This is a genomic window from Pedobacter sp. N23S346, from assembly GCF_048515415.1.
Classification (GTDB): domain Bacteria; phylum Bacteroidota; class Bacteroidia; order Sphingobacteriales; family Sphingobacteriaceae; genus Pedobacter.
The window spans coordinates 57,672-173,014 of record NZ_JBLYEE010000007.1; the positions used below are offsets into that span (position 1 = coordinate 57,672).

At 36.9% G+C, this 115,343-nt stretch carries 100 protein-coding genes and 7 tRNA genes (2 of these 107 cut by a window edge); 27 read left to right on the forward strand and 80 right to left on the reverse strand.

What is annotated here, in order from left to right; translation table 11 throughout:
- The 28 genes from ACN1CD_RS13605 to rpsU all read right to left on the reverse strand — a co-directional run.
- Positions 1–844, reverse strand: partial view of a G-D-S-L family lipolytic protein gene (locus ACN1CD_RS13605; protein WP_419130944.1) — the 5' portion only. It extends 455 nt beyond the left edge of the window; 844 of the gene's 1,299 nt are visible here — the first part of the coding sequence; it begins with the start codon at positions 842–844; its stop codon lies beyond the left edge, outside the window.
- Between the two features lie 11 nt (positions 845–855).
- Positions 856–2,079, reverse strand: coding sequence for an OmpP1/FadL family transporter (locus ACN1CD_RS13610; RefSeq protein WP_419130945.1), 1,224 nt, complete (start codon positions 2,077–2,079; stop codon positions 856–858).
- A 76-nt stretch (positions 2,080–2,155) separates the two neighbouring features.
- Positions 2,156–2,467 (reverse strand): DUF3467 domain-containing protein, encoded by a 312-nt coding sequence (locus ACN1CD_RS13615; protein WP_320464179.1) that lies wholly within the window; start codon positions 2,465–2,467, stop codon positions 2,156–2,158.
- Positions 2,468–2,543: 76 nt separating this feature from the next.
- Complete coding sequence (locus ACN1CD_RS13620) at positions 2,544–2,819, reverse strand: hypothetical protein (RefSeq protein WP_419130946.1); 276 nt, start codon at positions 2,817–2,819, stop codon at positions 2,544–2,546.
- A 91-nt stretch (positions 2,820–2,910) separates the two neighbouring features.
- Positions 2,911–7,197: a DNA-directed RNA polymerase subunit beta' gene (rpoC, locus tag ACN1CD_RS13625; protein ID WP_132529143.1), complete on the reverse strand. Its 4,287-nt coding sequence runs from the start codon at positions 7,195–7,197 to the stop codon at positions 2,911–2,913.
- 75 nt (positions 7,198–7,272) lie between these two features.
- The gene (gene rpoB / locus ACN1CD_RS13630; RefSeq protein ID WP_320464181.1) at positions 7,273–11,076 is read right to left on the reverse strand and encodes a DNA-directed RNA polymerase subunit beta; all 3,804 of its coding nucleotides are present in this window, start codon (positions 11,074–11,076) and stop codon (positions 7,273–7,275) included.
- Between the two features lie 157 nt (positions 11,077–11,233).
- Positions 11,234–11,611 carry a 50S ribosomal protein L7/L12 gene (rplL, locus tag ACN1CD_RS13635; RefSeq protein ID WP_029279312.1) on the reverse strand — a complete coding sequence of 126 codons (378 nt, stop codon included), beginning with the start codon at positions 11,609–11,611 and terminating at the stop codon, positions 11,234–11,236.
- A gap of 64 nt (positions 11,612–11,675) precedes the next feature.
- Positions 11,676–12,197 (reverse strand): 50S ribosomal protein L10, encoded by a 522-nt coding sequence (rplJ, locus tag ACN1CD_RS13640; protein ID WP_088302929.1) that lies wholly within the window; start codon positions 12,195–12,197, stop codon positions 11,676–11,678.
- A gap of 2 nt (positions 12,198–12,199) precedes the next feature.
- Positions 12,200–12,898 carry a 50S ribosomal protein L1 gene (rplA, locus tag ACN1CD_RS13645; protein WP_029283242.1) on the reverse strand — a complete coding sequence of 233 codons (699 nt, stop codon included), beginning with the start codon at positions 12,896–12,898 and terminating at the stop codon, positions 12,200–12,202.
- A gap of 20 nt (positions 12,899–12,918) precedes the next feature.
- Positions 12,919–13,362 carry a 50S ribosomal protein L11 gene (rplK, locus tag ACN1CD_RS13650; RefSeq protein ID WP_132529141.1) on the reverse strand — a complete coding sequence of 148 codons (444 nt, stop codon included), beginning with the start codon at positions 13,360–13,362 and terminating at the stop codon, positions 12,919–12,921.
- A 286-nt stretch (positions 13,363–13,648) separates the two neighbouring features.
- Positions 13,649–14,515 carry a hypothetical protein gene (locus ACN1CD_RS13655; RefSeq protein WP_419130948.1) on the reverse strand — a complete coding sequence of 289 codons (867 nt, stop codon included), beginning with the start codon at positions 14,513–14,515 and terminating at the stop codon, positions 13,649–13,651.
- Positions 14,512–14,709 carry a hypothetical protein gene (locus ACN1CD_RS13660; RefSeq protein WP_419130949.1) on the reverse strand — a complete coding sequence of 66 codons (198 nt, stop codon included), beginning with the start codon at positions 14,707–14,709 and terminating at the stop codon, positions 14,512–14,514. Before ACN1CD_RS13660 ends, ACN1CD_RS13655 begins: the two co-directional genes overlap by 4 nt.
- A gap of 97 nt (positions 14,710–14,806) precedes the next feature.
- Positions 14,807–15,286 (reverse strand): hypothetical protein, encoded by a 480-nt coding sequence (locus ACN1CD_RS13665; protein ID WP_419130950.1) that lies wholly within the window; start codon positions 15,284–15,286, stop codon positions 14,807–14,809.
- A gap of 370 nt (positions 15,287–15,656) precedes the next feature.
- The gene (locus ACN1CD_RS13670) at positions 15,657–16,220 is read right to left on the reverse strand and encodes a hypothetical protein (RefSeq protein WP_419130951.1); all 564 of its coding nucleotides are present in this window, start codon (positions 16,218–16,220) and stop codon (positions 15,657–15,659) included.
- A gap of 323 nt (positions 16,221–16,543) precedes the next feature.
- Positions 16,544–17,005, reverse strand: coding sequence for a hypothetical protein (locus ACN1CD_RS13675; RefSeq protein WP_419130952.1), 462 nt, complete (start codon positions 17,003–17,005; stop codon positions 16,544–16,546).
- 367 nt (positions 17,006–17,372) lie between these two features.
- Positions 17,373–17,912 (reverse strand): hypothetical protein, encoded by a 540-nt coding sequence (locus tag ACN1CD_RS13680; RefSeq protein ID WP_419130954.1) that lies wholly within the window; start codon positions 17,910–17,912, stop codon positions 17,373–17,375.
- A gap of 6 nt (positions 17,913–17,918) precedes the next feature.
- Positions 17,919–19,409: a hypothetical protein gene (locus tag ACN1CD_RS13685; protein ID WP_419130955.1), complete on the reverse strand. Its 1,491-nt coding sequence runs from the start codon at positions 19,407–19,409 to the stop codon at positions 17,919–17,921.
- Between the two features lie 214 nt (positions 19,410–19,623).
- Complete coding sequence (gene nusG / locus ACN1CD_RS13690) at positions 19,624–20,163, reverse strand: transcription termination/antitermination protein NusG (RefSeq protein ID WP_025143263.1); 540 nt, start codon at positions 20,161–20,163, stop codon at positions 19,624–19,626.
- Between the two features lie 9 nt (positions 20,164–20,172).
- Positions 20,173–20,370: a preprotein translocase subunit SecE gene (secE, locus tag ACN1CD_RS13695; protein WP_320464182.1), complete on the reverse strand. Its 198-nt coding sequence runs from the start codon at positions 20,368–20,370 to the stop codon at positions 20,173–20,175.
- A gap of 92 nt (positions 20,371–20,462) precedes the next feature.
- A tRNA-Trp gene (locus tag ACN1CD_RS13700) sits at positions 20,463–20,536 on the reverse strand.
- Between the two features lie 111 nt (positions 20,537–20,647).
- Positions 20,648–21,835, reverse strand: a complete 1,188-nt coding sequence (gene tuf / locus ACN1CD_RS13705) for an elongation factor Tu (RefSeq protein WP_419130956.1) — start codon at positions 21,833–21,835, stop codon at positions 20,648–20,650.
- A gap of 119 nt (positions 21,836–21,954) precedes the next feature.
- A tRNA-Thr gene (locus ACN1CD_RS13710) sits at positions 21,955–22,026 on the reverse strand.
- 78 nt (positions 22,027–22,104) lie between these two features.
- Positions 22,105–22,177 (reverse strand) — tRNA-Gly (locus tag ACN1CD_RS13715).
- 81 nt (positions 22,178–22,258) lie between these two features.
- Positions 22,259–22,344: transfer RNA gene (locus ACN1CD_RS13720), tRNA-Tyr, on the reverse strand.
- Between the two features lie 37 nt (positions 22,345–22,381).
- A tRNA-Thr gene (locus ACN1CD_RS13725) sits at positions 22,382–22,454 on the reverse strand.
- A gap of 230 nt (positions 22,455–22,684) precedes the next feature.
- Positions 22,685–23,032, reverse strand: coding sequence for a ribosome hibernation-promoting factor, HPF/YfiA family (gene hpf, locus ACN1CD_RS13730; RefSeq protein WP_419130957.1), 348 nt, complete (start codon positions 23,030–23,032; stop codon positions 22,685–22,687).
- Positions 23,033–23,046: 14 nt separating this feature from the next.
- Positions 23,047–23,931, reverse strand: a complete 885-nt coding sequence (locus ACN1CD_RS13735; RefSeq protein WP_419130958.1) for a tyrosine-type recombinase/integrase — start codon at positions 23,929–23,931, stop codon at positions 23,047–23,049.
- A 156-nt stretch (positions 23,932–24,087) separates the two neighbouring features.
- A complete protein-coding gene (gene rpsU / locus ACN1CD_RS13740; protein WP_010601088.1) occupies positions 24,088–24,282 on the reverse strand; it encodes a 30S ribosomal protein S21 in 195 nt (64 codons plus the stop codon).
- 169 nt (positions 24,283–24,451) lie between these two features.
- On the opposite strand from rpsU, the gene ACN1CD_RS13745 reads away from it, so the two are divergent.
- Positions 24,452–24,838 carry a hypothetical protein gene (locus ACN1CD_RS13745; RefSeq protein WP_419130959.1) on the forward strand — a complete coding sequence of 129 codons (387 nt, stop codon included), beginning with the start codon at positions 24,452–24,454 and terminating at the stop codon, positions 24,836–24,838.
- Positions 24,839–25,106: 268 nt separating this feature from the next.
- Here the strand turns inward: ACN1CD_RS13745 and ACN1CD_RS13750 are convergent, their stop codons facing one another.
- Positions 25,107–26,258 carry an acyl-CoA dehydrogenase gene (locus ACN1CD_RS13750; protein ID WP_419130960.1) on the reverse strand — a complete coding sequence of 384 codons (1,152 nt, stop codon included), beginning with the start codon at positions 26,256–26,258 and terminating at the stop codon, positions 25,107–25,109.
- A gap of 265 nt (positions 26,259–26,523) precedes the next feature.
- Positions 26,524–27,423, reverse strand: a complete 900-nt coding sequence (locus ACN1CD_RS13755) for a ComEA family DNA-binding protein (RefSeq protein ID WP_419130961.1) — start codon at positions 27,421–27,423, stop codon at positions 26,524–26,526.
- A gap of 96 nt (positions 27,424–27,519) precedes the next feature.
- Between ACN1CD_RS13755 and ACN1CD_RS13760 the strand changes: the two genes are divergently transcribed.
- From ACN1CD_RS13760 to ACN1CD_RS13775, 4 genes are all read left to right on the forward strand, one after another.
- Entirely contained in the window at positions 27,520–29,271 is a 1,752-nt protein-coding gene (locus ACN1CD_RS13760) for a lysophospholipid acyltransferase family protein (protein ID WP_419130962.1), read from the forward strand.
- 335 nt (positions 29,272–29,606) lie between these two features.
- Complete coding sequence (locus ACN1CD_RS13765) at positions 29,607–30,416, forward strand: 1-acyl-sn-glycerol-3-phosphate acyltransferase (RefSeq protein ID WP_419130963.1); 810 nt, start codon at positions 29,607–29,609, stop codon at positions 30,414–30,416.
- A 178-nt stretch (positions 30,417–30,594) separates the two neighbouring features.
- On the forward strand, positions 30,595–31,746 hold the full coding sequence (locus ACN1CD_RS13770; RefSeq protein ID WP_419130964.1) for a hypothetical protein: 1,152 nt from the start codon (positions 30,595–30,597) through the stop codon (positions 31,744–31,746).
- A 139-nt stretch (positions 31,747–31,885) separates the two neighbouring features.
- The gene (locus tag ACN1CD_RS13775; RefSeq protein ID WP_419130965.1) at positions 31,886–32,161 is read left to right on the forward strand and encodes a hypothetical protein; all 276 of its coding nucleotides are present in this window, start codon (positions 31,886–31,888) and stop codon (positions 32,159–32,161) included.
- Here the strand turns inward: ACN1CD_RS13775 and ACN1CD_RS13780 are convergent.
- On the reverse strand, positions 32,158–32,310 hold the full coding sequence (locus tag ACN1CD_RS13780; protein ID WP_419130966.1) for a hypothetical protein: 153 nt from the start codon (positions 32,308–32,310) through the stop codon (positions 32,158–32,160). The two genes, ACN1CD_RS13775 and ACN1CD_RS13780, sit on opposite strands and share 4 nt — an antisense overlap.
- Positions 32,311–32,460: 150 nt before the next feature.
- On the opposite strand from ACN1CD_RS13780, the gene ACN1CD_RS13785 reads away from it, so the two are divergent.
- Positions 32,461–32,775, forward strand: coding sequence for a hypothetical protein (locus ACN1CD_RS13785; RefSeq protein WP_419130967.1), 315 nt, complete (start codon positions 32,461–32,463; stop codon positions 32,773–32,775).
- A 56-nt stretch (positions 32,776–32,831) separates the two neighbouring features.
- Here ACN1CD_RS13785 and ACN1CD_RS13790 read toward each other — a convergent pair whose 3' ends face one another.
- The 15 genes from ACN1CD_RS13790 to rpsT all read right to left on the reverse strand — a co-directional run bounded on the left by ACN1CD_RS13790 (position 32,832) and on the right by rpsT (position 52,769).
- The gene (locus ACN1CD_RS13790; RefSeq protein WP_419130968.1) at positions 32,832–36,062 is read right to left on the reverse strand and encodes a carboxypeptidase regulatory-like domain-containing protein; all 3,231 of its coding nucleotides are present in this window, start codon (positions 36,060–36,062) and stop codon (positions 32,832–32,834) included.
- A gap of 299 nt (positions 36,063–36,361) precedes the next feature.
- Positions 36,362–37,879 (reverse strand): hypothetical protein, encoded by a 1,518-nt coding sequence (locus ACN1CD_RS13795; protein ID WP_419130969.1) that lies wholly within the window; start codon positions 37,877–37,879, stop codon positions 36,362–36,364.
- Between the two features lie 36 nt (positions 37,880–37,915).
- Entirely contained in the window at positions 37,916–40,723 is a 2,808-nt protein-coding gene (locus ACN1CD_RS13800) for a TonB-dependent receptor domain-containing protein (protein WP_419130970.1), read from the reverse strand.
- Between the two features lie 111 nt (positions 40,724–40,834).
- Complete coding sequence (locus tag ACN1CD_RS13805) at positions 40,835–41,350, reverse strand: DUF962 domain-containing protein (protein WP_419130971.1); 516 nt, start codon at positions 41,348–41,350, stop codon at positions 40,835–40,837.
- Between the two features lie 831 nt (positions 41,351–42,181).
- Positions 42,182–43,753 (reverse strand): ribonuclease Y, encoded by a 1,572-nt coding sequence (gene rny, locus ACN1CD_RS13810; RefSeq protein ID WP_419130972.1) that lies wholly within the window; start codon positions 43,751–43,753, stop codon positions 42,182–42,184.
- 311 nt (positions 43,754–44,064) lie between these two features.
- Positions 44,065–44,355 carry a cell division protein ZapA gene (locus tag ACN1CD_RS13815; protein ID WP_419130973.1) on the reverse strand — a complete coding sequence of 97 codons (291 nt, stop codon included), beginning with the start codon at positions 44,353–44,355 and terminating at the stop codon, positions 44,065–44,067.
- Between the two features lie 33 nt (positions 44,356–44,388).
- The gene (locus tag ACN1CD_RS13820; RefSeq protein WP_320464232.1) at positions 44,389–44,679 is read right to left on the reverse strand and encodes a hypothetical protein; all 291 of its coding nucleotides are present in this window, start codon (positions 44,677–44,679) and stop codon (positions 44,389–44,391) included.
- Positions 44,680–44,710: 31 nt separating this feature from the next.
- Positions 44,711–47,110, reverse strand: coding sequence for a phenylalanine--tRNA ligase subunit beta (pheT, locus tag ACN1CD_RS13825; RefSeq protein ID WP_419130974.1), 2,400 nt, complete (start codon positions 47,108–47,110; stop codon positions 44,711–44,713).
- Between the two features lie 573 nt (positions 47,111–47,683).
- A complete protein-coding gene (locus tag ACN1CD_RS13830; RefSeq protein WP_419130975.1) occupies positions 47,684–47,875 on the reverse strand; it encodes a hypothetical protein in 192 nt (63 codons plus the stop codon).
- 1 nt (position 47,876) lies between these two features.
- Positions 47,877–48,065 carry a hypothetical protein gene (locus ACN1CD_RS13835; protein WP_419130976.1) on the reverse strand — a complete coding sequence of 63 codons (189 nt, stop codon included), beginning with the start codon at positions 48,063–48,065 and terminating at the stop codon, positions 47,877–47,879.
- 1 nt (position 48,066) lies between these two features.
- Positions 48,067–49,461: a radical SAM protein gene (locus tag ACN1CD_RS13840; RefSeq protein ID WP_419130977.1), complete on the reverse strand. Its 1,395-nt coding sequence runs from the start codon at positions 49,459–49,461 to the stop codon at positions 48,067–48,069.
- A gap of 6 nt (positions 49,462–49,467) precedes the next feature.
- Complete coding sequence (locus tag ACN1CD_RS13845; RefSeq protein ID WP_419130978.1) at positions 49,468–50,220, reverse strand: prolipoprotein diacylglyceryl transferase; 753 nt, start codon at positions 50,218–50,220, stop codon at positions 49,468–49,470.
- Between the two features lie 11 nt (positions 50,221–50,231).
- Positions 50,232–51,068, reverse strand: coding sequence for an endonuclease/exonuclease/phosphatase family protein (locus ACN1CD_RS13850; protein ID WP_419130979.1), 837 nt, complete (start codon positions 51,066–51,068; stop codon positions 50,232–50,234).
- A gap of 675 nt (positions 51,069–51,743) precedes the next feature.
- Positions 51,744–52,442, reverse strand: coding sequence for a RadC family protein (gene radC, locus ACN1CD_RS13855; protein ID WP_419130980.1), 699 nt, complete (start codon positions 52,440–52,442; stop codon positions 51,744–51,746).
- A gap of 72 nt (positions 52,443–52,514) precedes the next feature.
- Positions 52,515–52,769 (reverse strand): 30S ribosomal protein S20, encoded by a 255-nt coding sequence (rpsT, locus tag ACN1CD_RS13860; protein WP_010603296.1) that lies wholly within the window; start codon positions 52,767–52,769, stop codon positions 52,515–52,517.
- Positions 52,770–53,011: 242 nt separating this feature from the next.
- Here rpsT and purN point away from each other — a divergent pair, with 242 nt between their 5' ends.
- The gene (gene purN, locus ACN1CD_RS13865; protein WP_419130981.1) at positions 53,012–53,590 is read left to right on the forward strand and encodes a phosphoribosylglycinamide formyltransferase; all 579 of its coding nucleotides are present in this window, start codon (positions 53,012–53,014) and stop codon (positions 53,588–53,590) included.
- A gap of 232 nt (positions 53,591–53,822) precedes the next feature.
- Here purN and ACN1CD_RS13870 read toward each other — a convergent pair whose 3' ends face one another.
- The 13 genes from ACN1CD_RS13870 to ACN1CD_RS13930 form a co-directional block, all read right to left on the reverse strand.
- Positions 53,823–54,524, reverse strand: a complete 702-nt coding sequence (locus ACN1CD_RS13870) for a M48 family metallopeptidase (RefSeq protein WP_419130982.1) — start codon at positions 54,522–54,524, stop codon at positions 53,823–53,825.
- Positions 54,524–57,577: a type I restriction endonuclease subunit R gene (locus ACN1CD_RS13875; protein WP_419130983.1), complete on the reverse strand. Its 3,054-nt coding sequence runs from the start codon at positions 57,575–57,577 to the stop codon at positions 54,524–54,526. The genes ACN1CD_RS13870 and ACN1CD_RS13875 overlap by 1 nt, the downstream gene beginning before the upstream one ends.
- Positions 57,574–58,602, reverse strand: coding sequence for a PDDEXK nuclease domain-containing protein (locus ACN1CD_RS13880; RefSeq protein WP_419130984.1), 1,029 nt, complete (start codon positions 58,600–58,602; stop codon positions 57,574–57,576). The genes ACN1CD_RS13875 and ACN1CD_RS13880 overlap by 4 nt, the downstream gene beginning before the upstream one ends.
- 57 nt (positions 58,603–58,659) lie before the next feature.
- Positions 58,660–60,720 carry a DUF262 domain-containing protein gene (locus tag ACN1CD_RS13885; RefSeq protein ID WP_419130985.1) on the reverse strand — a complete coding sequence of 687 codons (2,061 nt, stop codon included), beginning with the start codon at positions 60,718–60,720 and terminating at the stop codon, positions 58,660–58,662.
- Positions 60,707–61,450 carry a hypothetical protein gene (locus ACN1CD_RS13890; protein ID WP_419130986.1) on the reverse strand — a complete coding sequence of 248 codons (744 nt, stop codon included), beginning with the start codon at positions 61,448–61,450 and terminating at the stop codon, positions 60,707–60,709. Before ACN1CD_RS13890 ends, ACN1CD_RS13885 begins: the two co-directional genes overlap by 14 nt.
- Before the next feature lies 1 nt (position 61,451).
- Entirely contained in the window at positions 61,452–62,081 is a 630-nt protein-coding gene (locus ACN1CD_RS13895; protein ID WP_419130987.1) for a hypothetical protein, read from the reverse strand.
- A 24-nt stretch (positions 62,082–62,105) separates the two neighbouring features.
- The gene (locus ACN1CD_RS13900) at positions 62,106–62,585 is read right to left on the reverse strand and encodes a hypothetical protein (RefSeq protein WP_419130988.1); all 480 of its coding nucleotides are present in this window, start codon (positions 62,583–62,585) and stop codon (positions 62,106–62,108) included.
- Positions 62,586–62,590: 5 nt separating this feature from the next.
- Positions 62,591–63,853 carry a restriction endonuclease subunit S gene (locus tag ACN1CD_RS13905; RefSeq protein ID WP_419130989.1) on the reverse strand — a complete coding sequence of 421 codons (1,263 nt, stop codon included), beginning with the start codon at positions 63,851–63,853 and terminating at the stop codon, positions 62,591–62,593.
- Positions 63,847–66,354: an N-6 DNA methylase gene (locus ACN1CD_RS13910; protein WP_419130990.1), complete on the reverse strand. Its 2,508-nt coding sequence runs from the start codon at positions 66,352–66,354 to the stop codon at positions 63,847–63,849. Before ACN1CD_RS13910 ends, ACN1CD_RS13905 begins: the two co-directional genes overlap by 7 nt.
- Before the next feature lie 368 nt (positions 66,355–66,722).
- The gene (locus ACN1CD_RS13915; protein WP_419130991.1) at positions 66,723–66,881 is read right to left on the reverse strand and encodes a hypothetical protein; all 159 of its coding nucleotides are present in this window, start codon (positions 66,879–66,881) and stop codon (positions 66,723–66,725) included.
- Entirely contained in the window at positions 66,868–67,887 is a 1,020-nt protein-coding gene (locus tag ACN1CD_RS13920; RefSeq protein WP_419130992.1) for a virulence RhuM family protein, read from the reverse strand. Before ACN1CD_RS13920 ends, ACN1CD_RS13915 begins: the two co-directional genes overlap by 14 nt.
- 1 nt (position 67,888) lies before the next feature.
- Positions 67,889–68,176 (reverse strand): hypothetical protein, encoded by a 288-nt coding sequence (locus ACN1CD_RS13925; protein WP_419130993.1) that lies wholly within the window; start codon positions 68,174–68,176, stop codon positions 67,889–67,891.
- A 175-nt stretch (positions 68,177–68,351) separates the two neighbouring features.
- Positions 68,352–69,170, reverse strand: coding sequence for a hypothetical protein (locus ACN1CD_RS13930; RefSeq protein WP_419130994.1), 819 nt, complete (start codon positions 69,168–69,170; stop codon positions 68,352–68,354).
- 1,355 nt (positions 69,171–70,525) lie between these two features.
- Here ACN1CD_RS13930 and purH point away from each other — a divergent pair.
- From purH to rodA, 7 genes are all read left to right on the forward strand, one after another.
- The gene (gene purH / locus ACN1CD_RS13935; protein WP_419130995.1) at positions 70,526–72,052 is read left to right on the forward strand and encodes a bifunctional phosphoribosylaminoimidazolecarboxamide formyltransferase/IMP cyclohydrolase; all 1,527 of its coding nucleotides are present in this window, start codon (positions 70,526–70,528) and stop codon (positions 72,050–72,052) included.
- A 172-nt stretch (positions 72,053–72,224) separates the two neighbouring features.
- Positions 72,225–73,247: a rod shape-determining protein gene (locus ACN1CD_RS13940; RefSeq protein WP_010601761.1), complete on the forward strand. Its 1,023-nt coding sequence runs from the start codon at positions 72,225–72,227 to the stop codon at positions 73,245–73,247.
- 36 nt (positions 73,248–73,283) lie between these two features.
- On the forward strand, positions 73,284–73,655 hold the full coding sequence (locus ACN1CD_RS13945) for a four helix bundle protein (RefSeq protein ID WP_419130996.1): 372 nt from the start codon (positions 73,284–73,286) through the stop codon (positions 73,653–73,655).
- 59 nt (positions 73,656–73,714) lie between these two features.
- Entirely contained in the window at positions 73,715–74,554 is an 840-nt protein-coding gene (gene mreC / locus ACN1CD_RS13950; RefSeq protein WP_419130997.1) for a rod shape-determining protein MreC, read from the forward strand.
- Positions 74,547–75,062, forward strand: a complete 516-nt coding sequence (locus ACN1CD_RS13955) for a rod shape-determining protein MreD (protein ID WP_419130998.1) — start codon at positions 74,547–74,549, stop codon at positions 75,060–75,062. The genes mreC and ACN1CD_RS13955 overlap by 8 nt, the downstream gene beginning before the upstream one ends.
- Positions 75,062–77,071 (forward strand): penicillin-binding protein 2, encoded by a 2,010-nt coding sequence (gene mrdA / locus ACN1CD_RS13960; RefSeq protein WP_419130999.1) that lies wholly within the window; start codon positions 75,062–75,064, stop codon positions 77,069–77,071. The genes ACN1CD_RS13955 and mrdA overlap by 1 nt, the downstream gene beginning before the upstream one ends.
- Before the next feature lies 1 nt (position 77,072).
- On the forward strand, positions 77,073–78,335 hold the full coding sequence (gene rodA, locus ACN1CD_RS13965; protein ID WP_419131000.1) for a rod shape-determining protein RodA: 1,263 nt from the start codon (positions 77,073–77,075) through the stop codon (positions 78,333–78,335).
- A gap of 162 nt (positions 78,336–78,497) precedes the next feature.
- Here the strand turns inward: rodA and ACN1CD_RS13970 are convergent, their stop codons facing one another.
- Positions 78,498–79,727 (reverse strand): hypothetical protein, encoded by a 1,230-nt coding sequence (locus ACN1CD_RS13970; protein WP_419131001.1) that lies wholly within the window; start codon positions 79,725–79,727, stop codon positions 78,498–78,500.
- 123 nt (positions 79,728–79,850) lie between these two features.
- On the opposite strand from ACN1CD_RS13970, the gene ACN1CD_RS13975 reads away from it, so the two are divergent.
- Both ACN1CD_RS13975 and ACN1CD_RS13980 read left to right on the forward strand, forming a co-directional pair.
- Positions 79,851–80,432, forward strand: coding sequence for a thymidine kinase (locus ACN1CD_RS13975; RefSeq protein ID WP_419131002.1), 582 nt, complete (start codon positions 79,851–79,853; stop codon positions 80,430–80,432).
- Between the two features lie 41 nt (positions 80,433–80,473).
- Positions 80,474–81,283 (forward strand): SDR family oxidoreductase, encoded by an 810-nt coding sequence (locus ACN1CD_RS13980; protein ID WP_419131003.1) that lies wholly within the window; start codon positions 80,474–80,476, stop codon positions 81,281–81,283.
- A 433-nt stretch (positions 81,284–81,716) separates the two neighbouring features.
- On the opposite strand, the gene ACN1CD_RS13985 is transcribed toward ACN1CD_RS13980, so the two are convergent.
- From ACN1CD_RS13985 to ACN1CD_RS14025, 9 genes are all read right to left on the reverse strand, one after another.
- The gene (locus ACN1CD_RS13985; protein ID WP_419131004.1) at positions 81,717–85,097 is read right to left on the reverse strand and encodes an SNF2-related protein; all 3,381 of its coding nucleotides are present in this window, start codon (positions 85,095–85,097) and stop codon (positions 81,717–81,719) included.
- Between the two features lie 104 nt (positions 85,098–85,201).
- On the reverse strand, positions 85,202–86,233 hold the full coding sequence (locus tag ACN1CD_RS13990) for a GntR family transcriptional regulator (protein ID WP_419131005.1): 1,032 nt from the start codon (positions 86,231–86,233) through the stop codon (positions 85,202–85,204).
- Between the two features lie 60 nt (positions 86,234–86,293).
- On the reverse strand, positions 86,294–87,673 hold the full coding sequence (locus ACN1CD_RS13995) for an FGGY-family carbohydrate kinase (RefSeq protein WP_419131006.1): 1,380 nt from the start codon (positions 87,671–87,673) through the stop codon (positions 86,294–86,296).
- A 17-nt stretch (positions 87,674–87,690) separates the two neighbouring features.
- Positions 87,691–88,971 carry a sugar isomerase gene (locus ACN1CD_RS14000; protein WP_419131007.1) on the reverse strand — a complete coding sequence of 427 codons (1,281 nt, stop codon included), beginning with the start codon at positions 88,969–88,971 and terminating at the stop codon, positions 87,691–87,693.
- A gap of 191 nt (positions 88,972–89,162) precedes the next feature.
- Complete coding sequence (locus ACN1CD_RS14005; RefSeq protein ID WP_419131008.1) at positions 89,163–91,283, reverse strand: bifunctional aldolase/short-chain dehydrogenase; 2,121 nt, start codon at positions 91,281–91,283, stop codon at positions 89,163–89,165.
- Between the two features lie 28 nt (positions 91,284–91,311).
- Entirely contained in the window at positions 91,312–92,403 is a 1,092-nt protein-coding gene (gene rhaT, locus ACN1CD_RS14010; protein ID WP_419131009.1) for an L-rhamnose/proton symporter RhaT, read from the reverse strand.
- Positions 92,404–93,614: 1,211 nt separating this feature from the next.
- On the reverse strand, positions 93,615–94,463 hold the full coding sequence (locus tag ACN1CD_RS14015) for an alpha/beta hydrolase (protein ID WP_419131010.1): 849 nt from the start codon (positions 94,461–94,463) through the stop codon (positions 93,615–93,617).
- Between the two features lie 13 nt (positions 94,464–94,476).
- On the reverse strand, positions 94,477–94,944 hold the full coding sequence (locus tag ACN1CD_RS14020; protein WP_419131011.1) for a hypothetical protein: 468 nt from the start codon (positions 94,942–94,944) through the stop codon (positions 94,477–94,479).
- A 252-nt stretch (positions 94,945–95,196) separates the two neighbouring features.
- Positions 95,197–95,679, reverse strand: a complete 483-nt coding sequence (locus tag ACN1CD_RS14025) for a GNAT family N-acetyltransferase (protein ID WP_419131012.1) — start codon at positions 95,677–95,679, stop codon at positions 95,197–95,199.
- 99 nt (positions 95,680–95,778) lie between these two features.
- Here ACN1CD_RS14025 and ACN1CD_RS14030 point away from each other — a divergent pair, with 99 nt between their 5' ends.
- Together ACN1CD_RS14030 and ACN1CD_RS14035 are read left to right on the forward strand one after the other, a co-directional pair.
- A complete protein-coding gene (locus tag ACN1CD_RS14030; protein WP_419131013.1) occupies positions 95,779–96,168 on the forward strand; it encodes a hypothetical protein in 390 nt (129 codons plus the stop codon).
- Positions 96,169–96,239: 71 nt separating this feature from the next.
- Positions 96,240–96,842 (forward strand): hypothetical protein, encoded by a 603-nt coding sequence (locus tag ACN1CD_RS14035; protein ID WP_419131014.1) that lies wholly within the window; start codon positions 96,240–96,242, stop codon positions 96,840–96,842.
- A gap of 133 nt (positions 96,843–96,975) precedes the next feature.
- Here ACN1CD_RS14035 and ACN1CD_RS14040 read toward each other — a convergent pair whose 3' ends face one another.
- The 3 genes from ACN1CD_RS14040 to ACN1CD_RS14050 all read right to left on the reverse strand — a co-directional run bounded on the left by ACN1CD_RS14040 (position 96,976) and on the right by ACN1CD_RS14050 (position 99,287).
- Positions 96,976–98,562 carry a S41 family peptidase gene (locus ACN1CD_RS14040; protein ID WP_419131015.1) on the reverse strand — a complete coding sequence of 529 codons (1,587 nt, stop codon included), beginning with the start codon at positions 98,560–98,562 and terminating at the stop codon, positions 96,976–96,978.
- 457 nt (positions 98,563–99,019) lie between these two features.
- Positions 99,020–99,092 (reverse strand) — tRNA-Phe (locus tag ACN1CD_RS14045).
- A 122-nt stretch (positions 99,093–99,214) separates the two neighbouring features.
- Positions 99,215–99,287 (reverse strand) — tRNA-Phe (locus tag ACN1CD_RS14050).
- A gap of 229 nt (positions 99,288–99,516) precedes the next feature.
- On the opposite strand from ACN1CD_RS14050, the gene ACN1CD_RS14055 reads away from it, so the two are divergent.
- Together ACN1CD_RS14055 and ACN1CD_RS14060 are read left to right on the forward strand one after the other, a co-directional pair.
- Complete coding sequence (locus ACN1CD_RS14055) at positions 99,517–100,812, forward strand: 4Fe-4S dicluster domain-containing protein (RefSeq protein WP_419131016.1); 1,296 nt, start codon at positions 99,517–99,519, stop codon at positions 100,810–100,812.
- Between the two features lie 100 nt (positions 100,813–100,912).
- Complete coding sequence (locus ACN1CD_RS14060) at positions 100,913–101,701, forward strand: (Fe-S)-binding protein (protein WP_419131017.1); 789 nt, start codon at positions 100,913–100,915, stop codon at positions 101,699–101,701.
- Between the two features lie 49 nt (positions 101,702–101,750).
- Here the strand turns inward: ACN1CD_RS14060 and ACN1CD_RS14065 are convergent, their stop codons facing one another.
- A complete protein-coding gene (locus ACN1CD_RS14065) occupies positions 101,751–102,233 on the reverse strand; it encodes a hypothetical protein (protein ID WP_419131018.1) in 483 nt (160 codons plus the stop codon).
- Between the two features lie 51 nt (positions 102,234–102,284).
- Here ACN1CD_RS14065 and ACN1CD_RS14070 point away from each other — a divergent pair, with 51 nt between their 5' ends.
- Both ACN1CD_RS14070 and ACN1CD_RS14075 read left to right on the forward strand, forming a co-directional pair.
- On the forward strand, positions 102,285–102,764 hold the full coding sequence (locus ACN1CD_RS14070; protein WP_419131145.1) for an ABC transporter ATPase: 480 nt from the start codon (positions 102,285–102,287) through the stop codon (positions 102,762–102,764).
- Between the two features lie 109 nt (positions 102,765–102,873).
- Positions 102,874–105,294 carry an AsmA-like C-terminal region-containing protein gene (locus tag ACN1CD_RS14075; RefSeq protein ID WP_419131019.1) on the forward strand — a complete coding sequence of 807 codons (2,421 nt, stop codon included), beginning with the start codon at positions 102,874–102,876 and terminating at the stop codon, positions 105,292–105,294.
- Between the two features lie 282 nt (positions 105,295–105,576).
- On the opposite strand, the gene mtgA is transcribed toward ACN1CD_RS14075, so the two are convergent.
- A complete protein-coding gene (gene mtgA, locus ACN1CD_RS14080; RefSeq protein WP_419131020.1) occupies positions 105,577–106,296 on the reverse strand; it encodes a monofunctional biosynthetic peptidoglycan transglycosylase in 720 nt (239 codons plus the stop codon).
- 101 nt (positions 106,297–106,397) lie between these two features.
- On the opposite strand from mtgA, the gene ACN1CD_RS14085 reads away from it, so the two are divergent.
- The gene (locus ACN1CD_RS14085; RefSeq protein WP_419131021.1) at positions 106,398–107,180 is read left to right on the forward strand and encodes a 3-keto-disaccharide hydrolase; all 783 of its coding nucleotides are present in this window, start codon (positions 106,398–106,400) and stop codon (positions 107,178–107,180) included.
- Positions 107,181–107,222: 42 nt separating this feature from the next.
- Positions 107,223–107,921 carry an SDR family oxidoreductase gene (locus tag ACN1CD_RS14090; protein WP_419131022.1) on the forward strand — a complete coding sequence of 233 codons (699 nt, stop codon included), beginning with the start codon at positions 107,223–107,225 and terminating at the stop codon, positions 107,919–107,921.
- Between the two features lie 484 nt (positions 107,922–108,405).
- Here ACN1CD_RS14090 and rplI read toward each other — a convergent pair whose 3' ends face one another.
- The 4 genes from rplI to ACN1CD_RS14110 all read right to left on the reverse strand — a co-directional run bounded on the left by rplI (position 108,406) and on the right by ACN1CD_RS14110 (position 110,485).
- The gene (rplI, locus tag ACN1CD_RS14095) at positions 108,406–108,849 is read right to left on the reverse strand and encodes a 50S ribosomal protein L9 (protein WP_320464278.1); all 444 of its coding nucleotides are present in this window, start codon (positions 108,847–108,849) and stop codon (positions 108,406–108,408) included.
- A gap of 12 nt (positions 108,850–108,861) precedes the next feature.
- Positions 108,862–109,125 (reverse strand): 30S ribosomal protein S18, encoded by a 264-nt coding sequence (rpsR, locus tag ACN1CD_RS14100; RefSeq protein WP_010599582.1) that lies wholly within the window; start codon positions 109,123–109,125, stop codon positions 108,862–108,864.
- Positions 109,125–109,481: a 30S ribosomal protein S6 gene (rpsF, locus tag ACN1CD_RS14105; protein ID WP_320464279.1), complete on the reverse strand. Its 357-nt coding sequence runs from the start codon at positions 109,479–109,481 to the stop codon at positions 109,125–109,127. The genes rpsR and rpsF overlap by 1 nt, the downstream gene beginning before the upstream one ends.
- A gap of 410 nt (positions 109,482–109,891) precedes the next feature.
- Positions 109,892–110,485, reverse strand: coding sequence for a hypothetical protein (locus ACN1CD_RS14110; protein WP_419131023.1), 594 nt, complete (start codon positions 110,483–110,485; stop codon positions 109,892–109,894).
- A 175-nt stretch (positions 110,486–110,660) separates the two neighbouring features.
- Between ACN1CD_RS14110 and ACN1CD_RS14115 the strand changes: the two genes are divergently transcribed.
- Together ACN1CD_RS14115 and ACN1CD_RS14120 are read left to right on the forward strand one after the other, a co-directional pair.
- The gene (locus ACN1CD_RS14115) at positions 110,661–111,533 is read left to right on the forward strand and encodes an AraC family transcriptional regulator (RefSeq protein ID WP_419131024.1); all 873 of its coding nucleotides are present in this window, start codon (positions 110,661–110,663) and stop codon (positions 111,531–111,533) included.
- 230 nt (positions 111,534–111,763) lie between these two features.
- A complete protein-coding gene (locus tag ACN1CD_RS14120) occupies positions 111,764–113,554 on the forward strand; it encodes a DNA polymerase III subunit gamma/tau (protein WP_419131025.1) in 1,791 nt (596 codons plus the stop codon).
- A 60-nt stretch (positions 113,555–113,614) separates the two neighbouring features.
- Here the strand turns inward: ACN1CD_RS14120 and ACN1CD_RS14125 are convergent, their stop codons facing one another.
- On the reverse strand, positions 113,615–114,022 hold the full coding sequence (locus tag ACN1CD_RS14125; protein ID WP_419131026.1) for a hypothetical protein: 408 nt from the start codon (positions 114,020–114,022) through the stop codon (positions 113,615–113,617).
- Between the two features lie 193 nt (positions 114,023–114,215).
- Between ACN1CD_RS14125 and ACN1CD_RS14130 the strand changes: the two genes are divergently transcribed.
- On the forward strand, positions 114,216–114,794 hold the full coding sequence (locus ACN1CD_RS14130; protein WP_419131027.1) for a transposase: 579 nt from the start codon (positions 114,216–114,218) through the stop codon (positions 114,792–114,794).
- Positions 114,795–114,882: 88 nt separating this feature from the next.
- On the opposite strand, the gene ACN1CD_RS14135 is transcribed toward ACN1CD_RS14130, so the two are convergent.
- On the reverse strand, positions 114,883–115,343 hold the 3' portion of the coding sequence (locus tag ACN1CD_RS14135) for an NADP-dependent isocitrate dehydrogenase (protein WP_419131028.1). Its footprint extends 1,759 nt past the window's final position; only the last 461 of its 2,220 coding nucleotides appear in the window; its start codon lies off the right edge, out of view; its stop codon occupies positions 114,883–114,885.

Genomic DNA, 115,343 nt, shown 5'->3' on the forward strand with positions numbered 1-115,343 from the left:
CTCTGACCGTTCCGGTTCCTGTTTGAATAAAAATAGCCTGGGCAGCAGGGTTAACTACTTTCGCAGCCGCAAGCAATGCCGCTGGCGTAACCGTATTGAAATATGGAACTGCAGTAACATCAGGGATAGTACCCACTATACCTTTTTGTCCGCCTGCAGTTAATGCATTTACAAAATTCGAATATAATGATGAGAAGGTAACTTTATCAGTTAATGCGGTAGTAGGGTCTGTTGGTAAAGTAACTGCACCATTTAAAGCATAACCCAATACATCATTATTACCCAACCATAAAGAGAAGAAGGTATGGTTTCTACTTTGAACATATTGAAAATAACTGGTTGTACCCACCTGAGCATCATTCAATAAGCGTTCGAAATATGGATTTGCAGCACTAAATGTTGGTGCAAAGGATAAATCTACACGCATACCAGGGATACCCAAATTTTGGATTTCTCCACTGTATTTATCTAAATGCATAGCTGCATCTCTATACGCTAATTTATCGGTTACTTGTGATAATGTTGGTGTGCCATTAACGAGTGCAGTTAAAGCAATATAACCAGAACCATTTGAATGTGCATCGGTAAAAAATGGTGAGGTAAAAGCTCCACCACCAACTGTAGCCATTTGAGCAGCTATTAAATTCGGGTAAGCCACCTTTTGCCCTTCAAGATATAAACCACCATCAGCAAAGCCTGATGTTAGTGAGTTACCTACCGCAATGTACTTGCTGAAATTAGCTTGCCCGGCGGTGGTGCCTGCTGGCGTTTCAATTTCAGGTTTACAAGATGCTGCAAACAGTATGGTAGCAGCAACAAGACTATTTAATATAATTTTTTTCATGTTGATATCTCCTACCATTTATATGTTAATGAAAGACCTGGCGCATAAACCAAAGTCTTAAACGTGCCATCTAATCCTGTTTCTATGTTCTTTTGCTGACGTGATTTCACATCTTCGAAAAAGAATGATGCATTAACTTCGAAGTGGCTAGTTGGTGCATAACCAACACCTGCACTTAAAATGTAACGATCTGCATCAGGCGCTTCCGGTGTCACAAAACCATCCTGAACCGGTGAAAAGGCATAACCAATCCCGGCACGTAAAGCTAATTTTTCTGAAGCCTGGTGATTAATTCCCATTTTAAATGATGAACCATCGCGATACTTACGGGCAGACCTGCTATCTGCAAGGGCTGAAGTATTCACAGCATAATCAAATGCAAGTTCTTTGTAAATACGCCACTGTACCCAACTGGCATCAAAGGCTAAAGTTGTACTTTTTGATAAAGGAACACCTATACCTAAAGTTGTTGTAGATGGTAAAGGCAATTCTGCATTAAAAGTATTGCCCGCAGGAAAAGAAGTACGTAATGATTCAGGCACATCAAATGTTGCAGTACCATCATTTAACTTAGTTACAACTTTTGATTTATGGACAACAGCGAAAGTAATATTACTTTGCGTTTTTACGTACAAACCAGCATTCCATCCATAACCACTTCCGGTTCCTTCTAATGTAGCATGGCCGGATCTTCCATCAGGATAATTAACAGGAAGTGCCCGCTGAAGGTTCACCTCTCCGTGATTATATACAAAACCAGCTCCAATACCAATGTGATCTGTAATTTTCACACTCAATGTGGGTTGGAAATAAATTGCCTTTAAATTTAAAGAAGTTAAAGCATACCTGCCAGACCACTCATTTCCCCAATCTACCAAACCACCGAAAGGTGTATAAACGCCTAAACCCAACTTCCATTTATTAGATTTCGGTCCCCAAACGGCATAAGCTTCAAACGGAGGTGCAATTTTATTTTTAACGTTTTCTGTTATGTTCGATCCTGTTTGCCTAAATGCAGATTTGAACAGTAATGGATTTACACCTGCAGAAATAGAATTTTTTTCGAGAAAGGAAACTGCCCCTGGGTTAAAGAATACCGATGCTTCATCTAAAGCTAGTGCAGACCCAGCACCTGCCATACCAATTTGTTTTTGCCCTTGTAAGTTAACCTGGAACCCCTGCCCAAAAACCCATAGGGGGACAGAAAGTAATGCGCTCAATAGAAGTTTTTTCATTTTATATATGGTTATATCACAAATATATATTATGCTAGCATAGCAAGCAAATATTTACGGTAAGAATTTTGAGCGATTAGGCTTGAGCAGTTGGTCCGCCAAAGCCCATAGGAAAAGGAGGTTCTTCTTGTGTTTTAATCCGGCCGTTTATAGCTTCAAATTTTTGAATATTATCATCAAGTGCAGTTAACAACCGTTTAGCATGCTCTGGGGTTAAAATAATCCTCGATTTTACTTTAGCCTTTGGAATTCCTGGCATCACACGGATAAAATCCAGTACAAATTCCGTATTGGAATGCGTAATGATGGCCAGGTTAGAAAAAATACCCTCAGCAATTTCTTCAGACAATTCTATATTTAATTGATTTTCGTTTTGTTGTTCTTCCATAATAGATCAAAAATAAAAAATTCCGCAACTCAATGGCGGAATTAAATGTAATATTAAAAATAAGTACTTTAATAATTTATTTCATCATAAAATTAATGATACCTATTACAGCACCAACAATAGCTAAGAATTGAATAAGTCCAACCAGGTAAATAGACTTTGAAAGCTCAGATTTTACCTGCAAAATATATTCTTTTGTATTTGCAATATCTTCCTTAGTAGCTAAGGTTTCTCTCTTATTATCAAATTCAGATCTAACTTCTTCCTTAACAAAAGAAACCAACTGTTCAGCTTCCTGTTCTCCAAGCTTAGCTTTTAAAATCTGAAAGAGTTGAATTTCTGTTACGCTCATTATTTTATTTTTATATAAAACTACAAAATCTATTCCAAACAAAAAAGTCCTCCACTTTTGGTGGAGGACTTGATTTAAATGTATTTAAATATTAAGCTTCTACTTCTTCTTGTTTCGAAGCCAATAATTTGTCGTATTCTTCTTGAGAACCAACAATGATTCTTTCGTAACCACGTACACCAGTACCTGAAGGGATTAAGTGACCAACGATCACATTTTCTTTCAAGCCTAACATATTATCGCGTTTACCTGCAATCGCCGCCTCATTTAATACTTTCGTAGTTTCCTGGAACGAAGCCGCAGAAATGAACGATTTAGTACCTAATGATGCTCTTGTAATACCCTGTAAGATAGAACTTGCCGTTGCTGGTCTTGCATCTCTCACCGTGATCTGTTTTAAATCTTTACGTTTCAATTGAGAATTTTCATCTCTTAATCTACGTAATGACACAATCTGACCTGGTTTGATCTCATTTGAATCACCTGCATCTTCAACAACTTTCTTGTCATACATTGCATCGTTCTCGTCAGCAAAATCCCAACGGTCAACAGCATTGTTTTCTAAGAAAATAGTATCACCTGGATCTTCGATGTGAACTTTCTGCATCATCTGGTGAACAATTACCTCGAAGTGCTTATCGTTAATTTTCACACCTTGCAAACGGTAAACTTCTTGAATACCATTTACTAAGTATTCCTGAACCGCTGCCGGGCCTTTAATTGATAAGATATCCGCTGGCGAAATTGAACCATCTGATAAAGGCATACCTGCTTTCACAAAGTCATTATCCTGTACAAGGATGTGTTTAGACAATGGAACAAGGTATTTTTTAACTTCACCATCTTTAGATTCGATTGTAATCTCACGATTACCACGTTTCACACCACCTAAAGTTACTACACCATCAATCTCAGTTACTACAGCTGGGTTTGAAGGATTACGCGCCTCAAATAACTCTGTTACACGAGGCAAACCACCGGTAATATCTCGGGTTTTACCAGTTGCACGAGGAATCTTAGCGATAATCTGACCAGTTTGGATGGCTTCACCTTCATCAACTGAAACGTGGGCACCTACCGGAATGTTATAACCTTTAATAAATTCGCCTTTCTTATCAACAATCTGAACAGAAGGGTTTTTAGTTTTATCACGTGTATCGATAATTACTTTTTCACGGTGACCAGTTTGCTCATCTGATTCTTCACGGAAGGTTACACCTTCAATAATCGCATCAAATTGTGCTTTACCGGCAAATTCTGAAAGAATAACCGCGTTGTACGGATCCCACGAACAGATTTTATCACCTTTAGCTAATTTATCACCTTCTTTAACGAATAAGAATGCACCGTAAGGAATGTTGTTCGTTACAATGATACGTCCGGTTCCTGGCTCAACAATTTTGAACTCACCTGAACGACCCAATACCACCTGAACAATACCATCTTCTGTTTTTGTATCAACAGTACGGATATTTTCGAATTCGATTACACCATCAAACTTAGCTACAATGTTTGATTCTGCAGCAATGTTTGATGCAGTACCACCCACGTGGAAAGTACGAAGTGTTAACTGTGTACCCGGCTCACCGATAGATTGTGCTGCAATTACACCAACTGCTTCACCTCTCTGAACGCGTTTACCAGATGCTAAGTTACGTCCATAACATAATGAACAAACACCTCTTTTATTTTCGCAGGTTAATACCGAACGAATTTCGATACCTTCTAATGGAGATTCTTCGATTAGTTTTGCAACTTCTTCGTTGATGTCTTCACCAGCACCTACTAGTAATGTATTATCTAAAGGATTGTAAACATCGTGCAATGAAGTACGACCTAAAATCCTGTCATATAATGGCTCAACAATATCTTCCTGATCTTTCAATGCAGTAGTGTACATACCTCTTAAAGTACCACAATCTTCTGAATTAACGATCATATCCTGAGCAACATCATGCAAACGACGTGTTAAGTAACCCGCATCTGCTGTTTTTAACGCCGTATCCGCCAAACCTTTACGCGCACCGTGAGTAGAGATAAAGTACTCTAATACCGATAAACCTTCTTTAAAGTTTGATAAGATCGGGTTTTCAATGATATCACCACCTGAACCAGATTTTTGAGGTTTCGCCATCAAACCACGCATTCCGCAAAGCTGACGAATCTGCTCTTTCGAACCACGTGCACCAGAATCAAGCATCATGTAAACCGAGTTAAAACCTTGGTTATCCGAAGATAACTGATTCATAACGAAAGTGGTTAATCTGTTGTTGATACGGGTCCAGATATCAATAATCTGGTTGTAACGTTCGTTGTTCGTAATGAAACCCATGTTATAGTTGTTTCTTACTTCTTCAACTTCGTTAGCAGCCTGCTCTAATAAAGTATGTTTTTCAACAGGAATGTTTACATCTTGTAAGTTGAACGATAAACCTCCCTGGAATGCCATACGGAAACCTAATTCTTTGATATCATCTAAGAATTGAGAAGAACGTGCCATACCAGTCATTTTAACTACTTCACCGATAATATCTCTTAACGATTTTTTAGTTAATAATTCATTGATATAACCAACTTCCTCAGGAACCATTTGGTTAAATAATACCCTACCTACTGTAGTTTCAGTTAGTTTATTAACGATTGAACCGTCATTTTGCTTAACATTAACCCTTACTTTGATAAAAGCATGCAAGTCTAATTCTTTCTCATTGTAAGCAATAATTACTTCCTCTGGTGAATAAAAATTAGAATCTTGTCCTTTTACAACTCTGGTTTCATCAGTTCTACGGCCTTTAGTAATGTAATAAAGACCCAAAACCATATCCTGAGATGGTACTGTAATTGGCGTACCATTCGCAGGGTTCAAGATGTTGTGTGCTGCTAACATCAATACCTGGGCTTCCAAAATTGCTGCGTTACCTAATGGTAAGTGGACAGCCATCTGGTCACCATCAAAATCGGCGTTGAATGCAGTACAAACTAATGGGTGTAACTGGATTGCTTTTCCTTCAATTAGTTTTGGCTGGAAAGCCTGAATACCTAATCTGTGTAGCGTTGGTGCACGGTTTAATAATACCGGGTGACCTTTTAATACATTTTCTAAGATATCCCAAACTAATGGATCTTTTCGATCAACGATTTTCTTAGCAGATTTAACTGTTTTAACTACACCACGCTCAATCATCTTACGAATAATGAACGGTTTGTAAAGCTCAGCAGCCATATCTTTAGGAATACCGCACTCGTGTAATTTAAGGCTTGGCCCTACAACAATTACCGAACGAGCTGAATAATCCACACGTTTACCTAATAAATTCTGACGGAAACGACCTTGTTTACCTTTCAGGATATCTGAAAGTGATTTCAAAGCACGGTTACCTTCAGTTTTTACCGCATTAACTTTACGTGAGTTATCAAATAACGAATCTACAGCTTCCTGCAACATACGTTTCTCGTTACGTAAAATTACCTCTGGTGCTTTAATCTCGATCAAACGTTTTAAACGGTTGTTACGGATAATTACACGACGATATAAATCATTTAAATCTGAAGTAGCGAAACGACCACCTTCTAATGGAACTAAAGGACGTAATTCTGGTGGAATAACCGGAACGATTTTAACAATCATCCATTCCGGGCGATTCTCAATACGTGTATTAGCACCACGGAAAGCTTCCACAACCTGAAGACGTTTTAAAGCCTCATTTTTACGTTGTTGAGAAGTTTCGTTAGCAGCCTGGTGGCGTAAATCGTAAGATAAGGTATCTAAGTTAATACGTTTCAATAAGTCTTCTAATGCTTCAGCACCCATTTTGGCGATGAATTTATTAGGATCTTTATCGTCTAAGTATTGGTTTTCTTTAGGTAATTTATCTAAGATATCTAAGTATTCTTCTTCTGTTAAGAAGTCCATATACTTGATGCCATCCTCTTCCATTAAACCGGATTGGATCACTACGTAACGCTCATAATAGATAATTAAATCTAGTTTTTTAGTAGGTAAACCTAATAAATAACCGATTTTGTTTGGTAAAGAACGGAAATACCAGATGTGCGCCACAGGAACCACCAAAGCGATGTGTCCCATACGTTCACGACGTACTTTCTTTTCTGTTACTTCAACACCACAACGATCACAAACGATACCCTTATAACGGATACGTTTATATTTACCGCAATGACATTCGTAATCTTTTACCGGACCAAAAATACGCTCACAAAACAAACCATCACGCTCAGGTTTGTAAGTACGGTAGTTAATGGTTTCTGGTTTCAACACCTCACCGCTGGAACGCTCCAAAATAATTTCCGGAGACGATAAGCTAATCGTGATTGATGTGAAATTGCTTTTTAATTTATTATCCTTTTTGTAAGACATACTTATGTAAGGTTAAAGCGGAAAGCTTAAAGACCAAAGCTGCTTTGAGCTTTAGTCTTTCGGCTTTCGGCTTAATTAATCTAATGTAATATCTAAACCTAAACCGCGTAACTCATGTACCAATACGTTAAACGATTCTGGTACACCTGGAGTTGGTAGGTTTTCACCTTTAACAATGGCTTCGTAAGTTTTGGCTCTTCCGATAACATCATCCGATTTAACGGTTAAGATCTCTTGAAGAATATTAGCTGCACCGAATGCCTCCAATGCCCAAACCTCCATCTCACCAAAACGCTGACCCCCGAATTGAGCTTTACCACCCAATGGTTGTTGTGTAATTAATGAGTATGGTCCGATTGAACGGGCGTGCATTTTATCATCAACCATGTGACCTAATTTCAACATGTAGATAATACCTACTGTCGTAGTCTGATCGAAACGCTCACCTGTTAAACCATTGTATAAGTAAGTTTTACCTGAAGCAGGAACACCCGCTTTAGCAATCCACTCTTCTACCTCAGTATGTGTAGCACCATCAAAAATCGGAGTTGCAAATTTAACACCTAATTCCTGACCAGCCCATGCCAAAATAGTTTCGTAGATCTGACCAAGGTTCATACGTGAAGGTACACCCAGTGGGTTCAACACGATATCAACCGGAGTACCATCAGCTAAGAAAGGCATATCTTCATCACGTACAATACGTGCAACAATACCTTTATTACCGTGGCGACCCGCCATTTTATCACCTACTTTTAATTTACGTTTTTTAGCAACATAAACTTTTGCCATCTGTACGATTCCTGAAGGAAGCTCATCTCCTACACTGATCGCGAATTTATCACGTTTGTAAGCGCCAAGTTCTTCATTAACACGGATACCGTAGTTGTGAAGCAACATTTTAATCATCTCGTTTTTATCATCATCAGTAGTCCATTTGTTAGGGCTAATGTGATTATAATCAAGATCTGCTAAAATTTTCTGAGTGAATTTAGCACCTTTAGCTACTAGCAATTCTTTATAAATATTGAATACACCCTGAGATGTTTTTCCATTTACAATAGTGAATAACTTATCTACTAATTCTGCTTTTAATTTTTCAGTAATGCTGGTATAACCCTTGTCTAATTTCTCAATTGCCGATTTCTCTTCAGCTTTTGTAGTTTTCTTAGCACGGCTGAATAATTTTGTATCAATTACCACACCCTGGATAGAAGGAGGAGTTTTTAAAGACGCATCTTTAACATCACCTGCTTTATCACCAAAGATTGCACGTAGTAATTTCTCTTCAGGTGAAGGATCAGATTCTCCTTTTGGAGTGATCTTACCAATTAAAATATCACCTTCTTTTACATCAGCACCAACACGGATAATACCGTTTTCATCAAGGTCTTTAGTAGCCTCTTCAGAAACGTTCGGGATATCCGGTGTTAATTCCTCTTCTCCACGTTTAGTATCACGTACTTCTAATTCAAACTCTTCAATATGCAATGAAGTGAAAATATCATCACGAACAATACGTTCGTTGATTACAATCGCATCCTCAAAGTTGAAACCTTGCCAAGGCATGAAAGCCACTTTCAAGTTTCTACCTAATGCCAATTCACCGTTTTGAGTTGCATAACCTTCGCAAAGTACTTGTCCTTTAGTAACTTTCTGACCTTTTCTTACGATTGGTTTTAAGTTGATACAAGTATTCTGATTGGTTTTTTTGAACTTAATTAAACGGTAAGTTTTACTATCACCTTCAAATGAAACTAAACGATCATCTTCGTTACGTTCGTATTTAATGGTGATTTCGTTAGCATCTACATATTCTACAACACCATCACCTTCTGCATTGATCAACGTTCTTGAGTCACGGGCAACGCGACCTTCCAAACCTGTACCAACAATTGGTGCTTCAGGACGTAACAATGGTACGGCCTGACGTTGCATGTTCGATCCCATCAAAGCCCTGTTCGCATCATCATGTTCCAAGAACGGAATTAACGACGCAGCGATTGAAGTAATCTGATTTGGTGCAACATCCATTAAGTCTAATTTCTCAGGCTCAATAATCGGGAAGTCACCCTCGTAACGTGCCTTAACACGTGGCGTGGTAAATACACCTTTATCATCATACTCTGCATTAGCCTGAGCGATGGTTTTACCATCTTCATCTTCTGCAGATAAATAAATAACGTCCGAATCAACAACTACCTTACCATCTTCAACACGTTTGTATGGTGTTTCGATGAAACCTAAATTATTGATTTTTGCATGCACACAAAGTGATGAAATTAAACCAATGTTTGGTCCCTCTGGTGTTTCAATTGTACATAAACGACCGTAGTGAGTATAGTGAACGTCACGTACCTCGAAACCAGCTCTTTCACGTGATAAACCACCTGGGCCTAAAGCTGATAAACGGCGTTTGTGAGTTATCTCTGCCAATGGATTCGTTTGATCCATAAACTGAGATAACTGATTGGTACCAAAGAAAGAGTTAATTACGGATGATAACGTACGGGCGTTAATCAAATCTGTTGGTGTAAACACCTCATTATCGCGGATATTCATACGCTCACGGATGGTTCTGGCCATACGGGCTAAACCAACACCGAACTGCGCATATAACTGCTCACCTACCGTACGTACACGACGGTTTGATAAGTGATCAATATCATCCACTTCTTCTTTAGAGTTGATCAATTTGATCAGGTATTTAACAATCGCGATAATATCCGCTTTTGTTAATACTTTTACATCATCGGGTGTATTCATTTTCAATTTACGGTTGATGCGGTAACGACCAACATCTCCTAAATCGTAACGTTTATCTGAGAAGAATAAACGATCAATGATACCACGTGCAGTTTCCTCATCAGGTGGTTCTGCGTTACGCAAAGCACGATAGATGTTTTCAACAGCCTCTTTTTCTGAGTTTGATGTATCTTTTTGTAATGTATTATAAATAATGGTATAATCAGCCTGGCTGGCACCATCTTCCTTAGAAAGGATGATTGTTTTAACACCAGCTTCGATAACCATATCAATGTGTTCGTCTTCTAAAACGGTTTCTCTTTCAAGAATCACTTCATTACGGTCGATAGAAACTACCTCACCTGTATCTTCATCTACAAAATCTTCGACCCATTTCTTTAAAACTCTTGCCGCTAGTTTACGACCGATATATTTCTTTAAACCTGATTTACTAACTTTTACTTCGTCAGCAAGATCGAAAAGTTCTAAGATATCTTTATCAGAATCATAACCAATAGCACGTAATAAAGTGGTAACCGGGAATTTTTTCTTACGATCGATGTAAGCATACATCACGTTGTTAACGTCTGTAGCAAACTCAATCCATGAACCTTTGAAAGGAATAACACGTGCAGAATACAATTTGGTTCCGTTAGTGTGACGGCTTTGGCCGAAGAACACTCCAGGAGAACGGTGTAATTGCGAAACGATAACACGTTCTGCACCGTTAATAACAAACGTACCTTTTGGCGTCATATACGGGATAGTACCTAAGTACACATCCTGAATAATAGTTTCAAAGTCTTCATGTTCAACATCGTTACAAGAAAGCTTTAGCTTTGCTTTTAATGGAACATTGTAGGTTAATCCACGCTCAATACACTCGTGTATATCGTAACGTGGCGGATCAACAAAATAATCAAGAAACTCTAATACGAAGATATTTCTTGAATCTGTTATTGGAAAGTTCTCAGCAAACACTTTAAACAAACCTTCGCTAGAGCGATCGTCTGATGTGGTATCTATCTGGAAAAATTCTCTGAATGATTGCAATTGCACATCCAGAAAATCCGGATAGTCTATAATGTGCTTACTAGTTGCAAAATTTACTCTTTGTTCGACTGTCTTTGCCAATGGACTAAAAGATTTTAGTTTAAGAATAAACTATTTGTTTGGTTTGTGTTTGAAACATACTCATTAACCAAACAAAATGAGGTGTTTATAAACAGGTAAAGACACCAACATTTTCAGTCGGTGTCTAATACATTTTTAGCTTAGCTAAATTAAGTGATTACTTAATTTCAACTACTGCTCCAGCTTCTTCTAATTGTTTTTTAAGAGCTTCTGCTTCGTCTTTAGTAACACCAGCTTTTAATTCTTTTGGTGCTCCGTCAACTAAGTCTTTTGCTTCTTTCAAACCAAGACCAGTTAAGTCTTTAACAAGTTTCACAACTGCTAATTTAGCGCCACCAGCTTCTTTAAGAATTACATCAAAAGATGTTTTTTCTGCAGCAGCAGCAGGTGCATCACCACCAGCAGCAGGACCAGCAACTACAGCAGCAGCTGCAGGCTCGATACCATACTCGTCTTTTAAGATTTGAGCTAATTCGTTAACTTCTTTAACGGTTAAGTTTACTAATTGCTCAGCAAACGATTTTAAATCTGCCATTTTATTAAGATTTTAAATTTTTACGTAAAATAATTTTGTTTTATTTGCGAACTTAAGGTGTTCGTTAACCTTCTCTTTCTTGAAGAGTTTTAACAATTCCTGCAATTTTGCCTCCGCTTGATTTAAGCGCAGATACAACATTTTTCGCTGGTGATTGTAATAATCCAATGATGTCGCCAATAAGCTCTTCTCTCGATTTTAAGCTTACTAAGTTATTCAATTGGTCATCGCCAACGTATACTGATGAATCTATAAATGCTGCTTTAAGCAATGGTTTATCAGATGTTCTTCTCAAAGCTTTAATCAACTTAGCCGGAGCGTTTGCTGTTTTTGAGAATAATAATGATGATGAACCTTTAAGGGCTTCGTATATCTCAGAAGCATCGCCATCTAAACCTTCAATCGCTTTGCGGATTAAAGAGTTTTTAGCAACTTTCATGATGATATCATCTTCGAAACATTTGCGGCGGATGTTATTAATCTGCTCAACAGAAAGGCTAGAAGTATCAGCAATATAGAAATTGCCATACTCTTGCATTTGTCCTTGTAGTTCTAAAACTACTTCGTTTTTTTCTTCTCTGTTCATGATTAAATCCCCGCTACTGATTTAGTTTCAATTGCAATTCCAGGACTCATAGTAGAAGACACGTGAATGCTTTTAAAATAAGTTCCTTTTGCAGCAGATGGTTTTAATTTAGAAATAACCTGAATAATTTCAAGCGCATTCTCATAAATTTTGTCTGCTGGGAATGATACTTTTCCTATCGAGGCGTGTATGATACCCGTTTTGTCTACTTTAAAATCAATCTTACCTGCTTTAACCTCAGTTACAGCTTTACCAACATCGTTAGTTACTGTACCTGATTTTGGATTAGGCATTAAGTTCCTTGGACCTAAAACACGTCCCAATTTACCTACCTTAGCCATACAAGCTGGTGTAGTGATAATAATGTCTACATCGGTCCAACCACCTTCAATTTTAGCTACATACTCGTCTAAACCTACGAAGTCTGCACCAGCTGCTTTCGCTTCTTCTTCCTTATCAGGAGTTACTAGAGCTAAAACACGTACAGTTTTACCTGTTCCGTGTGGTAAAGTAGCAATCCCACGCACCATTTGATTGGCTTTACGCGGATCTACACCTAAAGATACATCAATATCAACTGATGCATCGAACTTAGTGGTAGTGATTTCTTTTACCAAAGCAGCAGCAGCCTGTAAAGTATAAGCTTTACCAGCTTCTATCTTAGCATGTGCCTTTTTTTGATTTTTAGTTAATTTCGCCACTGTTGTAAACTGTTTTTTAATTAATTGTTCCAGGGTGCGTCACCAGAAACGGTGATTCCCATACTGCGTGCTGTTCCAGCAACCATACTCATTGCAGATTCGATTGTAAATGCATTTAAATCAGGCATTTTATCTTCAGCAATAACTTTAATCTGGTCCCAGGTCACCGACCCAACTTTCTTACGGTTAGGCTCAGCAGAACCACTCTGTAATTTAGTAGCATCTTTTAACTGGATAGCTACCGGAGGGGTTTTGATGATGAATTCGAATGACTTATCAGCATAAACAGTAATTACAACTGGCAATACTTTACCTGCTTTATCTTGGGTACGAGCGTTGTACTGTTTGCAAAACTCCATAATGTTCACCCCTTTAGCACCTAATGCAGGTCCTACTGGTGGCGATGGATTTGCCGCTCCGCCTTTGATCTGTAATTTGATCATTGCACTGACTTCTTTTGCCATTTTGTGTTTTTTGTTTATTTAAAACTCAATGTTAAATATTGGAAGCATGTAACATTTAATTCCTTATAGCTCCTATAAAGCTTAAAGGACTGCAAAGATATGGATAATCTTGCAGTCCTACAATAGATTAGATAAAATATTTAAATATAATTCGATTATGCTTTTTTAAGTTCTGAAACTAAATAGATTGTCTATTACTCATTTGCATTACCATTTCTATCATTCGATATTTCAAATGCAATCAGTGTTTAAATTTTACGGTAATTAAGTTGTAAGATAAAATCTTTTATTTTATTAAACCGCTTAAATTTAAAACTTCTACAAAATTGAACTGAATAGGGGTTTCAAAATCATCAAAGTAACTCTTCATTGATTCCAGCTTAAACGGAATTATTTTAAAGTCAGTTACCCCAACACCAATCTTGTACCTTATTTCAGACGTAACGCGACCAAATGAAAATCCCCTATCATGAATTAATTTTAAATTGATCCAAAAATCAATGGCCATTTGCTCCCTATCAATTTTCTTAATAAACCATTTATCATAAAAATCATCTATCCAAATACCAAAAGGTTTTAGAGCAGTAGAATCTTGTAATATTATTTTTCGAAGTGAGTCGATAGCCTTTGCAGTATATGGTTTTGACAAAGTATTAATTTCAAATTTTCTAGACAACGATCCAAAAACTGGAAAATATTGCGGATCTTCTTTAATTGAAAAAGCCTGCCCAAATATTTCTGACCCTATCAATTCATAATATTTATCCTTTTTTAAGATAATTGGTCTAACGACTAGAGTATTAGTTTCTTTTTCCAGTAAACTAGTTTGAAATCTTTCAATGTTTGATATCTGATTTTTAACTATTGATAAAGTATCATAAATCTGTTTTAATAAGATTCTCTTTCCCGGAATAATATAAAATGCAAACATAAAGTCCGCATTGTCTCCAATCTTACTTTGATGATTTTGTGTTATCTTGTACCGAACATTAAGTATGTATGCTTCTTTATCATTTAAACTTTTAACCTTTATTAATTTGTTTTTAGAACTATCTGCATTTATGATAACATATTTGACAATGTTACTTGTTTGTGAATACAGATATATTGGAATTATTAATTGAAAAAGAATTAATATAATTGACGTTCTCATAACTTTTTATATTTAGTTGCCAAAGTAATTGTTGGTGATGATGTTCCTAATTTTGCATTGGTAGTGTACCAGGTTCCATTTGGTGCAAAAGTACCGGCTTTAGTTTTTTGAAGACCAACCCAGCCCATCTTTTCAAAATAATTAGGGTCAGCAGGAAATGGAATATTTTCACTTATAGCATAGCTTTTAAGCATTGCAGAAATATTACTGACAAAACTTGTTGCTATTACTTTTTTAAATAATAGAATTGAATAATTACAATAATCTTTATATGATAATAAATTAAAGATGTTAATTAATCTCTTTAGGCAGACTAGCATCTACCACGGGCTTCAATAGAATTATAGGCTTTCCATAAACCATCTCAGGAATTAAATTTTTAATACTGTTTAAAAAACCATTTTCATAATCTATTGAATGATCAGTTACTCTATATGAGTAATAAGAAAAAAGCACAACTGTTGAGGAATATTCTTTAAAATTAAAATTGTGTGTTTTAATTCTTTCTAACAAGGAATTGTCAACTGCATATATTCTCTTTGTTTCAGGGTTCAATTTACTTGAGTAATATAGGGTATCAATTTTACATTTCGCATCAAAAGAAAGTGCTATCGCAAAAAAATGTGCAAAATTCTTTTTTGTGCTTCCATAGGAATCTGCCTTTGTACCTTTAACAATCAAATGACTGATGAACTCAGGTAGCTTAGGTACTTTCTGCCCTAATGTTACGCAACTCAAGAGCATAACAAAAATAAATAATAGGTATCTCATAATTAATTACAATATGTTCCCTGTTTGTTAGCAGCGGATTTATTAGTATGTCGCCTGTTTGTCTCATTTATGGCATCCCTTTCTGCTTGAGTCAATTTTGTTATATAGAGATTAGTTTTTTCTAAACCTTCCCAGCTAAGGACTCAAGCTTCCTAATCACTAATGTTTGGAAAAGCAATTTTGAGCGCCCAAGTCATCAAAAGCACATACTTATCGGTCACAGTTTCATGTTGATTGGTTATAAGGCATTAACCTGACGTATCCTTTCTTTTTTAATCCTTTAGTATCCTATTAATATAAAAATTCTAAAGCGGATTAATAATTCTGTATAGTAAAATTATAACGGTCATGTTTTAAGCCCCCACTTAGACTATTCAATAGCAAGTGGTAATGTGGCTACTTTTTTCCATATTGTATCTTCATATTTATAGAAAGCTATTATACTATTTGTAATTACACCTTCTCCAACTGCATTCGAAAAAAAGTCATAATAGATAACACAAGCCCTATTTTCTGCTTCGTTTAAAATGAATGGAGTAAATCCCATACGTAATCCCGAACGATCTGAAAGATTAACTCCTTTACTTTTTAAAATTTTTCTAACCTCTAATTTTTCAAAACTCTGGTGTTGAAGATTTCTAGATTTTGTTAGATAGCTTTTAACAAATTGCCATTCTGTACTATCTGAAAGTTGATTCAATCCTCCATCCCTTAAAAAACTAGGTAAATATTGCATTCCATCTTTAGAAAAGCGAGGAATGCAGATAGTTGCACCATTTTTTTCGACATTATCTTTTCTATTTGCTAAGTTGTAAAGTACTTCAGAAAATAAAGAAGTTATCTTTACAAGATTGGAATTTTGCCTGGATTGTTCTTGTTGAGCTTTGCACCCCCAACTGACAAAAAGAATAAAATACAAAATTAAAGATTTCATTAGCATCCTTTTATTTGCTTCAAGAGTGCCATTAGCTTTTGCTCTAGAAGCATTCGGAGCTTTGATTTTACCTTCCTCATTTGAGTCGTTGATTAGATAAAGAATAGTTTTAGGAATGAGGTATACCTGAAATAAGTTAAATAATTTGATCGGAAATATTTTTTTACACTAACTACTTATTTTATTACACGAACCGCCTTATTAAGTAGTGATAAAATAAAAAAAGCTTTCCCTTTTTAGGAAAGCTTTCTAAATATCTAAACAATTAATTTCTTATTCTTTTTCTACCTGTATATAATTAAATTACAGCGGTATTTTGCAGTCTAAAACCTTTTTATCTTTTCAATTGAATTAACTTTTCTGGGATTGTACGGGGCCGCTAATGCCATATCTATTAACCTCATGTTTTCTCCGTCGGGCTCGATAAATACAAATTTATATTTCGTCCAATCTGCAGGTGGCAGGCATTTCACTGCAATATCAATTAATTGTGTAATTGGAACAGTTTTAATCTTGCTAAATTCTTCAATGCTAATTTTTTTGTTTTTATGCCGCTCCGTACTATAAAAAAAACTAATGTCTTTAAAAAAAGGATAACATCTGCATTGTAATACATACAACTTAAAAGGCCCCTCCCTTTCGAATGTGAATATTCTATCTTTTGCAGGTATTGCAGCCGTATCTAAGAGGTAATAAACAGTATCTCCTTTTACTTGAGCTCTTACCTTGTGTATATTAAAAAGTATCGAGCTAAATACTCCAAAAATAATTAAATATCTCATCATACTAATTTTAATTGCAACCAGTTGTAGAAAGTTTGTTATTGGAATTTAAATTTGCCAGATTAAATGTATTCCGTTCAGCTGCTGTAATACCATACTTTGCCTGGATCGCTGAAAACGCCGAATTTACATTATCTATAAAATTTTGTGGGGTTCCAGGATCAACGGTATCAAGTTAAGCACTAACGAAGGTTTACGACCGAAAATCTTAACCATTACTTTTAATCTTTTCTTTTTAGAAAGCCAGATCTAATTTTATATTCCTATAAAAGGTTAGTAGAAATTTATGTGAGATATGATCAAACTTGTTTATGGATTACCGTATATTTTATATTTAAACTAGCTAAATCAGAAAAAGTTAAAATCAAATCTAATTTATAGGGTCAAAGAAATCATTTATAAATGGTTGTAACAATACCATTTCATGTTTGCTATCCGTATTAATTACTGGCCATAAAGATGAAAAATCTTTTAAAAATTCATTCAAATTAGAAATTTTGTCATCCTGAGGCCTTTTAAAAAGTATTGGAAAAATTAATATCTTATTTCTATAAATAGGATCATCCACTGGCATTTTTTTTAAGTCATAAATCAAATTATCGTTCACAATAATGATTGTGGATTTATCTCTTAATACATTACCTGAGAAGAAAACGTTCTTAATATTACCTAACGAATCAACAAAAAGAGCTACAGAAATCAAAACCATATTATTCTTAGGCATCTTAAACAATGCTTCGCTTTTAATATATTTATCGAATCTTTTTAAAATTGAAATCCGAATATCTGTCTTTTGTTTTAAAGAGATAATAGAGACTGGTGCCGACTCATCATAAACATTTAGCTGTTGGGAAGAAGATATGTTTACAAAACCTAGCAATAAACATATACTAATGACTACTCCTTTCATATTTTTCTAATTACAATAAGTACCATGTCTCAAATTAGCATCTGTATTTTTCCGATGTCTATCATTCAAATTTTGAATCTCTGCCCGTTCAATTGCGGACAATTTTGTTGTATAAAATGGAGTTTCTTCTAAACCTCCCCAAGACAACGCCCAAGCATCCCGATCGCTAATATTAGGAAATGCAATTTTGAGAGCCCCAGTCATCAAAAGCACATACTTATCGGCCATAGTTTGATGCTGATTAGAAATCAAATAATTACCGGAAGTATCTTTTCCGATTTGTGTGTCCATATATGCATGCAAAATCTCATGATATATTGTCGACAGAATATACTCTTTAGATCGTTGTGGCAAAGTGTTTTTGTTTAAATTAATTATAAACGAAAATGCGCTATTTCCATGAGTAGTCCCAGATATTGCATCTGGTAAAGTAGTTATATCGTAAAAAACAATATCACGATCATTGAAATTATTTGCACCAAATTCATCATTTAACATATTCCTTATCGTTGTTTTAGCATTTTTTGCAATTAACAACTGCGCTTTAATACAATCATTTTGAACACTATCTTTAATTTCCCTCTGCCCACAACTTTCCAATCCAGTAGTCCCGCCAATGCAACCACAGGGCGACTCAATAGCTTTGCCGTTTTTAACACCTGCGCAATCAAAATATGGAGTACCACCCCCGCCGGGCGGCTGATAGCCTCCGCTGTTGCCTCCTTTTCCATTCCCACCCCCGCAGGCATTGAAATATGAACTTCCTTTTTCGTAGACATTGCATACCATGTAACCTTCAACACCGGCACAGGCTACACCATATTCAGTAATCTTGCCAATGCATTCATCAGGATAAGCAAGCTGTAATTTCTCTTTGCTAGACGTTTCCTTTTGCTGATTCCTACTTAGCCGATCCAATTGTGCATTCAGATAAATAGATTGCTCGATAGGCTGAATACTATTGGTCACTTCACCCGAAGCATAATTCCAGCCATTAGAAAAGCTGCCATCAAAATTATAATACATTACTTTTCCACTTAGGCCATTCATTTGTTTATAATGAAGCTGCTCTAAATTTAATAAACTGCCTTCATTTAAAATAGACTGATAAACACCGTAATCGATTTTTGATGTTTTTTTATTTTTAAAAATAAGTAGCTTGATCAGGTTTCTGTTAGTGCTGCTTTTCTCTTTCACAACAGTAGCATTAATTACCTGAAATACCTGATCTGGATTCTCCAGATTTAATTCATAAACAAGCTGATCATCGTGATCGCTAACAAAAACATCATCCCAAATCGGTTTCATCTTTTGAAATCTGTCATTGATCACTTTGCCAGAATTAGATTCATACCAGTTCCGCAAATCACTTAATTCAGCATTTGAAAGTTGAGATGATCCCAAGTCCTTTTTACAGGAATAAATAATAATAGTGGTAGTTAGTAATAAAGTTAAGGCAAGTCCATACTGCTTTAACAAAACATAGTTTTTCCTCATTTGAGTAGTTGATTAGATAAAGAATAGATTTAGGAATGAGGTATACCTGAAATAAGTTAAATAAATTAATAAGAAATATTTTTTTACACCAACTACTTACTTTATTACACGAAATGTCTTTTCAAATTACACTAAACAGAAAAAGCTTTCCCTTTTGAGGAAAGCTTTTTATATTTTAAAATCGTAAATCTGAAATCTACAATCGTAGATCTGCTTACTCTTTTTCTACTTGCATATAATTAAGCTCTAACGGAGTTTTACGGCCGAAAATTTTAACCATTACTTTTAGTTTTTTCTTCTCTTCGTTTACCTCTTCGATAATACCAGAGAAACCATTGAAAGGTCCATCCATAACTTTAATGCCTTCGCCCACATAATAAGGAACGTTCATGGTTTCACCCTGTTCGCTCATTTCATCAACCACACCTAAAATACGGTTTACCTCTGCCTGGCGCATTGGGATTGGATTACCAGCTTTATCACCTAAGAAACCAATAACACTATTAATTCCTTTAATGATGTGTTCTAACTCTCCATCAAGCGTAGCTTCAATTAAAACGTAGCCAGGATAAAAATTACGCTCTTTAGCAATTTTTTTACCGTCTTTCATTTGGTAATATTTTTCCATCGGGATTAATACCTGTGGAACCAAATGAGAGAAACCTAAACGGCTGATCTCAGCATCAATGTATTGTTTTACCTTCTTTTCTTTACCGCTAACCGCCCTTACAACGTACCACTTTAGATCGCTCATTAGTAAATATTAATTAGAAAGTGATTTATAAAAAGTATCCAATACAAAGGTAGATCCTTTATCCATTGCAAAAATAACCAATGCAATGATCAAAGAAGCTACTAACACAAGAATCGCAGAATTTTGAAGCTCTCCCCAGGTAGGCCATGTCACCTTACTGGTCATTTCATCGTATGATTCTTTTATAAACTCAACTACTTTAGCCATATTTATTATAATGATTAAATGATTGAGTTAGTGATTGAGAGAACGTAAATACATTCAATCATTAAAATATTCACTAATTCAATCATTATTTTTGGCACGGGAACAAGGATTCGAACCCTGATCAAAGGTTTTGGAGACCTCTATTCTACCGTTGAACTATTCCCGTGTAAGAAGCTAAAAGCATAAAGCTGAAAGTTAATAAACTAACCCAACACGCTATGCTTTTAGACTTTTATAAAAAGCTTTCGGCTTTAAGCCTTAAGCTAATTGCTTAATACTAAGCTAAGATTTCAGTTACCTGACCAGCACCTACTGTTCTACCACCTTCACGGATAGCGAAACGTAGACCTTTTTCCATTGCGATAGGAGAAATCAATTTTACAGAGATTGTAACGTTATCACCTGGCATTACCATTTCAGTTCCTTCAGCTAGTGAAATTTCACCAGTTACATCTGTAGTACGGAAATAGAATTGAGGACGGTATTTGTTAAAGAATGGTGTGTGACGACCACCTTCTGCTTTCGATAATACATAGATCTCAGCTTTGAAATCAGCGTGAGGAGTTACTGAACCTGGTTTACAGATTACCATACCACGACGGATATCAGCTTTCTCAATACCACGTAACAATAAACCTACGTTATCACCAGCTTCACCGTAATCTAAAATTTTACGGAACATCTCAACACCAGTTACTGTAGATTTTAAGTTCTCAGCACCCATACCTAAGATCTCAACAGGATCTCCAGAGTTGATTACACCACGCTCAATACGACCAGTAGCAACAGTACCACGACCAGTAATTGAGAATACATCTTCAACAGGCATTAAGAAAGGAAGTTCAGTTAAACGTGGAGGAATTGGAATGTAGCTATCAACAGCATCCATTAATTCCATGATTTTACCAACCCATTTAGCATCACCATTTAACCCACCTAATGCAGAACCTTGGATTACTGGAATATCATCACCTGGGAAATCGTAGAACGATAATAATTCACGAACTTCCATTTCAACTAATTCTAATAATTCTGGATCATCAACCATATCCACTTTATTCATGAATACAACTAATGAAGGAACACCTACCTGGCGAGCCAATAAGATGTGCTCACGAGTTTGTGGCATTGGACCATCAGTAGCAGCAACAACGATAATTGCACCGTCCATTTGAGCAGCACCTGTAACCATGTTTTTCACGTAATCCGCGTGACCTGGACAGTCAACGTGTGCATAGTGACGGTTAGCCGTTGAATACTCAACGTGAGCTGTATTGATTGTAATACCTCTTTCTTTTTCCTCTGGAGCAGAGTCAATTGAATCGAATGAACGTGCCTCAGATAAACCTGCATCAGCCAAAACTTTTGTAATAGCTGCTGTTAAAGTTGTTTTACCGTGATCGACGTGACCGATTGTACCGATGTTTAAGTGCGGTTTACTGCGGTCAAATTTTTCTTTTGCCATTTTATTTATAACTAATTAGTAGGTTAACTTTTTATTATTTTTAATTATTGTTTTTCCAACACAAAAAACCTTGCCTCTTCTGTATTTTTAACAGATTTAACAAAGCTTTATTATACCTGAGCCAACTATGGGAATTGAACCCATGACCTCTTCCTTACCAAGGAAGTGCTCTACCGCTGAGCTAAGTCGGCTATTTAGTTTCCAGTTTTCAGCTGCCAGTTATTAGTAACTGCAAACCGTCAATTGCCAACTACTCAACTTATTTTAAGAGCGGAAGACGAGGTTCGAACTCGCGACCTATAGCTTGGAAGGCTATCGCTCTACCAACTGAGCTACTTCCGCTTATTAATTTTAGATTTTTAATTTACGAATTACGATTGAATGTTCCAATCTAAAATCGTCAATCTACAATCTAAAATAAATTGGTGGGGGGAGAAGGATTCGAACCTTCGAAATCTTGCGATAACAGAGTTACAGTCTGTCCCATTTGGCCGCTCTGGAATCCCCCCATCTTTATCTTAAAATGTTGACACCTTAAAATAAAAGAGCCTCCTATCGGAATCGAACCAATGACCTACTGATTACAAGTCAGTTGCTCTACCAGCTGAGCTAAGGAGGCTTTTAAATTTGTGCAATGATACGAAAAATCTTCATTTTTCATACTATTAACGTGTTTTTTTTAAAAGTTTATCTTTTTAAAGAACTAACCTTTTCTTCTTGGCTTAACACCGTTTCTGAAAGGGAATGCAAATATACACACTTATATTTCACATCAAAATAAATTTGAAAAAAAATAGCGAACTTTTTTAGTTCGCTATTTTCAATTTTATGTTTTAAAGCAATACTTACTTAGTAATCAGATGCTTCGCTTTCACTTAAAATTGCTTTATGTTCGCTTAATTTTGCACGTGTTTTATCTTTATGTTTGGTAATCTGCTTCCTTAGCGATTCAATTGCTAAATCCGTAGCCTCCTCAAATGATTTACATTGTTCTTTTGCAAAGAGTGTTCCGCCAGGTACAATCAGTTTTATCTCACTAATTTTATTGGCTTCGTGTTCTACATTCTCTAACTTTAGATATACTTCTCCACTAATGATCTGATCAAAAAACTGATCCAGCTTGTTCGCCTTCTTCTGAATAAACTCTAACAACTTACTGTCTGCACTGAAGTGGATTGATTGAACTCCGATTTTCATTTTTCCTCCTTTTTTTATGCCTTTGGATGGGCTTGTTTATAAATTGTTTTTAATCTTTCGATAGAATTGTGTGTGTAAACCTGGGTAGCAGCTAAACTCGCATGCCCCAAAAGTTCTTTAATCGCATTTAAGTCTGCGCCTGCATTCAGCAGCGTGGTTGCATAACTGTGCCGCAGCACATGTGGGCTTTTTTTGTCATTGGTTGATATATGGTTTAGGTATGAGGTAACAATGCGATAAATCAGCTTCGGATATGCCACAGCACCTGTATTGGTAACGATTAAGTTGAGCAAATTGTTATCGAAGTTTTGTAACTTTTTTTGCTCAATGTAGGTATTTAACTGATTAATAAGTGGTTTAGCAACCGGAATAATTCTTTCCTTATTCCTTTTACCCAAAACTTTAATTGTGCCAGTATAAATATCTACATCGGTTTCTTTTAGCGAAATTAATTCTGCCAAACGGATACCGGTACCAAAAAGCAATTCGATAACCAGGTGATCTCTCAAGGATGGGAAACTTTCATCAAAATAATTTTCTGAATCCAATAATTGATCCATTTTCTGCGAATCAACGAACACAGGCAGTCGCTTCGGAATTTTTGGCGCCTTAAGAAGTGTTGTAGGATTTTGTTCCAGTTTACCTTCCCGCAATAAAAACTTGTAAAAACTTCTGAGTACAGATGTTTTTCTGTTAATGGTAGTCTCAGATTTTTTATCTTCCATCAACGCTACCATGTAACTGCGAAGATGGGTATGTTTTACATCAGTTATGGTTAGATCATATGTTTTATTGATATATTCTTTAAACTGAGCCAAATCAGTTTGATAGGACAAAACGGTATGTTTAGAATAACGTTTCTCGTGAGTTAAATAGACTATAAAACTGTTTATTAACATTCAATATCATTTTGGGGCATTAATATGAAGTTACAAATTGTTTTGATATAAAGAAATGATTAAATAATTGTTTAATCAAAGTTTCTCAAAAGCTATAAACACAAAAAAGCCTTTCGATGTAACATCGAAAGGCTCTAATAACTATATCTTGAACAACTATGAAGTTGTGTCTTGATTCATATTCTGAATGTAAACAGCATGTTTAATTTCAGTACGACGAGCAACGGATTTTTTCTCGTATGCTTGGCGACTACGTAGTTCTCTCAATACACCAGTTTTTTCAAACTTTTTCTTGAAACGTTTAAGGGCTTTATCTAATGATTCGCCGTCTTTAATGTTGATAATGATCATAACGCTGAAATACCTCCTCTCGTGGTTTTTAAATTTTCCCGTTCTATCGGGGCTGCAAATGTAAGTAAATAATTGAAAATGAGAAAGATTTTTAAAAAGTTTTTTATTTCTAAGAACCAATTGTTTATCCTATTGTTTAAGTACTTTTATTGATACATACTATATAAATATGACAACAGGCAAAAAAGTTATCTCCATTGTTGCAGTACTATTGGTTATTGTAGTCGCTGCCATTTGCTATTACCGCTATTTCTTTGTTTTTGGAGAAGGAGTTAAGGCTGGCGAGCTTAATTACGTAGTTAAAAAAGGTTATCTCTTTAAAACTTATGAAGGAAAACTTATTCAAAGTGGTATCCGGTCAAAACAAGCGGGCACACTTCAGAATAATGAGTTCGAATTTTCAATTTCTAACGAGGAGATCGCAAATCAAATGATGGCCAACAGTGGCAAGTTCTACGAGTTGCATTATAAAGAATATAAAAGTACACTGCCCTGGCGGGGTTTTAGTGTATACGTAGTCGATCGCATCGTATCTGCTAAAGAAACACCGCAATAGTCTTTAGTCTTTAGTCTAAAAACATCACTAGGTAAGGCTGGTTTTAGAAAAACAAAAAATCCGGAGGTAATTCAACCTTCCGGATTACTCATAATATATTTGGTTTGTTGTTTCTTATACAATCAGATCTGCACTTATCTTTCTTTAATCTTTTAGCTTTATTCTTTTACCTTTAGTCTTTCAACTTTTACCTTTAGTCTTTCAGCTTTAGTCTTTCAGCTTCAGTCTTTCAACTTTTAGCTTTAGTCTTTTAGCTTCAGCTTTTACCTCAAGACAATATTTCTCTCGCGATTACAATCTTCTGAATTTCCGAAGTGCCCTCTCCTATTGTACATAATTTACTATCTCGATAAAACTTCTCTACCGGGAAATCTTTCGTGTATCCATAACCTCCAAAAATCTGAACAGCTTCTGTAGCTACTTTAACAGAAACCTCTGAAGCAAAATATTTCGCCATTGCCGATTCTTTGGTCATAGGCAAGTGCCGGTTTTTCAAATCTGCTGCCTGACGGATTAATAATTCCGCGGCTTCTATTTCTGTTGCCATATCAGCCAGCTTAAAGCTGATGGCCTGGAAGCTGGAAATAGGCTGACCAAATTGCTGCCGTTGTTTCGAATACGCAACTGCTGCATCGAATGCACCTCTAGCAATTCCTAAAGCCAGTGCAGCAATAGAAATTCTTCCACCATCTAAAACTTTCATTGCCTGTTTAAAGCCATCGCCAACATTACCTAATAAATTGGCTTTCGGCACACGGCAATTATCAAAAATCATTTCAGTGGTTTCTGATGCCCGCATCCCTAACTTATTTTCTTTCTTCCCTGCTGAAAAGCCTGGTGTACCACGCTCCACAACAATAGCAGAAATCCCTTTAGAGCTTCCTTTCTCTCCCGTTCTCACCATCACCACGGCGATATCACCACTTTTTCCATGGGTAATCCAGTTTTTCGCCCCGTTTATAATGTAGTCGTCACCATCTTCAACTGCAGTTGTCATCATTCTTAATGCATCAGAACCAGTGTTGGCTTCAGTTAATCCCCAGGCACCAATCCATTCAGCGGTAGCAAGCTTCGGCAACCATTTCTGCTTCTGCTCTTCACTTGCAAAAGCCAGAATATGACCAGTACAAAGCGAATTATGCGCCGCTAATGATAAACCAATAGAACCACAAACCCTGGCTACTTCTACTATTACATCAACATATTCCTGGTAGCCCAAACCAGAACCACCATATTCTTCAGGAACCAATACACCCATTAAACCCAAATCGCCAAGCTGTTTAAAAAGCTCTACAGGAAAATGCTGTGCTTCATCCCATTCCATGATATGAGGACGAATATTTTTCTCTGCAAAATCGCGAACCATCGCTTTTACACTTTGCTGAGTTTCTGTCTCTGAAAAATTAAAGCTTACGCTCATTGAATTTATATTTAAGTTAGTTTCCAGCAATGATAAACAATTAATTGATGGTTAATTACCATTAAATATTTGCACAATTACAGAATGAAATGGTATTCAGTTCAATTACTTAATCGGTTAATTTTAAACCAACACATTCTACAATAAAAGTTTTTTTATTTTTCTCACAACGGCAATTAGAAAAAATGAATCCGAAGTTAAAATTTATGATAAAATTTAAAAATAGCAATTGAAATACTATTTCATCTGTTTAATGTTTAGCTTTTTAAAAGGAAATATAAGGTGCAATTTTATTAATGATACCCTGGTTTAAAATCAGAACCTTACTTAAATCGGATAGCCCCGAATAGTTTCCATGCTGCTTTCTATATTGGATAATGGCATTAATCTGCTTATAAGATAAGTAAGGATTTCTCTTCAAATCATCAAACACCGCTGTGTTCACATTTACTACTTTAAGCGCAACGCTACTCATTGAAATCTGATCTTTAATTTCCTGGTATTTTGTAGAATCCAGTCCATAAACTTCCATAAGCTGCTCCTTATGATGAAAGCCGCCCAAACGTTCGCGATATTTTAAAATTCGTGTGGCAAAGGCACCACCCACTCCTTTAATTTCATCAAGTTGAGCAGAATCTGCGGTGTTAATATCAACTATTTGAAGGGTTTTCTTTAGATAAGGCTTTTTGTCATAAGCCAAATTATTTTGAGGGTAGCTGGAGGCACTTGTTTTAATTTGAACAAACGGCAAAAGCTTTGCATAACGCTCCGGCGAAATGGTGTACATTTTCTGCAAATCTTCAGGCTTGTAAAACTTACCCCCCTTTTGCGTATAATTAACAATTGATTGTGCTTGCTTTGGTGATAAACCTAAACTTTGCCAACCTTCAATGGTTAAAGTATTGGGATCAAAATTAAAAAGTTTCTCTGCTTTTATCGTTCCTGCATGTTCAATCCTGTCTCTAACAGGATAAAAATTGCGATCGTCTGTAAGTTCGATTTTCTGAATTTGTGCAAGAAGATTTGGATCATTCTGCGTTACAGGCTTAAAGTATACATATAGATAAGGTATAATTTTGAGAAGAAACAGGATGGAAAGCAAAAAAATCAATCCGTTGAATTCACTTTTAGTGAAACCGAAGTATTTATTGAGCCAAATTCTCATCGATAAATGTTATGACATTTTTATTTGAATATAAATCTTATTTTTGAAATTGCAAAACGAACTAGGTTTTGCAGATCAACAACCTAAGAATTTTATATGAAGATCATCACTACATCTGAGTTTGCCAAAGCAACTAAGATAGATAAACTAGGTGTGCCAGGTTTAGCCGGTTTGATAATGGAAATCATGAAGCTAAACGACATCAACGATGTTTTTGCCCAAAACCAACACTTTAAAGGCTTAGAATTTGTAGATAAAATACTCGAAACTATTGGCGTCTCTATCGAATTTGATGAAGACGATTTAAAATGTATTCCAAAAACAGGCCCGTTCATTGCAATAGCCAATCACCCTTATGGCGGTGTTGAAGGATTAGCTTTGGTTAAACTTTTATGTACCGTTCGCCCTGATGCGAAGGTGATGGTGAATTTCATCTTAAAGAAAATACCTAATCTTGACGAATTTTTCGTTGCCGTTAACCCTTTCGAAAACGTTCAGCACTCTTCGAGCATCAGCGGTTTAAAAACAACTTTCGATCTGCTAAGAAGCGGCACCCCCATCGGCATTTTCCCTGCGGGCGAAGTTTCTACCTTTAAATTAGATGCCCAACAGGTTACCGACAGGTTATGGCACCCGGTGGTAGGAAAATTAATTGCAAAAGCGAAAGTTCCGGTTGTTCCAATTTATTTCCATGGTAACAATGGCGTGTTGTTTAATATCCTGAGTTTTATTCACCCAACCTTAAGAACTGCAAAATTACCTTCCGAATTTTTGAACAAACAAGGTTTAACCATTCAGGTTAGAATTGGAAAAGCAATTGCACCTGCTGAAGTATCACATATGAACAGCAGCAATAAGCTAATGGACTTTTTAAGAGCACGTACTTATGCCTTAGGCATTGGCTTAGATAAAGAAAAGAAACTTTTTAATCCTTTAAAGCTTTTTAAAATTAAAAAGAAGCCAGCTGAAGTAATTGAAGAAACTTCCCGGATCTTAATTAAAACGGAAATAGAAACACTTGAGGATTTTAAAGTCTGGACAGAAAAAAACTATGAAGTTTACATCGTGCCTACCCTAAAAATTCCTAATATTTTAAGAGAGATTGGCCGTTTAAGGGAAATTACCTTCCGCGAAGTTGGAGAAGGAACCAATAAGAAGATAGATCTGGATAACTATGATATTTATTATAATCACTTATTTATCTGGGACAGGGATTTAGAAAACATTGTTGGTGCTTATCGCATTGGCAAAGGCGATGAGATTTTAGAAAGTATGGGCCGTCGTGGTTTTTACCTTTCTGAACTTTTTAAAATAAAAGATCAGTTTTACCCGATGTTGAAACAAGGCATTGAATTGGGTAGATCATGGATTAGAAAAGAATACCAGGGTAAACCGCTCCCCTTATTTTTGCTATGGAAAGGCATTTTAAAATATTTACTGGATAATCCGCAATACCGTTACATGTTTGGTCCGGTGAGCATTAGCAATAACTTCTCTAAATTTAGTAAGGCGCTAATTGTGAATTACATCACTAAAAACCACTTCGATTATGAAATGGCTAAATATGTTAAACCAAGAAACAAATTCAAAGCCGATTTATTGCCAATCTCTACAGATACCTTAGTAGATAGCAGTGAATCATTTAAAGATCTGGATAGCATTATAGGCGACATTGAAAATTCGCACATTAAAATACCTGTATTGTTAAGGCAGTATATGAATCTAAATGCGAAAATCATCTCCTTTAACATCGACCCTAAGTTCTCTGATTGTCTGGATGGCTTCCTGGTGGTAGATACCCATAATATCCCGCCAGAGATGATTGAAAAACTTGGCAAGAATTTATAGAAAAGCAAAAAAACCCAGACATCCATCTGGGTTTTTTCTTATCAACTAACCTAAACTTTATAAATACTAACCAAATATTTATGCCACAAAAGTATAGTTGGCTTGTTAAATTGATATTAATGAAATGTTATTTATTGAATATGCTGCATTAATTTCTTATCAAAGAATTAACCTGATAACTCCACTTATTCTCATACCTTTAATCACGCTGCATGAGCTGTATTAAACCTGTTATTAATCATTATAACGTGTTTCCTTCTCTTCTATATAGCTCAAATTAAAAATCATTTTTATAGATCTGATTTTCAAATTGAATAAACGCTGGACTATAATTTATGAACATAATTTCAAAAGAAAATTTCTCTAAAGCAACTGGCATTTGCAATGTTCCTATTCCGGGTCTCGCTTCCTTTTTAATGCGGTTTTTGAAAATTAATAATTTCAATGGAATGATCAGGGATGCAAATTCTTTAGAAGGAGAAAAATTTGCTAAACATATTTTAAATGTTTTAGGGGTAAGCATTCAAATTAGTGATGAAGATTTGGCGCATATCCCAAAAGATGGTGCTTTTATCGCCATTGCAAACCATCCATATGGTGCAATAGAATCTTTAGCTTTATTGAGTACCCTTGCCAATCATCGCCCCGACACCATGTTTATGGGTAACTTTTTGCTAAAGAAAATTCCAAATCTGGAAAAATGCATCATTGCTGTTAATCCATTTGAAAAAGTACAGGATTCATCAAGTATCAGCGGGTTAAAAACAACTTTGAAAGTGTTAAAAGATGGGAGTCCGGTGGCTATTTTTCCTGCTGGTGAAGTTTCTTCGTATAAATTCAGAAAAAATCAGATTACCGACAGGGAATGGCATCCGGTAGTAGGTAAAATTATTTCAAAGGCAAACGTCCCTATTTTACCGATTTATTTTTATGGCAATAACGGTATGTTCTTTAGCTTGTTAAAATTGATCCACCCATCGTTACAAACGGCGAAACTGATCTCTGAGTTATTTAATAAAAACGGACATCAATTAAAAATCAGCATAGGTAAACCCATTCAACTCATTGATATTGATTGTAAAAACTGTAATAATTCATTACTAAAACACCTTAGAAACAGCCTTTATTCCTTAAGAAAGGATTAAAAAAATCCTGAAACATTCCAATATGAATTTCTTATTAAATCCGTCTAACTGTTTAACATAAAGAAATTGTTGCTTTAAGGTTAATTATATGTAAATTTAGTATAACCAAATATGGAGCGATTTGAAAAGCGGGATATCAACATATTTTATAAAGACTTTTTTGTTTGTTTGCCTTACGATGAATTTCGTTACGGTAAAGGGACAAAACTATTCTTTCGATTTTTATGGTGACACCTTTAATTTCACCGCTGATTCTTCTCTGTTTCTACCAGTATCAACGTTTGCGTCCTCAGCTAGCATTTATCAGTTTTATAACAAAATATCTGCCGGCAACTACAGAGAAGTGGTTGCTGCTATAAAATCTTATCAGGATAAACATCACTTGAATGATTGGATTTACTATCAGATGATTCGGAAAGTAGCAGAACAGATCAGTCCGAAAGCCGATAACTATTTTCGATATACGCTATACAAGTGGTTTCTCCTGAACAAATGTGGTTATGATGCCCGCCTGGCCGTAGGCAATGATCAGGTGATATTTTATGTCAGGAATGACGAAGACATCAGCGACATTCCTTTTTTCATGATCGACGGCAAAAAATATATGTGTTTAAACTATCATGACTATGGCAAGTTATTCAAACAGGCCAATGCTTATATCCCGATAAATATTCCTATTGCCGAAGCTAAAAATCAGTTTTCTTACAAAGTAACCCGCATGCCAGATTTCAATCCAGAGCATTACGAAGAAAAGAATATTGAGTTCAGCTACCAACAAAAAAGCTATCATTTTAAATTAAAGTTGAACAACGAGGTACAAAACATTTTCAAAAATTATCCTGTTGTAGATTTTGAAAGCTATTTCAATATTCCATTAAGCAGAGAAACTTACAGTTCATTGATCCCTACTTTAAACGAGAATCTGAAAAAGATGGATCAGAAAAAAGGCATTGATTATTTAATGCGGTTTACCCGCTACGCATTTCTATATGAAGATGATGAAGAAAACTCTGGCAAAGAAAAACGCAATGCACCTGAACAAACATTACTGAGCAAATACAGCGATTGCGATGATCGGGCTGCTCTTTTCTTTTATTTAGTTAAGGAAATTTACAACTTACCTATGGTTGCAGTGCTTTATCCTGAACACCTCACCATTGCCGTAAATCTTGATAAACCAGTTGGTAATACGGTGAACTATAAAGGGAAACAATACTCTTTCTGTGAACCTACCCCACAACTGCAGGATTTAAAAATTGGTCAGATTGCGCAGAAACTGAAATACCTGAAATACGAAATTGTGTATGCTTACGAACCCGTTAATAAGTAAGTACCAGTTAATTTTCCGCTACCAAACAAGTTAAGTTAATGTTAAAAGAATGTTATCTTATCAATAACTACGTAAACTATAAGCGTTTTAATCTACTTTTAGCGGTCACTAACTATAAGTTCAATCTAAATTAAATATTATGTCGGCTGTTATATATACTATAATTAAAGAATTTTTTGTAAATATTCATGGCCATGCCGTAAAGGCAAGAATAATGTCACCTCTTAATGCCGTAGATACCTTTACATTTCAGGTAAACCTACATTTCAAAAACAAAGTAGCTTCAGATCCCAATGTACCCGCATCTACCTTTAACTCCTATGCTAATGCAGAAAGACATCTTTTGGGTTACCTGGAAGCTTTTCAGAACACCTTAGATTTGGGCGGCGATATCGCAGAGGGAACATCGTTTTAAATATTCTCCTTATCGTCTTTTTCTGGTGGGAGTTCGGTGTCTATTACCTCCTCTTCAAATTTCTTTTTATCTTTTAAATTCCTTTTGATTAAGAAAACGATCAGTATTAAAACTAAAATGGACACGGCAATAATTATTGGATAGTTCATAGCTGCTATAATAAATCGTCTATTTCTTGTTTATCAATCAATTTACAGTAAATATCTTGCATGTTAACTCATAGGTGTAGAGTTAACATAATAATAATATTAATTTAACTTAGCGATCTTTTATCTTTGGAGAAATACAAAATAAGTTAAATGAAGAAGCATAAATCTAAGTCGAAGAATAGTTCGGCGAGTAAAAAAATACGTAAAGAATTAGAAACCAAATTAACAACTGCATTTAACGAAGTTCTCGCTCAATTTGGTAAAGCTAAAAAAACGGAGAAAGTAATAGAGAAGTTTACTAAACAACTTTCGAAAAAGATCAGTTTGAAACCTCTAAATGATTCTATTGAGCCATTTATTAAAGAGGAAGTAGCTCCGGTTGTAGTTCCGAAAGAGAAAATAGCTAAACCTGTAGTAGCAAAGAAAACAAAGACTCCGGTAACGGAAGAACTTGAAGCAAAATAAAATCAAAAATGCCCTGCTAGTTAAACTAACAGGGCATTTCGTATTTATAAAAAAAGCTAAAAGCTATATCTTAACCCCAATTGCATCTGATAACGTGAGGCAAAGAAGTCTCTCGAATAAGATGTTACATCCTTTTGTGCAAAGTTATAAACCGGATATGCAGTTGGTGTTCCGGCAGTAGCTACCTTAATTCCTACACTAGCCATTGAGTTGAATGTATTTGGAGAGAAATACTGAATCCCCCAATCTTTATTCACTAAATTGGTTAGGTTTACAATATCATAAGTTAAGGTTAAAACATGTGGATGTTTCCCTTTAGCTACCTGAATATCCTGCGAGAATCTAAAATCAGCCTGAACATTCCATGGTGTACGCGCACCATTACGCTCGGTAAATTGCCCCCTGCGTGTACTCAAATATTTATCTCCATCTATATAAGCATCAAATGCTGCAGCTTGCGCCTGGTTTGTTGATGAAAAGAATTTCGATGTTTCACCAACAGCAGGAATATAAGCTAAACTAACTGTTTGTCCGGTATTATTAATTGTAGAATTTACAAACCCTAAAGAGTAAGGAGCACCAGACTGTGCACTAAAGAAAATGGAGAAGTTACTTACGTATTTACTGTTTTTAGCCCAGTCTAATCTATAATTCAAAGTAGAAATAATCCGGTTACGAACATCAAAGTTAGAATATGCCAAACCCGGATTATTAGGACTTAACGATTGATTTAATTGCCAGTTAGATTCCATAGAATTACGAATACCATTGGCAATATCTTTTGACTGTCCATAAGTATAAGCCACCATCACATCTAAACCAAATGGTAAAGATTTACTCACTTGACCTGTTAATGAATATTTATATCCTTTATCAGTATTTGATAATAGATAAGCGTTTGTATATTTTGAATTTATTTTTGCTCCAGAATAAATCGGCTGCTGGTGTTGCGTATCATAAGCCATGTAAGTTGGATTATCTACATAGTTAATTTGCTGAAATGCGATATCTTTAATTACCCTGCTGTAAATTCCTTCTACAGTAAACTTCCAGTTGTCCTGAGTTCTGAAATCAAAAGCTAAGTTACTTCTCCAGGCCTTTGGCATTTTGAAGTTATTATCCACCAAATCAACCTGAGTTGCACCATTGGCATCATTAATATTTACACCTTGTTTAGCGGCGTATCCTGCTTCGCCATTTCCGGTTAAAGCATCTTTAATTGGATCGCTACCCGGTACTTGCGTCACCACCTTGTTTCCTGTTGCAGGTTTAAGATCATAGGCACCATAATTTACACCATTATTATAATAAGCGTAACCTAACCAGGCAAAAGGTACACGACTGGTAAATAAACCACTACCACCGCGTACAATCAAACTTTGATCACCCAATGCATCGAAATTAAAACCTAATCTTGGTGAAATCTGAACTTTGTTTAAAAACTTATTATTAATGGCTGAAGGTTGGGTATAGGTATAAGTTGTACCATAGTTAGGATCAACTGGTGAGTTGGTTGTTTTACTACTTAAAGTTGGCATAGTAGGTAAATCAGCCATATCGAAACGCAAACCTAATGTAAGCTTAAATTTATCACTCAAACGCATTTCATCCTGACCATAAACGCTGTAAAGATTAACATTGAATTTAGCTGTTGGATTTGCAATAATATTATCGCGGGAGTTATCAGCGTAATCAAAACTTGTACGAACCCTTTTTGGTCTGTTATTTAAGAAGTCATCAACAGTCTCGTAAGCTATCCTTCCGTTCCATGCATTCATGAAACCGTAATTAATTTTATAAAATTCGTTGTGCGTACCAACTGTAAAACTATGAATGCCTTTGCTGAATGAGTAGTTATCAGTTAACTCAAAAGTATTTTGTTTCATATTAAAAATACTTGCTTCTCTATCAGTACCCAGGAAAATAGTACCGCCATTCGAGCCAATTTCAATTTGTGGAATAGCAGGATCAGAAAGCGGCGTACGGAAATCATGTACAGTTGAATAACCTAAAATCAGGTTATTTGTAGCAGAATTATTAAACCTTGTTTTTAAATCAGCAACTGTTGAACTTTGATTATTATTCTGCTTAAAATCTATTCCTCCAAATCTGAAATTAGATTGGTCTCTCTCTAAATTGGTTGCCTTCGAAACAATGGTATTATTTCTGATGGTCAACTGCGTACTTTCACTGACGTTCCAATCTAACCGATTAAAGAATTTGTTAGATTGAGAGTAGATATTGTAATCTCCATAAGCACCCGCATCTAAACCATAAGCATTTTTCATACGATCTGATAGCTGTTGCGCCTGAGAAAGTGTAATAATACCATCCGGAGAACCCGCACCTAAAATAACCGGATCCTGACGACGGGTAATTTCTTCATTAGTAAAGAAGAACAGCTTATCTTTTATTATCGGGAAACCCACACGGAAACCGGTTTGATAATCGTGAAAGGCAGAAGGCTCTTTAGCATTATCGCCAATTTTATTTCTACCAATCAGCGAGGCATTACGGCCATAGCCATAAACAGATCCTGTTACCTCATTGGTACCGCCACGGGTTACGGCATTAATACTTCCACCTAAAAAATTACCGATCTTAACATCATAAGGAGCAAGCAATACCGTAACATCCTGAATCGCATCTAACGAAACCGGATTGGTACGGGTACTGCTTCCCGGCATCCCCGAACTACCACTTTGACCACCCAAAGAAGGACTAAAACCAATGGCATCATTATTTATGGCACCATCGATAGTGACGTTATTATACCTAAAATTTGTTCCGCCGAAAGTATTGTCTTTGCTACCTTGTGGGGTTACACGGGTAACATCCTGCAAACTGCGGTTCATCGTCGGCATGGTTTTGATTTGTCCCTCGCCAATACTCGTACCTGCACCAGATTTGGTTGGCCCTTTCTGTCCCCTAACACTTACTTCAGCGAGCTGACTGCCTTGTTCCTGAATATCAATATCAAGTTTTTGATCAGCACCTAGTGCTAAATAGATATTGTCTTTTACAACCGGGCTGTAACCTACGTAGGTTACGGTGATTTTGTATGGGCCACCAGGATTTAAGTTGCCGATGCGGTAAAGACCTGTTTCATTTGATGATGCTTTAGACACTGTACCCGTAGGAATGTGTACCATAACAATGGTGGCACCTGGAATAATGCCCTTTTCATCTTTTATCTTTCCATTTATACTGGCTGTTGTCACCTGTGCATGAGCAGCAGTAACAAACAACAATACAATACCAAATAAGAATAGTAAACGTGATTTCATTTTTTGTTGTTTTTATTTGGCACAAAACAACAATAGAAATGTTAAATAAATGTTAACAATAAATTAAATATCATTCATAAATTAACATAAAATAAATAATTAAGACATAGTGAGTTAACGCTCGATTGAGCGGCCTGAAATGTGGCTTAATGACGTGATAAAGCTACTTTTGAAAGATGAAGATTTCATGAAGAATGATTTACTGGCATACATGCTATATGAATTTGGAAAATAAAACACCTAAATGCAAAAAGGCCAGATATCGCTATCTGGCCTTTCTGAATATAATTGATTAATTATTAGTATACATTAGTTTGAGGTGTGAAATTAGCCCAACCTGATGACCAGTCTGTAGTTCCAAATGCACCACGGTGACTTACCACATCAAAACCAGTTAAACCAGTGAAATTTGCACCAGCTAATAGTATCGATCCAGTGTTTAAGGTAAATTTAGGTGTAGCGCCTAAATCAAAAATGCTACCATCAATACCTGTATCTTCCCATTTAGAATAAGTTTCATTACCGAAAGCAGCTGTTTTGAACCAAACATCAATGGCTTGAGCACCAACATTACCTGTTGATTTAGTTTCAACTCCAATTGGATTTGGGAATGTAGTTGTTCCGCCAGTTCCATAACCATTTGCACCCCAGCCATCTACTCCTGCAAGAACATTGTTTCTCAATACCAGTTCACCAGCTGCAGCATTTGCTAAAGTTGTAGAACCATCAATAAACAATCCGTTAGGATATGCTGTGAAAACTGAATTATAAATTTTAATTTTATTATTTCTTCTCAAATGCATTGCATTTTGAAATTGAGTAGAGATCGTTTTAGTTCTGTCTTTCTTTGGACCGATGATCGTTACGTTTGAAAACTGTGGAGAAGTATAAGGTGCAACGCTTGAACCCGTTCCATCGTTATCCACTTCAAAACCATTAGATCCAGATTGATCTGCAGAATTTGCATCACGAATACCAACAGCAAACTGAACTGTACCACGGAAACCGAAATCAACGTCAAAATCATCATCAAGACCACGATAGGCGATTAAGTGTTTTACGTTAACTGTTCCACCGAACCACTCAAAAGCATCATCCAGTCCGTAAGAACATTGTATGTAATCAATTACAGTTCCTGAACCTACCGAACCCATTGTTAAAGAGTTAACTTCCTGATTTGGATTAATTGGCGTACCTGCATAATCAATTCTAACATATTTTAAAATACCAGAGTTATCTGTATCAACAGTACCACCATGCCAGCCTTCATAAGCACCTTCTAATTCTGCCTCGCCACCAGCTTGATTGTTGGTTGCTTTTCCACATAATACCACACCACCCCAATCTCCTGGCTCACGTAAACCTGCTGCACGTTCTGAAGTAAAAATAATAGGCTGAGATGCAGTACCTTCAGCAATTAATTTATTACCTCTTTGTACCACTAAAGTACCCTTTGTTTCGCGATCACCAATAATCACTGTACCAGCTTCAATGGTTAAGGTAATACCTTCAACAGCTGCTAAACCAGCTTTATTTTTAGGATCCCTTCCTACTCTTACAAAACCATTAAGCCTGTAGATATTGTCCTTCGTCCATCTTGTATTAACAGTGATGCTACCAGCTGCCACTTCTACTACCGGTTTAGTAAATCCTGTAGTTGGATTAACAACTGTTCCTCCTCCTGTATTAGTTCCTGCCTCATTATATTCAATAATAGTAGTTTTTTTACATGAACTAAAAATTAACGTTCCTGCCAAAACAAACATTATTGTTTTAAGGCCGTTAGTACCAAATTTTGGCTTGTAGAGCTTTTTCATATTCATTTTTTCGTTTTTTATGTCTTTATAAGTTTTTTAAAATAATTTATAAGAAAGTGTTAGTCCAACCTGGCGACCACTTTTAAATTGTGCGGTAACCTGATCTACCGATTGATCAAATTTGCCATCCTGATTTCCATCTTGCATCAACGTGAAGTTTTGATTCAGCAAATCGTTGAAGTTGGCTTTTAAAGAAAGTTTGTTGGTGAAGTTTTTAGTAACCACCACGTCGACTACATTTCGTGGCATTTCATAAATATCCCTGATTAAGTCTGTACCAACGAATGCGATACGCTTGCCAGAAACATTGTAAAGAAGATTAACCTGAAATTTAGATTTGATGTTATTATAAAATACAGCGGCATTAATAATGTAAGGCGATTGACCTTGCATTGGGCGATCATTTGATTGACCAATAGCATTAGCACCCTCGAACATTACTTTACTATTGATGTAAGAAGCATTTAACGTTAAGGTGATATCATTTAAGAATTTGCTGTCGCTAATACCCGCTAATGATTTGCGCATTTCTAACTCTACCCCAACATTTCTTACATTTTGAGCATTGTTAAAATTAAAAGACTGCGCATTAGAACCTGGTATTGCAGTCATTTCAATAGCATCCTTAAACTTTTTATAAAAACCTGAAACACTGATTAACTCACCTGATGATGGATAAAACTCATATTTTAAATCGTAATTATCAATCTTCGCAGTTTTTAAGTTAGGATTACCAGCAACGTTAAAATTTTGGTCAAAATCATAAAATGAGAAGGGTGCAATCTCTCTGAATTCTGGTCTGTTCAGCGTTTTGCCATAAGCCAATCTGAATAATGATTTTTCAGTTAAATTGAACTGTAAGTTTGCAGAAGGAAGTACCCTGGTAATATCATTATTTACATTAACAGGCCCATCAGCATTAAAGCTGTTTAGCTTTTGAACATTATTTTCAACTCTTGCCCCGGCTACAATGGTTAGCTTATCTTTATATGGCAATACAAAATTAGCATATCCGGCAAAAAGTTTGTTCGAAGCATCATAGTTATCGTAAGGATTTGATTTTTCATCCAGTCTTATTCCTGTCGTAGTATTTATATTTTTCCAATCGAAAAGTTCTTCAATGCTTCCTTTCAACAATGACTGATCAAAATTTAATGAGTTTGCCCTTACGTAACCTATATTTCTTGAAGAAAATGTTCTTTGTTTATCTTCATAATAACCTCCAACCTTTACCGATGGTTTAAAACCTTCTGATTTTGGAGCCAGTGCCTGTTCTACATTAAATGCACCGGTTTTGATGTCTTCATTCATTTTAGAATAAAATCTTCCTAAAAATTCTGGTTGAGCACCACCCGTTGGCACGAAAATATTAAATGTACCATCTCCGTTAGCCAATGTTCTGTAACGTGAATAATCTGGCTGATCTCTGAAAGATTTACTATAACCGGCTACCCAATCAAATTTGGTATGTTCTTCATTAAATTTATGCGTTCCAGATAGTTGACCAGAATAAATACCACGATATAAAACGTTAGAAGCAAAATTTGCATACTCTTGTTGTTTTTCAGCACCCATCCTACTTACATATTGAGATGTACTCAATTGATTATATAAGTTTTTAAATTCGAATGTATTGTTGTTATCTAATTTAAATGCCCAGTTATGAACCACACCTAAACGTACATTATAAGTGTACTGATCATCATTATATCTGTAATTTTCTTCAGCAATTTGTGAAACGGGATCATAAACCTCGTAATTCCCTCTAAAAACAGCATTATTTGTTTTGCTGTTGCTGTAAGTAATGGCGGTGATGTTACCTAATAATTTATTATTGATATTGAATCGTTTACTACCGTAAATATTCAGTTTCTGATCAAGATTGGCCGTATTTACATCAGGCACCCAATTGTTTCTCAGGGCATGACCAGCTGCATTTAACCTACTGGCATTTACACCATTCAGATTTGAAGGAAAGTTTACAGGCAGATCATTATCTCCGGTGTTGAAACCAGTGAAATATAAACTTCCGGTGTTGGTTCTCTTAAAATCTTTAAAAGTTGCATTCTGGCGATAACTTGTACCATAATCAATCGTTAAACGATCATCATCAGGAATACTTTTAAGAAAAACTTTTACCACACCTCCGGCAAAATCAGCAGGGATATCAGCAGAAGGACTTTTAAACACCAATACGCGATCTATTTGATTGCTCGGAATTAAATCGAATGAAAAAGATCTTACATCAGTTTCTAAACTTGGTGCCGTTACATTATTTAATTGAACATTATTGTATCGCTCAGCTAAACCACGAATATTAATAAAGCGATTATCAACAATGGTAATACCAGGAACACGTTTTACAACTTGTGCAGCATCTGTATCTCCAGATCTTTGAATGGTTTGTGATGATACACCATTCGCTATAGATTGAGACTTTTTCAACTCTGCTAATAACGATACTTCGGTACCCGTTTTTCTGGCGCCAGTAATTACAACATCGTTAAGTGTTGATTGATCATCTTCCATCACTACATCAATGATGGTTGTTTTCCCTGGAGTAACTTTTACATTAGGAATAATTTGTTTTTTAAAGGAAATAAATGAAAAACTTATCCTGTAAGTTCCAGGTTTAACAGTATTTAAAACATAATTTCCGTCGGCATCACTCGTTGTACCGATTGATGTACCTTCTATTAGCACTGATAAACCAACCAAAGTTTGACCTGTGGTTTTATCCGTTATTTTTCCAGAAATTTTTCCTGTTTGTGCATACGAAAGTATGCTGATGGTTAAGGCGAACACCGTGAGTGCCGCTCTTTTAAAAGAGTTTCGTAAATCCAATTTGCCTTTATTTGATAAGGGCAAAAGTATTACCACAGTGTTAACTGCAGGTTAGGTATTAATTAACCTTCCTTTACCTTAAGGTTAATTTTAGGTTAACAACTTTTTGGCCTAGTACTTAATACCCACTTTCCTGCAAATGAAGTGCAATAACCAGATCGGACCTATTAACAAGAATTTAACATCATCTAAAAATGAAGGTTTTTTCCCTTCTATTTTATGTCCGATAAATTGACCCACCCAGGCCGCAACAAATATAACAGCATAAATACCATAAGCTGTTCCACTTCCTAAACCGGTAGCTTGCTCTATTTTAACAATGATGTAGCTCATTAAACCCACTACCCAGATCATTAAGAAAAACAATACTGGTGAAAGAGTAAAGTAATAATATAAGCTAAATGCCAATAGAAATGATGCCCAGTTAAAAAAGCCATTGTAACTGCCCAGGAAACCAATATGCGGGAAAGGAATTTGCCAGATCAGGCCCAGTAAGCTAAACACAATCAATGGAACACAAATCCAATGCACCAATTTATTAGTTGGATTTTGATGGCTTTCTGCATATCGATCAAAAAGTACATCAACTGGGCGCTTTGGTTCTATATTTATGGTTGGCTTACTCATGTTGTAAAATTATAAAAAAAATGGTGTGATAACCTAAGTTTTAACCACAGATTTGCACAGATAAACACAGATGGTGATCAGCAATCTTTCATATAATTAATCGGTAAACAGAGAATGTTAAAAATCTATTGACACCAAGTCAAAAAAGACACAGAAACTATTCTTATTCTGTGCATTCTGTGTTTCCGTGGCAAAACTTCAAGCTTAAGTCGTTAGTGAAATACTAGCCACCAGATTAAATTAATTGCCACGGAGTCGCGGAAGACACAGAAACTATTCTTGTTCCGTGCATGCTGTGTTTCCGTGGCAAACACTTCAAGCTTAAGTTGATGGTGCGATACTAGCCACCGGGTTAAAATCAAATGCCACGGAGTCGCGGAAGACACAGAAATTAATCTTATTCCATGCATGCTGTGTTTCCGTGGCAAATACTTCAAGCTTAATTGCCTGATGAGATACCAGCCACTAGGTTTAAATCAATTGCCACAGCGTCGCGGAAGACACAGAAACTACTCTTATTCCGTGCATGCTGTGTTTCCGTGGCAAACTAATAAGTGGTGATAAAATCAACTCCAAAAAAGCTACCAAAAAAAACCAAATTGCTTTATACAATCTGTGGAATCCCTCAATCTGTATAATCATCCGCTTTAGCGTATCTGTATAATTAACCACTTTAGTGTGATAATACTCAGGCGCGTTGCTGAGAGGTTAAGCACAAAAAAAGCGATGAACATTGCCATCGCTTAATATAATCTGTGTAATCCCTCAATCCGTGTAATCATCCGCTTTAGCGTATCAATCGCTTCAGCGTATACTACGCAATCATTTTAATTACTTCGCAAATGCCACAGAACGTGTTTCTCTGATCACCGTAACTTTAATCTGACCAGGATAAGTCATCTCCGTTTGAATACGGGTAGAAATATCAGCGGCCAATAATTCAGCCTGTGCATCAGTAATTCTTTCACTCTCTACAATCACACGTAGCTCTCTACCAGCCTGAATAGCAAAAGTTTTCTCTACACCTGGATAAGATAAAGCCAATTCCTCTAAATCTTTCAAACGCTTAATATAGCTTTCTACAACTTCTCTACGCGCACCCGGACGAGCACCAGAAATGGCATCACAAGCCTGAATAATCGGCGAAATCATGGAGGTCATTTCAATTTCGTCGTGGTGGGCACCAATGGCATTACAAATTTCAGGATGTTCCTTATATTTTTCAGCTAATTGCATCCCTAAAATTGCGTGAGGCAATTCAGGATTATCATCAGGCACCTTACCTATATCATGTAATAGACCAGCACGTTTAGCCATCTTCGCATTTAAGCCTAATTCTGCAGCCATTGTTGCACAGAAATTAGCTACTTCACGAGAGTGATGTAACAGGTTCTGACCATAAGAAGAACGGTAACGCATACGTCCAACCATACGGATCAATTCAGGGTGTAAACCATGAATACCCAAATCTATTACAGTACGCTCACCAATTTCTACAATCTCATCTTCAATCTGCTTTTTGGTTTTCGCTACAATCTCTTCAATACGGGCCGGGTGGATACGGCCATCAGTTACCAGACGGTGTAAAGCCAAACGGGCAATTTCTCTTCTTACCGGGTCAAAACCAGATAAAATAATCGCTTCCGGTGTATCATCAACAATGATCTCAATACCAGTAGCTGCCTCCAAAGCACGGATATTTCTACCCTCTCTACCAATTACGCGACCTTTAATTTCATCACTTTCTATATGGAAAATCGAAACCGAATTCTCAATCGCGGCTTCAGTGGCCGTACGTTGAATGGTTTGAATCACTACTTTCTTAGCCTCTTTACTGGCTGTCAATTTCGCCTCATCAACAATATCCTTAATCTGGATCATGGCCTGTGTACGCGCCACTTCCTTCAGATTATCTACTAACTGATTTTTAGCTTCTTCAGCTGATAAACCTGCAATAGTTTCTAACTGCGTTAAATGCTGATTCTTTAAAACTTCAACTTCTTCTTGTTTTTTAACGGCTAATTCAGTTTGTTTCTCAAGATTTGCCTTTTGCTTATCAAGATCCTGCTCCTTTTTATTGAAGTTTTCCATACGCTGATTAACAGATTGTTCTTTCTGTTTCATCGTATTTTCGCGTTGATTGATAGTATTGTTTTTAGCATTAACTTCTTGTTCATGCTCCGCTTTTAATTGCAAAAATTTCTCTTTTGCTTCTAAAAGTTTATTCTTTTTTAAGATTTCTGCATTGTTCTCTGCATCTTTTAAAATCTTTTTCACCTTGTTTTGCGCTGCAACTTCCTGCCCTTTGAGCAAATTGCGTAGTAGGAATCTACCTACCGCTATACCGATACCTAAGCCTGCTATTAGGGCAAATATGTATCCTAGAATTTCCGTTATCTCCATTTTGTTTTTTAAGTAAAAAAAAACCGCAACTAATTTTTAAAGTCTCATTATTTTAAACCTCAACTAAGCATAATTGGGATTTAAGCCATTTTCAGGTGCTTAAAGCAGATGAAATACGCCCTCTTAACCCCATAGATATTGAAGTGTTAAGTTTTATAAATTTTGAAACTCAAAAACTAGCCGCGGCTATGTCTTTCTGCTAATTATAGAAACTCGTCATCCTGATCCGATAGCTATCGGATTTATTTCAGGATCTTATAAAAAAGGCTCTGAAACAAGTTCAGAGTAACGAATCGCCAAAGAACGAACCTTTATTTTGTAAAAAAATCATTGAGTAAAACATCCAATTCTTCAACTTTATCGGCAACCGCAGTATCTTGGTTTTGTACTTTATTTTCCGTTCTCAATACAGCGGTTGCATAATGCAATACTGCCATAGAAAGAAGATCCTGCTTATCCCTAACCGCATAATTATCTTGATAATCTTTTATGCGCTCATTGATCATTTTAGCTGCCCGTCTCACAATTTCTTCCTCTTCAGTATTTACCTTTAAAGGATAAATACGGTCGGAAATGGTTATTTTAATCGAGATTTCTCCCATTTGTTAGCTTAGTTTCTGATTTCTACGCATCATTTATTTTTTTAACAATGCGATACTTTTATCAATCTCCCGCACAAAATCGTTAATTTTTTGTTTAATATCAAGCGACTTCTCACTTGTACCTTCTATACTTTTTGCCAGTTTCGTAACCCTTAATTTTTCTTCAAGATCTACGCGCTGTGTTTTAGAAGTATCAACAGCAACTTTTAACGATTGATTTTCAAGCTTTAATAAATCATTTTCTTCTTGTAATGCATTACATAACTCGATTAAACGTGTTGTTTTTTGTAATACCTTATCTAATTGATCTGCAACAGAAGTCATGAATTTATTTCTAAAAATACGAATTTATATTTTATTTCCTAATTTCTGCACCCGCTTGCTGGGTTAAATTTGCAATTAGTTTCTGCATAGTGCTTTCAATCTGCTTATCTGTTAAGGTTTGTTCCTCATCCTGCAAAATGAAATTCAAAGCATAAGATTTTTTACCCTCCGGTAATTTATCGCCAACATACACATCAAAAACGCCAACTTCTTTAATCAGCTTTTTATCCGTTTTAAAAGCAATTCCTTTTAAAGTATCGAAAGTTACCGCCTGATCAATCAATAATGATAAATCTCTACGCACTTGTGGGTATTTAGAAAGCTCTTTGTTAACGATTTTATTTTTCCTAACAATATCTAAAATAGCAGCCCAATCAAAGTCTGCATAGAAAACTTCCGCATTTACATCAGCCACTTTACGATCGGCTTTTGTTGCTGCACCAAAACTCACAATCGCTTTATCCCCACGGAAATACTTAATACCATAAGCGAAATTCTCATCATTAAGCGCATCAGTTTGATAACTCGAAATTCCTAAACGGGAAATAATCGCATCAACTGCCGATTTTAAATTATAAAACGTTGCCGATTTCGAATTTTGATTCCACTGTTCACCTTGTTTCGCTCCGGAGATTATTAATAATAACCTTGGACGCTCCACATACTTATCGTTAATTAAATGATAGGTTTTGCCAAACTCGTAAAATTTAACATCAGCATTTTTACGGTTCTGGTTGTAAGCAACACTTTCCAAAGCTGGCATCAACATCTGCTGACGCATTACATTCAAATCACTGCTTAGCGGATTCAAAATAAAAACCGCTTCATCCAGATTTTTAGAATAGGTAGATTTAGTAAGCGAGTTACATAAAATCTCCGCATATCCGTTGGCCGTTAACATATCGGCAATTACATTATGCGTATTTTCTTTCTCCGGCTTTATGCTATAAGAAAGTGATGCATTTACTTTAGATGGAATAGCGATGTTGTTATACCCATAAATACGCAACACCTCTTCTGTAACATCACATTCGCGTGTTACATCTACTTTAAAAGATGGAACCCTCAAAGCCAAAGTATCATCAGATGTACTGGTTGCAGTAATACCTAAAGCAGTAATAATGTGCTTAATTTCTGTTGAAGGAATTTGAGCACCAATTAATTTATTGATGTTAGTATAACTTACTTCAAACTCAAAAGGACGGATATGATTCGGGTAAATATCAGAAACTGATGAGGAAATCGCTCCACCGGCCAGTTCTTTAATCAATAAAGCTGCATACTTAAGCGCAGTTACCGTAATTTCCGGATCAGTTCCACGTTCGAAACGGAAGGATGCATCTGTTTTTAAACCGTATCTTTTTGATGTTTTACGTACCGAAACAGAATTGAAATAAGCACTTTCTAAAAAGATATTTTTAGTCTCGCTGCTCACACCCGAAGTTTTTCCACCGAAAACGCCCGCAATACACATTGGCGCATCTGCGTTGCAAATCATTAAATCCTCTGCACTCAGTTTCCGCTCCACATCATCCAGCGTAACAAAAGGTGTTCCCTCGGCAACTTTCTTTACAATTACTTTTGCGCCTGTAATTTTATCAGCATCGAAGGCATGTAACGGCTGACCGAAACCATGCAATACATAATTGGTTATATCTACTATATTATTAATCGGGCGAAGACCAATCACTTTTAATTTATCTTTTAACCAATCTGGAGACTCCGTTACCGTAACGCCAGAAATAGTTACACTGCTGTACCGCGGACAAGCTTCTAAATCCTCAACTTCTACCGGAATAACTAAATTTTCATTATCTGTTTTAAAGTTAGAAAGATCTGGCAACTCGTATTCGCTTCTGAAGTAAGCAGCTAAATCTCTGGCTACGCCTAAATGAGAGGCTGCATCGGCACGATTTGGTGTTAACCCGATTTCGAAAACAAAATCATCATCCATTTTGAAATGATCTTTCGCCCGAATCCCAATCTCAGTATCATCAGCTAAAATCATAATTCCATCATGAGATTTACCAAGACCAATTTCGTCTTCAGCACAAATCATCCCCTGCGATACTTCACCCCTTATTTTTGATTCCTTAATTTTAAAAGGCTCACCTTCCAATGGATAAACCGTTGTACCCACAGTCGCAACAACTACTTTTTGCCCGGCGCCAACATTCGGGGCACCACAAACAATCTGAAGATTATCTTTGCCACCAACATTTACTGTGGTTACCCGTAAACGATCGGCATTAGGATGTTGTACGCAAGTTAACACTTCGCCAATAACCAAACCCTCTAAGCCACCTACAACAGGCTGAACTTTATCTACACTTTCTACCTCTAAACCTATATTGGTTAAAATTAGCGAAAGCTCTTGTGGCGTTTTGTCTATTTGAACGAATTGTTTTAACCAGTTATATGATATTTTCATCTGTTAGTATCAAGTAATGAGTATCAGGAATCAAGACAATCCCGAATATATACTCCATTTTTAAAATGCAAAGATAATTATTTAAAGGGCAAAGCGGAAAGCTAAACAAGAAATCTTCGAGCAATAATACTAAGCTGGTCAATTATGATTTTTTATGTTGATGCAAAGAAAATCTGCGGTAATCATCTAAATCTGCGGGAGAAAAAACAAGACTAAAACCATCAACATTAAATACCATTCCCTTCAGTTTTTCCCGCTGATTAAAAAAGATTTATGCAGAAACCATATGATCATATCATAAAGCAAATGTGTTTTCTCTTAATGCAAAGAAAAAATCTGCGGTAATCATCTAAATCTGCGGGAGAAAAAACAAGACTAAAACCATCAACGTTAAATGCCATTCCCTTCAGTTTTTCCCGCTGATTAAAAAAGATTTATGCAGAAACCATGTGATCATATCATAAAGCAAATGTTGTTTTCTCTTAATGCAAAGAAAAAATCTGCTGTAATCATCTAAATCTGCGGGAGAAAAGGTAAAACTAAAATCAATAATATTTATTAAATTTCACTACCCTAATGCCCCATTTTCAAATTGGATAAAATCACCGCGCAGGCGCCCGCTCCGATAACCAGCATAATAACTGATGCAATAATTAATTTTAATCCAGATCTTACCGGTTCGTTCTTTACAGATTTAATAATCACTTGAACAACGCCTACTATAAATAAAACAACAACAATAACCCAATAGATGATAAGTCCCATTTTAAGAATTAGCTAATATTACTGCACAGGCACCTCCACCTATTACAACTAAAACAATCGAAGCAATAAGCATTTGAATACCTAGTTTTATAGGCTCACGATTTGATGATTTCACAATAATGGTGATGATCCCTGCAATGAACAAACCTACGATGGAAAGCCCATAAAGAAAAAACAAAACTAAAATCATATCAATTCATATTTAATTTTTCCCTGATGGTATCAATCTTATGGTCACGATAAAAAATATTCATCGTTTCAAAAGGCACCATCTTATATTTATCACTCACAATATGAACACAGGATTTCTTCACCGCCCTAACATCAAAATCAAGAGGATCCATAAAATTCATAATGATGATACGAAACAGATTATCATAACTCAAATTATCTGATTTTACCCGCGGCAAACAACACATCAGTTCCCCAAAAGTATCTTCAGCACAATCTACAGAAACACCAGTACTAAATAAATTAAGCATATGCGCTTTCAATTTCTCGTCATGCTCAAAAACAATGGTATTTTTAGAATTGTTCAGCAAATCTTCTGGATTAATCAGATGCGTCATCGGAAAAACTTCATCCCCTACTTTTAAGGCATAAGCCATGCAAAGCGCATCAGGATTACAAGGTACCGGAACTAAATCCTGCGGCGTAAAGGTTGGGTATTGCTCATAAATTTTGCGCCTCACCTCAGTTAAGGTAATTCTTCCTTGTTGATCATTGTAATCATCATTCCGGCCGGCAACCTGTGTAGGCTGAAAAGTCACCCCACGAACACAACGTTGCTTCAAAGCATAATCCAGGATATCACCAATTTCATGATCGTTTAAACCATTTTGTAAGGTCACAACTAATGTAGTCGACACATTGAATTGATTCAAATGGTCAATTGCTTTCTTTCTAACTTCTGTCAAATCTTCGCCCCTCATTTTAGTTAATACCTCCGGACTAAAACTATCGAACTGAAGATAAATCTCGAAATCAGGCATATAAGAAGCCAACTTCTCTACAAAGTTAATGTCTTTGGCTATTCTGATGCCATTGGTATTCACCATCAAATGCTTGATTGGCTTGGTTTTAGCCAGATCCAGAATTTTAAAAAATTCTGGATGGACGGTAGGCTCACCACCAGAAAGTTGGACCACATCAGGCTCTCCCTCGTTAGCCACCACCACATCCATCATACGTTCAATTTCTGTTAAAGTTCTGTGCCTGCCATAGTTCGGAGATGACATGGCATAACAGGTAGGGCAAGCTAAATTACAACGATCGGTAACTTCGATCACCGTTAAGCAAGAATGCTGTTCGTGATCGGTGCAAAGGCCGCAATCATATGGGCAACCATAATGCACTTTGGTATTGAACTTCAGTGGCATTTCCGATTGCTTATTGTAATTTCTAATTTGTTTATAATACTCCACATCATCGGCAATCATCACTTTACTATCGCCATGTGTTCTGCAATTTTTCAACATAAAAACCTTCGCATCCTGAAAAACAATTTTTGCATCGCAAAGCTGAAGACATTCCGGACAAAGGCTTTTAGTGTAATCGTAATAAATGTAATCTCGCGTATTCGCCATATCCCTTTAAGTGAAAATAGTTTTTGTAATCCTGATGATGAATTTATAATAATACGCAAAAATTAATATTGCCGACCAATGAATGCTGCTTAAATTTAAGAATAATGATTGATAAGGCTTTATAAACTCAATTAAAAATCGAAACAGAAAATACAGCACCATAAACAATTTAAAGCGATCACCATTAATCAGGCTTTTATTTTTAAGAGCCCTGAAAAGGCAAAAGAGCACGATCAAATAAAGCATTTCATAAAGCATAATCGGATGCCTCATGATGCCATCACCCAAATCCATTCCTGTAAATAAAGCAGTTGGAACCCCATAAGTAGGCTCATCAATCCCCATAGAGAAACAACCAATGCGACCAATAAATAAAGCAACCAAAATTGGAACGACATATATATCGCCTGAAGCAATGTTTACTCCAATAATCTTCTTAATGATCTCTACGCCGAATAAGCCACCCAATAAGCCACCCACAATGGTTTTACTTTGATAGATAAACGAAAAACTCAGATGATTCAAAACCGCTGGAGTTTCCAAAACCGCAACTACACGAGAGCCGATAAGTGCACCAAACATAGCCCCAAGCATAATCCATAACCGATTCTCATCAGAAATTGGGTCTGCAATGCCTCTTTTTAAATAATAATAAACCCTTACACCTACGATAAATGCAAGGGTCTCAAAAATATAATGGTAATGATATTGATTACCAAAAAGTTCAAAATGAAATGGAAAAGGACTACTGGAATTCAATATAAAGTAAGTTAAAACCAAAGCCTGGCAAAAACAGGCAAATGATCAGATGGGTATCTTTTATCTTTACTATCACTCAAAACAGCAAACTTCTGCACCTTGAAACCCTTATTCACAAAAATATAGTCAATCCTGTCTTTCAAATCGCTATTAAAATCAAAACCGTTAAACGTTCCATTCGGACCGTAAGCAGGTTCTATAGATATTTCTTTTGCATCGGTGAGGAAAGATTTTATAGTAGATATAGCTTCAGTTTCCGGAGTAACGTTTAAATCACCTGTAAATACAACAGGCAATGTTGGCGCAATCTGCTGAATTTTCTGTTTCAATAACTTCGCAGATTCTATTCTCGCCTGAACACCAATATGATCATAATGGGTATTAAACACCAAAAACTCTTTCTTATTTAATTTATCAAACAACCTTACCCAACTACAAACCCTGTTTAAAGCCGCATCCCATCCTTTCGAAGGTACATCAGGCGTTTGCGAGAGCCAGAAAGTTCCACCATCTTTTTTGGTAAAACGATCCTTATCAAAATACACCGCAGAAAACTCGCCTTTACGCTTTCCATCCTCGCGACCAACACCCACCACTTCAAAATTTGAATTTTCTAATAAAGCATCAAACTGCTCAGGGAGCGCTTCCTGAACGCATAAAATATCTGCATCATGAAATTTAACTAAAGCCTTAACATTATCCTTCCGGTTCGGCCAGGCATTTACACCATCAGAAGCAACATTTAAACGAATATTATAAGTGATGATATTGATTGGCATTCCTTTTTGCTGCGCCAATGCGATTGTAGAAAAGAGAAGTAACGTTGTAATAATTTTTAATGCTTTCATAAGATTGATTATAGTTTCAATTTGCAAATATTACTAATTTCATGTTAAATCAGTTTTAAGTATTGAAGTTGTTATAAACGCTAATGTTAACAATAAAACCATGATTCTATATATTATGAACTGTCTAAATTTCATGAATGAAGATCAACTTGCGAAGTTTTGTTGGCCTTTATTGGGAAAATACTTCGAAAGTATTACATTACTATCATCAAAACTTGCAAAATTCTTCAGCACACAGGCTTTTGAAATTTCGTAAGTTGATAAATTTTATTTGCATCCTGATCTTATAATCACATAATCATAGCCCCTCTCTACACCCTGATCACATAATCTTATAATCATGCAATTATAGTACACCCTGATCTTATAATCCTTTAATCACATAATCATAGCTTCTCTCTACACTTTGATCATATAATCATATAATCCTGTAATCATAGTACACCCTGATCTTATAATCCTTTAATCATGCAATCATAGTACTCCCTGATCTTCCAATCCTTTAATCACAATAATCATAGCTCCTCTCTACACCCTGATCATATAATCATATAATCCTGTAATCATAGTACTCCCTGATCTTATAATCCTAAAATCACATAATCATAGCTCCTCTCTACAACCTGATCATATAATCCTGTAATCATAGTCCTCCCTGATCACATAATCATAGTCCTACAACATCTGGTCATCTTTATAACTATAGTATCGGTTATTGGCAAAAATCAGATGATCAACCACATATAGTCCCAACATCTGTCCGGAGGCAATTAGATCTCTAGTCAATTTATTATCGCTTTCGCTAGGTTTTAAACTCCCTGATGGATGATTATGTGCCAGCACAATGTTAGCCGCATTGTATTCCAGCGCTATTTTAAAAATAATTTTAGGATCGGCAACTGTACCCGCCTGACCGCCTTTACTAATCAGATGCTTGCCTATAACATGATTAGAGCGATTAAGTAGTAAAATCCAGAACTCTTCGTGATTCAGATCCGCAAAAGTTCGGTGCAGGTAACGATGAACGTCGCTCGAGGCGATAACCTGGAGAACCTGTTCTTCCTGGGTTTCCTTTCTACGGAGACCGAGTTCCAGCGCAGCTACGATAGAAATCGCTTTAGCTTCGCCAATTCCTTTAAATTTAGAAAGATCCTGAATAGATGCCTTTCCGATTTTAGTGAGGTTATTATCGTAAAAAGATAAAATGCGTTTACTTAAATCAACAGCGGTTTCATTCCTGTTTCCTGATCCGATTAGGATAGCAATTAATTCGGCATCGGTTAAATACCTCCTGCCGTGTTGTAATAATTTTTCTCTCGGGCGATCTTCCTCTGCCCAAAGTTTAATACCAAGTTTCTGTTCGTAGTTCTCCATTTTTTTCGACAAAAAAAAGGCATCCCAACGTTTGGTTGGGATGCCTGATACTAATATCGTAAAAAAATTGGATTATGCTAAACCGTTAACGAATTTCGTTAATTTTGATTTATTATTAGCCGCTTTATTTTTGTGAATGATGTTCTTTTTAGCTAAACGATCTAACATAGAGATTACTTTAGGCAATAAATCTGATGCAGATTTTTTATCTTCTGCAGCACGTAATCTTTTAATAAAGGTACGTGTAGTTTTTGCCTGATATCTGTTACGTAAACGTTTTGTTGCGTTTGCTCTAATTCTCTTTAATGAAGATTTATGATTTGCCATTTCTATTTAGCCTTTTATTTTTCTTTAATCGTTTCCTATAATTCGGGTTGCAAATATAGAGTTTATCTTTTTAAAACACAAAAGATTTTAAATTTTTTATTCTCTATTATTTAACTTCAATTCCGAACTGCAAAAATACGATAAATTTATTCATTAATAACACGTTAACTACAATAATAAAAATTAATTTGAATACCGAAAACATGGGCAAAAATGCTATTTTTGGGGAAAACACATTCTGAGTGAAAAAACGAATAGCCATCTTTGCATCCGGTTCTGGCTCCAATGCCCAAAAACTAATGGAGCATTTTAAACGCAGTAACGATATAGAAATTTCGCTGGTGCTTACCAATAACGCTGATGCTTATGTACTGCAAAGAGCTGATAACTTCGAAATTCCTACCCATATTTTTGATAAACACGAATTCTATAAAACAGAAGAAGTAATAGACCTGTTGAAGAATCTCGATATCGATTTTATTGTACTGGCGGGTTTCCTTTGGCTGATTCCTCAAAATTTAATTGCAGCTTACCCCGGCAGAATTGTAAATATCCACCCGGCTATCCTACCAAAATTCGGAGGGAAAGGCATGTATGGAGATCATGTACACAATGCAGTAATCGCAGCAGGCGAAAATGAAGGCGGCATTACCATTCATTATGTAGATGAAAATTACGATGAAGGTGAATACATTTACCAGGCCAGGTATAAAATTGATAAAGGCGATAACCTAGAAATGATAAAATTTAAAGGGCAGCAATTAGAACACCTCCATTATCCAAGAATTGTAGAGGCTGTGGTTAAAAAGGTTAAGAAGTAGCAGAAAATATCAGGCATAAAACACACATCTAGCCGGCTGCCTTAGGCAGCCCATAAACTCTTTGCAGTTCTCAAATTTATCAAGCTGCAGCATATTGCCCTAAAACCTATGACCGCCTGTTTCATAATAAGCTTTGTAATCATCTTCTATTACTTATTGATAAAGTCCTACATTTGATCGGCTGCTGTAATGCTACCTAAGCTTAACTTTTCTGAACAAAATAGCTAATAATTCAATGATGAACAGGCAATTCATTCAAAAATTTTTTCTGAACCTTCCAACCTGGCAAAAACTTATCCATCAGAATAATAAAGTTTTTATTGTGGTTTCGTTCTAATAAGTGAACCAACTCATGTACCACAATATATTCGATACATTCGACTGGTTTTTTGGCCAACTCAATATTGAACCAAAGCATACGCTTCTCGATATTACAGCTTCCCCACTTAGTTTTCATTTTTCTGATTCCAAAATTGATAGCTGCAAGCTTCATTTGCTCTGCATACTCATTGACTAATCTACCTATAACAGTTTCTAACTCTCGTTTGTACCAGTTATAAAGTGTTCTTTTTTTCTGCTCCAAAGTTGCGTTAGGTAAAGCATATAGTTCTATTGTATGATGCTTTAAAACTAATTTTGATCGATTAGCTTCAATAATTTTGAGTAGATAGCGTTTCCCTAAGAACTGATGGCTCTCTCTGGTAATCATCGATTTGGGTTCTTCCCTTTCCTGACTACGTATTTTAGCCTGCTCCCTTTTAATCCATGCTAGTTTGGTAGCTGCGTAGATCTTCACTTTTTCTAAATCATAAAAGTCTGGAGAAGCAATGGTAACTCTACCATGTGGCGGATGCACACTTAAGTGAAGATTTTTAATCTCTTTGAAAGTGACATCAATTTCTACTGATCCGATATGTAAAACATCTTTCTCCATTAGTACTCGTCTTTATGGGCATCGATAATTTTATATACTTCTTCTACTTTCTTTACATCTTCTACCACATCGTAAATTGCCTTCTTGACTAACTTTTGCTTAGCTAGATTTTCTCTAAACCCATCTTGTTTGGCGTATTGCACGGCATCTTCACAAGCCAATGTTAATTGCTCATCATCTTCTAAAGTATGATATAATGCTACTTTACCTTTTGTATTTAAAGACTTTGGTACGCCGTCAGTTTTACCTTGATTAACCTGACGAATAAGTTCAGCAATTTCTTTTAGGTATCGCTGATAATTAATGGTTTCCTGCCTCCTTCTCTCAATCAGCTCCTTTAACAAAACACTCATGTGATCGAAATATTTAGGATCTAATAAATGTTCCTCAACAATTTTGCTCCTTACGTTATTTTCAATCACTTCTGCAACTGCTTCTGGATTGCCTTTAATTTCGTTTGGTAAACTATCAATGGCACTATCCATGTCAGTTTCCAACAAATCGAGTAATGAGATATTTTCAAATGGAGAAATCACTTCAGATTCATCTGCTCTAATGTAAGTATCAATTAGGAAACGCATGTCAGCTTCGTACGCCTTCAAATCAATAGTCTCACCCGATGCTTTACGGATAATTTCTCTGAGGTTTAAATAATCCTCTAGCTTCTTATTAAAACGTTTAACCTCGGCATCCGTAAATTCGGCAGTAATAAAGTCGGCTTTTACGTTTGCATAAGCCCTGATGTATTCAACTATGGCCTTGTAAAGTGCCATTCGTTTATATCCTGTAGCCTTTAAATCTTCCGCGACTTCAGTATTACCACAAAAATAATGAATATAGGCCAACCCATCTTTAGGCGAGGCTACATTCTCGCAAATACTTTCTACCGTTTCTAAAGCTGTAAATAAACGGTCCTTAGCGATTTTCAAACGATCTTTTAATTGTATGCTTACATCTTCCTGCGTAAACCCTTCACTATCTAACTCAGAAGTATAAACATTGATGGCATCAGTAACATTGCCGAATAATTCCATATAATCGATAATGTAACCATAATCTTTATCATCTGTATCTAAACGGTTTACCCTACAAATGGCTTGAAACAAAGTATGATCCTGCATTCTTTTATCAATGTAGATGTAAGTACACGGCGGAGCATCAAAACCAGTTAACAATTTAGAAACTACAATCAGCAATTTCATTCTTGCTGGTTCTTTACGGAAACTTTCTTTCGCATCGCCTTCATAAGTTTCTGTTTTAGATTTATTGCCTTTTACGCTTACGTTCTTAAGTAATTCGGTGTAGGTTTTGAAAATAAATTCCTTATCGGTTTCATTATCGGCACCAGTATCTTCTAAAGAAACATCGCTAGCATTTGGATTGTATGAAGTAATGATGGCACATTTATTTTTCAGCTCTGTGTTGAGAAACAGATTATAATATTTAGCTGCTTCGTAAATGCTCGAGGCCACTAAAATAGCATTTCCATTTTGTGATTTTAATCGTGGTTTAACAGAAAAATCAACAATAATATCGGCTACAATTTTCTCCATTCTGCTTTTGGAACTCAATACATTCTGCATCGTACCCCACTTCTTTTTCAATTCGTTTTTCTGAAAATCATTTAAACCCGCAGTTTTGGCTTCAAACCATTGGTCTACTTTCGTTTGAGAAGTCAGGTTTTGTTCTATGGCCCTACCCTCATACATCAAATCTTTAACTACGCCATCTTCTACCGCTTCGTTAAATTTATAGGTATGAATGTATCTTCCGAAAACATCCATGGTTGTTTTTTTATCTGCTTTTAGTAAAGGAGTACCAGTAAACCCAATAAATACAGCATTGTGCAAAACCGCCTTCATTACTTGGTTCAGTTTTCCGCTTTGGGTACGGTGACATTCATCAATAAATACAAAGATTTCCCCTTGTGTTTGTACCGGATTATTTTGTAATTCTTTGATAAATGCATCAAAATCTGTCTCCGTTTTATTGCCAAATTTATGAATGAGCGAACAAACCAATCTTGGTCGCGAAGAAGTTAAAAATTGCATTAATTCCTTGCCAGACCTTGTTTTGGCAACATCTGTTTCGCCTACATCTTTGAACACACGTTCTATCTGATCGTCAAGCTCGGTACGATCGGTTAAAATCACAATCCGTGAATTAGCAACATTTTCCAATATCCATTTCCCCAACATCACCATCATCAGCGATTTACCAGAACCTTGTGTATGCCAGATAATCCCGCCTTCTTTTTTACGTACAAATTCTTGTGCTTCTTTCAAGGCAAAGTATTGGTGGGGTCTTGGCAGCTTCTTTTGACCACCATCAAACACCACACCGTTATAAATTATGTCTATAAGTCGCTCTTTTTTGCAAAGTTTCTTTAAGTACTTATCCAGTTTATAACCTTTGTTATCACCTTCATCTTCTTTCCAGGCCAGGTAATATTTGTTTTCTGTTTTTATTGTCCCATATTTCAAACCTTGCGTATTATTACCAGCCATCAATAACTGAACAGTGGTGTAAAACCATTCGTTGAACAGTTCTCTTTGATTTGAAATAGACTGATTGATGCTCTCTGAAATATCCGTTGTTCCACGCTTCAGTTCCAACACCCCAATGGCAATACCGTTGATATACAGCACCACATCCGGACGGCGATTATTTCCACCTTTAGTCAACGTTACTTCCTCTGCTATGCCAAATTCATTTTTATCAAAATCCTGCCAATCAATAGGAAAAATAGTATCAAATTGCTCGCCCAAATCCGGACGGGCTTTTACCCCATAACGCAACAAAGAATACATCGCTTTGTTACGGTGATATAAATTTCCAGAATTGGTCGTCGCCAAATCATACACCTCTTTTACTGCCTTATCTGCCAAGGTTTCTGAATAACCTCTATGCAGCAAATTCCGTTTTAAAATGGCTTCTTCCACATTGCTATTATGCTCACGTTTTTCCCAATTACCATAATAATGATAACCCAACTCTTTTTGGAAAAGTTCTATGATGCGGTTTTGGGTGATACGTTCTATAGGGTTGATCATAAATCTTTTTCTTTGGATGTAGCAATGGCTACGGCTCTGTGTAGTTTCTCTTTTAGTATTTCTCTTGGCGGAAGTAGTGTAAGATATTCTGCCACTTTGATGTTGGCTTGTTCAAGCTGCATTAGCTCTATATGTTCTTCATTTTTACCGGTGCAAAGTATTAATCCGATTGGATTGTTTTCTCCCTCTAACTGATCGTTTTTTTGAAGATATCTGAGGTATAATTCCATTTGCCCTTTAAAACCTGCTTCAAATTCACCCAGTTTTAGATCAATGGCAACCAAACATTTTAATCTGCGGTGATAAAATAACAGATCAATGTAATAGTCACGATTATCAATAGTGATGCGTTTTTGACGTGCCATAAAAGCAAAGTCTCCACCCATTTCAATGATAAACCGCTGTAACTCGACAATGATAGAGGTTTCCAAATCCTTTTCAGAGTACATGTCACTCAAACCTAAAAAATCAAGGAAATAAGGATCTCTGAATACCAAATCTGGAGAAAGCTGTTGCTGGGATTTTAGGAGTTCCAAATCGTTGGCAATGGTCTCTTCGGGCTTTTTACTAATTGCAGTTCGTTCGTATAACATCGATTGAATGCGTTCCTGCAAATGGCGAGACGACCACTTCTCTAGCTTACACATCTCCACATAAAATAACCTTTTCAAGGGATCATCCATGTAAATGATGCTCCTGAGATGCGTCCAACTCAATTGTCTACGCAGTGCGTATACAATTTCCTCATCGGCAAAAACCTGTGCGAATTGCATACATTGCCTTAATTGTTTTTCGCCCCAGCCTTTACCATAAGCAGCGCTTAATTGTTGCGCAATGGTTGCCACAACTTGCTTTCCGTATGTTGCCCTTTCATTGCCCAACACTTCCTCATTAATGCGTTTGCCAACCTTCCAATAGAGCAAGGTAATTTCTGCATTCACCGCCACAGCTACCTGTTGTTTGCTTTCTTCTATCAGTTGCCTGATGGTTAAAAAAAGAGGGTTAGGTTGCATCTGATTGCTCATTAGATAAATTTAGAAATTTTTGATTGTATTTACTGGATTTGGTTTGGGGATCATTACTTATTTAATAAATATATCAAACCATTCTTTATAAATTCTATATGTTCGTTTTAAAACTGCTTTTAAGTAGTGAGATAAATAAATATCATCAATATCCGTAATTCTCAAGTCCGTTTGAGAAAAATGGCTCCAATATTCTTCATAGTCTTTATTATTTATAAAACAATTATCTCTTAAACATTCTTCTGCTAAACGATCCTTTGGCGCAACCCTATTATTTTCACTTCTATTTTCAGCAATTGAAAGCGCTCTAAAATTTCCATTGGCATTTATCCATTGCTTAACCAACCAGTGAATATCTTTTCTATAATAAACCCAGCTTATTGGGTAAATATGGTCCCAATCCCATGGTCGATTTGTATCCTCAACATCTTGGAATTGATTAAATTCTTCAAACTCCTTTGTAATGTAATCACGCTGAGCAATAAGTATCAAGTCCTTGTTAAACCTTACTCGTTCGATAAATTCTCTTAACAATTTAACACCCTCATCACTATTCATATCGTATTGAGCATTTAGATTTTTGTTTGATTGACATATGAGCTTAAAGTTATCTGAGTAAAAATCAATTTTGTAATTGATGATTACTTCAAAAATATAATTAACGTTTTCTGGAGATAATAATGGGTAAATCAAGCCCTCTACAAGCAAAATATTTTGTGCACCTCCCCAATCATTTTGTATAGAATGATTTTTACTGACATCATCATTCATCAAAAGTTGAAATAATCTTGTAGCTGACTTTCCTTTATCTATACTAAAATATGAAAGATGCATAATCACGCTATTTATACACCTAATTTCTAATTCATTAATCTGATTTATGCTTGAAATGTCGTGAATTTCAAAGTAAGATAAAATAGTATAAAAAAGATCAGTATTTGAACTTAGTATCTGTTTTATCAAGACTACAGGGATTTTTTCTTCATTGCTCTCTAATAATGATAGGCATAGCTCAAATTTAGATTTGGCACCATTCACACTATCAGTAAATAAAGATCTTAATATCACTTTGTACTCTCCCTGCTGAACCAAGCGCTTAAAAACTTTAATATCAATAGTTTTCGAAAATGATATATGTTTGGCTTCCTTTTTTTGTAAAATGACATTTGCCATTTTCGCAAAAAGATTTATTAATCGGCTTGGAGCGATATAGTCTGCTGATATTTGCTCTATCAAGGCTTTACATTCTGGAAAGTAAGCTTTAAAAATCGAATACACCAATTCTTCTCCTCCAATCCTTGTCCCACCCGCATTAAGCCTGACAAAAAGTGTTGGATCTTGAATGTTTTCACTTTTTATTGAAATCGCATTTACATCAATTGTTAATTCTGGTATCATTAAGCGGTTAGCATTTTGAACTGCTTCAAACATCATCTCATATTGTTCAGAATTCAGTTCTTCGTAGTTAACTCTATCACGATGCTTAGTTTTAATATTTAAGCCCTTTAATTTGTCATTTATTTTTTGCTTAAAATCAATGTAACTGGAGGTATTGGTACCTATTAGTAAAAAGCTTAATGGTATTGGACACACACTATCCCATGGCGATAAAAATTCTGGGGAGATTTCTAAATAGTTTGAAAAAGTATCTAACGACTTGTAATATCCTAAAGCCTGCCGTCTATCACCAAGACTTAAACCACTACCAGGATTTCTAGCGGAAAATCCCCAAGGATGTGATTGCGTAACAACGTGGATAGAGAATTCATTTTCTTCAGGTTTATCAATCGAATTAACATCAATCCAAATTGATGGAAATCTCTTAAGAGAAAAAACTCCACTATTTTTATCTACGAATTGATTATAATAACCAGCAAGTATTGACGTTGACCTTTGTTGACCATCTAACAACTCTTTTGAGCCATTTTCTTTGTTTATAGCTAATAAAAATGAGCCTATAGGAAAACCTCTCAAAACAGAGTCCCAAAGATTTGCTATCTGTTCAGGCTTCCAAACGAATCCGCGTTGAAGTTTAGGCAAATCAACTTGATTCACGATGAAACCGTCATTATTCCATTTGGATATTGAGTCTATGGTAAAAAAATTAAGCGTTTCCATATCTAATTGATATTTTATTTTCCACCACCATAAGATCCCTTACCTTATCCTTCACAATTCTATTGCTTCTGTCATGCTCAAAATCGGTATAATCTATTTCCACTAATTTAATACCCTTTGCAGGTAACACATCTCTTCTACGTTGGTCATAGATTTTACGCTGTTCCCCTCGATGTACACCGCTCGCAGTCATTTTATCTGGTTTATCAAAATGTTTTACAGCATTATTGTGCTGGTATTCTCGATATTCCACAACCAATTTCAATTCTGAATAGTAAATATCAACCGGAAGTTTTCTGTTAGTATCACCGAGTAAAAAATCAAATTTATGCTGTCTTGAACCTTGTAGCTTTAACAATTCATCACACAAATTCAGAACATAATCCTCATCTCTATTTCTGCCAGTTGCAGCTGGTGATACAGGTAAGTGTGTTGATGTTTTTTGCTGGACGGACTTAGGAAGATTGACTACAGGTACATCTCTTTGGAAAAACCATCTTGTATTTGCTAATTTGCCCTTAGCAAGCACATGTGGCAATAAATGTAAACTTCCCTTTTTATCTAAATCTCTAAGGAATCTACGAATAGGCAATCCGTTTTTATCATCCTTTACAAATATTTCAGCTCTAATAAATAGAGGCATTAAATCTTTTGCTAGAATGATCTTTACAGATGGATTAACATCAAAATAAGTTTTGACAATGTGAGAGATGAGCGCTATATTATTCATTTTAGTGGTTAATTTGATGCCATCTTTCTTCCCAACGATTTAAAATATAATCGGCTAAATTTGGGACTGGATGATTTGGATTAGCATTATTATACTTGCCATGTTGGTAGAATGCATAGCCGGATGGTGTAAGCAAAGTATTTTCGTGGAGTTCATGCAAAGTGCAGTATCGCCGAACAGGGCGCCAAATGCGATTCCAGAAAGTCGGGCCATTTCCCCTAGTTAGATAAACATTTTTAATGCTGGGGTAATTTTCCAATAAAGAAACAATTTCTATAAAAGTATGTTCATGAAAATCATTTGCAATTTTGTCATCGCTATATCCCCCCATGACTGCGTCATGTTCAGGTCTATTTGCATCTCCAATACAACTAATTAAATCTGTAATAGCAATTTTATGCCTCTTACAGAATTTTTTCCACTCGTATGGATCAGCATTTAACAAACTTGGTTCGCCGTACAAACGCGGCAAAATATCCCAGAAATAATTATTTTGTGTCCTCCCATAAAACCATTGAGCTTGGTTATTCGCTGGCCAAGCAGGGTTAAAAGTGCCAACGATTAAAGTAGTTGGTTGAAAATCTAAATTATCTAAATTTAAATCTTCGATAAATTTGTGGTTACAAGGCATTTTGAGCGTTTATTTTGTTTAAAATCAGCCGTTTTTACTATCCATCCAAAACTTTATATTTTCTTTAAGATAAAAGGACTTATAATTATGATTTTTAGTTTGATCTACCCAAAGTTTCATTACAACCGGATAGGTATCAAAATAAAACTGCATTCCACTTTGCCAAGCGCTCCAAATCTGAGTACTGAATTTTTTCTGCTTTTTCCAATAATACTGTTCTGCACATAAATTGAAGTAATCAATTAAAACAATGTACATAGTTTTGTTCTCAATTTTAGACGAGGTAGCCTTCAACTGTTCAATAGTCTCTATTCCTTCCAGTTTAGTTAAACTGTCATTCAGATCATCGTAGCGCTTATTAAATTCACTAAAAAGATCCTTTTCCATTTTTTGACGATTGATTTTAAGATTGACAGTGTTAAACCAAAAGGTAACGAAAAGCGTAGTAATCCCCAATATAAGTGTAACTACAACCTGTGGATTTTCTAGTAAATATTCTTTCATAATTATCAAATTAATCTAGTTTTACCCGTCAGCAATTCCTGCATCATCCCTTGTTTTACCTTTCTCGCTTTGCCAAGTTGCCCTTCCAAAGCTTCCAGCTCCGCATCCATATCCGATAATATCCTGGCGATGCGGGTTTGCTCGGGGAGGGCTGGTAATGGAATTTCTGTATTTCTAAATTCTGACATTCCCACCAAGTTTTTCATTGCTCCTCCTTGAGTGTCATCAATAATTTTTGATTGTATTGTATCATATTGAAATATATGTCCAAAATACCCGAAATCAATGATTGTAGAATTAAGCCTTATAATCAAAAGAGCCTGATTAATAATACCTTTTTGAAATATTTGCGGTATCCTAAATAGCTTTCCAATAGTGCCTGAACAACTAAGAATAAAATCATTAGCCTTAATTTCAAATCTTCCTAATTCTTTAAATTTAGCAGTATCAACAAAATACTTTCCTAAGTGAACTGATTTATAGATTGCATTTTTTTGCTCATAAACTTTATATCCGTTTTTGACAAAAAATTCCTTCTTCAAAGCACCGCCAAATGGACCTCTAATCAATCCTCCGTCTATAGTTACCTCTCCCAACTTCTTCACTTCCCAATCCTCCTTAGGCGACAACAATTCCTGCATTGCCCCGTGTTTGATGAGGCGTTTTTTGGCGATGAGTTGCTCCAGGTTTTCTATCCACGCATCGGCATCACTCAAGGCTTCCGCTATTGCTTCTTGTTCGGGTAAGGGCGGAAGGGGAATGGAAATTTTTTTAAATGTAGTTGTAGCTTGAGCAATTGCCGGAACTCCTGTATGTCCTTTTGTTTCAGTTATAATGTTTTGTCCCTTATTAGAATGAAAGAAGTATACAAGAAATTCTGGTATAACTCTTTTCTTATTTAATGTAAATCTGAATTGACTTTGGGATATCACATATTCTTTATATTCTGAATCCTGAGGAATATATGCAATCTGACCTATTGTTCCTCGATGCGTAACTACAATATCTCCACGCTTAGCTACGGCTTTTTTTAAATCCTTAGCTTTTTCATTACTAACAAAATTAGAATGTCTACTTTTTAACTTAATGCAACTGACGTTATAACCATTTAAGACAGGAACTCCCTTATCAACAAAGTTTGAAACTTTTATATCTGAACCAAATGGACCCATTGAAATTTCTGTAATAACTTCTTCAATTGTTTTTATATCCCAATTGTCCGGAATTAATCCAATTTCTGTCTGCTTCATCGTATTTTCCTTTACCATACCAATCCCATTTTTTGCAGGTGAGACAATACTTTTTGCGAAGCTTCCGCTGTCTTGATTTCCAAAGTAGGCAAAGCCTGTTGGTAGCGGTCTGCCAATTCCTTAATGCGTTGCGTAAGGTTTTGGCTCAGCTTTTCCTGTTCGCTTTGCAATGCCTGTTGCAATACGGGTGTCCATTTGTGGTTAATCACCATATCTTTTATTTCGGCTTCGGTTAATAATGGATATTGCGCCACCACTTTTACTTCCAAATTCTCTTTTGCTATTTTTATCAGTTTGGTAATGCCACCCAAAGCTTCCTGTGTATCAATATAGTTTTTAATGTATTTCAATTCTTCCTTAGAGGCATTATCGGCTTTACGTTCTTTGTAAAAGTCTTTTACATTTTTAAGGTTAATTTTTTCCAAATCACTGAAAATGCCTTCCTCTCCGCTGTTTTCCTCTTCTATTTCCGCAAGAGCTTCCTGCGTAAGGTTCAGTTGATTTTCTAAATCCTGCAAACTGTCATTTTGTTCCTTAAAGAAATAATGGATCATCATTTCCGGCGTGACCATTCTGCCTTCAATACCTGCCAAACCTGCAATCTCCTTGTCCTGTGCCGTTTTGCCGTCTTTTCCTTTTTTGCCTTTGATGACCAGTCGGGTGTATTCGTTTCCTGCCGTCCAGCCGTCTAAAGCAATCGAATAAAAATCGTCCTGCATCACTTCGTTCCAGTATTGCATCAGGTGTTGGTACATCTCATAACGATTCACCAAAGCATTGTTTTCAAAATGGCTCAGTATGGTTTGCGCCGATGTTTCTATGGCCTCTTTTACCGCAAAACCTTTATCTAAAGCATTCCATTCCGTTTGCTGTTCGTGCAACCATTTATCAAAAGCGGTGTGCATTTTTGTATTGAAGACTACAAATTCGGGATGATTGAAAATGGTGGTTTTAATGGTTTCCGCAGGTACTTTTAATTCAAAATAACCTGCTCTTGCCGGATTGAACAAATCGGCTTTCAGCGAAGGGAACAAATCCCAATACGCCTGCAAACCAGCCACATCTTTCTGCGGAATGCCACCCGACAAATGCCCCGCCAAATCCTGAATGTCTTCGGCTTCCTGCGTATCAATATACCGTGGAATGTTGAGGTTGTAATCGTTTTTAGGGTTGGCAATTTCCGTCATCGACACCATTCTGCTAAACTTAGGCACTTCTGCAAAAGCATCAAACACATCGGTAATCTTACGAATATCCTGCTCCCGCAATCGGTTTTTATTGCCGTCCTTCACAAAGCCTTTACTCGCATCAATCATAAACAAACCTTTGCGGTGTTCGGCATTTTCTTTATCCAGCACAATAATACAAGCCGGAATGCCCGTACCATAAAACAAGTTGGCAGGCAAACCGATAATAGCTTTAATATACCCTTTCTTTAAAATGTTTTTACGGATTTCGCCCTCTGCATTTCCACGGAACAAAACACCGTGAGGCAATACTACTGCGCCTTTTCCACTGGCTTTTAAGGATTGTAAAATGTGTAATAGGAAAGCATAATCGCCATTTTTTTCAGGTGGAATACCAAGTTCAAAACGATTATAAGGATCATTGTCAACATTTACACTACTACTCCAGTTTTTTAATGAGAATGGAGGATTAGCAACAACAAAATCAAATTGTCTTAATATATCAGAAGAGTTTGTTCTCCCTGATAATATAGACTCAGGATCATTTTTTATTGGTTTTGAAATATCAACTGGAATTGTGGTGATATACGCTGGTCTTGAAAGAGTATTATCTGCAGTAATAGTTGCAGTCTCAGCACCGTGCAGAATCATATTCATTCGTGCTAAATTCGCTGTAGTCGTTTCTTTTTCCTGTCCGTATAGGTCAATGTTTTTACCTGCTTCATTCATCACTTTCAGCAACAGCGAACCTGAACCACAGGTCGGGTCATAAGCCATTGTTTGGTGCGAAGAATTGTTTTGGTTAATGCCAATCACTTTCGCCAATACTCTCGAAACTTCGGCAGGTGTATAAAACTGGCCTTTCGATTTACCGCTTTCGGTAGCAAAATGGCGCATCAAGTATTCGTACGCATCGCCTAAGATATCGTCGCCTTCGGCAGAGTTTCCGGAGAAATCCAAACTAGGATCGTTAAAAATACGCACCAGATTGGAAACCGTATCTACTAAGTCTTTGCCTTTACCTAATTTGCTTTCGTCATTAAAATCAGGGAAGTCATTGAGTTTATTAGCTTCCTTAATCGGATTGAGGATTTGCTTGTTGATCTTATCGCCAATTTCCGCATTCCCGATCAAATCCACCATATCATCAAAAGATGCACCCTCTGGAACGGTGATTGCACCGAATGGATCGCCTTTGTATTTATCCGAAATGTACTTCACAAATAACATCGTGAGTACATAATCTTTATATTGTGAGGCATCCATCCCGCCCCGTAATTCATCACAACTTGCCCATAATGAGCTATATAATTCTGATTTTTTAATTGCCATTAAAATTAATTGTTAAAGGCCTAAAATAACGATTAGGGATGACTATATCATAGATTAAATAATCTCTAATAGCTTACTGATAAATAACATGTTACGTAATTAATTAATATGGCAAAAGTTATTAAATACCAGCAATCACGAAATTGAGCATAAACAGTTCGCTAAAATTACGGTTTCCCGTATCTCCCAATGACAAAAGTGTATTAACCTATCTTTAAATTAAAACTCAGACTAAAATAACAGCAAACTCACCCCTCCTCTACCGCCCAGCTTAACTTATCCCCCTGTTCAATTACCTCGCTTTCCAATTAGGTTGCCCCACAAAATGGACGATTACACCATCCTTTACATGCAAGGCGTGAATAATTTTACCCGCATAATAACGTCGGTCGCCAGAGCGGGCCGTACCGGTAAAAATGAAATGCCCATGGTGAAGATTGAAGCTTTATCACCCTTGTGGTATTTCCCATCCATTCTACATCAGAATCTTTATAGGCATCATATTTCTTCAGCTTAATTTCCATCATTCTTCTTTTTAAGCTGTTTAGTGGTTTGTTCTAAATGCTTTAAGAAGTCTTGCTCTGCTTTAGAGAGTTCGTTTTTCAGGCTCTCTTTATAGCTGGTGTATTCTTCTTTGGCTTTGTTTAAAGCTTGTTGGTGGCTAACCGTACCGGCATGGGTTAAAATATCATTACCCGTCATTTGCAAAAAGTCGTCAACTCGTTGTAGCCAATCTTGCATGTGCATGGGTTTGCGGTTTAAGGCTTGTAATTCGGCTACCTCCAAATAAGCCGTTACCATTCGGTTAAGCACGTTGAGTTCTTGCTCGTTTAAATAATTTTTAGCTACGGCAATTTCTTGTTGCGTAGGCTGTACGCCCTTAAAATTGGTTAAACCTAAAAAAGGTTTTGCAGCATCAATTCTTCTATAAACCACTTCTGCAGCAGTTTGTCCATGTGCTGCCCAATGCATTTTGTTTTGTATGGTTTTAAAAAAGGTTTGCGAGGTTTCGGTATTAGGGTCGTAATCTATACTGGTGGCATACACGTCCAATATCTTGCGCCAAAATACTTTTTCAGAAGAACGAATGTCTCTAATGCGAGCCAATAACTCTTCAAAGTAATCCCCACCACCTGCTTGTTTCAGCAATTCATCGTTCATGGTAAAGCCTTTTACCAAATATTCCCGTAACCGGGCTGTTGCCCATTGCCTAAACTTAGTCCCTTGTAAGCTTTTTACGCGATAGCCTACAGAGATAATCACATCGAGATTGTAATAAGTTGTTTCAACTTCCTGGGTTTTATCTGCAATTGCACCATGTAGAGTGGTATGTCGGAATTTCCGACTTACCAATTCTTTATTTAATTCCTCTTCCTTAAATATATTGCCGATGTGTTCTGTAATGGTTGTTCTGGCTTTGCCAAATAACGCTGCCATTTGCGCTTGTGTTAGCCAAACGGTTTCGTTTTCTAAACGGGTTTGTATTTTGGTTTGCCCGTCTTCAGATTGGTATAAAATTAATTCTGAATTCATATTAAGCAAGGTTTAAAATTTCACGGATTAAACCATCACGCTCATTTTCAAATGCTAAAATATCGGCTGTTACTAATTCAATTGCATCAGCATCTTCTTCTTCGTCCCGGTAACTTTTAAGTTTTATACCGAAACGGGAATCGATTACATCTTTATCATCTTTGATGTATTGCTGCTCACTTGCCCAACTTTTACCATAAGGCGGATTCGACAACATAAAACCGAACGTTGTTCCTGCAAATTCATCTGTTGATATGGAAACTAATTTATTAAGTACAGCAGTGTTCATATATGATTTTAAGGCTACAAAGTAGCATTTTTTTTTAACGATTAAACTAAATATCACGGATAAAACAAGAGTCAAATTTGAGATTTTTTTTAGATACGCTATACGGTTTCCCGTACCCTATACAAAAATAAACTAATCTATTTTTAATTAAAACCCAAACTAAATCATAACAAACTTACTCCTCCTCAACCGCCCAGCTTAACTTATCCCCCTGCTCCACTACCTCGCTTTTAACTTTAGGCTGCGCCACAAAATCGACGATTACACCATCCTTTACATGCAGGGCGTGAATAATCTTACCCGCATAATAACGCCGATCGCAAGAGCGGGCCGTACCTGTAAAAAATGAAATGCCCATGGCGAAGATTAAAGCCTTATCACACTTATGATTCAGGCTTAAGGCTAAGACTGTTTTCGGGAAATGGCTATTGCTTAAGGGTATAACCAGGTCATTGACTTCAATAATTTCGTAGCCGCCGGTATCATCCAGGTCGAAATGAAAGCCCATAACCTGTAACCGTGCTTCGGTAGCCTTAGGATGCGGTTTCAGGAGCGATTCTATTTCGCCCTTAGGCAGAATAAGTTTTACTAATCCATCAGGTTCTATGCGCAAATCCGATTCGCTAAGCCATAACTGTTCCAGGGGTTTGCTGCTGTTAAATTCGAAACCCTTAAGCAAGGCAATATCACCATCAATCAATTTTTTCTTTCCTGCGTGTTCCGCTGGGATGGTTTTAAAGATTTCGATAAAACGCTTGTTCAGGCGATTCAGGAGATCGTCATAGGCATATAGCTTCACCAGCGGTGCAAATGCTTTACGAATGTAGGATGCATTTCTACTAGCCGCTCCAAAATCTTTAGCACTTTTTCGGCTATTTTCAGTAAGTGTGTAATTCGCAGCCTTATGCCGCACAACATCTTTCTTTCCCCTTTTATAAAAAACAAGATCTCCAAGTTGCCCCGAAAATCGAACAATCCCATTTACTCTGGCCATAATTAATTATATTTGTGTAACCAAGGGATTGATCACTCCAATATAGCAATTTTCTGCTTTTTAAGCATATAAATTTTCATTTCAAACCCACCTCTAGTCCACCTTTGGTCTACCTTTTGTCCACCTCTCACCTATACCACCTTAGTATCTACGACCAGTATGCGTCAGGTCTGCTTCGTATGCGCATTACTTCGGGCCGAAGAAAACGCAAGAATTCTTCGCTGCGCGCTAAATAACAGGAAGATCAGAATGGAACAGATCCTGAATCAAGTTCAGGAAGACGACCGTTTTAACCCACCGTTCATGCGAAGATCCAAAGCCCATCTTCTGAACAAAACCTTGTAAAGTTAAATTTGCACTTCGCTATTGCCCCCCTGTCATCCGGCCTGGGAAATGATGGAAGGAGAAAACGTTTAAAGCTTCCCCACAAACTTTCATCCCCCAACAACCCAAGGCAGCGCGTACTCTCCCGATTTTTCATCGGGTGCTTGTGCTGCCGAAATAAAGCTTTAACGAATTTATCCAACAGCAGTTCCAAGCCTTGATGTTATTCATAAGTTTTTCATGTCTTTATAGGCATTCATGAGCTCGCAGAAAAGCTCGGTTTTGTTACTTTTTTGATCAAGCAAAAAAGTAAGAGCCCTTCGGCGGCTAGCCGAGGCAAGCCAGCGCAGCTGGAAAGTTTTCTGCAAGTGACGACACCTTCGATAGGTTAATGAAATTAGTGTTAGCAAGTAAAAACGCAAGAATTTTCGGTGTATCCTTAAAAACAAGAAGTTAGGAACGAAACAGATCCTGAATCAAGCTCAGGAAGACGACCATTTTAATCCACCGTTCATACCAACGCGAAAAGCCACCTAACCCAGAAAGAAACCTTATAAATTTAATTTCGCACTTCGCTATTACCACCCTGCTCACCGGCCTGGGAAATGATGGAAGGAGAAAACGTTTAAAGCTTCCCCACAAACTTTCATCCCCCTCCACAACCCAAGGCAGCGCGTTCTCTCCCGATTTTTCATCGGGTGCTTGTGCTGCCGAAATAAAGCTTTAACGAATTTATCCAACAGCAGTTCCAAGCCTTGATTTTTTTGTTACTTTTTTGATCAAGCAAAAAAGTAAGAGCCCTTCGGCGGCCAGCCGAGGCAGGCCAGCGCAGCTGGAAAGTTTTCTGCAGGTAATGACACCAGCCGATATATTAGAACGTTTTTGTGGGTGAGCCACTAACCAAAGGTTCATTGAGCACTACCAATCACCAGCACAATCAGCCATCAACAAACACCAATATTTTTTACTCACAGAACATACCAAAAAACCAATCCACTTTTACTACCTTTGCGGCTCAAAATTCACAGTAAATGAGTCAGTCAATTAAGATTAAAAACGCTTTAATTTCAGTATATTACAAAGATGGTTTAGCGCCACTGGTAAAATTGTTAGCCGCCCAGGGGGTTCAATTATTCTCTACCGGTGGAACAGAACAATTTATTAAAGATTTAAATTTACCAGTTACAGCTGTTGAAGATCTAACTGGCTACCCATCAATTTTAGGCGGTCGCGTAAAAACATTACACCCTAAAGTTTTCGGTGGAATTTTAAATCGCAGGGCTTTAACCGGCGATCAGGAACAAATTGCTGAATATGAAATTCCTGAAATTGACTTAGTAATTGTTGATTTATATCCCTTCGAAGAAACCGTAAAAGCAGGTGGAACACCAGAAGAAATCATCGAAAAAATTGACATCGGTGGCATTTCTTTAATTCGTGCAGCTGCCAAAAACTTTAATGATGTGGTGATCATCGCATCTAAAAACGACTACACAACTCTACAAACTCAGCTAGAAGAACAAAACGGTGAAACAACTTTAGCACAACGTAAATCTTTCGCTAAAACCGCTTTCCATACTTCTTCCCATTACGATACCGCCATCTTCAACTATTTTAATGAAGAAGAACCGCTGGATGTTTTTAAACAAAGCGTTACACAAGCAAAAACACTTCGTTACGGCGAAAACCCACACCAGGGTGCCGTATTTTATGGCGATTTAGATGCCATGTTTACCAAACTTAATGGAAAAGAACTTTCCTACAATAACCTGGTAGATGTTGATGCGGCTGTTGCCTTAATCGACGAATTTGAAGACCCGACTTTTGCCATTTTAAAACACACCAATGCTTGTGGTATTGCCTCTCGCCCAACCGTAAAACAAGCTTGGATTGATGCATTGGCTTGCGATCCGGTTTCTGCTTTTGGAGGTGTTTTAATTACCAATGTGGAAGTTGATTTAGCAACTGCTGAAGAAATTAACAACTTATTTTTCGAAGTATTAATTGCACCCGCTTACCAACCAGAAGCGGTAGAATTGTTTAGCAAAAAGAAAAACCGCGTAATTTTACAACGCAACGAGGTTGAGTTGAGCAAAAAACAATTCAAGACTTTATTAAACGGTGTTATTGAGCAGGATAAAGATTTAATTATCGAAGGTCCGGAGCAAATGACCACCGTTACCGAAAAAACACCAACCGAACAAGAATTAAAAGACTTATATTTCGCTAATAAAATTGTGAAACACACCAAATCCAACACTATTGTTTTGGTAAAAAATGATGTCTTAATTGCAAGCGGTATTGGTCAAACTTCACGTGTTGATGCTTTAAGACAAGCCATCGACAAAGCTGCTTCATTCGGATTCAGTGTAGAAGGTTGCGCAATGGCATCAGATGCCTTCTTCCCTTTCCCTGATTGTGTGGAAATTGCTGCCGAAGCCGGAATTACTGCTGTTTTACAACCAGGTGGATCAATTAAAGATGCAGATTCTGTTGCAAAAGCAAACGAAAAAGGCATTGCAATGGTAACTACAGGTATTAGACACTTTAAACACTAGTTTAGGTGTTTGGTTGATTAGATGGTTAGTTGTTTAGGTATTTCGCCCAAAACGAAAAAACCAAAAACCAAAAACCTAACCAACCAAAAAACTAACAGACTAAACAATAAAAAAGCTATTTTTACATTAGGAATAGTATAGATTTAACATTTAAAGAAAATATAACTCATACATGGGATTATTCAATTGGTTTACGCAGGAAGTAGCCATCGATTTAGGTACTGCGAATACCCTGATTATACATAACGACAAAGTTGTAGTGGATGAACCATCTATTGTAGCTTTCGATCGTACGACAAACAAAGTTATTGCTATCGGCCGTCAGGCGATGCAAATGGAGGGTAAAACCCACGATAATATTAAAACCGTTCGTCCTTTAAAAGATGGTGTAATTGCCGATTTCAACGCTGCTGAAGCGATGATTAAAGGAATGATCCGGATGTTAAATGGTGGTAAAGGCTGGATGTTTCCATCTTTACGAATGGTAATCTGTATACCATCAGGAATTACTGAAGTAGAAAAACGTGCAGTACGAGATTCTGCTGAGATTGCCGGAGCAAAAGAAGTTTACCTAATTCATGAGCCTATGGCTGCTGCGGTAGGTATTGGAATCGACGTAGAAGAACCAATGGGCAACATGATTATCGATATAGGCGGTGGTACTACAGAAATTGCCGTTATTGCCTTATCAGGTATTGTTTGCGATCAATCTATCCGCGTTGCCGGAGATAACTTCGATTCAGATATCGTGAACTACATCCGTCGCCAGCACAACATTATGATTGGTGACCGTACCGCTGAGAAAATTAAAATTGAAGTAGGTGCTGCTTTACCTGAATTACAGGACGCACCCGCAGACTTCGCCGTTCAGGGTCGTGATTTAATGACTGGTGTTCCAAAACAAATTACGGTTTCTTATACCGAGATTGCACATTGTTTAGATAAATCGATCTCTAAAATTGAAGAAGCAATTCTAAAAGCATTAGAGATTACCCCTCCGGAGCTTTCTGCAGATATTTATCAAACCGGTATTTATTTAACAGGTGGTGGTGCGTTGTTAAGAGGCTTGGATAAACGTGTTGCGGCAAAAACGAAATTACCAGTACACGTTGCCGAAGATCCACTTCGCGCCGTAGTTCGTGGAACAGGTATCGCCTTGAAAAACATTGGTGGCTATAAATTCTTAATGCAATAAGCACATTTACGAATGTAGATTTTAGATTGACGATTGATGAATAGCGAGACGTTAAAAATTAGAACCAAGGCGTATTCTATCTCAATAGGAAAGTTAATCAATTCTTTACCATACAATATTTTAAATAAAAATTATTCAAATCAACTGGTTCGATGCTCAAGCTCTGTAGGTGCAAACTACAGGGCAGCATGTAGAGCCAAATCTACAGCTGACTTTTTGAATAAACTAAAAATTGTAGAAGAAGAATTAGATGAATCGATGTTTTTTCTTGAGTTGTTGGAAAAATTTAACCCTGATTTAAAAGTAGAGATGCTTAAAAACTGGAAAGAAGGAAATGAATTACTTTCAATTATAGTTTCTTCCATTATTACTATCAGAAAAAACGAACAAAATCGTAAAACATCTTAAATCTGGATTGGAAACTATGCAGGCAATCTTAAATCGTAAATCTAAATCCGTAAATTAGCATGCGTAACCTTTGGATATTCGTCAGTAGATACAACGCATTTTTCTTATTTATTATCTTCTTTCTAATCGGGATTTACCTCACAGTAAAAAACAATTCCTATCAAAGAAGCGTAACCCTGAATTCTTCTAACGAAGTAGTGGGCAACGCATATGAAAGGTTAAATATTTTTAAAAGATATTTAAATCTCGGAATGGTGAATGATAGTTTAGCAGCCGAAAATGCGAAACTTAAAGGACAGCTTCTGGTTCTAACCACGATAGATACCGCTAAAGATGTAAAAGTTGTGGATACCTTAACAGATCAGCAATACACTTATCTCGCTGCCAAAGTGGTTAAAAACTCCATCACATTGCGCAACAACATCATGACGATTAATAAAGGAAGTATCGACGGAATTAAAAGCGGAATGGCCGTAATTGCACCTCAACGTGGTGTGGTTGGCTTCATCCGTGATGTTTCCGAACACCTCGCTACCATTCAGTCGCTGCTTCACAAAGATACCCGAATCAGCGTAACGCTGAAGAAAAACCATGCCTTGGGCTCTTTAGTTTGGGGCGATGGCAATTTCGATATTAAAAAAGTTTTTATAAAGGAAGTACCCAATCACATTAAAATGTATGTTGGCGATTCGGTTGTTACTTCAGGATTTGGGTCATTCCCTGCCGGCATTTTTGTAGGAAAAATCACCAAACCCAATGTGGCCACCAATGATAATTTCTTATCTGGCGAAGTAAATTTAGTTACCGATTTTAGTACGTTGCAATATGTTTACGTGATAAAAGATAAAAAAGCCGAAGAACAAAAGGCTTTAGAAAGTTTAGTTAAACCGAATGAATAGCAGAATCATAATCGTAAATATAATCAGGTGGTTTATCCTGCTTTTTGTTCAGATTTTTCTGCTCAAAAATATGGGTTTTTACGACCTCTCTACCCCATTTATTTACATCCTCTTTTTATTGCTCCTGCCCTTCGGCATACCTAATATTTTGCTTTATCTACTGGCATTTGGAACGGGCTTAACACTCGATGCATTTTACGATACCATGGGAGTGCATGCTACGGCATGTGTAGTGCTCGCCTTTGTAAGAGTATCATTTATTTCGATAAGTTTAAATCGCGACGCAATTGATGACCCTGAACCATCGTTAAGTTATATGGGTTTCCAGTGGTTTTCACTTTATGCTTTTCTTTGTGTTATTGCCCATCATTTGGTGCTGTTCTTTTTAGAAACATTCAGGTTAACTGAAATTGGTTATACCTTAATGAGATGCGGCTTAAGTTGTATCTTTACACTGCTTATTATTTTTTTAGTAGAGTTTATCTTCTATAAAAGAACTTCCCGCTAATGGATCAATTATTCAACAGAAAATATATCATTCAAGGATTATTCATCGTAATCGCCATCATCTTACTGGGGAAATTATTCTATATCCAGATTGTAAGCGATAAATACTTTCTTTCTGCAGAGAGTAATGTTTTACGTAAAATTTATAAATACCCTGCACGTGGCGCTATTTTAGATCGGAACATGAAAGTAATCGTTCAGAATGAGCCTGTATACGATTTAATGGTTACACCAAGTGAGGTAAAAACCTTCGATACTTTAGCGCTGGCACAGGCACTGGAAATTTCTGTAGCAGATGTACGCAAGAATTTAAAAAAAGCAAGAGGAAAATCTACCTATCAGTCTACCCCCTTTCTAAAACAAATCTCTGTTCAAAGTTATGCTCGCCTGCAAGAAACACTTTACCGTTTTCCCGGATTTAGAACGCAAGACAGAACCATCAGGCATTATCCTGATAGTGTAGGTGGACAGTTATTTGGCTATGTTAAAGAAGTAGACAGTGCAGATATTGCCAATTCTGAAGGTTACTACAAACCTGGCGATTATAAAGGTAAAAGCGGTCTGGAAAAATCCTACGAAGACATGCTACGGGGCGAAAAAGGAATTATAAATACCGTTTACGACGCACACAATACACCACAGGGAAGTTATGCTGATGGCAAATATGATGTGAACGCAGTATCTGGCGAGCGATTAATTTCTGGAATCGACATGAGGATTCAGAAGCTTGGTGAAGAGTTGATGAAAAATAAAGTAGGTGCCATCGTAGCCATCGAGCCTGCTACTGGCGAAATATTATCTTTTATCAGTAGCCCGGGCTATGATCCTAACCTTTTAGTAGGAAGAAATCAGGGAAATAACTACATGGAATTTATCGTAGGAAATCCCTATCGTCCATCTTTAGTGCGACCGATAATGGGTTATTATCCGCCAGGGTCATCTTTCAAACCGGTTGATGCACTTATTGGATTACAGGAAGGTGTGATTGATCCCAATACTACTTTTTTCTGCCCTCATTATTACCAGGCCGGAAACAGGAAAATTGGTTGCGAACACTTTGATGGTTCGATCAGTCTGCGTAGGGGAATTGCCCGTTCATGCAACACTTATTTCTGTTATGTTTTTCAGAAGCTGATTACCAAAAACGGCATGAAAAACCAAAGAAAAACCTACCAGGAATGGCGGGATAAAGTTGCGAAATTTGGCTTTGGCGAAAAACTCGATATTGATATGCCTTATGAAAGAAAGGGGTTTTTCTATAGTGCCGAACACTATGATAAAGAATATGGAAAAAGATGGGGATATACCAACGTAATTTCGCAAGCCATTGGTCAGGGTGAAATTACTGCAACCCCATTACAAATGGCCAATGCCATGGCCATTATTGCCAATCGTGGTTACTATATCAAACCACATTTAATTAAAGGAATGGGCGATAAAAACCTGGTAAGGAAAGAATACGTAGAAAAAAAATACGTTGGTGTTGATGCTAAACATTTCGAACCCGTAATTGATGGCATGCAGGATGCAGTGAACAGCAGTTGGGGAACAGCAATATTATCAAGAATACCTGATGTATTGCTCTGCGGAAAAACCGGAACAGTACAAAATCCACATGGTAAAAATCACTCCGTTTTTATTGGCTTTGCTCCGAGGGATAACCCGAAAATTGCCATTGCTGTAATTGTAGAAAATGCTGGTTTCGGAAGTACCTATGCAGCGCCAATTGCCAGTTACATGATTGAGAAATATTTAAAAGGCGAAGTTACAGGCTCCAGAGCTGCACAAGCAGAGTGGATGAAAAATCAGAACCTTTTACCAGTTTTAAAAGAAAAAACAAAAGCTGTAAAATTAACCAAAACGGATAGCTTATTAATAAAAAAAGCTGATTCCGTTAAAAGGATTAAAGATAGCATCAGAATAAAAGCCGCAACGGTAACACAAACGATTGCTACAAAGCCAAAGACTTTAAAACCAATAGTCACTGATAAACCAGTAACCAACAACTAGCATGCAGCAACAACAGAGCAACCGCTTCTTTTTTAATGTGGATTGGATTACTGTGTTAATCTATATTGCCTTGTGTGCAGTTGGTTTCATCAATATATTCGCATCGGTTCCACCAGAGAAATCGGATGTATTCAGTTTCAATACACTTTATGGAAAGCAGCTGATTTATGTGCTTACCGGATTAGTTCTTGGGCTTGCCATCCTCCTTTTCGATGGCCGGATATTTAATGTGTTCTCCCCTTTTATTTATGGCGGCACGCTGGTTTTGCTCCTGGCTGTTTTGGTAATTGGAAACAAGGTTGCCGGAAACCAGGCCTGGATTGCCATCGGTTCCTTTAAATTACAGCCAGCAGAGTTTGCCAAATTCGGAACGGCCTTACTTTTGGCCAGGTATGTGGGGAGCTTTAACCCTAAGTTTAGAGATTTTAAATCCATTGGAATTGCGGCCCTGATTGTAGGTGCGCCATTGGTATTAATTATGCTGCAACCAGATACAGGCTCTGCCTTGGTATTTTTAGCCTTTATGTTTCCTTTGTACCGTGAGGGCCTGTCTGGTTATTTCCTCCTGATATTTTTAGGAATGATTGTATTGTTCATCGCAGATTTCTTAGTACCAACCTACATCCTGATCCTGATCATCACCACGGTGGCTGGTCTATTTATTTACAATAACAGGAGGAAGCAGAAGATCATCTTCTCCACAGTTCTGGTAACGGTATTGGCTATTGGCTATTTGTTTTTGATCAAAGTGGCCTACGAAAAGGTATTGGCACCACACCAGAGAAGCAGAATTGAATTAATGTTGGGTTTAAAAACCGACAATAAAGGTGCAGGCTATAATGTAATCCAATCACAAATTGCCATTGGTTCTGGCCAGGCAATGGGGCGTGGATTTTTACAAGGTACACAAACCAAATACGGCTATGTACCAGAGCAAAGTACCGATTTCATATTCTCTACCATTGGCGAAGAATGGGGTTTCTTAGGCTGCTCAGTGGTAATAGCCCTTTATATTTTCCTGTTATTAAGGTTAATCAACCTTGCAGAAAGGCAACGTTCTACATTTTCGAGAGTATATGGCTATAGCGTAGCCTGCATTCTGTTTTTCCACGTCTTCATCAACATCGGAATGACGATCGGCATTATCCCCGTAATTGGGATTCCTTTGCCACTGATTAGTTATGGTGGTTCGTCGCTCTGGAGCTTTACTATATTACTGTTTATCTTCCTTAAATTAGATTCTAACAGAATGGGCTTTTTTTAAAAGAAAAAGGAGGAAAGAACAAGGAACAAAGAGTAAGGAACAAAGAGCAAGGATAAAAGGGAAACGAACAAAGATCAAGGATTAAATCTTTACTCCTTGATCTTTATTCTTTGCTCCTATTAACACACCCAGACCTATAACTTACAACTTATAACCTACAACTTACCTACTAAATCTCCTATTTAACAATTCATAAAACTGATCTACGGTAGCCTGTTTATTTGTCCAATCATATTTCATGGCATAATTACTTTGCAAAAAGTTGTTGGCTGCTTCAAAGCTATTCATCTTATTAACGATATCGATTGCTTCAGAATAAGCCAGGTTATATCCCTTAAATAAATCTTTAATAAAAAGCAATTTCTCATTCAGGTTAATTGCTTGTTTTAAATCGGCAATTGGTGCTTTCACTGGCTCATCACCCTGTGCATTTGTTTGAGCTAACAAATCATTTAAGCTTTGTGCTGGTTTAGCCGCAGCAATAGGTTGTTCAACAGGCCTAACCGGAACTGCTTCTGGCGTAAAGATCGGCTTATCAGCTACTGGCGGAGAAATAACAGGCTCATCCATTTCCACATCTTTTAAAGCAGGAATCGGTTCTGATTTGGCAACAATTGGTTCCTCATTTACTGGTTCCTCAAATACAGGTTCCGCAGTTTTTGTTTCTTCCACAATAGGCTGTTGCGCAATAGATTCGGGTTCATTAACTTCTTCTTCCTCCTCATGCGCAATTAAAAATGGTTCTGGTCCTATTTCATCTTCCTCTTTAAGTGCACGTTCTTCTTGAATGGTTAAAAGTACTTCCTCCTTTTCATGGATTTTCTTTTTTTGAGCCAGAATCTCTTCTTCGACCTTACTCAATGGTCTGTCAAATATTTCTTCAACAGATTTAGCTTCATAGTCGAATTGATCATCCTTACTATGATTCCCTAACACAAATTCGAAGCTGTGGCTATCTTGATCGGGTTTAAAAAAATCGTGTGCTAAAACCTGTTCAGCAGTCTCCTCTTTAATCTGCTCATCATCCAGCAATTCCTGTTCTTGTTTTACATCAATCCGCTCTTCTTCCTCTTCTGCTGTAATTACTTCCTCCAATTCTTGCGGTGCAAAAGCTTGGTCGTTTTCTAAATATCCCTGGGGAGCTTCGGGTAAAATAATGGTATTTTGTTCTTCCAGTAAGGGCTGGTTTGCCACTGGTACTGGCTGTTCATTGATGGCATTTAATTTCTGCACAATACGTACATGATCAGCGAGAAAATCTGCATTGGCTAAAAACAATTCTAGCTCTAAATGATTTAACTGTTGTGGGTTTTGAGCCAGAAACTCATATTGCTCATTTAATTCTGTTAAAATACTGCCGACTTTCTTGAAGATACTATGCTGGTTCATCATAAACTTAAAACGAATTTTGTGCTGATTTATGTTGGTAACTATGTACCCAAAAATAACACATAATTCTCATATTTGTTCGGTTTTAAATTAATAGAGCGTACATAGGGGCATAAAAGATCGGGCATGTTATTTAGCGAACAAAATTTTAGGAGGAGAGGTGAATTTTCAGGAAGTATTGAAGTGGTTTGTGGCTCAATGTTTTCCGGCAAAACGGAGGAGTTAATCCGGCGTTTAAAAAGGGCCCAGATCGCTAAATTAAATGTAGAAATCTTTAAGCCCAGAACGGATACCCGGTATCATGAAACGGCTGTGGTTTCTCACGATTTAAACTCGATAAACTCCACTCCCGTTGATAATGCTTCGGCCATTTTATTGTTGGGCACAAATACGCAGGTTGTTGGAATAGATGAGGCACAGTTTTTTGATAATGAACTTCCTGACGTATGCAATAAACTGGCACTAAGGGGAATCAGGGTAATTGTTGCGGGCTTAGATATGGATTTTTCAGGTAAGCCTTTCGGCCCTATGCCAGCATTAATGGCGATTGCAGAGCATGTTACCAAGGTGAATGCAGTTTGCATGTGCTGTGGCAATCCTGCCCTTTTTAGTTATAGAACAGTGGCGAATGAATCAACCGTTTTATTAGGCGAAAAAGAGAGTTATGAACCACGTTGCCGCGCTTGCTACAATTTAGAAAAAGGATAATTTTTGATCTGATGATGCATTTTTAGTTAATTAAATAAGTGATGTCTACATTAAAAGAAATACAGAAAGTAGCCATTTTAGGCTGTGGTTGGTTTGGATTTGCATTTGCAAAAAAGTTGGTTTCATTGGGCTATGAGGTTAATGGATCAACCACTACGCCAGAAAAGCTTGAGCTACTTGCGGAAGAAAAAATTCAACCTTTTTTGGTTAATTTCACCGCTGATCAGGTCATAGCAGATCGGGAGTTTTTTGAAGCTGATGTACTATTCATTTGTATTCCACCAAAACGAAATTCAGTTGAGGTGTATGATTATGCTCAGAAAATAGCTTTGATTTTAAATGCAGCAAAGGATCAGGTTTCGAATATTGTTTTAATCAGCTCTACCAGTGTTTATGGTGATGAAAATAATGCCGTAAATGAATTTACTGAAACTAAACCCGATACCGAATCTGGTAAAGTAATTGTGGAAGCCGAAAATATTTTAAAAGCAGAAAAGCCAGACAACTACACGATTATCCGCTTTGCGGGATTAATTGGTCCAGACAGAAACCCGGGAAGATTCTTCGCCGGAAAAACAAATATTCCGAATGGTTTAGCGCCGGTAAATTTAATTCACCAAACTGACGCTGTAGGCATTGCCATAACGATCATAGAAAAACAGGCTTTTGGCAGAATCTACAATGCTTGTTCTCCTATTCACCCAACCAGAAAAGATTTCTATACCGCAGCCGCAGAAAAAGCCGACTTAGTGGTTCCTGAGTTTGTTTCAGAGCAAAAGGCCTGGAAGGTAGTGGAAAGTATAAATGTTCCAGAGTATTTGGAGTATGAGTTTCAGGTAGAGATAGCTTAGCCCTGGGCACTTGAGATTATAGTTTGTTTTTTAGCTAACGATTCAAAATAATTAGTGTTAAATGGCCAGCATGTAAAAACGCAGGGATCCTTCGTGCCCCAGGATGACAATATCGCTATGGCCATCCTGCTGTCCGGCCTCGGAAATGATGGAAGGAGAAAACGTTTAAAGCTTAAACCACAATCTTTCAAACCACCACTACCCCAGGCAGCGCTTTTTCTCCCGATTTTTCATCGGGTGCTTGTGCTGCCGAAATAAAGCTTTGACGAGTTTATCCGACATCAGTTCCAAGCCTTGATTTTTGGCTACCTTTTTATCAAGAAAAAGGTAGAAGCCCTTCGGCGGCTAGCCGAGGCAAGCCAGCGCAGTGGAAAAAAATTTTCGGCAGGTGATGACACCAGCCGATAGATGAAAAACTATTGCCAATATTAAATTACCCCAACAATCCCAGCAATTCCTTTTTACTCAACCCCTTAAAAAATCCACCATCAGTTTGGATGAGATTTTTCACAAGGTCCTTTTTAGAAGCCTGAAGTTTCATAATCTTTTCCTCAATCGTATCCGGACATATTAACCGCACAGCCATTACATTCTTATGCTGACCAATCCGGTAAGCACGATCAATCGCCTGATTTTCAACTGCTGGATTCCACCAGGGATCAACCAGGTAAACATAATCGGCTTCGGTTAAATTTAGTCCTGTACCACCTGCCTTTAAACTGATTAAAAAAACCGGAATATTGGCATTCTCCTGAAAGGATTTCACCGTTTCTTCCCTCTTCCTGGTTTGGCCAGTAAGGTATTCATATTTTATGTCTCTCTTCTCCAATTCCTTTTTGATCAGATCGAGCATGGTCACAAATTGAGAAAACACCAGTATTTTATGGTTTCTCGTTTTGCTTTCAATCTGTTCAATTAATACCTCAATTTTTGAAGACGCCTGAAGATATGATTTTCCATCTGCCAACAACGCCGCTGAGTTACAGATCTGCCTCAGCATGGTAATGCTTTTTAACACATGCATGGCACTTTTTGGCAATTCATCTTCTGTTTTCCCCAGAATAAAATCCTGAATTTCTTTTTTATTTGCCTCATAAACCTCACGCTGCTCTGCACCCATTTCACAATAGAGAATAATTTCCGTTTTATCCGGAAGTTCTTTAGCCACTTGCTCTTTGGTACGTCGCATTAGAAATGGTCTGATTTTCCTTTGCAACTCTTCTGCCCGCTTTTGATCCTTAAACTGATCGATCGGCGTAGAATACAGATCAGCAAATTGCTGCTTGCTGCCAAATAAACCTGGACAAGCGAAAGACAACTGTCCGTAAAGATCAAAGGTATTATTTTCAATTGGCGTACCTGTCATCACCACTTTGTTCCTTGATTTTAGCAACCTAACGGCCTTGTATCGTTGAGATTCCGGATTCTTAATGTTCTGAGATTCATCCAGAAAGATATAATTAAAACGATAATCCTTCAGAAAGCGAATATCAGAAAGTAGCGTACCATAAGAGGTGATCACGATTTCAAACTGATCAAAATCATCAGTAGTTTTGATTCGTTCGTTGCCATAAATGGTTTTGACGGTAATAGATGGCGCAAACTTTCCCACCTCGGCTTTCCAGTTGAAAATAAGCGACGCCGGAACCACCACCAGGTTTGTATTGTGGCTTACCTTATCCCTTTGCAATAAAATAAAGGCGAGGATCTGAATGGTTTTACCCAAACCCATATCATCAGCCAAACAGGCTCCGAAATTAAAATCATCGAGAAAATTTAGCCAGTTCAGTCCATCTTTCTGATAAGGCCGTAATGAAGCATTTAAGGCACTGGGAACTTCCACTTCCATAATTGCGTCTGTTCCTGCAAACTGTTGTTGGTATCGCCTTAATTCATTTTTCACCTCACCATCAAAAAGTGCATCCTCATACAAATCATTTAAGGTGGCGAACTTTATTTTGGGAGTAAGAATAGCCTCATCGGTCACCTCTCCGGCACTAAAATAATCCGTAAATTTCTGAATCCATTCATGCGGCAGAATGCCTTGCGAGCCATCATCAAGGGTGACAAATTTACTCTTGTTCCTAATCGACTTATGCAGATGCTTCAAGGCAACCTGTTGCTTTCCGAATTTAACCTTTACTTTGGTTTCAAACCAATCTGTACCACTTAATACTTCAATATTAATTTGAGCCTTATGTTGATTAAGCTTGTTATTTTTGAGTTGATTGAATCCTAAAATATGAATCCCCTTATTCCTCCAAACTTCAAAAGCATCAAGGAACCAGGCTTCCTCCAGAAAACGCTTCCGGTGTAAATAAAATGAATCGTTAGTTTCCTGATCGTAGAAATAAGGATGTTGCCTAAGCACATTAGAGATAAATTGCAGTTCGGCATTTTCATCACGGTGCAAGGTAAACACATTACCCAACTTATCCTGTGCCTGAATTTGTCGTTTAGAAAGCACCGGAATTTCCAGGTTTCCATAACGCATTACAGGCGTAAGCAAAATAAAATCTTCAGATTCTGACAGGTAGATTAATTGCTCATTTTCGAGGTCGAAGCCTTTCTCTTCCAATTGATCTGGCGTAGCCGCCTTGAGGTAAGTATAATCTACCTTAATGCTACCTTCCAGCTGGATTAAAATCAGTTTCTGAAACTCTGGATACTTCGTTTTGTGCAAGATTAACCGATTACTTTGCTTTTTGAAAAAGCCAATCACACGCAGGAAATCTGGTCTGGTAATTAAATAAAGTTGATCTTTCAGTTGGATAAAATACTGATGAACCAAAACCAGTTGATCCAGTTCATACGATTTCCCTTCGATGGTTAAGCGACCTGTAATTTCATAGAAATCTTTCAGCTGATTGACTGAAAGTCGTAGGTCAAGATCAAGTAATTGAACGTGTACAGGAACGATAGTTGATGCCTGAATATTGGCTTGCTTTTGATCCTGCAGATAAAAAGGAATGTTTTGCGGATTTTTAACAATGGCCTTTAGGGCATCAATTTCTTCGCCGGTTTGGTCATTATTGTAATTGGCCTGAAAAGTAGAAATTCCGCTATAGAATTTTAGCTCATCGCTATCATCTGTTTTAAACAATAAGCTATTCAAGTTTACCCTTTGCAAGGGATTTTTGATCTTTCCTGCCTTTGTTTTTTCACCTTCATAAAGTTCTACAGACAGGTTGCTGTAATAGCGATGCTGACCAAGCACAAGAATGGTTTTACTCAAATCGTGAACTGGCTTTAATGCACTTTTTGCTTTTTCTTTGGGCAACAGTAGTTCTGCTAACCGTTCTTTGGCTTCCTTATTAAAAGGCTGCAAAGCCTCAATTTTAGGCCTGATTTCTAAAACTCCTTCCGTATGCTTAATTACAAAGACAGCATCGAGATTCGGTTCTTTTTCCAGCCCATAATCCAGCGCCAGTGTATGCAACTTTTGGCGCCGTAAACGTTCATCGAAAAAGATCGCGAAATCTTCCCGGTGCAAAATATTATATAAAACCTGCGCCTGATGTACACAAAGCTTATTTTTTGGGGTAGAACAGCGACAAGAGAGTTTTACGGAATTTCGATTTTGTTGCACCTGAACAATCGGAAAAATCGCATCCGATTCCGGGTGACTAAAAGCAGCAAAATCAATTTCGATCTGCTCCGGATGGAGATTAAAAAATCCTCTGGCATCAGTATGAACTTCCTGGCTAAGGTGTTTTAGAATAAATATGCCATTTAAATCTTTGAGGTTGAAATCATGCAATACATAATCGTATGGATTTAAAGTATTTGACTGATCTGCTTGCTCTTCCCTCATTTAACTAAATTTGTTAGGGTAAAAATAGCATTTATATCGCTACAAAGAAGGAAGGAATGATTTTGTTAAGCATGCAGATTTTTGAAATCAGGAGTTGTGACCAGCTAAAGTGACTTTCTTAAATTCAAATAGAAAGGAACAGCTACCTTCTCTGTTTTTCCATTCAATACAAATTCTGCGGCTTGCGTACCAAGGCTGTTAAAATCTGTAGAAATGGTAGTAATGCCGTCCAGAATTATTCTTTTTAACGGTGTTTCATTATAGGAAATGACGCCTACATCTTTCCCGATCTTTAGCTTCAATACAATCAGCCTTTCAATCAGCGTCACTAAATCATCTTCCATTAAATTGATATACACTTCCCCAACGTTAATTTCTTCGTCTTTGATGTTGTGAATCACTTTGTGGGCGAAGGCATACTGTTGACAAAACCTGTAAAAACCACTTAAAATCTCTTGTGGAAAATAACTGCTCTTTGGAAAGATGATTTTTAAAGTAGTATAAGTAGAAAGACGATCTAAAGCCTGCTCTAATGCGGCATAAATATCCTGTGCAAAGTTTTCATAAGCGGCCGCATAATCGCCTGTTACGCCAGGCAAGAGCTTATCTAAAATGATTAGTTTCTCTTTGGGAATGGTATTAATAACTTCATGAGCATTTTCACCGCCTTCGAGAAAGTGGGGAATAATCACAAAATGGGTATAATCATCTTTTTTACTGATGACCATTTTCTTGAAGAAAACATAGTCATTGTTGTAGATATAAAAATCAATTGCCGCACGTTCGCCAATCGCTTTAGTAAAGGAATCGTAAATGATTTTTTTGTGTGTGCTGAGTTTATTAAAAAGCAGGCAAACTTTTAGCTTTCTGGAAAAATCAGTGTTAATGATGAAATATCCTTTTCCGGGCACCGAATCTACCACACCGAGCTTACGTAGATTTCTGTAACCCTTCTCGGCCGTATCCCGAGACATTTCCAGACTGAAACTGAGCTCATTAATCGAAGGAAGCAGACTTCCCTTTTTTAATTTACCCATATCAATTCCATTCAAAATAGCATTGGTTAACTGCTTATATTTTGGCGTTGATGAATACTCATCAATTTGAATATAATCGAGGATATCTTCTGGTTTCAAATGACTTTGGCTTGGGTTTCGAATATAAAAAAAAATCTGCTACCAGAGCAGATCTTTTTGTTATATCGTTCGTTGAATTGCAGAATAATACTTTAAATTAATTATGTCCGTTGGCGCAGGATTATCGTTCCACACATCATTTATAGCAAGTGCCGTTCCAATTGCTGTAGCCTGAGATACGGAAGAGGCATAAACCTCAATATCTGGTATGGCACTGGCCAGCAAATGCATATAGATCGCGTTCTTTCCAAAGCCACCATCTACAAAAATTCGTGTCACACCTGGATTCAGAATTAACTTGAGCGAGTAAACCTGTTGCTTAACTAAATCTAAAATCAATTGGTGATAAGCTTCTTCTGCCGTTTGAAAAGTATTTAAATCCCGGGTAGGAAAAGCTGAAACCAACGAAAATTCAGTTTGAATTTTTTGATTTTCGGGCACTTTATTCACCAGTTTTAAAACCAAACCGGGGTTAAACTTCAGGTGTTTAAATAAGTAAGCTGCGCGATCAAAATGCGCTGCAATTCGCTTCAGTTGCACCTCATGCTCATTGCCTGCAAAAATGCGGGATGCTTTTACCGCTTTACCCTTGAAGTGCATATAACACAAGCAATCTTTCTTTAATTCTTCGGCCGTTAATGGTTCCTGATTAAAAGGATTTAAACTGATACACCAGGTGCCAGTTGAAATTAACACAAATGGTGTGTTGAAATTGGCCAGGTAAGGAATAAGTGCAGCAGAACTGTCATGCAAACCAACCCCAACACTTACTTTTTTCCCTTCAAACGTTGTTTTCAAAGTGGAATCAGCTGGCGTAAACTCGCCAAATTTTTCATCAATCTTTTCCTCTGAAACCCAATGATGGTATTCATCCTTATTAAAATCCCAAAGTTGGGTATGGCAACCAATACTGGTAATATCTGCAACCGCTTTACCGGTAAGCAAATAACTTAAGTATTGTGGTAAATGAAGTGCATACTTTATCCGATCAAACAGTTCAGGCCTTTCATTTTTTAAGCGATATAGTTGCATTCCGGAATTTAAACTCCCTAAAACAGGTGAAGCTGTTTCCAAAGAAATTTTTTCCTCACCACCGTATTTGGCATAAAAAGCGGCTTTAAGTGCTTCAGGGTATTCCTTTAAATAATTGTATAATGGTGTTAGCGGTTCGCCATTTTCATCAAGGTAAACGAAACTAGCGCCATAAGTTGAAAAATTTATGGCCCTGATTTCAAATTCTTTTAATTGTAATACTTGATTCAGCGAATCATAAACAGATGACTTTAAGCTTTCCAGGTTTTCACAAGGCTCACCATCTTCATCTACGGTTTCTACAAAACGGGCAGACCTTTCGTAAACAATGCTGTAATTCTCGTCAATTAAAAATAGTTTTTTATTCGTTTTTCCAACATCAAATATGGCTATAACAGGTTTAGGCATTTCTACTTCCTCTTCGATTATAAACCTGTAGCTACAGTATTTCCACGGTGATTAACTAGGTTACTTCTCACGGCTAAATCGCGGTATAAGCCAATTGGCGATAATGCTGCACCAACTCTTAATCTTGCTTCAGCAACCAATGGTCTTAAATCACTACGGAAAGTATTTTGTAGAATTTCTTGAGCTTTCGCAACGTCATTATTATCCTGAGCCGCATTTAAAGCATTTCTATCTACTAATAAAGCCTGTGCATAAGCAATCATAATTGCTTCTACCGATTGTAATAAATCTTCTAAAGGATCTTTCACGTTGTGAGAAGCATCGATCATCCAGCCTAAATCTTTTGCATGGTTCATGCCTTTTGCATCCATTCCTTCAACCAATTCGTTAAAAATTAAGAACAATTGATAAGGCTTGATGCTCCCGGCAGTCAAATCATCATCACCATATTTAGAATCGTTGAAGTGGAAACCACCCAACTTTCCTTCCATTAAAAGTAAGGCTACAATCTGCTCAATGTTGGCATTTGGTAAATGATGACCTAAATCTACCAGCGTGTAAGCTTTTTTACCCAATTTACTGGCGTATAATAATGATTGACCCCAATCGCCAACTGTTGTAGAATAGAAATTAGGCTCGAAAGCTTTATATTCTACAAACATTTTCCAGTCTTCTGGTAAGGCCGCATAAATTTCCTGCAAACTTTCCAATGTATTTTCGAAAGCTTTGCGGAAATTCAATTGTCCCGGGAAACAAGATCCATCGGCCAACCAAACCGTTAAGGCATCAGAACCTAAGGCGATACCATGTTTGATTACTTCGATGTTATGTTCAATGGCTTGTTTGCGAATTGCTTTATTTACATTTTGAAGTGATCCGAATTTATAGCTGTGCGCAGAACCTGCCTGATCTTGAAAAGTATTTGAATTCATTGCATCAAACTTTAAGCCATAGCTGGAAGCCAAACTTTTTAAGCTTTCTGCGTTTTGAGGAATATCCCATGGAATATGAAGCGAAATTGCCCCGCTTGCACCATTCAGGGCATGTAGCAAACCTACATCTTCGATTTTCTCTTCAATAGTTCTTGGCTCACCACCAGTAATGGCGAAACGGCCGAAACGGGTTCCGCCGGTACCTAAAGCCCAGCTCGGAATGGCAATTTGAAAATCTACTAATTTTTGGATAACGCTTTCAAGGTTAACATGCGACCAGTCTTCCTTTAAGAAATCCAACTTGCGCTGGTGTGAAGTAGAAAGGGAGTCGTTATATTTTTCTATTTGGTTCTGCTCAATATTCATTGCAATATTTGCTTTATTAGGTTAATCTTCGGCGAAAATCGCCATTATTTATCCGGTTATGGATACTCATTTTAACAGTCATTTTCGGTCTGTGGAAACCACAGACCAGAAAAACGACTTACTAAAACTAACTTATCTTAAAGGGTTTTTCATTTCGGCATAAAGCTGAAATAATATCCCTCTTGTTGATGCTATCTTACAAATGCCATGGCTACACCGCCATCAACATTTAATACGTTACCGGTTGATTTCTGCAATAATCCGCCAACAAAGGCAAAACATGCATTAGCAATATCATCAGGTAAAATGATTTGATTTAACAAAGTACGTTTTGCGTAATAAGCAGGTAGCTCCGCAACGGTTACGCCATATGCTTTTGCTCTACCTTCGGCCCATCCGCCAGCCCAAATGTTACTGTCGCTAATTACGGCATCAGGATTAACAACGTTTACACGAATGTTATCTGCACCCAATTCCGCTGCATTTAACCTGCTTAAATGTAGTTGAGCTGCTTTCGCACTGCCATAACCAGCATTATTTGGTCCACTTACCAATGCATTCTTGCTTACAATATTAATGATATCTCCACCAACATCTTGCTTTTGCATCGCTTTTGTTGCAGCCTGTGTAATGAAAAATTGCCCTTTCACCAACACGTCATACAATAAATCCCAGTCTTTTTCGGTATGATCACCAATGGTTTTAGAGATGGATAAACCTGCATTATTCACCACGATATCGATACCGCCAAAAGCTAAAGCCGCAGCATCAAAAGCGCCGTCGATGTCTTCCTGACTGGTTACGTTTAATACCGCAGTGCTGTAAGAATCTTTACCATACAGTTTTGCAAATTCAGCTCCGGCTTCTTCTAAACGCTCTGCATTCATGTCATTTAAGATCACCACACCACCTTCAGCAACAAATTTCTTTGCTATTGCTTTACCGATACCGCCTGCGCTACCCGTAATCAAGGCAATTTTTCCTGTGAGTGGTTTTGGCTTAGGCATCCGTTGAAGTTTGGCTTCTTCCAATAACCAGTATTCAATATTAAATGCTTCTTGGTGAGGTAAAGAAGTATATGCTGAAATCGCCTCAGCACCTTTCATCACGTTAATGGCATTGATGTAAAACTCTGCCGCAACTCTCGCCGTTTGTTTATCTTTTGAGAAGGTGAACATACCTACACCTGGATATAAAATCACCACCGGATTCGTATCGCGAATGGCAGGGCTGTTTGGATGTTTACAGGTTTCATAATAATCTGTATACATTGCTCTGTAAGCCTCAAACGCAGGTAACAGTTTTTCTTTTATCGCTTTTACGTCAGATAGATCTGCATCAATTGCCAAATCTAAAACCAACGGACTAATCTTTGTTCTTAAAAAGTGATCCGGACAGCTGGTACCCATTGGTGCCAAACGCGAAAGATCATTTGAGTTTGTAAATTCTAAAACGCGAACATCATCAGTAAAATGACCGATCATGTGTTGTTTAGAAGAACACAAACCACGAAGTACAGGCGCTAGTGCAGCTGCTTGTTTTTTGCGGTTAACATCAGTAGCACTCTCTATTTTTTGTCCGCCGAAAACCGGGCCTTTTTTACCATAGTTCTGAGCAAGATAATCTGAGCAGATTTCGATTACATCCAGTGTATTCAAATAACTTTCGTAAGCGGTATCGCCCCAGGTGAATAAACCATGAGAACCCAACATAATGCCGCGAATACCTGGATTTTCATCCAGACATTGCTTTAATTGCAAGCCCAGTTCAAAACCTGGTTTTTTCCATTCTACCCAACCAATTGTTCCACCGAATAATTCTTCGGTAATTTTTTTACCGTCTTTAGCCGCAGCGATTGCAATGGCTGCATCCGGATGCAAGTGATCGATGTGTGCAAATGGTAGGAAACCATGTAAAGGTGTATCGATTGATGGTGCTTTAGAACTTAAATCGAAAATACAGTGGTTAAAAAGCTCAACCATTTCATCTTCGTGTTCTACGCCACGGTAGATATTTTTCAAACTGCGCAGGCGATCAACATAAAGTGCCGCTAAGCCGCTTTTCTTCAATGTACCTAAATCGCCACCCGATCCTTTAACCCACATGACTTCGGTTTCGTTACCGGTAAGCGGATCTTTTTCCATTAACTTGCAAGATGTATTACCGCCACCATAGTTTGTCAGGCGTAAATCTGCACCCAAAAGATTTGAGCGATAGATTAATAATGCAACTTCATCTCCAGCCAGTTTTGCGGCTTCTTCTTCATCCCATAAGTAGCTTACGTACTTATAATTTGTTTCTTTAACAGACATGTATATTAATGTTTACTTTTTTTAAAATTTATCTAATTGAATTCCCGTAACCCACAATCAGTACAGAAACGATAATGGTTACTATGCCAACGATTACGGTTGTGAGTGTTTTTCTGGATACGCCTTTCCATTCCTTTAAAATCAATCCCCAAACATTTGCGATTAGGATAATAAAGGCCATGTGTAAGATCCATGAACTGGCACCGTTGCCCATTTTGCTCTCTCCCATTCCATAGAAGAAAAATTGCAAAAACCAGGTGGTTCCGGCCAGCGCAGAAAAGATGTAGTTTTTTAATAGTGGGGTTGATTTCTTAGTATAGTCGCCAAAAGTTTTATTCCTGGCATTCAGGATCATGCACCAGATAAAGTTAGTGGTTAAGCCACCCCAAAGTACCACTACATAAGTTACGTTATTTTGAAAAAGGAAATTACCCGTTTCTGATGGATTTGCAGCTTTCCAGATTTGATTGGCAGCATCGGCCATCGGTTTCCCTGCTTCTAAACCGAAGTTGAAACAGGCACTCAATACGCCGGAAACAATCCCTACAAACAGACCTAAACCAAATTTAAATTCTGTTTTAACCTCCAGGCCATGCGGATCGGTTACCGCAGAATTGATCTCTTTTTCTTTCATCACGCCTGCCTTACCGCAGATCACAATACCAACAATACAGACCAAGAGACCCAACATGACCATTCTACCCCAATCGGTATGTAAAAACATGGTGAAGGTATCTTTGCCTTCCTGTGGGAAAATATCGAAATAGATAGAGGGCAAAATAGACCCGATTACCATTGATAAGCCGAGAATAATACTGCTACCCAACGATACACCAAGATAACGAACGCCTAAGCCATAAGTTAAACCCCCAATGCCCCAGAGCACGCCAAAGAAATAAGTTAACAAAAGGATGTTACCACTTGTTGTGGCAATGATATCACTGAAATTTGGAATGGTTAAGTAAGCAGCCAATGGCGGAACAATGAGCCAGGAAAAAATTCCTCCCACAATCCAATAGCTTTCCCAAGCCCAACCTTTAACCTTCTTGTATGGAATATAAAAACTCCCCGATGCGAACCCACCGAAAAAATGAAAAATTACGCCTAAAATTGCCTGCATGCTCTATATTGAATATTTGGTTGGTCCAAAATAGAAATTACACCATATTTAACTGTTATGCACTGTTATGTCGGTAACAACAATTTTTTCTCCTTTTGACTTACGAAGTTTAGCTGGCCTGTGCGTTGGGGAAACTTTCGAAGTCTTTCCGCGCTCTTTGGCCTTTGAGACTTCGCAAGTTAGTCGACTTACGAAGTTTAGCTGGCTTTTGTGCGTTGGGGAAACTTCGTAAGTCTAACTGAAGTTCTGAATCGTTTTAAAACTGGCGAAGTCTTTCCACGCTCCTGCCCTTTGAGACTTCGCAAGTTAATCCGACTTACGAAGTTTAGCTGGCCTGTGCATTGGAGAAACTTCGTAAGTCTAATTGAAGTTTTGAATCGTTTTAAAACTGTCGAAGTCCTTCCACACTCCTGCCCTTTGAGACTTCGCAAGTTAAATCGACTTACGAAGTTTAGCTGGCCTGTGCGTAGGGGAAACTTCGTAAGTCTAATTGAAGTTTTGAATCGTTTTAAAACTGTCGAAGTCCTTCCACGCTCCTGCCCGTTGAGACTTCGCAAGTTGGTCTACTTACGAAGTTTAGCTGGCCTGTGCGTAGGGGAAACTTCGTCAGTCTAACTGAAGTTTTGAATCTTTTTAAAACGGGCGAAGTCCTTCCACGCTCCTGCCCGTTGAGACTTCGCAAGTTAAATCGACTTACGAAGTTTAGCTGGCCTTTGTGCGTTGGGGAAACTTCGTCAGTCTAATTGAAGTTTGAATCGTTTTAAAACTGGCGAAGTCTTTCCACACTCCTGCCCGTTGAGACTTCTCAAGTTAATCTGAATTACGAAGTTTAGGTGGCCTTTGTGCGTTAGGGAAACTTCGTAAGTCTAATTGAAGTTTTGAATCGTTTTAAAACTGTCGAAGTCCTTCCACACTCCTGCCCGTTGAGACTTCGCAAGTTAAATCGACTTACGAAGTTTAGGTAGCCTTTGTGCGTTGGGGAAACTTCGTCAGTCTAATTGAAGTTTTGAATCGTTTTAAAACTGTCGAAGTCCTTCCTCACTCCTGCCCGTTGAGACTTCGCAAGTTGGTCTACTTACGAAGTTTAGGTAGCCTTTGTGCGTTGGGGAAACTTCGTCAGTCTAATTGAAGTTTTGAATCATTTTAAAACTGTCGAAGTCCTTCCACGCTCCTGCCCGTTGAGACTTTGCATTTGAATGAATGCAATGAATTTATTTTACCGAAGCAATTTTTACCACGATGTCGTTAATTACATCATTAGATTTCAGAATTTTATAATGACCAACGCCTTCGTAAACTGTTGCATTAACCTCTGGAAACTTATCTAGAAATTCTTTTAAGAAAGGAAAAGTAGAAATGTCATCTTCCGGGTCAAACGCCACAAAGTGATTAAAATAGTTTGATTCATAAAGATTTACCAGATTAAAATAACTTGCCTGAACCGGAAATTCTTTTGCGAAATTATTAAAAAACCGATCTTGGTGAACGTCTGCAATACCCACCGAGGTAAGGCTTTGTGCAAACTTTTCTTTGAGTCTGATTAATGGCGCAATGCTAATTAACATTTTCGGCGACAGATTCAAATCTTGCAAGGCAATTACGTTCGCCATACTCCCTAGTGAATGCCCGATTACAAAATCTGGCACTGCATAATTTGATACAATTGCTTTTACGGCATCAGCATAAAACATCAGGTTGGACAGGTCTGATACGGAACTTCCATTTCCAGGTGCATCAAAAGCAATCACTTCAACATCTTCTATTTCGAGCAGTTCGATTATGAGTTCATAAAAATCTAATGCCTTAGATGCCCAGCCATGCGTTAAAACTATTTTTGTTTTTCCATCGCCCCAGCTGAAGCAATTGATTTGAAGGTTGGATTGTGTGAAATAAGGATCGTAAACCTCAAGCGAAAAGGATTTTGCCACAGCCACCAATTCTTCCTGATGAATCCGCAAGGGCATCTTTGGCGAGTAAAAAATAAATTCACGCATCTGTGCGTCATCCGGATTTTCTGCGGTGGCTTTTAATGAATTGGCAATTTGTTTTAATCTTTTCAATTTCCGGTTGTTTTTAAATTAAAAGTGATTTTAAATCAGCAGGTGAATAATTAATCGACTTTAAAGTCTTGTCATCCGCTTTTCTAAAAACTAAAAACAATCCGTCAATTTCTTTATAATATGATTCAGTCTGATCTTTATCAAAATAGTGTTTAATGGTTAATTCGGCCTCTTCCACTGTTTTACAAGCTTTACTCATGTTGGAACGATGAACTTCATCAAACAAAGTTTTAAACTTCCCACCCAAGCCAAATTCATGGATGGCACCTGCTAAAACATATTGCAAATCACACAAGGCATCCGCCACTTCAACTAAATCATCGTTCTCTACAGCTTCCTCTAATTCTTTCAACTCCTCAGCCAAAAGTGCAATTCTCAAATTTGCCCTTTGCTTTGATGGAATAACTGGTGAATCCAGAATTGGATGTTTAAAAGTAGTGTGAAATTCGGCAACCTGATTAAGTGAATTTGTTTCCTGCATGGTTTGTTGGTTTAATCTTTACGGCAGCAAAAGTAAAAAAAACGACTTGATTTAAAGTCACAAATTATAAACATCGCCATGCGATACCTAAGCAATTTATCTGCGTTCTCTAATCACCTAGAAATAGAAATCATTTTAATTGCTTTCATTATTAAAGCCAGGAAACTGTATTCTCTATTAAATTTTGTTATTCCAATGCCTTAAAAAATTATTCCAACAGCTTGATTTATGTAGATGGTTAGCTTTGGACAATTATAAAACCAATAACATCCAAACATTGCAGGCGAAATGTCCGGAATTACCCAAAGGAGCCGAAAGCTTTTTAAATCCAGCTTTCTCATACATGCCAATCGCTGTTGTTAATTCAGGGAAAGACTCCAGATAAATCTGATTATAACCAAATTGCTGAGCAGACTCAATACTTTTTTGCATCAGCATTTTACCAACTCCTTTACCCCTTGCTGATGAAGCAGTATAAAGTTTAACCAGTTCTACGCAACCATCTGGCAAGCCTGATGTTGGATAGATTCCGCAACCACCGATAATTTTACCCTCTTCTTCTGCAATCCAATAAGCAGATTGTTCGGTTTCAAAAACCTCGGATAGGTGATCAGTTGTCGGATCAGTATAAACAGTGCCTGGCTTATCAATTTTGAACTCCCTTAATATCGTTCTGATTAACTCAGCAAGCTCCTGATTATCCTGCTCTTGTATTTCTCTGTAAGTGATGGCCATAGCGTCTTTTTTGCCAAAGTTATCAATCAGCAATTAAGCATTGAAGAAAAATTGAAACAAAATGCAGTTGAATTCATTTAATAAAGAAAAGATAATACCATGGAAAACGAAAATGATAAAATAGCAAACGAAAATACGAATGAGCAACCAAAACCAACTGATGATGTTCAAATGGATATCGAAACGGTAGTTCCATCGGCACACCAGGCTGAAGTTACACCTGGCGATGCTGAAACTCCTGATGAGGTTAAAGAAGATCAGTCAACCGATGAACCAAAAGAAGGGGAAGGAAAAAAGGTAACAGAGGGAGAAGAAAGTGTCGATAAACCAGCTACAACTGATGATCAATCTGGAACAGAAGAAGAACCATCGCCAGGAGAAACCACTCCGAAAGAAGAGGAAGAAACAAGCAATGCAGAAAACACGGGTGATGATGATACCGCAGATTCGAACAATGAACATAATGGGATTGAAACAGTAACCCCATAGTCATTATGCTAATTTTTGTTAAAGCATGATTGCTGCTGAAATAGTTTTACTAAATTACCGTTATGATTAACATGAAAAACACACTATGGCTTTGCCTCTTTACCATTACCGTATTTAGTTGCGGTATAAACAGGCAGGCACAGCAGATCAAAGCGCTGGAGGATTGCACCTATAAGATTACTGGCGTTAAGCAGGTGTCGATTGCTGGAACAGATATTAAACAATTAATGGAGCAGCAAACTTTTAGCTTAACCAGCCTTCCTGGAGTTGCACTCGGCTTGTTGAGAAAAGATATCCCGTTAAGGGCAAACCTGAACCTGGAGATCACCAATCCATCAAATAATTTAGCGGCAATCAATCAATTCGAATATAAAATTTTGGTAAACAATACTGATTTAGCACAAGGAATTGTGAACCAGAATGTTAGTATCGCCCAGGGACAAACGGTTACTGTTCCGGTTCAATTGGTGAGCAATATCTATGGACTGGTATCAAATGGGAATGTTTTTAATGACATCGTTAAAGCCGCCCAAAGGGGATCTTCATCTAAAGAAGAAAAACTCGGACTTTTAACTATTAAAATCAAACCTACTTTTATGCTCGGTAATACGCCTGTAAAATATCCTGGTTACATTACGATCAATAAGGATATCAGCAGTAAAATTCTATTATAATTATTGCAAAATAGAATCCTAAAGTATTAAAGCTTATAATCAAAAAGGCGATTTTCATGATGAAAATCGCCTTTTTGGTTTTTATTAGTCGTTGTAGTTTGAAAGATAATTCACAATTAATCTGGTAATACCTTTATTTAAATTTTTTGCGGGGTGTAAGCAGCATACCCTGGAAACTATTTTGATCAAGACTGGAAGCCACCTGCTTAAGTTCTATTGATGACAAGCGCTCTGGCATCACGGTTGATGAAGCTTTTAAGCTTGCTGTTTTTGCGGCAGTGGTTACAAAGCTTCCGGTTCTGGCATATAAAAGTGCATAACTTAATAAGGTTTCAGTTTCATCGCCCCATGCCTTGGTTAAATCTTCGTAAGCTTCTTTATCAACTGTTAAGCCACTATAATAACCACCAACGCTTGCCTGGTTCTTTGTTTCAAATTCCGGAACATACATATCTATTTTATCAATCCTGATTGGGAAAAAACCAACAGGTTTACCATAAGTTGTTTCGCCGATCAGTTTTACATCCATCACTGGTTTTAAACTATTGATCACTAATTCACTTGCTGATGCAGTAGATCCGGTTACAATGAAATAAATTCTGGAGAGCGACAAAGATCCTGACTTAACAAAGCGTTCGATATTATCCGTAGATGCTACTGAAAAGTCTAAATCGGCATAGGTGGCAAATTTACCGTTTACCCCTGTGGTAAAAGGTTGCGTTTTATTATCAGCATCTAATAATGGCTGATGATACAATACAGATGCTTTTCTTTGCGCTGTGGTTAAATTTTGAAGAAAGCTATTATAATGGGTAGTGTACATAACATTCCCATTTTGGGCCTGTGGAGCGGCAAGATTAATCATGTTAGTTGCTGTGGAAACAAAGCCACCGCCATTATATCTTAAATCGACTATAAGTTCTGTTACCCCTTGCGTTGCAAAATTTGAAAATACAGTTCTTAATGCTGTGGTTACATTATTTGTAAAACTGTTAAAAACTAAATAACCTACCTTCTTCGATCCCACAGTATACACATTTGTGAAAAATATTGGATTCTCTGTATAGGTTGCCGAAGTGATAGTAACAGTTTTAGTAACATTATCTAAGCCAACAAAAGTAAGTGCAACCGATGGATTAGCACCAAAAATTGCATCGTTTAAAAAGTTGATGGTCGCGTTACTATAAGTTAGATTGGTTCGCCCATTGATGCTGGTGATTCTACAACCCCGGGTTAAACCCTGAAGACTGGCCGGAGAATTAGGATAAACATATTTAACCCTTAGATCTGTAGTTGATTGATAGTTTAAAGAAAAACCGTAATCATTTGCGGTTCCATTAATATCAGCCTTTAAGGCAGCCACTTTCCCTGATCCTGTAACCTCTTCGAAAAAAGAATACTTTGGATTGGTAGAGCCGTTTACGTATTCATATGGTCTTCCTGTAGATGGATCTGAAGAATACTGAGTCAATGCATACAGTTCTGCTTCATTAGAACTAAAACTCCGCGGTTTGAATGCATCATAAGTTGGCAAGGAAGTATTCCAATAGTAAAGCTCCTTTGTATACAGAAAAATAGAATCTTTTGTGAGTTCATCTCTACTTGCGGTGGCTACAACTGGTGGTTGTTCAGGAGCTGGACTATCCTTTTTACAAGCCATAAATAAGCCAATACTTAAAAGCATAAATACTGTTAAGTAGCTGTATTTGTTATATTTCATAGTTATTTTTAACGTGGATCTTTTATTGATATACGAGGATAGACTACTATAAGTTGCCTGATATCTACATTTAATTTATCAACGAACTAAATTTATTCCAAATTATTGTAACAAGGCTGTGGAGTATCGATAAAAAATAGTTTTCCATCGATTAAATTACTTTCAACTGAGAATCAAATTAATCGTGAATCTAAACTAATCCTGATACATATCAACCTGAGTAATTAGTATATTCTTTTAAATGAATAAGTTAATACTTGTAAATCAGACGAATAGACTTTATTAATCAAGCCGAATTAAGGTACTATACTTAGGTGTATTAGGTGGTAAAATGGCTGGTGAGCCACCACACCATAGATTCTTTGAATGCGAATACAATTGAAAAAACACTAAATCGTCACCCCATTTTAGCACCTGAAACTAAAAAAGCCTCTCATTTCTGAAAGGCTTTTAAGAGTGGTGCCTGCTGGAATCGAACCAGCGACACAAGGATTTTCAGTCCTTTGCTCTACCGACTGAGCTAAGGCACCCCGTTTTTGAGTTTGCAAAACTAGCATTTTTTTCCAAATACAAAAGCATTTGAAAATTTATCCCCTAACAATTCCACTGAAGGAAATTAAAAAGCCTCACATTTCTGTAAGGCTTTAGGTTGTGGTGCCTGCTGGAATCGAACCAGCGACACAAGGATTTTCAGTCCTTTGCTCTACCGACTGAGCTAAGGCACCAACCGTTTGGGATTGCAAATGTAGCGTTCTTTTTTCAAAAGCAAAACTTTTTTTCAATTATTTCAGTCGACTGCTGATTATCAATTAATTAAATTTTAATTGGCAAAAAAACACCTTCAAAACTAGCTTAGAATCAATACAAACAACTATAATTCGATATTTTTTTATGCATGCATAGTAATTTATTTAGATTAATATCCTATTTTAGCATAAAACAATCTAATATTGCATGGTGGCTCAGATCATTTTTCTAGTAATAACACTTGCAGCAATTGTGCTGTTTGCCTTCAACTCGCGAAAGATTATTCGCAATATTCGTTTAGGAAGACCTGTCGACAGGAGTGATCAGCCTCAAAAACGCTTAATAACTATGCTTAGAGTGGCATTTGGTCAATCTAAAATGGTGGTTCGCCCAATCCCGGCCTTTCTTCACTTCTTCGTTTACATCGGCTTTGTCATTATCAACATCGAAGTAGTCGAAATTATGATCGACGGACTTTTCGGAACTCACCGGATTTTCCATGGTCTTGGCGGACTTTACGATTTCCTAATTGCATCTTTCGAAATACTTGCACTAACCGTATGGGTTGCTTGTGTAATCTTTTTTATCCGTAGAAATGTATTAAAATTAAAGCGCTTCAGCGGAGTAGAAATGACGTCCTGGCCAAAATCTGATGCCAATTATATCTTAATTACCGAAATCTTATTGATGAAAGCTTTTTTAATGATGAATGCTGCAGATCTGAAATTACAGGTTTTGGGCGCAACACATTACATCACGGCTGGTGCATTTCCAATCAGTCAATACCTGATTAACCTTTTGCCTTCTTCTGAAAGTGCTTTGGTAGCCATAGAAAGAGGTTGCTGGTGGTTTCATATTATCGGTATCCTGGCCTTTTTAAACTACCTTCCTTATTCGAAACATTTTCACATCCTTTTTGCTTTTCCAAATACGTATTTTTCAAATCTGGAACCTAAGGGAGGGTTTACCAATATGGCTTCGGTAACCAATGAAGTTAAAGCCATGCTCGATCCTTCTTTTGTTCCTGCAGAAGCTGAACCAGGAAAGTTCGGCGCAAAGGATGCGACAGATTTATCCTGGGTGAATTTGATGAATGCCTATACCTGTACCGAGTGCGGACGGTGTACAGATTCTTGCCCGGCAAACATTACGGGTAAATTATTATCGCCAAGAAAAATTATGATGGATACCCGTGATCGAATTACTGAAATTGGGAAAAACATCGATAAAAATGGCGCTGAACATCAGGATGGGAAGTCATTACTAGACGATTATATTACCAGAGAAGAAATCTGGGCCTGTACCAGTTGTAATGCCTGCGTGCAAGCTTGCCCGGTAAATATAGATCCGCTTCAAATTATTATGGAACTTCGGAGGTTCGCCGTAATGGAAGAATCGCAAGCCCCCGGAAGCATAAACACCATGCTAGGCAATATCGAAAATAATCAGGCACCATGGAAATATTCTCCTGCTGATCGTTTTAATTGGGCAAATGAAAGTTAGTTTGGAGTTAAGAGTTTGGAGTTTGAAAAAATAAATTGTTAATAACCTCCAGTCTTGATACTTGACACTAAAATCTTGATACTAAATACTAGCTAAAAAAATGGAATTTAAAGTACCTACAATGGCCGAGTTAATGGCCGCAGGTGAAGAGCCAGAAATATTATTTTGGGTAGGATGTGCCGGAAGTTACGATGAGAGGGCGCAAAAAATTACCCGCGACATTTGCAAAATTTTGCATCATGTTGGTATTAAGTATGCCGTTTTGGGTACAGAAGAAAGTTGCACCGGAGATCCGGCTAAACGTGCCGGTAATGAGTTTCTTTTCCAAATGCAGGCCATGACCAATATCGAAGTCTTGAATGCCTATAACATTAAAAAAATCGTTACGGGTTGTCCGCATTGTTTCAATACCATTAAAAATGAATACCCAGGCTTGGGCGGATCTTACGAAGTGATTCACCATACGCAGTTGATTCAGGATTTGATCAATGATGGAAAACTAAAAGCAGAAGGCGGCGAAAGCTTTAAAGGTAAAAAAATCACGTTTCATGACCCATGTTATTTAGGTCGCGGAAATGGCGTTTATGAGGCTCCTCGAAAAGCATTAGAGGTGTTAGATGCTCAACTGGTGGAAATGAAACGCTGTAAAAGCAATGGATTATGCTGCGGTGCTGGTGGCGCACAAATGTTTAAAGAACCAGAAAAAGGCAAAAAAGATGTTAACGTAGAACGCATCGAAGAAGCATTGGAAACTAATCCTCAGGTAATTGCAGCAGGTTGTCCGTTCTGTATGACCATGTTAAGCGATGGGATCAAGCTAAAAGATAAAGAACAAGAAGTGAAGGTATTGGATATTGCAGAAATTACTGCGAGAGCGAATGGTCTATAAAAATAACCTCGCAGGTTTTAAAAACCTGCGAGGTATAAATCTCAAATATCTAAGGTGTAATTACAGCAGGTAAACCGCAAATCTTCGTCAGGTTCTCCCGGATCGAATTGAGATCTTCAGCCTCCATATTTTTAACAGGAATTACCACTTCCGTCGCCATCGAATCCACATCTCCTCCCCTATCCTTATAGGTTTGTACAATCACATCATCACCCTTGGTACGTAAGTATAATTTGCCGGCAGTCGTATTCCCTAAATAATCCATATCTTTAAATTTCGCCAACTTGAACGCGAAATACTCTGTTTTTCCGTTATTAAAATATCGCTTATACCTACAAAAGCCATTGTTAGTAATATTAAGCTCGTAACGTTTAATTTGCTTAACTTCCTGACTGCTGTCGTAATGATCGGTAAATGATTTCTGCAAAAAACCAACGTATTGTTCTATTGATTCTGGATCTGAAAAAGCGCATAGAAATACTGCTGTAGCCGAAAGCAGTGATGTTTTCAAGCACAATGTAAACTTTTTCATATGGAAATGATTTTAGGGCAAACCAATTTAATTAAAATTATAAATTTGTATATGAGTTTTTCTCCACAATCTAGAGTCTGGATCTACCAAAGCGACCGTAAATTCACGGCAAACGAAGAAACAGAAATATTATATAAGTTATCTGCTTTCACTAACCAGTGGAAAGCACATGGCAATGAACTGCTGGCAAAAGCCGAGATTCGTTATGGCTATTTTATTATATTAACAGTGGATGAAAGTCAGGCTGGGGTAACCGGTTGCTCAATAGACAGTTCGGTTAGGCTCATCAAAGAAATAGAACAAGCTTTTCATGTAGATCTATTTAACCGTTTTAATATTGCATACAAAGTTGAAGAGGAAGTGAAGGTTCAGGGTAAAGAGGATTTTGAAACCCTTGTAAACATTAAACAGGTAACAGCAGATACAATTGTTTTCAATAATATGGTTCAAAATCTCCAAGAGCTAAATACCAAGTGGGAAGTGCCGTTCCGCGATAGCTGGCATTCTTCAGTTTTTGCGCACCTCTTGTAAACTTTTCTTGAGTCAGCCTCAAGTAACACTGTTTTGATCATGTTTTTTATGATCCTTTTAAAACAATTGCGCCATAAAATATATTGTATCAATAAATCAAATAATATCTATGAAGCGCTGGCTCAAGATCACCTTAAGTATACTTTCTGCACTTGTAATTCTGGTTATTTTAACCTGGCTTGCAGGCGCTTTTTATATTAGCCGCAATAAGAAAGAAATCCTGTCTACAATTCTTGCCCAACTTAATAAAAACTTAAATGGTGAGATTACTGCTGGTAGCATGGAGCCCACGCTTTTAAAAAGTTTTCCTGGCGTTTCCGTTTCTTTGAATGATGTTTTGTTAAGAGATAGCTTATGGGCGCAGCATAAACACAATCTGCTCAAAGCAAAAGATATCAATGTTTCTTTAAACATACTTTCGCTCATAGTTGGGAACGTAAACATCAACAGAATTGCAATTAACGATGCTGCAGTCTATATCTACACCGATTCTACCGGATATAGCAATACCAGTATATTTAAAAGCAAACCAAAAAAAGAAGAAACAAAATCATCTCCAAAATCATCAGCACTAGAGGTAAAGAAAATCGATTTCAACAGATTGAGTTTAATCCTTGATAATCAGAAGCGATTTAAGCTCTTTAATTTTAATATTGATCAGATTCAGGGCAGAATGCAATACCCGGATAGCGGCTGGACAGGAAAGATCAAACTTAAAACACTTGTTAATAATTTTGCATTTAATACCAGAAAAGGTAGTTTCTTAAAAGGAAAAACATTAGATGGTACTTTATCAGCGCATTACAGCAGAGATCTTGATGCCGTGATTTTGGATCCCGAAAACCTGAATATTGGTGGCCATCCTTTCAAAATTGGTGCAAAGATTGATCTTGATAAATTTGCCTTTGCCATTACCATCGCAGTAGATCAGATTTTATTTAAAGAGGTAGCCTTGCTCCTTTCGCCTAATATTTCTTCCAAGCTTTTGAAATTCGGCATCGAAAACCCAGTTGACATCCGTGGAAATATCATTGATGATGGTTCAGGGAAATATGGCGATCCTTTAATAAAAGTTGGTATTAAGGTCCGCGATAATATCCTTTCTATTCCTGCCGGAAAATTAACTGAAGCTAATTTTGATGGTTCATTTACCAATCAGGATACTGTTGGAGGCATTATTGGCGATGAAAATTCCTCAATAAAACTTCATCGGTTAACAGCGAAGTATTTTAATGCGCCAATTAAGATCGACACCTTTACCGTAAATAACTTAGCAAGACCTATTGCAACAGGTCTGGTTACTTCAAAATTCCCATTAACAAACCTTAATAATTCTTTGGGTACACAAGATTTCGATTTTAAAGATGGAACAGCCGACTTGAGACTATATTGCCAGGCAGATATTGATAACTTCATTTTCACTAAACCAATTGTTTCTGGAGCCATTAAAATTGCAAATGCAGATATTACGTACTTGCCACGAAAACTTCACCTGGTAAAAAGCGCACTGAATATCAATTTCAATCAGAACGACCTTTCCATTCAGAATGGTCATTTCCAACTCGGAAAAAGTGAATTAAATGTAAGTTGTAGTATCGCTAATTTTGCCAACCTCTATTATTCTGATCCCGAGAAGATTCTGGTTAATCTTAAAATGCATAGTCCACAGCTTTACTTAAATGAGTTTTTACCATTTTTAGGACCAAGAAGTACTAAGAAGAAAGCATCGTCTGGTAACTCAATGAAAACAGCATCGCGAGAATTAAGTAACGTGCTGGAAGTTTCCAAAATGAATATTAACCTCACAGTTGGGAAGGCGATTTATAATAAGTTTTTAGCAAAAAATCTTGCAGCAGACATTTCACTCCGCGGGGAAGGTATATTTTTTAATAAGTTTAGTGTAGAGCATGCCGGCGGCTTAATTGGTATGAATGGAAGTATTATTCAACAGCCAGGCTCAAATACTTTTAAAATGAGTTCGAAAATTAGCCATGTAAGTGTTAAAGATTTCTTTTATTCCTTTGATAACTTTGGACAGAATACAATCACCAATAAAAATTTAAAAGGCTACTTGTCATCATTGGTTAACATATCAGGAAAAATATCTCATGCAGGGAAGGTTATTCCACGTTCCATCAATGGCAAAGTGGTGTTTAATTTAAATAATGCGGCATTGGTAAACTTCGAACCAATGGTTAAAGTAGGCAACTTTGCGTTTGCCAATAGAAATTTATCCAATGTTGAGATTAAGAAGCTAAATGGTACACTTACCGTTCGTGGCGATAAGATAGAAATCAGTCCGATGCAGATCAATTCAAGTGCGATGAATTTTAATATTAAAGGAATTTATGCCTTAGGCACTGGTACCGATATTGAGATGGATATTCCTTTGAGAAACCCGAAAGGAGACGAAAATCTGACTAAGGCAGAGAAGCGCCAAGCCAGGATGAAAGGTATTGTGCTTCACCTGAAAGCAATTGATGACGATAAAGGTGGAATCAAAATCAGGTGGAATAAGGATCATGATTAGAAAATCGGGAATCATTAGTCCGAAGTCGGGAGTCTCCCTCAATAGTTAATAGCAAAAGGCTAGAATGTTGATTTTGAATTAAATACTGAAAAGCTGTATAAAAATTATAATTTATCAACTTACGAAATTTCAAAAGGCTGTGCGCTGAAGAATTTCGTAAGTTTTGATGATAATACCACAAACTTTCGAAGTATCCCCCCCCAAGGCCACCTAAACTTCGCAAGTCGATCTTCATTCATGAAATTTAGACAGTTTCTTAGGCTTTATATTTAGGACTAAACACTAAAAATCCAACGGCCCTAATCTGTTCATATTTCTTAAAATGAGATACTGGCGATGGCGAATATAAGGTGTTGCATTTTTTGGTGTCCATCGTCTTGGGTTGGGAAAACATGCTGCGATCAGGGCAGCCTGCCTTTTCGTTAGCTTCACACATGATTTACCATAATATTCCTGAGCGGCGGCTTCTGCACCGTAAATGCCATCACCCATTTCGATGACGTTGAGATAAACTTCCAGAATTCGTTCTTTACTCCAGAATATTTCGATCAGCAAAGTAAAGTAAGCTTCAAAACCTTTTCTAATCCACGATCTTCCCGGCCAAAGAAACACGTTTTTAGCCGTTTGCTGAGAAATCGTACTTCCACCTTTTACTTTTTTACCTTTAGCATTACTGGCAAATGCTTTTTCAATCGCCTTCATATCGAAGCCAATGTGTTTAAGAAACAGCTGATCTTCCGCAGAAACGGCAGCACGTTTCATATTGTTAGACATATCTTCGAAATCAACCCATTTTTTTTCTGTTTTGAAGGTTTTGCCATCAGCCTTGCGCTCAATGTTGCGAAGTGCCATCAAAAGTGTTAGAGGTGGATTGATGAAACGATAGGCAACTACCCAAATCACAGAAACCAATAAAAAATACAGGAAAATCTTACTTGCACTATAAATAATTTTCTTAAACAATGGATTCCCAGATTTTGATTGAGGTCGTTTTTTAGCCATGGCACAAAGGTATAAGAAATAAATTTTGTTTCTATAATCAAACGCCTGCAAAGGATATAAACACTTGTTGCCTTTTTCGTATTTTGCACTAAAACATCAGCATGAAGAAATTAGCCTATCTTATTTTATCAACCGCACTACTTGGATGCACTACAAACCTGAAAAATGTTCCGAATAAAAATGAATGGACTTCCTTGTTTAATGGGAAAGATATAAAAGATTGGAATGTTAAAATCCATCACCATGAATACAATGAAAATTACGGCAATACCTTTCGGGTGGAAGATGGAATGATCAGGGTTAATTATGAAAATTATGGTGACTTTAATGATCAGTTTGGCCACCTTTATTACAAAACCCCGTTTTCCAGTTATCACCTGAAATTAAAATACCGCTTTGTTGGCAAATTGCAAAAAGGTGCACCCAGTTATACCTTAAGAAATAGTGGTGTAATGTTTCACAGTCAAGACCCCGCTACCATGCCTAAAGAACAAGATTGGCCAATCTCAATAGAAATGCAATTTCTTGGGGGTTTAAGTGATGAGAAACCTCGCCCTACAGGTAATATGTGTTCACCCGGGACTGAAATCTTTTACCAGGGAAAGCTATATCCAGACCATTGTCTTGATTCTAAATCAAAAACGTATGATGGCGACCAATGGGTTTCTGCAGAACTAATAGTGATGGGAGATTCTGTGATCAAACACATCATTAATGGCGATACAGTTTTGCAATACAGCAAACCACAAATTGGCGGCGGTGTGGCAAATGGATATGATCCAACAATTAAAATAGACGGAAAAGCACTTAAAAGTGGCTTTATTGCTTTACAAAGTGAAGGTCAGCCTGTTGATTTCAAAGAAATTTTTATTAAAAAACTTTAGATCACTGAATAAACATTTTATAGTTGAATACGTTTATAACATATGAAAGTAGCATTAATTACAGGAGGAAGCAAAGGGATTGGATTTGGGATAGCCGAATCACTCTTAAAAAGTGGCTATAAAGTAGCAATTACCAGCAGAACGATAGACAGTGCAAACCAGGCAGCATCGCAATTGGTTGAGCATGGAGATGTTTTAGCCATTGAGGCTGATGTTAAAAATTTTGAGTCGCAACAGAGCGCAGTAAATTTAATCATTGAAAAATGGGGCCAGCTTGATATCTTAATTGCAAATGCCGGTGTAGGCGCATTTGCACCAATAGATGAAATAGAAGTTGAACAATGGAATGATATTATTGATACTAATTTAACTGGTGTTTTTTATAGTATTAAGGCAAGTGTAGAACAAATCAAGAAGAACCAAGGTTACATTTTTACCATTTCGAGTTTAGCAGGAACCAATTTTTTTGCAGGCGGTTCTGCTTACAACGCGAGCAAGTTCGGTTTAACAGGATTTACACAATCTGTAATGTTAGATTTGAGAAAGTATGGTGTGAAGGTAAGTACTATTATGCCGGGTTCTGTTGCTAGTCATTTCAATGATCATAGCCCGGATCCTGAAAACGATGCCTGGAAAATCCAGCCAGAAGATATGGGTAAACTGATTGTCGATTTATTAGCTATGCCAGCAAGAACATTACCTAGCAAAATTGAAATAAGACCAACTACGCCGAAAGGATAATCGGGAATGTAAAATGGAAAAGGGATAATGGAATTTACATTCCATTATCCCTTTTCCATTTTACATCATATAATTTATTGAATTCATAATTTCCAGTAGCAACATTCCTGATTTTATCACGAATAGTCAATAAACTGCCTTGACTTTATTACAACAATTTAAGCAAACACCCCTGACTTTGTTACAAATAGAGAAAATCATGGCGTTTAAAAGATCAGTTTATAGATATAGCTGATCATCATTTTGCCATCAGGGTATATGGAGGAATGTTCAAATTAGAAAAAACAAATACACCAACAGGAAAGCCTCATCTATTATTAAATCTGCCTTAACTATTTGGGAACTCGTTTAGAAGCATACACAGCATGGCTAACGGCGCAACAACTATAATTCATTCTAATTACGATAGACTAATCATCAAAAATTTAAATATAAAAAAAGTCCCGATTTGCATCGGGACTTTCAATATCTAAATAAAGAATGCTTATTCAGCGATTACTTCGAAAGGAACCTGAACTTTCACTTCTTTGTGTAAGTTTAAGTTAGCAACATATTCGCCAACAAATTTAGGTTCAGTTTCGAAAGTAATACGACGACGATCTACATCAAAACCTTGTGCTTTTAATGCTTCAGCAATTTGGATAGTGTTAACTGCTCCAAAGATTTTTCCGCTTTCGCCAGCTTTAGCACCAATAGAAAGTTTAACAGCAGTTAAACGCTCAGCGATACCTTCAGCATCTTTCTTAATTTTATCTTGTTTAAAAGCAGCTTGCTTTAAGTTTTCTGCCAATACTTTTTTAGCAGAAATTGTAGCTAATGCTCCAAATCCTTGAGGGATTAAATAGTTACGACCATAACCTGGTTTTACGTTAACTACATCATCTTTCTCACCAAGGCCTTTAATATCTTGTTTTAAAATAATTTCCATATCTCTAGCCTCCTATTTTAATTGATCTGCAACGAAAGGTAACAAACCGATGTGACGGGCACGTTTAACTGCCTGAGCTACTTTACGTTGGAATTTTAACGAAGTACCCGTTAAACGGCGTGGTAATAATTTACCTTGATCGTTAATAAATTTCAACAAAAAGTTTGCATCCTTGTAATCGATGTATTTAATTCCGTTTTTCTTGAAACGGCAATATTTTTTACGGTTATCCTCTACTTTAGGGGCGGTTACGTATTGAATTTGTTCTCTTGCCATTACGCTGCAACCTCCTTAGTTTTTTTGTTAAAAGCACCACTACGCTTTTTCTCATTGTAAGCAATAGCGTGTTTGTCTAAACGGATAGTTAAGAAACGTAACACACGCTCATCGCGTTTTAATTGAAGCTCTAATTTTGCGATCAAATCACCTGAAGCTTTGTATTCAGTTAAGTTGAAGAATCCATTTGATTTTTTCTCAATTGGATACGCTAATTTTCTCAAACCCCAATTATCCTCTTGGATAATTTCGGCATCGTTATCAGTAAGAACTGCTTTAAATTTAGCTAATGCCTCTTTTGCAGCCTCTTCAGATAACAATGGGGTTAGAACGATAACAGTTTCGTACTGATTCATTGTTATAAATTATGTTTTAATTTTTTAATCCCGAGGTATATTACGGGGATGCAAAAGTAACAATATATTTCTTAAAATCAAAGCTTTAATTGAAAAAGACTAGAGGGAAAGAACAAAGATTAAAGAGCAAGGAACAAAGACTAAAGCGGAAAGCTTAAAGAGCAAGGAATAAAGAGCAAAGATTAAGGAGTAAGGATGAAAGACTAAAGCGGAAAGCTTAAAGAGTAATTAATAAAGATAAAAGAACAAAGACTAAAGAGTATAATGTGAAGTTTAAAGTATTGAGCACAATTTCGGGTAAGAATGCTCAACAGCTCTTTGGTGATAAAAAACAAATAACACAAATACATGTAAAATAAAAAAGAGATCACCATAACGGTAATCTCTTCATCAATTAGCAATATTTAACCTTAATATAATTCTATCGTTTTAGAAAATTGTTTCCCTTTAACGTTAACCACAAATGTTAATGATTGAGAATCAGTTTTACTGATATTAAACTTTCGCTGTAATACTGACTTATTTTTGAAAACTTCTGTATAAACACTATCATTATATTCGTTCATCACTTGAACTTCGATAGGGTTACCTTCTTCATTTTCTACTTTTAAAATGATGAAGTCTCCATCTTTTTTAATTAACGGATGAAAAAGATCTAAGAATACTGGCTCAGAAACTGTTGCTTTACCGTTCTCAATAACTACCTTATAATTGGCAAGTTTAGTATCTGATTCAATTTTAATTGTATATTTCCCTTCAGGTAAGGCATTTATATCATAAAGTTTACTTGAAGCGGCTTTTGCCTGGATATTTTCCTGGAATAAAACTTCATTATTACTTCCTATGAAAGATAAATTAACATTTTCATTCCCTTCGATAGAAAAACGAAGAAACTTTTCATTTTCACCTTTAACTTTTAAGGTAAAATCACCATCTTTTGCGAAAGTGGTAGTTGCAGTTAAAAATAATGCTGCGATTAGGCCGATTTGTAAGAACTTTTTCATAATTAAATAGCTTTATGAGTGAACAATTAATTTATGAAGTAAAATTACACTGCTTTAAACAGCTAAAAAGAGAGCATATTCACCAATATCTATGCAATATTAACCCTTGCCTTTATTTTTTACCACTTCAACATCAATACAGCATATTTTATCGCTATTTTTGTTTATAATAATTATGAAAACTTTAAAACCAAGCTTTGAAGTTGTAGAACCATCCTTCGGAAGTTCTTTCTATTATTCCAAATACGTGGAAAACGAGAATAATAAGGCACACTTATGGCATTATCATCCGGAAATAGAAATGGTTTTCGTAAACGGTGGTGCCGGAAAGCGGCAGATTGGAAGTCATGTTTCTTATTATACTGATGGTGATTTGATACTCATTGGGAGCAACCTGCCCCATTGCGGCTTTACCGATACCCACACCGGAAATAAAAACGAGACCGTGATCCAGATGAAACCAGATTTTTTAGGAGGCGGGTTCATGACACTTCAGGAGGCCAAATGGATTGGTGAACTATTTGATAAAGCCAAAGGAGGAATTGCTTTCGGCGAGCAAACCAAGAAAGAAGTAGGTAGACTGATTGAAGATATGGAGTTTCAACAACCTTTTAATAAGTTGCTAACCCTACTCGGTGTGCTTAAAGCATTAGAAGCAACGAAAGACTTTAAGATTTTAAATGCTTCCGGGTTTTCTATAGAAACACAAATTCAGGATAACGATCGGATTAATATGATCTTTAATTATGTGAAAGATCATTTTCAGGAACAAATCAGCCTGGAAGATATTGCAGAAATGTCTGCCATGACGGTTCCCTCCTTTTGCAGATACTTTAAAAAAATAACCAAAAAAACTTTTACCCGCTTTGTAAATGAATACCGCGTGGTTCATGCTTCTAAGCTTTTATCAGAAAAACACATGGGCATTACAGCCATATCTTATGAAAGTGGCTTTAATAACTTCAGTCATTTCAATAAAATCTTCCATGAGTTTACAGGAAAAAGTGCATCTGAATACAGAAATGAATTGAAATCGATTATTAAGTAAGGGAGTATATTAGTAGCAAGTATTGAGTAGTAAGAATCAAGTAGTAAGATTAACTTTCCAAGTCTAATGTTTCAAATCCAGCTTCTCAAATCGAATATCTTGTATCAGCTTTACGAAAACTCAGTTTCCAGCTTACTGTACACCAGCTCTTCACTAACCAACATCCCTACTTTTCAACATTCCTAATATTTCAACCCTGCAACATCTAAATTTTTCCTATTTTCGTGCCGATGGAAAATTTTATAGTTTCTGCCCGTAAATATCGTCCGGCCACGTTTGAAACCGTAGTTGGGCAACAGCATATTACAGGTACTCTAAAAAATGCCATTAAAAACAACCAGCTCGCCCAGGCATTTTTATTCTGCGGTCCAAGAGGTGTTGGTAAAACAACCTGTGCACGTATTCTGGCTAAAACCATCAACTGTACCAATCCTACAGCCGAAATGGAAGCCTGCGGAACGTGTGACAATTGTTTATCTTTTCAAAACGGACATTCGTTTAACGTTCACGAATTAGATGCGGCATCAAATAACTCTGTTGATGATATCCGTAGTTTAATTGAGCAGGTTCGTATCCCGCCACAAGCCGGTAGATATAAAATCTATATTATTGATGAGGTTCACATGTTATCTCAAAGTGCATTTAATGCCTTTTTGAAAACACTAGAGGAACCACCTTCTTATGCGATCTTCATTTTAGCCACGACAGAGAAACATAAAATCCTACCGACGATTTTATCCCGTTGTCAGATTTTTGATTTCAACCGCATTCAGGTAGAAGACATTTCCAATCACCTGGCTACAATTGCGCAGCGCGAAAATATTGCTTTCGAATCAGACGGATTACACATAATTGCCCAAAAGGCAGACGGAGGATTACGTGATGCACTTTCGATGTTCGATCAGATTGCGAGTTATGCAAACAAGAACATCACTTACAAGGCGGTAATTGATAACCTGAACATTTTAGATTACGATTATTTCTTCAAACTTACCTCTTATTTAACTGCAGCAGAAGTAAGTCAGACTTTGCTCCTTTTTGATGAGATCTTGAACAATGGTTTCGATGGGAACAACTTCATTAATGGTTTGGCAACGCATTTCCGCAATCTATTGGTAGGTAAAGATGCCGCAACAATAAAGTTGTTAGAAGTTAGTGAAAATATAAAACAGAAATACTTAGATCAATGCAAACAAACCGAGTTATCGTTCTTGTTAACCGCGTTGAATTTAGCAAACACTTGCGATTTAAATTATAAGAATTCTAAAAATCAGCGTTTACAGGTAGAATTGGCATTGATTAAAATGTGTCATATTCGATCGGTCGTCCAATTAGCCCAACAGCCTTTAAACCCTAGTAACACAGCAACTGACCAAGATCAGGATAAAAAAAAAACTGATGTCGTAGCCGGAAAAGCTGAAAGCGTAAAGATTAAAGTTGAAAGCCAAAACCCGCCGCCAAAAACTAAAACACTGTCTTTACCCACTGTAGAAGAGAAACCAAAAACAATTCCTTCCTCTTCAGCAAATTCGATAAGTATTAACATTCCGAAAAAAAATATTGGTACATTAATTCCCTCATTAAATGATTTAGAACGTCTTGCTAGCGGTGAGGAAGAAAGTGGTCCGAAGAAGGCTACAGGAGAAGCTCGGGAACCCTTCACCTATGATCAATTACTCGAAATCTGGAATAAATACATTCAAATTATAAAGAATGCAGACAAAATTAATTTGTTTACTATTCTAAATAACTTTACACCGCAGCTGATTAGCCCGGTATTAATTGAAATTTCTGTGGAAAGCAAAACTCAGGAACAATTTGTAGTTCAGGAATCTGTTGAATTAATGAATTATCTGAGAAATCAATTACAAAATTTTGCAGTAGACATCACCTTTAAACTTGTTGAACGAAAAATTGAAAACAGGCTTTATGGAAACCGAGAAAAATATGATTATCTGGTAACCAAAAATCCAAAACTTGACGAGTTGCGCAAACGATTTAATTTAGATATTAATCCTTAATCATTTTACAATTTTCAGTTGACAATATAACATCGCCAACTGAAAACTATGGATTGCAAACTATTTTTCTGGTGCGTCATTAACCGGATAACCTTCTTCATCTAAATCATCACGATCATCTTCAGGTGTGCGAGCTAAAATTTCATCTTCAGTGTTTAGTTTCACACTCTCGCCATTGTCTACATGCATACCTAATTCTTCTAAATTATCTTCTGCAATATCTTCGTTGCTGGCGTATTCATCACCAACATAAGGGTTTGCCTCGTCGTAGGTAGAATCATCATCTTTTGCACCAGCAGCTACAGTTTCATAACCCATTGGATGGTCATAATCCTCATCGTCTCCTTTTACATCCAATTCATAACTCTGTTTAACTTCGTCGAATGACAAATTTTCCTTATTGATTTCACCGTTTTCGGTAGTGCTGTGTATTTTATCTTGTGATCCTTTATTTTCGTTATCTGCCATGATGGTATCTCCTATTTTATTTCTAATAATAACAACTGGTTTGGCAGATGGTTTTTGAGAGATTATGCTTTTTAAAAGGATTTATTTATCGCTATCAGATTTTCTAATTACCAAATACTTCTTATCTTGTCGTACCCATCCCTATAAATCAACCATAATCAAACGATTTATTAGCATAATAATTCTTCACTTCATGACTGAGAAATATCAAAACAAATACAGAATTCCTTCTGCGCGTTTACAAAACTGGGATTATAGTCGGGATGGTAAATATTTTATTACCATTTGCACGAAAGATAGGCTGCATCATTTCGGTAAAATTATAAACGGAGAAATGATATTATCAAATATTGGTGTCATTGCCAATTTGATGTGGTATGAGATTAAGAATCATCATAAAAATATAGAATTAGGAGAATTTATTGTGATGCCAAACCATATGCATGGGATTATAATTTTGGATAATAATGCCAATTTTGATAAAGAAGTACAGACAGAGCATGCTCTGTCTCTAGCCCCCTCCACCCCACCTGCAAAATCTCCCGGACAACAACGCTTTCAAAATCAGGGAAAAAATACTGTTTCATCTATTATCGGCTCATATAAATCTGCGGTAACTAAATATTGCAATCGATTGGGATTTGAATTTGGATGGCAGACTCGCTTCTACGACCACATCATTCGTGATGGAAGGGCTTTTGAAAATATTTCAAACTATATTATAAACAATCCTGAAAAATGGGATATTGATAAATTCTTTGCGAATGAATAAAGATTTATCCTGTTCTGATGCTATAAAAAAAAAATCTCCAATCGAAGTTATATTCAATTGGAGATTTTTAATTATAAAACGGATGCGACTACAAAGAAGCTAGAGCAGCATTCAATGTTTCACTCGGACGCATTGCTTCGCTCGCTAATTCATCATTTGGATGATAATAACCACCAATATTTTGTGGCTTACCTTGAGAAGCAATTAATTCTTCGGTAATTTTTGATTCTTTTTCAGCTAAAGCTTTCGCCAGTGGCGCAAATCTAGCCTGCAATTCAGCATCTTTACTTTGAGCGGCTAAAGCTTCTGCCCAATATAAAGCTAAATAAAAATGAGAACCACGGTTATCGATTGTACCTAATTTTCTACCAGGAGATTTATCAGTTGCTAAGAATTTGGCATTTGCTTCATCTAATGCATCAGCTAAGACCTGCGCTTTAGCATTATTTTGTGTTTGAGATAAATGCTCTAAAGATGCCTGAAGCGCAAGGAATTCACCTAAAGAATCCCAGCGTAAATAACCTTCAGCAATAAACTGCTCAATATGTT

Excerpts from the sequence above, each read along its gene's own strand:
- ACN1CD_RS13610 (WP_419130945.1), bottom strand. The coding sequence starts at position 2,079 with ATGAAAAAACTTCTATTGAGCGCATTACTTTCTGTCCCCCTATGGGTT.
- ACN1CD_RS13615 (WP_320464179.1), bottom strand. The coding sequence starts at position 2,467 with ATGGAAGAACAACAAAACGAAAATCAATTAAATATAGAATTGTCTGAA.
- ACN1CD_RS13620 (WP_419130946.1), bottom strand. The coding sequence starts at position 2,819 with ATGAGCGTAACAGAAATTCAACTCTTTCAGATTTTAAAAGCTAAGCTT.
- rpoC (WP_132529143.1), bottom strand. The coding sequence starts at position 7,197 with ATGTCTTACAAAAAGGATAATAAATTAAAAAGCAATTTCACATCAATC.
- rplL (WP_029279312.1), bottom strand. The coding sequence starts at position 11,611 with ATGGCAGATTTAAAATCGTTTGCTGAGCAATTAGTAAACTTAACCGTT.
- rplJ (WP_088302929.1), bottom strand. The coding sequence starts at position 12,197 with ATGAACAGAGAAGAAAAAAACGAAGTAGTTTTAGAACTACAAGGACAA.
- rplK (WP_132529141.1), bottom strand. The coding sequence starts at position 13,362 with ATGGCAAAAGAAGTCAGTGCAATGATCAAATTACAGATCAAAGGCGGA.
- ACN1CD_RS13655 (WP_419130948.1), bottom strand. The coding sequence starts at position 14,515 with ATGAGAACGTCAATTATATTAATTCTTTTTCAATTAATAATTCCAATA.
- ACN1CD_RS13660 (WP_419130949.1), bottom strand. The coding sequence starts at position 14,709 with ATGCTTAAAAGCTATGCTATAAGTGAAAATATTCCATTTCCTGCTGAC.
- ACN1CD_RS13665 (WP_419130950.1), bottom strand. The coding sequence starts at position 15,286 with ATGAGATACCTATTATTTATTTTTGTTATGCTCTTGAGTTGCGTAACA.
- ACN1CD_RS13670 (WP_419130951.1), bottom strand. The coding sequence starts at position 16,220 with ATGAAATCTTTAATTTTGTATTTTATTCTTTTTGTCAGTTGGGGGTGC.
- ACN1CD_RS13675 (WP_419130952.1), bottom strand. The coding sequence starts at position 17,005 with ATGATGAGATATTTAATTATTTTTGGAGTATTTAGCTCGATACTTTTT.
- ACN1CD_RS13680 (WP_419130954.1), bottom strand. The coding sequence starts at position 17,912 with ATGAAAGGAGTAGTCATTAGTATATGTTTATTGCTAGGTTTTGTAAAC.
- ACN1CD_RS13685 (WP_419130955.1), bottom strand. The coding sequence starts at position 19,409 with ATGAGGAAAAACTATGTTTTGTTAAAGCAGTATGGACTTGCCTTAACT.
- nusG (WP_025143263.1), bottom strand. The coding sequence starts at position 20,163 with ATGAGCGATCTAAAGTGGTACGTTGTAAGGGCGGTTAGCGGTAAAGAA.
- secE (WP_320464182.1), bottom strand. The coding sequence starts at position 20,370 with ATGGCTAAAGTAGTTGAGTTTATAAAAGAATCATACGATGAAATGACC.
- tuf (WP_419130956.1), bottom strand. The coding sequence starts at position 21,835 with ATGGCAAAAGAAAAATTTGACCGCAGTAAACCGCACTTAAACATCGGT.
- hpf (WP_419130957.1), bottom strand. The coding sequence starts at position 23,032 with ATGAAAATCGGAGTTCAATCAATCCACTTCAGTGCAGACAGTAAGTTG.
- ACN1CD_RS13735 (WP_419130958.1), bottom strand. The coding sequence starts at position 23,931 with ATGTTAATAAACAGTTTTATAGTCTATTTAACTCACGAGAAACGTTAT.
- rpsU (WP_010601088.1), bottom strand. The coding sequence starts at position 24,282 with ATGATCATTATCAACATTAAAGACGGCGAATCATTAGATAAAGCCCTT.
- ACN1CD_RS13745 (WP_419130959.1), top strand. The coding sequence starts at position 24,452 with ATGACAACAGGCAAAAAAGTTATCTCCATTGTTGCAGTACTATTGGTT.
- ACN1CD_RS13750 (WP_419130960.1), bottom strand. The coding sequence starts at position 26,258 with ATGAGCGTAAGCTTTAATTTTTCAGAGACAGAAACTCAGCAAAGTGTA.
- ACN1CD_RS13755 (WP_419130961.1), bottom strand. The coding sequence starts at position 27,423 with ATGAGAATTTGGCTCAATAAATACTTCGGTTTCACTAAAAGTGAATTC.
- ACN1CD_RS13760 (WP_419130962.1), top strand. The coding sequence starts at position 27,520 with ATGAAGATCATCACTACATCTGAGTTTGCCAAAGCAACTAAGATAGAT.
- ACN1CD_RS13765 (WP_419130963.1), top strand. The coding sequence starts at position 29,607 with ATGAACATAATTTCAAAAGAAAATTTCTCTAAAGCAACTGGCATTTGC.
- ACN1CD_RS13770 (WP_419130964.1), top strand. The coding sequence starts at position 30,595 with ATGAATTTCGTTACGGTAAAGGGACAAAACTATTCTTTCGATTTTTAT.
- ACN1CD_RS13775 (WP_419130965.1), top strand. The coding sequence starts at position 31,886 with ATGTCGGCTGTTATATATACTATAATTAAAGAATTTTTTGTAAATATT.
- ACN1CD_RS13780 (WP_419130966.1), bottom strand. The coding sequence starts at position 32,310 with ATGAACTATCCAATAATTATTGCCGTGTCCATTTTAGTTTTAATACTG.
- ACN1CD_RS13785 (WP_419130967.1), top strand. The coding sequence starts at position 32,461 with ATGAAGAAGCATAAATCTAAGTCGAAGAATAGTTCGGCGAGTAAAAAA.
- ACN1CD_RS13790 (WP_419130968.1), bottom strand. The coding sequence starts at position 36,062 with ATGAAATCACGTTTACTATTCTTATTTGGTATTGTATTGTTGTTTGTT.
- ACN1CD_RS13795 (WP_419130969.1), bottom strand. The coding sequence starts at position 37,879 with ATGAAAAAGCTCTACAAGCCAAAATTTGGTACTAACGGCCTTAAAACA.
- ACN1CD_RS13805 (WP_419130971.1), bottom strand. The coding sequence starts at position 41,350 with ATGAGTAAGCCAACCATAAATATAGAACCAAAGCGCCCAGTTGATGTA.
- rny (WP_419130972.1), bottom strand. The coding sequence starts at position 43,753 with ATGGAGATAACGGAAATTCTAGGATACATATTTGCCCTAATAGCAGGC.
- ACN1CD_RS13815 (WP_419130973.1), bottom strand. The coding sequence starts at position 44,355 with ATGGGAGAAATCTCGATTAAAATAACCATTTCCGACCGTATTTATCCT.
- ACN1CD_RS13820 (WP_320464232.1), bottom strand. The coding sequence starts at position 44,679 with ATGACTTCTGTTGCAGATCAATTAGATAAGGTATTACAAAAAACAACA.
- pheT (WP_419130974.1), bottom strand. The coding sequence starts at position 47,110 with ATGAAAATATCATATAACTGGTTAAAACAATTCGTTCAAATAGACAAA.
- ACN1CD_RS13830 (WP_419130975.1), bottom strand. The coding sequence starts at position 47,875 with ATGGGACTTATCATCTATTGGGTTATTGTTGTTGTTTTATTTATAGTA.
- ACN1CD_RS13835 (WP_419130976.1), bottom strand. The coding sequence starts at position 48,065 with ATGATTTTAGTTTTGTTTTTTCTTTATGGGCTTTCCATCGTAGGTTTG.
- ACN1CD_RS13840 (WP_419130977.1), bottom strand. The coding sequence starts at position 49,461 with ATGGCGAATACGCGAGATTACATTTATTACGATTACACTAAAAGCCTT.
- ACN1CD_RS13850 (WP_419130979.1), bottom strand. The coding sequence starts at position 51,068 with ATGAAAGCATTAAAAATTATTACAACGTTACTTCTCTTTTCTACAATC.
- radC (WP_419130980.1), bottom strand. The coding sequence starts at position 52,442 with ATGGAGAACTACGAACAGAAACTTGGTATTAAACTTTGGGCAGAGGAA.
- rpsT (WP_010603296.1), bottom strand. The coding sequence starts at position 52,769 with ATGGCAAATCATAAATCTTCATTAAAGAGAATTAGAGCAAACGCAACA.
- ACN1CD_RS13870 (WP_419130982.1), bottom strand. The coding sequence starts at position 54,524 with ATGGAGAAAGATGTTTTACATATCGGATCAGTAGAAATTGATGTCACT.
- ACN1CD_RS13875 (WP_419130983.1), bottom strand. The coding sequence starts at position 57,577 with ATGATCAACCCTATAGAACGTATCACCCAAAACCGCATCATAGAACTT.
- ACN1CD_RS13880 (WP_419130984.1), bottom strand. The coding sequence starts at position 58,602 with ATGAGCAATCAGATGCAACCTAACCCTCTTTTTTTAACCATCAGGCAA.
- ACN1CD_RS13885 (WP_419130985.1), bottom strand. The coding sequence starts at position 60,720 with ATGGAAACGCTTAATTTTTTTACCATAGACTCAATATCCAAATGGAAT.
- ACN1CD_RS13890 (WP_419130986.1), bottom strand. The coding sequence starts at position 61,450 with ATGAATAATATAGCGCTCATCTCTCACATTGTCAAAACTTATTTTGAT.
- ACN1CD_RS13895 (WP_419130987.1), bottom strand. The coding sequence starts at position 62,081 with ATGCCTTGTAACCACAAATTTATCGAAGATTTAAATTTAGATAATTTA.
- ACN1CD_RS13900 (WP_419130988.1), bottom strand. The coding sequence starts at position 62,585 with ATGAAAGAATATTTACTAGAAAATCCACAGGTTGTAGTTACACTTATA.
- ACN1CD_RS13905 (WP_419130989.1), bottom strand. The coding sequence starts at position 63,853 with ATGGTAAAGGAAAATACGATGAAGCAGACAGAAATTGGATTAATTCCG.
- ACN1CD_RS13910 (WP_419130990.1), bottom strand. The coding sequence starts at position 66,354 with ATGGCAATTAAAAAATCAGAATTATATAGCTCATTATGGGCAAGTTGT.
- ACN1CD_RS13915 (WP_419130991.1), bottom strand. The coding sequence starts at position 66,881 with ATGATGGAAATTAAGCTGAAGAAATATGATGCCTATAAAGATTCTGAT.
- ACN1CD_RS13920 (WP_419130992.1), bottom strand. The coding sequence starts at position 67,887 with ATGAATTCAGAATTAATTTTATACCAATCTGAAGACGGGCAAACCAAA.
- ACN1CD_RS13925 (WP_419130993.1), bottom strand. The coding sequence starts at position 68,176 with ATGAACACTGCTGTACTTAATAAATTAGTTTCCATATCAACAGATGAA.
- ACN1CD_RS13930 (WP_419130994.1), bottom strand. The coding sequence starts at position 69,170 with ATGGCCAGAGTAAATGGGATTGTTCGATTTTCGGGGCAACTTGGAGAT.
- purH (WP_419130995.1), top strand. The coding sequence starts at position 70,526 with ATGAGTCAGTCAATTAAGATTAAAAACGCTTTAATTTCAGTATATTAC.
- ACN1CD_RS13940 (WP_010601761.1), top strand. The coding sequence starts at position 72,225 with ATGGGATTATTCAATTGGTTTACGCAGGAAGTAGCCATCGATTTAGGT.
- ACN1CD_RS13945 (WP_419130996.1), top strand. The coding sequence starts at position 73,284 with ATGAATAGCGAGACGTTAAAAATTAGAACCAAGGCGTATTCTATCTCA.
- mreC (WP_419130997.1), top strand. The coding sequence starts at position 73,715 with ATGCGTAACCTTTGGATATTCGTCAGTAGATACAACGCATTTTTCTTA.
- ACN1CD_RS13955 (WP_419130998.1), top strand. The coding sequence starts at position 74,547 with ATGAATAGCAGAATCATAATCGTAAATATAATCAGGTGGTTTATCCTG.
- mrdA (WP_419130999.1), top strand. The coding sequence starts at position 75,062 with ATGGATCAATTATTCAACAGAAAATATATCATTCAAGGATTATTCATC.
- rodA (WP_419131000.1), top strand. The coding sequence starts at position 77,073 with ATGCAGCAACAACAGAGCAACCGCTTCTTTTTTAATGTGGATTGGATT.
- ACN1CD_RS13970 (WP_419131001.1), bottom strand. The coding sequence starts at position 79,727 with ATGATGAACCAGCATAGTATCTTCAAGAAAGTCGGCAGTATTTTAACA.
- ACN1CD_RS13975 (WP_419131002.1), top strand. The coding sequence starts at position 79,851 with ATGTTATTTAGCGAACAAAATTTTAGGAGGAGAGGTGAATTTTCAGGA.
- ACN1CD_RS13980 (WP_419131003.1), top strand. The coding sequence starts at position 80,474 with ATGTCTACATTAAAAGAAATACAGAAAGTAGCCATTTTAGGCTGTGGT.
- ACN1CD_RS13985 (WP_419131004.1), bottom strand. The coding sequence starts at position 85,097 with ATGAGGGAAGAGCAAGCAGATCAGTCAAATACTTTAAATCCATACGAT.
- ACN1CD_RS13995 (WP_419131006.1), bottom strand. The coding sequence starts at position 87,673 with ATGCCTAAACCTGTTATAGCCATATTTGATGTTGGAAAAACGAATAAA.
- ACN1CD_RS14000 (WP_419131007.1), bottom strand. The coding sequence starts at position 88,971 with ATGAATATTGAGCAGAACCAAATAGAAAAATATAACGACTCCCTTTCT.
- ACN1CD_RS14005 (WP_419131008.1), bottom strand. The coding sequence starts at position 91,283 with ATGTCTGTTAAAGAAACAAATTATAAGTACGTAAGCTACTTATGGGAT.
- rhaT (WP_419131009.1), bottom strand. The coding sequence starts at position 92,403 with ATGCAGGCAATTTTAGGCGTAATTTTTCATTTTTTCGGTGGGTTCGCA.
- ACN1CD_RS14020 (WP_419131011.1), bottom strand. The coding sequence starts at position 94,944 with ATGCAGGAAACAAATTCACTTAATCAGGTTGCCGAATTTCACACTACT.
- ACN1CD_RS14025 (WP_419131012.1), bottom strand. The coding sequence starts at position 95,679 with ATGGCCATCACTTACAGAGAAATACAAGAGCAGGATAATCAGGAGCTT.
- ACN1CD_RS14030 (WP_419131013.1), top strand. The coding sequence starts at position 95,779 with ATGGAAAACGAAAATGATAAAATAGCAAACGAAAATACGAATGAGCAA.
- ACN1CD_RS14035 (WP_419131014.1), top strand. The coding sequence starts at position 96,240 with ATGAAAAACACACTATGGCTTTGCCTCTTTACCATTACCGTATTTAGT.
- ACN1CD_RS14040 (WP_419131015.1), bottom strand. The coding sequence starts at position 98,562 with ATGAAATATAACAAATACAGCTACTTAACAGTATTTATGCTTTTAAGT.
- ACN1CD_RS14055 (WP_419131016.1), top strand. The coding sequence starts at position 99,517 with ATGGTGGCTCAGATCATTTTTCTAGTAATAACACTTGCAGCAATTGTG.
- ACN1CD_RS14060 (WP_419131017.1), top strand. The coding sequence starts at position 100,913 with ATGGAATTTAAAGTACCTACAATGGCCGAGTTAATGGCCGCAGGTGAA.
- ACN1CD_RS14065 (WP_419131018.1), bottom strand. The coding sequence starts at position 102,233 with ATGAAAAAGTTTACATTGTGCTTGAAAACATCACTGCTTTCGGCTACA.
- ACN1CD_RS14070 (WP_419131145.1), top strand. The coding sequence starts at position 102,285 with ATGAGTTTTTCTCCACAATCTAGAGTCTGGATCTACCAAAGCGACCGT.
- ACN1CD_RS14075 (WP_419131019.1), top strand. The coding sequence starts at position 102,874 with ATGAAGCGCTGGCTCAAGATCACCTTAAGTATACTTTCTGCACTTGTA.
- mtgA (WP_419131020.1), bottom strand. The coding sequence starts at position 106,296 with ATGGCTAAAAAACGACCTCAATCAAAATCTGGGAATCCATTGTTTAAG.
- ACN1CD_RS14085 (WP_419131021.1), top strand. The coding sequence starts at position 106,398 with ATGAAGAAATTAGCCTATCTTATTTTATCAACCGCACTACTTGGATGC.
- ACN1CD_RS14090 (WP_419131022.1), top strand. The coding sequence starts at position 107,223 with ATGAAAGTAGCATTAATTACAGGAGGAAGCAAAGGGATTGGATTTGGG.
- rplI (WP_320464278.1), bottom strand. The coding sequence starts at position 108,849 with ATGGAAATTATTTTAAAACAAGATATTAAAGGCCTTGGTGAGAAAGAT.
- rpsR (WP_010599582.1), bottom strand. The coding sequence starts at position 109,125 with ATGGCAAGAGAACAAATTCAATACGTAACCGCCCCTAAAGTAGAGGAT.
- rpsF (WP_320464279.1), bottom strand. The coding sequence starts at position 109,481 with ATGAATCAGTACGAAACTGTTATCGTTCTAACCCCATTGTTATCTGAA.
- ACN1CD_RS14110 (WP_419131023.1), bottom strand. The coding sequence starts at position 110,485 with ATGAAAAAGTTCTTACAAATCGGCCTAATCGCAGCATTATTTTTAACT.
- ACN1CD_RS14115 (WP_419131024.1), top strand. The coding sequence starts at position 110,661 with ATGAAAACTTTAAAACCAAGCTTTGAAGTTGTAGAACCATCCTTCGGA.
- ACN1CD_RS14120 (WP_419131025.1), top strand. The coding sequence starts at position 111,764 with ATGGAAAATTTTATAGTTTCTGCCCGTAAATATCGTCCGGCCACGTTT.
- ACN1CD_RS14125 (WP_419131026.1), bottom strand. The coding sequence starts at position 114,022 with ATGGCAGATAACGAAAATAAAGGATCACAAGATAAAATACACAGCACT.
- ACN1CD_RS14130 (WP_419131027.1), top strand. The coding sequence starts at position 114,216 with ATGACTGAGAAATATCAAAACAAATACAGAATTCCTTCTGCGCGTTTA.